The organism is Ruegeria sp. F5 (assembly GCF_056533845.1).
Window position 1 is genome coordinate 55,939 of record NZ_JBQFOU010000002.1, and the last position, 112,035, is coordinate 167,973.

A 112,035-nucleotide genomic window follows, 5' to 3' on the forward strand; every position below is an offset into this window, starting at 1 on the left:
GGTCTGGTTGCCCCGGATCACGTCCATCACCAACCGCTCGTAAGCGTCCGGCGGGTCCTGGCTTTCGGGGCCGAGCGCTTCGGCAAAGCTCATGTCCAAAGGCACGTCGATCAACCGCATCCCACCCTGACCAGGCTCTTTGATCGTCACTTTCAGGGTGATCCCCTCGTTCGGCTGCAACCGGATCGACAGCACATTCGCATGCCGCCCGACGTCTGCCCCAAAAATCGAATGCGGCGCGTCCTTGAACATCACGTTGATGACCGACGACCGCGCCACCAGCCGCTTGCCGGTGCGCAGGTAGAACGGGGTGCCCGCCCACCGCCAGTTGCTGACATGCGCCCGCAGCGCCACGAAGCTTTCGGTGGTCGAACGCGGATTGCCCACGATGTCACGATACCCCCGCTCGTCCGAGCCCGCCGCGAACTGTCCGCGCACGATGTGGTGAGGTTGAACCTGATCAAGCGCCCGGATCACCTTTAGCTTTTCGTCCCGCACCGCGTCGGGGTCGAACTTGGCAGGCGGCTCCATCGCGATCAGGCAGAGTAGTTGCATCAGGTGGTTCTGCATCATGTCCCGCATCGCACCGGCGCGTTCGTAATAGTCCTCGCGCCCGTCGACACCGACGGTTTCCGCCACGGTGATCTGGATGTGATCCACGTATTGGCTGTTCCACAACGGCTCGAACAGCATATTGCCAAAGCGAACCGCCATCAGGTTCTGAACGGTTTCCTTACCCAGATAATGGTCGATGCGGTAAATCTGGCTTTCATCGAAATGCGCCGCCAGCGTGGCGTTCAGCGCCCGCGCGCTTTCCAGATCGTGACCGAAGGGTTTCTCGACCACGATCCGCGCATGGTCCGAGGCCAGATTGTGCAGCCTGATCCGCTCGGCCAGTGGGCCGAACAGGCTGGGACCGACCGAGAAATAGAACGCCCGAACGCGGTTTTCCTGCAGCCTTTGCGACAGATCGGTCCATCCGTCCCCGGACATTGCATCCAGCGGCACATAGTCGATCCGCTGCAGAAACCCGTTCAGCGCGTCGCTGTCCTGTGCCCGCCGGGGCGCATGTCGGCGCAGCGATTCGGCAACCATCCCGCGAAAGGCATCCGGGCTGTGATCCCCGCGCGCCGCACCAATGATCTGCACATCGTCCGGCCACTGTCCGGCGCAATACCGGCGAAACAAGGCAGGCAGAATCTTTCGCTGCGCCAGATCGCCGGTGCCGCCGAAAATGACCAGATCGAATGGATCAACGGGTATGACGCGAGAAACCATGAGTTGTCCTTACCTTGCCCCTATCGCCATGTCCAATGTTAGCGCAATCATATCTGCTTTTTTTCGCAGATCAAAACTCTGTCAGCACCACCCTGACGCCCTTACCAATTCCACCGCAAACGACTAAGTCAGTTGAATGACGCCAAAGAACCGGATGCGGGAATGAAAGACAACGCCCCTCAGCTTGCCAATATCGGCAAGTTTCAGAACAAAATGGTGACAGCGGATGGCCAGACCCGAGCCTCGGTTGCACTGACAAACCCCGAGACGCTCTGGTTCAACACCGGCACCCTGTGCAACATCGAATGCGTGAACTGCTATATCGCCAGCAGCCCGACCAACGATGCGCTGGTCTACATCACGGCGGATGAGGTCACGGATTATCTGGACCAGATCGAACAGCGCAACTGGCCCATTCGCGAGATCGGCTTTACGGGGGGCGAACCCTTCATGAACCCCGAATTCATCGACATGACCCGCGCCGCACTTGCGCGCGGGTACGAGGTTCTGGTCCTGACCAACGCGATGCAACCCATGATGCGCCGGAAGATGCGCGAAGGGCTGCTGAACCTGCAGCGCGACTATAACGACAAGCTGATCTTGCGCGTTTCCGTCGATCACTACCGCCCAGACCTGCATGACAAAGAACGCGGCGCTGGCAGTTTCGAAAAGACCCTGGCGGGGATGGAGTGGCTGCGCGACAACGGGTTCAACATGGCCGTCGCCGGGCGCACCGTCTGGGGCGACTCGGACGCCGACAGCCGTAAAGGCTACGCCGCCTTCTTCGCTGAACATGGCTTTGACATCGACGCCAACAATCCGGGCCAGACCGTGCTGTTCCCCGAGATGGACGAATCTGTGGAAGTCCCTGAAATAACAACCGCCTGCTGGGGTATCCTCGGCAAATCCCCAAGTGATGTCATGTGTTCGAACGCGCGCATGGTCGTCAAACGCAAAGGCGCGGACAGCCCTGCGGTTCTGGCCTGCACCCTGCTGCCCTATTCGCCCGAGTTTGAGATGGGCACGACTCTGGCCGAGGCTGAGGCGGACGTGCACCTGAACCACCCCCATTGCGCCAAGTTCTGCGTACTTGGCGGCGCAAGCTGTTCCGGCTGACGGTCAGTTCAGTTCCGGGGATTTCCAGTACTTTGTGCCAGAGGCCCCGGCAGACACGCGCCAGCCCTTTTTGCTGAGCACAAAGAACGAGCGCCCATCGGTGAACCTGATTGTATCGGCACTGCTGTCGTCTCCATACATCGCCCCGGTTTCCGCCGTGGCGTCGTACCCGTGGGTGATGAATTTCTCCAGATCCGCCTGTGTTTCGAACAGGATGACGAATTTGGTTTCAAAACCGCCGATACCAACGGCTGCACCGACCCCGCCTGTACCCATGTTCATGTAGGTATGCTGATCGGTGTCAATCGAAACGGCGACGCCGCGACCATACCCAGCCGAGACGGGAAAAATCGTGACTTTGCGGGAATCGAACACCGCATAGCCCGCACTGACCTGATACAACGCATCGGCTTCGGGGTTTTCTGCCAAGAGCTGCGCAAGCACCTCATTCGCCATCACATCCAGCTTGACGCGGGTTTCCTCGACCGTCGCTTCGTTCGTGACCAGATCGGCCGTGGAATCCACTGTGTCCCCGACGGCCTCTACCCCTTTGCCAACAGTCTGCCCGACTTTCTCAGCGCCTTTCTTAAGGTTGCCAAGAAGGCCGTCGGCCAGCACCGGACCACAAAACGCACATGCGGCGGCGACCGCGAAAAAAAGCCTGATCATCTGGTGTTCCCCCCAAAACTGCTCGTCCCGCGCGATCATAAACTAGCCAGCTTCAAAAGCCACGACCGCGTGCCTTCATCCTTTCAAGGCGCAAATGGTGACTGTAACCGAAATCACTGAACGATTGGCCGATATGTCGCTATGGTCCGCTTAGGTTGACGCACAGAAGGCTGCCGGGATGAGATGGTTTTGGGTTATTTGGTTCACAGTGCTTGCCGCGCCGCTTTGGGCGCAGGAACGGCTGGCGCTGGTCATCGGCAACAACCAGTACGACTCGGTTTCGACCTTGCAAAAGGCTGTGGCCGATGCCGAGGCGGTTTCGCAAAGGCTTCGGGGGCTTGGGTTTGAAACCATCGAAGGTCTGAACCTTGACCGGCGCGGCATGAACCAGCGGATTTCCGAATTCACCTCGCGGCTCGAGGCCGGAGATACGGCTTTTGTGTTCTTCGCCGGTCACGGGGTGGAAATCGACGGCGAGAACTATCTGCTGCCCACCGATATCGAAACTCCATCCCTGGGCGAGACCGATTTCGTCAAATCAGAATCCATCGCGCTGTCGAACCTGCTGGACCGGGTGCGGGCCACCGGGGCGCGGACCTCGATCGCCATCATCGACGCCTGCCGTGACAACCCGTTTGAAACCACCGCCGGGCGCAGCATTGGCGGCACGCGCGGGTTGGGCCGGATCAACGCGCCGCAAGGGATGTTCGTGATTTTCTCTGCCGGTGCGGGCCAGATGGCCTTGGACCGGCTGCACGATGACGAGGCCGAGCCGAACTCGGTCTTCACCCGTGCCTTGCTGCCGCGCCTGAGCGAACCGGGGCTGGAACTGCGCAGCATGGTTGCCGACCTTCGGCGCGAGGTGCGGGATTTGTCCCGAACCGTGCAGCACAATCAGATTCCGGCCTATTATGACGAATTGCTGGGCGAGTTTTACTTTACCCCCGCCGTCGGAACCGCACCCAGCGCCGAGATCGCACCGCAACCGGTCGAAAAGATGCGCGCGGATCTGGAACTGGCCCGGTCCGTTGGCACAGCCTCGGCCCTGGACACGTTTCTTGAGAAATATGCGGACCAGTCCACCGATTATACCTATGAAATCGCCCTGCAACTGCGCGCCGGTCTGGGCGAGCCTGTCGCCGCGCCGAAGCCCGAGCAACCTGTGCCCGCCGCCAAAGTGGTCACCGATTCAAAAGATGTCATGCGCGCCACCCAGACCGCCCTGAACGCCTTGGGATGCAGCGCGGGTGGGGCCGATGGCGTTGCGGGCCCCCGCACCAGACGTGCGTTTTCGAACTACCTTAAGGCCAGTAAATCCAATCTCGGCGCCGACGATCTGGGCACCAAACATGCTCTGGAAGAACTGGAAAGCAAAAGCGGCACCATTTGTACCGCACCGGCACCGACTACAACGGCGACCCGGACCACTGGGACATCCGCCTTGTCACTGACCGGAAGCTGGAGTTTCAAGGCAACCTGCGCCCTCGTGGTCAAGGTAACGGGATCGGTACACTACACCCGCGCGGGTGACAACAAATACACCGGCAATCTGACAGACTCTCTGGGTCAAAAGGCAAACACGGTGGTCTACCTGAACGAACAGGAATTGAACGGAACGGATTACTTCCCCGCGATCACCGTCAATTGGCGCGGCAGGCTGGCCGAGGACGGCAACAGCTTTACCGGACAAGGCTCAACCGGGTGTTCGGTTTACGCCTGGCGCGTTGGCTAAAGGCCTAGCTCACCCGAAACTCACCCACCATGTTGCGCCATTCCCCGGGCGCGATCATCTTGCGGTGGGTGAAGCGGACCGAATGCAACGGTCCTTCGATCTCTCTTTGCCAGAAATCGATGAAATCGAACAGCTTTGGATGGTCCGGCGCCAGATCGTAATCCTGCCAGATGAACGTGTTCAATACGTGAATGTAATCGGGCATGTGATAAAAGAATTCCGCCGTCGTCAGCCCGTACCCTTTGAGCATTAATTCTGTTTCGCTTTGCTCCATTCAGACCTCCAAATTCATTCAAGGTCTCTTCAGCCTAGCACGAAACCGGTCTAACTCTTATTAAAACAATGTGTTAACGTTACGTGAACAATGATAGTCGCCTCCGGTTTGGTTGCTTGCTTGCACCTTATGTGCCGGGTCTGATAAGGTGCATCCACAAGATATAGACCCAAGCCAAAGATCGGGCAGTTTACGTGAGCGATACGCCAGAAACCCCAGAAAACATGGATGAAACCCCGCCCGAGCGCCCTGTCTATGACGGCCCGACGGTGTCTATCGAATCCGAGATGCGCACGTCCTATCTGGACTATGCGATGTCGGTCATCGTTTCCCGCGCGATCCCCGACTTGCGCGATGGGCTGAAACCGGTGCATCGGCGGATTTTGTACGCCATGCACGAGACGGGAAACACGCATGACAAGGCGTACCGCAAATCGGCCCGTCCTGTCGGCGACGTGATGGGTAAATACCACCCGCATGGCGACAGCGCGATCTATGACGCGCTGGTGCGGATGGCGCAGGATTTCTCGATGTCGCTGCCGCTGCTGGATGGTCAGGGCAACTTTGGCTCAATGGATGGCGATAACCCGGCGGCCATGCGTTACACCGAAGTGCGGATGGACAAGCCCGCCGCGTCGCTGCTGGCCGACATCGAAAAAGAGACGGTTGATTTTCAGGACAACTATGACGGCAAGGACAAGGAACCGACCGTCCTGCCCGCCCGGTTCCCGAACATGCTGGTCAATGGCGCCGGTGGTATCGCCGTGGGTATGGCCACGAATATCCCGCCGCACAACTTAGGCGAAGTGGTCGACGCAACTCTGGCGCTGATCGACGACCCGGACCTGACCTCGGAACAACTGATCGAATACGTCCCCGGCCCTGACTTCCCGACCGGCGGCGTCATGCTGGGCCGGTCTGGTGCCCGCAAGGCCTATCTGGAAGGCCGCGGCAGCGTCATCATCCGCGCAAAGACCCGCGTAGAAGAGCTGCGCAAGGACCGCTATGCGATCATCGTGGATGAGATCCCGTATCAGGTGAACAAAGCCTCGATGATCGAAAAGATCGCCGAAGCGGTGCGTGAGAAACGCATCGAGGGCGTGGCGCACGTGCAAGACGAATCCGACCGTAACGGCGTCCGGGTCGTGGTCGAACTAAAACGCGACGCGACGCCCGAGGTGGTGCTGAACCAACTCTATCGCTTCTCGCCGATGCAGACATCCTTTGGCTGCAACATGCTGGCCCTGAACGGTGGCCGGCCTGAACAGCTGACCCTGCGCCGATTCCTGACGTCCTTCATCGACTTCCGCGAGGATGTCGTGGCCCGCCGCACCGCCTATGATCTGCGTAAAGCGCGCGAGCGCAGCCATATCCTGTGCGGTCTGGCCGTGGCTGTGTCGAACGTGGACGAAGTGGTCGCCACAATCCGCTCATCGGCAGACGCCGCCGAAGCGCGCGAAAAGCTGATGACCCGCCGCTGGCCCGCGTCTGAGATCGAAGGCTATCTGCGCCTGATCGACGATCCTCTGTCCAAGATGAACGACGACGGCACCTACAACCTGACCGAGGTTCAGGCCCGCGCCATCCTCGACCTGCGCCTGCAGCGCCTGACCCAACTGGGCGTCAAAGAGGTGACGGACGAACTGGAAGAACTGGCCGCCAAGATCAAGGAATACCTCGATATTCTGTCCTCGCGCGAACGCATCATGTCGATTATCGGTGATGAGTTGCGCGGCGTCCGCGAACAGTTCGCCGTGCCGCGCCGCACCGAGATTGTCGACTGGTCCGGCGACATGGAAGACGAAGACCTGATCGAGCGCGAAGATATGGTCGTGACCGTCACCTCGGGCGGCTACATCAAGCGCACCCCGCTGGCCGATTTCCGCGCGCAGAAACGCGGTGGCAAGGGGTTGTCGGGAATGCAGACCAAGGAAGAGGATGTGGTCACTACCCTCTTCGTGGCCAACACCCATACGCAACTGCTGTTCTTCACCACGGAAGGGATGGTCTACAAGCTCAAGACCTGGCGCCTGCCGCAATCTGGGCGCACCGGCAAGGGCAAGGCGATCGTCAATATCCTGCCGATCCCGCCCGGGGTTTCCATCGCCGCGATCATGCCGGTCGATGTGCCTGATGAAGAATGGGAAAACCTGCAGATCGTCTTTGCCACCAGCGCGGGTGACGTACGCCGCAATGCGCTGAGTGACTTCACCAACGTCAAGCGCAACGGCAAGATCGCCATGGACCTGCCCGAAGGCGTGGAACTGGTCAACGCGCGCATCTGTTCCGAAGATGACGACGTTATGCTGATCACCAACTCGGGCCGTGCAATCCGCTTCCAGACCACCGCTGTGCGCGTATTCAAGGGCCGCAAATCGACCGGTGTGCGCGGCATCAAGCTGACCAATGGCGACCGCGTCGTCTCGATGTCCGTAATCCGCCATTTCGAGGCCGGGCCGGACGAACGCGCCGCCTACCTCAAAATGCGCCGCGCCGTGGCCGGGATCGCTGATGATGGCGAAACCGATGAGGACGAGGCAGCACCCGGCACCATCACGCAGGAACGCTATGCCGAGATGTCGGCAGCCGAGAACTTGATCCTGACCATCACCGCAGGCGGCGCAGGCAAGCTGAGCTCCAGCCACGACTACCCCGTCCGCGGACGCGGCGGCATGGGCGTGGCCGCGATGGACAAGGCGATGCGTGGCGGCGAACTGGTCGCCTCGTTCCCGGTTGAGATTGACGATCAGATCATGCTGGCCACCTCCAAAGGCCAGTCGATCCGGGTGCCGGTGGACGGGATTTCCTTCCGCTCGCGCTCGGCTGGCGGGGTCAAGGTCTTCAACACCGGCAAAGGTGAAGAGGTCGTCAGCGTCGCCTGGATCGCCGATCAGGGCGACGAAGAGGCCGAGGAATAAGTTTCCGTGTGGCTTGGTGGGACAAACCCATGAAGCCGCACGGGTTTTCAGCCCTGCCTGACCCGACTATGGTTCTTGCATGTACGTGTTCATCGCAATTCTGCTGCTTGTCGCGGGGATTTTTGGCTACCGCTACTGTTCCAGACAACAGGCGCGGGCCGAGCTGCTTTCTTCGCCTTTGACCGACCATCAGCGGGCGGTCATTGACGCCGAAGTACCGATGATCAAACGCCTTCCGCCACGCTTTCGGACCGCTTTGGAAGGCAAAGTGAACCTGTTTCTGGATCAGGTCCGCTTTTACGGTTGCGATGGGCTGGACGTGACCGAAGAGATGGAACTTTCCATAGCGGCGCAGGCCTGTCTGCTCGTCGTGAACAGCGATCTGTGGTACGACAACCTGACCACGATCCTGATCTACCCCAATGCCTTCAAATCCCGCCAGCAACGCCACAGTGGGTATGTCGTGACCGAGAAAGAGATCGTGCGCACCGGCGAAAGCTGGGATCGCGGGCCGGTGATCCTGTCCTGGGCACACAGCAAAATGGGCGCGATGAATGACCGCGACGGGCAGAACGTCGTGCTGCACGAGTTCGCGCATCAGATCGACGATCTGTCCGGCGGCACAAATGGTGTTCCGATCCTTGGCGAGGGGCAGAGTTTCGCTGAATGGGAGCGTGTATTCCTGACCGCCTACGACGCCCATGTGCGCGCCGTCGAAGCCGGTCATGCCACGGTCATCGACCCCTATGGCGCGGTAGGCCATGAAGAGTTCTTTGCCGTCTCGGTCGAGGTTTTCTTCGAACGGCCCCGCGCCCTGAAAGCCGAGGCGCCGGAGGTTTACGACCAATTGTCCAGACTGTTCCGCCTGGACCCTGTGTCGTGGCACTGACAGGCGGCGCTTAAAGGCCGTAAAGCGCCCCAAACTTTGCTTCCAGGTAATCAAGCAGAGGCTCGGGCCCCGGCTCTATCCCGCTCGCACGTTCTATCACCTCGCGTGGGGCGAACAGGCCACCGAATTGCTGCACGTTTTCGCGCAGCCATCCGGTCGCGCCCGAGGTATCGCCCTGCGCCAGTTGCGCGTCCAGATCGGGCACGGCCTTGCGCAGCGCCTGATGCAGGCACCCGGCATAGACATTGCCCAGCGAATAGGTCGGGAAATAGCCGAACAGCCCGACCGACCAGTGCACATCCTGCAAGCACCCGTTCGAAGGCATGTCGACCGCATAGCCGAAATCGGAGGCAAAGCGGTCGTTCCAGGCAGCCTCCAGATCGCCGACCTGCAGATCCCCCGCCATAAGGGCCCGTTCCAGATCGAAGCGCAGCATGATGTGCAGGTTGTACTGCACCTCATCCGCCTCGGTCCGGATGTACCCGTTGTGAACCCGGTTGACCGTGGCGTAGAACGTATCGGCATCACAAATACCGAAGTCGCCGAACACCTCACGCATCTGGCCGAACAGCCAGCCGGTAAAGGCGCGGGACCGGCCCAGTTGGTTCTCGTAAATCCGACTTTGGCTTTCATGCACGCCCATCGACACCCCGCTACCCAGCGGCGTCAGGGCATAGGCTGGGTTGATCCCTTGTTCATAGGCGGCGTGCCCGACCTCGTGAATGGTCGAGTAGAAACAGTTGAACGGATCGGTCTCGCTGGTTCGCGTCGTGATCCGAACATCCGAGCCGCTGCCCGAGCTGAACGGGTGCACAGCCTTGTCCACACGCCCCCGGTTCAGGTCGTAGCCAAAGGTTGTCGCCAGTTTCTGGGACAGGCGCATCTGGTCCATCTCATTGAACGCACCGTCAAGCGCGGGCGGTGCGGGCCTGTCCAGCAGCGCGCCTCTGAGCGCGACAAGGCGCGGGCGCATCTGATCAAAGATCGCCGCGATCTGGGTGCCGGTGGTGTAAGGCTCATAATCCTCGACCAGAGCGTCATAAATGTCGCCGCCCTGCGCCAGCGCGGCCCCTTCTTCGCGCCTGAGCGCAACCACCTCTTCCAGCACCGGCAGGAAGGCGGCAACGTCCTCTGCCGCGCGGGCCTGCGCCCATGTTCCCTGTGCCGCAGATGTGACACGGGCGATGGCTTTGGCCAGATCGGCCGGGACTTTGACGGTACGCTCGTAAGACCGGCGGATTTCGCGCAGTTGCGCCCGCCCGGCTTCATCCTCGGGTTCCGCCTGCTCCAGCCATTCCGCCACGCGCGGGTCGGAGCGGCGGGCGTGCAGAACCGCCTCGATCGCCGCCATTTCCTCGGCCCGCTGCGGGGCCGCGCCGCGCGGCATGACCGTTTCCTGATCCCAGCCCAATCGCCCGGCGATCTGCCCAAGGGCCGAGGTTTCGCGCTGAAACGCCATCAGGTCGTCAAAAGCTGTCATCGGGTCAGGCTCCACGAAGCGAGGTTGCAATTGGGTATGCGGTCAAGAACCGCGCGCGCAGGATCAGGGTCCAGACGACCACCGCCAGGAACTGGTGCAGAATGGCGATCTGCCACGGCGCACCGTAGAGGACCGTGACGATCCCCACCACAACCTGCAGCAACAGCGCAGCAAAAGCCGCGTTGAAGGCAAAGCGGGTCTGCGGATGCGCGCTGGTGCCGCCGCGCCGCCAGACGACGACGCCAAAGACCAGCAGCAGATACCCGGCGCAGCGGTGGATGAATTGCACCAGACCCGGGCTTTCGAAGAAATTCCGCCACATCGGTTCCAGCATCGTCGCGTCGGGCGGCAGGATTTGCCCGCCAATCCAAGGCCAGTCGGTGTAAGACCTGCCGGCGTCGATCCCGGCAACGAGCGCGCCAATGAGTATTTGCAAAAAGGTGAAATGCAGAAGGCCGGTTGAAAGCGAGAACAGTTTCGCCTCTTTCGCGCGGCGGGCCTGCATCAGGTCGCGCTCCTCGCGGCCCAGCTCAAAGATGTACCACGCAAGGAACCCGAGGATCACGAAGGCCAGCCCAAGGTGGACCGCCAGCCGATAGCTGGCAACGGCGATCATGCCCTCGCCCTGTGTCACGCCCGAAGCGACCATCCACCAGCCAACCGCGCCCTGCACGCCGCCTAGCAGGCCCGGGATCAGCAGTTTGCCTGTCCATCCGGTCGGGATTTTCCGCGCCACAAGGAAGCCGAAGAACCCGATCGCCCAGACCAGACCGATCACCCGGCCCAATTGGCGATGGCCCCATTCCCACCAGTAGATGAATTTGAAATCGTTCAGTTCCATCCACTGGTTCTGGATGCGCCACTGGTCGATCTCTTTGTACTTGTCGAACTCGGCCTGCCAGTCGGCCTCGGTCATCGGCGGGATGGCCCCTGTGATCGGGCGCCACTCGGTGATCGAGAGACCGCTGTCGGTCAGGCGGGTCAGGCCACCCACCGCAATCATCACCACGACCAGCGCGAACAGGATCATCAGCCAGGCGCGGATGGCACCACGCGCCCCGCCCCGGCCGCGGTCGATCATACCCGGCTGCACCGCCTGTTGTTTTTCGGTATCCGAGACCTCTTCGAAGATGCTGCGCTTACCGCTCATGCTGTCCTCATGTCCTTGATTTGTCCGCAAGCTAGGGCCATGGCGGGGTAAGGTCCAGCCTCAGCCCCCGTCAATCCCGCTCCTTCCAGCGGACCATCTGACGCATGATCCCGTGCAGCATCTGCACATCCGCCCGCGTCATCCGCATGCGCGACCACAGGTTGCGCAGGTTGGTCTTCATCCCCTCGGCCTTTTCGGGCGGGTAGAAGAACCCCGCTTCATCCAGCCGGTCCTCGTAATGTTCGACCAGCTTCTCGAGCTCAATCCCCGTGGCCCAATCGCCCTTGCCCAGATCGGTGGCCTCATGCACCACATCGCCGGTCTGACGCATCCACTCATAGGCGGTCAGCAACACGCATTGCCCAAGGTTCAGCGAGGCGTATTCGGGGTTCACCGGGACCGAGATGATGGCGTTCGCCTTGGCGATATCCTCATTCTCAAGCCCCGCCCGTTCTGGCCCGAACAGCACGGCCACCTTCTCGCCCGCCGCGACCTTTTCCGCAGCGATCTGCATGGCGCGTTCGGGGCTGAAAACCGGCTTGGTCAGGCCCCGCTGCCGCGCCGTAGTGGCGAAGACATAGGTGCGATCCGCCAAAGCGCCTGCCAGATCGTCGAACAACTGCGCCTCATCCAGCAGCCGTCCGGCCCCGCTGGACATCGCCACCGCCTTGGGGTTCGGCCAGCCATCACGCGGAGCCACGATCCGCATCCAGTCCAGCCCGAAATTCCACATCGCCCGCGCGGCGGCGCCGATATTCTCGCCCATCTGCGGGCGCACAAGCACGAAAGAAGGCTGGGATGTATCGCTGGGCATGGCTTACTCCGAAAACACCCGCCCGCTCTAATCCGCCTGCATGGTCAGAGCAAGCCGATCCATTGTCTTCTGTTCCCAATTACCCGCTCGGCAGGCTTAAAAGTTTGCTTCCCCCGCGCAATCCGCTAAACCGCGCCAAAGACTGAAAGCCGAAGGACGCGCAAATGGACACCCCCGAGCAGCCGCAGATTTACCTGATCACGCCTCCGACGATCCAGCTGAGCAGCTTCCCCGATCAACTGGCCCGCGTTCTGGACGGGGCCGAGATCGCGTGTATCCGTCTGGCGCTGGCGGGCAGCGACGAAGACACCATTGCCCGCGCCGCCGATGCCTGCCGCGAGGTGGCGCATGCGCGCGATGTGGCGTTGGTGATCTCGAACCATGTCCTGCTGGCGCAGCGGCTGGGGCTGGATGGCGTGCATCTGGACGACGCGGCGCGCTCGGTCCGGGCCGCGCGGAAAGAGCTGGGCGCGGATGCCATCGTCGGCAGTTTCTGCGGAGCTTCCAGTCATGACGGTATGACGGCTGGCGAGATTGGCGTGGATTATGTCGCCTTCGGTCCGGTCGCGGCCTCGTCGCTGGGCGATGGAACGCTGGCCGAAAAAGACCTGTTTCAATGGTGGTCCGAGATGATCGAGGTGCCCGTCGTGGCCGAAGGCGGACTGACGCCTGACCTGATCCGCGATCTTGCCCCCTGCACCGATTTCTTCGGCATCGGGGATGAAATCTGGTCCGGCGACGATCCTCTGTCCGCGTTGAAATCGCTGATTTCCGCGATGTCCTAGGCAAACAGAAACGGCTTGACGATCCAGTAGACGCCGACGCCAGCGATAAGCATCGAGGCCAGAACCGAGATACGGCCGCGCAACCGGTGTGAGTTACCGGAGATCAGGTACGCAACGGCAAACACACCCAAGGCTATCGCAATACTCGCCCCCACGACCCCGGCCCAATATCCCAGAATGGCCGGGGGCAGATGATCCGGTGGCACCCCGACCGCGGCAAGAGACTGTGCCAATCCAAAACCGACAGCCAGCCCGACGACCAAAACCGCCAGCACCCGCCAGATCTGCAAACGTCGCCAAACAAGGTTCCAGAGTGCCAGAGCCACAATGGCTGCGGTAAGAGTTTGCGCGTCGATGACGGGTGGAATCGTCGTGACCTCGTAGACTATCACCACGAGGCCACCCAAAACCCCCAAAGACAGAGCCACCAACTGGGTTAACACCGCCCGGACGTTCAGCGACAGGAATACCAGCGTCAGGGCAAGCAGGATCAACCGAGGCCCATCCGGAAAGACGCGCTTGACCCCTTCTGCAAAGAACACCTGCAGCGTCTGTTCCACGCTCAGCGAAGCCCCGCCACGCAGCGGTATCAGGGGGCTGGTCTCTCCGGCGGCAAGATAGGCGGTGTAAGGGGCCGAGACATTCTGTTGCCGCAAAACGGCGGGCCCAAACCCCTCGGGCCAGTGCAGCCGCAGGTTTGCCGCCCCATCAGGCAGCGCGCCGGTCAGGAGCAGTTTTGAAATCCGTGCAGTCTGCGGATCGCCAACAACCGGAATACGCACCCCTTCATAGGCAAGCGCAACCGGCCCTGCTGCAGTGACCTGCAAAGTTTGCATCCACGGCAGGACAAACTCTCTGATCTGCGGTTCCAGTTCCGAGGACACCAGCTTGCGCAGATTTCGATATTGCGCGGTATCTGCAGGCGCGGTCGGGTCAATCCCGGCCAAAAGCGCCTCGGCGTTCAGGCTGAGTTCCAGAAACAGCGTGTCGGATTTGGTCCAGAAATCAATGACCGTCGGCCCCGAACTTTGCGCATCGCCTTGTTCCGGAAGCGCTGCAAAGGCCGCGAAAAAACCAAACAGAAAAACCGAGATGCGCTTGAGGATGGTCGAAATGACACCACCCGTCATCAAAATCTCTCCACCAAATAAATCAAAATTCCAATCATTTGCAACGATAGTTCAACCGTTTCCAAAGGATGGCAAGTCAAAATGGCCATGGCCGGGATTCTGCAAAGCCGCGCCGGTTGGCCCTTGCACGGGCACCGGGGCTGCGGCATGACTGCGCCATGACGAAGAACAGCGAAATCCTGTGTATCGGGTCTGTCCTGTGGGACGTGATCGGGCGTTCGGCCAGCGCCATGCGGCAGGGGTCCGACGTGCCCGGGCGCATTACCCGCCTGCCCGGTGGTGTGGCCATGAACATCGCCATGACTCTGGTTCGGTTCGGCATGACCCCGACGCTGCTGACCGCCATTGGCCGCGACCCCGAAGGCGATGAGCTTGTGCACGCCTGCGCCCGGCTGGGCATGGTGACCGACCACATCTACCGCTCGCAAGACCTGCCCACCGACCGCTATATGGCGGTCGAAGGGGCCAACGGCCTGATCGCCGCAATCGCCGACGCCCATTCGCTTGAGGCTGCGGGGGCGAAAATCCTGCGCCCTCTGATGCATGGGCCACTTGGTTACGAAAACACCCCGTTCGAAGGCCCGATAGCGCTGGACGGCAACTTGACCCAGACCCTGCTGGAAGAGATTGCGCAAAGCCCGGCCTTCGCCCGCGCCGATCTGCGGGTCGCCCCGGCCTCTCCCGGCAAGGCCGAGCGGTTGTTGCCGTTTTTGAAACACGCCCGCGCGACGCTGTATGTGAACCTGGAAGAGGCCGGGTTGTTGTGCCAGCGCGAGTTCGCGGATTCCGAAGGCGCCGCCAAGGGTCTGCTGGATCGCGGCGCGTTGCGCGTGCTGGTGACGGATGGCGGCAACTCGGCCACTGTCGGCGCTGCCTCCGGCGTGCTGACCCAGACACCCCCCTCGGTGCTTGTCACCCGCGTGACAGGTGCGGGGGATACATTCATGGCGGCCCATATCGCCTCTGAAGCCAGCGGCGCGGATGACGAAACCGCCCTGACACGCGCCCTGCGCGCCGCCGCAACCTATGTTTCCGGAGAGACCCCACTGTGATCAACATCCACTACTCGGCCGAGGTGCGCGCGGCCAAAGATGCAGGCCAGCCCATCGTTGCTTTGGAAAGCACCATCATCACTCACGGCATGCCCTATCCGCAGAACATCGAAGTCGCGGCACGGGTCGAGCAAGACATCCGCGATGCAGGGGCCGTTCCGGCCACGATGGCAGTGATTGACGGCGTGCTGAATGTCGGCCTTGAGGCGGATCAGTTGAAAGCGCTTGGGAAGGCGCAGGGCGTCGCCAAAATCTCGCGCGCGGACATGGCCGCCTGCATTTCGACCGGCGGCACCGGGGCGACAACCGTGGCAGCCACCATGATCGCCGCGGATTACGCGGGGATCGAAGTATTTGCCACCGGCGGCATCGGCGGTGTGCATCAGGGGGCTGAAACTTCATTCGATATCTCGGCTGACCTGCACGAACTGGGCCAAACCCCTGTGACGGTGGTCGCGGCGGGTGCCAAGGCGATCCTGGACCTCGCCAAAACGCTTGAGGTGCTGGAAACACTGGGCGTCCCGGTCATTGCTTACGGTCAGGACGAGTTCCCGGCCTTCTGGTCGGCCAAATCGCCTTACAGCGCCCCGCTGCGCATGGACAGCGCCGAGGCGATTGCCAAAGCCCACGCAACCCGCCGCGCGCTGGGACTGCCCGGCGGTCAACTTGTCGCCAATCCGATCCCCGCAGAAGATCAGATCGCAGCCGAGGAACTGGCCCCGATCATCGCCTCGGCCCAGGCCGATGCCGACAAGCACCGGATCACCGGCAAGGCCGTCACGCCCTATCTGCTGCAACGAATTTTCGAACTGACTCAGGGCCGTTCCCTGACCGCCAATATCGCGCTGGTGCGCAACAACGCGCGTCTGGCGGCCGGGATTGCCAAATCACTGGTGAATGGTGTGTAAACCTGCCCTATTGTACCAACGCCCCGGATTGCTTACCTAATTCCGCAAACCACTCGGAAGCGCAATGAACACACCCTTCGACGAAGAGCCTCACCGCCGCCCCGGCCTGTTTTCAAGGCTGCGCGCATCCTTTCTGACGGGCATCGTCGTCATTGCGCCGGTCTGGCTGACGATATGGCTGATCTGGTCGGTCGTCGGCTGGATCGACAGCGCGGTTCTGCCTTTGGTGCCGCAAAGGTTCCAGCCTCACGAATACGTGGGCATAAATCTGCGCGGCGTTGGCGTTGTCATCTTCCTGATCTTCACGATCCTGGTGGGCTGGATTGCCAAGGGCATTCTGGGCCGGTCCTTCATTTCCTTCACCGAAAGCCTGGTGGACCGGATGCCCGTCGTCCGCTCGGTCTATTCCGGGATCAAGCAGATATCCGAGACGGTCTTTGCCCAGACGGAACGGTCTTTTGAAAAAGCCTGCCTGATCCAGTACCCGCGCCGGGGAATCTGGGCGATCGGCTTCGTCTCGACCACGGCACGGGGCGAAGTCAGCGAGCGGGCCGAAACAGCCGGAGAGCTGCTGAGCGTCTTCGTGCCAACCACGCCCAACCCAACATCGGGCTTTCTGCTGTTCTTCCCCGCCGAAGATGTCATCCTTCTGGACATGACCATTGAAGAGGCCGCCAAGCTGGTGATCTCAGCCGGTCTGGTTTACCCCAACGACAAAGACCCGACGCAACCGCCCGAGTGATCAGCCGAACATCGCCGGCAAATCGACGGTGCTGTTCTGCCCCAGATCATCCTTGTGTCGGATCAAAAACCCATCCGCCGCGTCCCGCCCGGCCTTCTTGAGCTTGTGCAGGATCACCGGGTTTGGAACGGTTTTGGTGGCGACCGACAGGTTGTTCATCAACTCGTTATCCGCAATCATATGAACCAGAACCCGGCTCATCTCACCGGCTTTCAGCTTACCTTCTTCCAACAGGCGCTGAACGAAGTTGATCGCGCGCAGTTCGCGGAACAGCGATGAGTTGAAGCTGATCTCGTTGATCCGGTTCTGTATCTGCTGTGGCGTGACCGGAAGCTCGTCCCGCTCCAACGGATTGATGTTCACGATCACCACATCGTCTGGCAGAGCGTCGTTAAACAAAGGGTACAGTGCCGGGTTGCCGGTATAGCCGCCATCCCAATACGCCTCGGTCCTCTGAGTTTCCGGATCGTAGATTTCGACCGCCTTGAACAGGGTCGGCAAACAGGCCGAGGCCAAAATTGCCTGGGTCGAAATCTCGTCACCGGTAAACACCCGGATCTTGCCGCTGCGCACGCAGGTGGCGCAGACAAACAGCTGCGGGCCCTGATCGGCACAAACCTCGTCAAAGTTGAACCGGTCCACGACAGATTCCAGCGGGTTCGAATAAAACGGCCCGTAAGCATAGGGCGACACCATCCGCGACCATGCGTCGCCTATGGAAAACGGCAGCGAATACTCCATAGCCTGCGCGATATGGGCGGGCTCGATGCCGCGGAACCAGTTGGCAATGCGCATGTCGCCAATCGCGCCCATCCGCTTCCAGACCTCGTTCAACCGCGCCCGCGCGCCGTCACGCCCGTTGTGGACCATCCCGGACTTGAAAGCCGCGCCATTCAGCGCTCCGGCCGAGGTTCCGGTGATCGCGGCAACCTCAATGTCTTCTTCATCCAACAGCCTATCCAAAACACCCCAAGTGAAGGCCCCATGCGCCCCGCCGCCCTGCAAGGCCAGATTGATCCGTTTCATTGAACCGCCCCTTCATCTTTTCCGAAATACTCCGGGGGTGTGGGGGCAGCGCCCCCACGGAACATCACAACGCCGTCCAGCCGCCATCTACGGAAATCGTCGTCCCGGTAATCTGCGCCGCCGCGTCCGAGCACAGGAACACAGTTGTCCCGCCCAGTTGTTCGACGGTTGCGAACTCTTTCGACGGTTGCCGTTCCAGCAGGATGTTTTTGACCACATCCTCGCGGCTCATGTTGTATTCCTGCATCGTGTTGGGAATCTGCGCCTCGACCAGAGGTGTCAGCACATAACCCGGACAGATCGCGTTGCAGGTGATCGGTTCCTGCGCGGTTTCCAGCGCCACGGATTTCGTCATACCGACAACCCCGTGCTTGGCCGCGATATAAGCCGCCTTGAAGGGCGACGCCGTCAGACCATGTGCCGAAGCGATGTTGACGATCCGGCCCCAGCCCTTGTCCCGCATCATCGGCAGCGCCGCCGCCGTGGTGTGAAAGGCCGAGTTCATGTTGATCGCGATGATCGCGTCCCACTTGTCGACCGGAAACTGGTCGATCGGCGAAACGTGCTGGATACCCGCGTTGTTGACCAGAATATCGCAGGCCCCGGCCTGTTCGATCAGTGCGCGGCACTCGTCACCCTTTGACATGTCCGCCTTGATGTAGCGCGCGTTCGTTCCGGTCTCCTGCGCGATCTCGGCGGCCAGCGCATGATCTTCCTCGCGATCCGTGAACGAGTTCAAAACCACATCGGCCCCGGCTTTCGCCAGCTCCCGCGCAACCCCAAGTCCAATCCCCGAATTTGACCCCGTGATGATTGCCGTTCTTCCAGACAGGCTCATGACCGCTCTCCCTCTGCATTCTGTCTGCGCTACAGTGCCATGCTGCACCTGCAAAGAAAACGGGGAACTACGTCGCGCCCTGCTGCAATTCGGGCGAAAAAAAACGCCCGCACGAAGCGGGCGTTAAGTTATTGAGGCAGGTTTCATACAGGCAAGAAACCTATCGAGCAGTGAGACCTTTATAAGCAATTCCGCGCCTTCGTCCAAGCTAAAAGTTTGAAAACAAGAAAAATCATCGGTACGGTGAATCCCAACAAAATAAGGCCAGAGCAGGATTGTTTCCAAAATGAGCCCGGATTTTCTTCGCCCCGTTCGTCATTTGATCGGGGGAATCGCTACTGTTTTTGCAACTTCGATGGCCCACGCAGAATCGGCTCATGGCATAGCTATGTATGGCGACCCAGCCCTACCACCGGATTTTGTGTCGCTGCCATATGCCGACCCCGACGCGCCCAAAGGCGGCAAGGTCGTTTTCGGAAATACCGGCGGCTATAACAGTCTGAACCCGTTTGTGCAAAAAGGCACCTCTCCATGGCAGTTGCGATTTTGGACCCATGAAGGCCTGATGGGCCGGTCCTGGGACGAACCTTTCACTCTTTACGGGTTGTTAGCCGAATCAGTTGAGACGGCAGATGACCGCTCGTGGGTAGAATTCACCCTGCGGGAGGAGGCTCGATTCTCGGATGGCAGCCCGGTCACGGTCGATGACGTGATCTGGTCATACGAGACGCTCGGCACCGAAGGGCACCTGCGCTATCGCGGGCTTTGGGGAAAGATCGACAGCATCGAACAGACCGGCCCGCAGTCCGTCCGGATCTCGTTCAACGAACCCGACCGCGAACTGGCCCTGATCGCGGGATTGCGCCCGATCCTGCAAAAGGCGCAGTGGGAGGGGAAATCGTTTGCCGACGCCCCGTTGCATGACATTCCCATTGGCAGCGGCCCCTATGTGATCGACGATTATGAGGCCGGGCGTTATGTGAACCTGCGCCGGAACCCTGACTATTGGGGCAGTGATGTCCCCTTCCGGCGCGGCACGATGAACATTGATGAGATTCGGATCGAGTTTTACGGCGATGCCACGGTTCTGTTCGAGGCGTTCAAAGCCGGCGAACTGTCCGCCGTGCGCGAATTCAACGCCGACAAATGGGATACCCAATACGGCTTCCCCGCCGTCCAGCGCGGCGACGTGATAAAAACCGAGATACCGCATGGCAAGCCTTCGGGCATGACGGGGTTTGTGATGAACACCCGCAAGGCCCCATTCGATGACTGGCGCGTGCGCGAGGCGCTGGCGCTGGCCTTCAATTTCGAATTCATCAACGACACGATCACCGGTGGCGCGCAGCCAAGGATCACCTCGTATTTCTCGGGCTCGGATCTGGCCATGCAACCCGGCCCGGCCACAGGGCGCGTTGCCGAGTTGTTGCAGCCCTACGCCGATGACCTTCCGCCGGGCACGCTTGAGGGATACACCCAGCCGCAAGGCGACGGGTCAGCACGCAACCGCAAGAACCTGCGACAGGCCGCAGCTTTGCTGGCCGAGGCGGGCTGGACCATTCAGGACGGTGTTTTGCGCAACGCAGACGGTGATGCGTTCCAGATGACGGTACTGCTGCAGCAAGGCGACAGCGACATGCAGACCGCCGTCGAAATCTACAAGCGCGCGTTGGAGCGTCTGGGCATTCAGGTCACAACCGAACAGGTCGACAATGCCCAATACACCGGTCGTACTGCCGAGTTGGATTTCGACATGACCCCGTTCCGCCGCGCGCTGTCCCTGTCCCCCGGCAACGAACAGCGGCTGTATTGGGGAAGTGAGGGCGCAGAAACGCAGGGCACGCGGAACCTTATGGGGGTTGCATCGCCCGCGGTGGACGGAATGATCGACGCCATGCTGGCCTCGGAATCCCGCGACGACTTTGTTGCGGCCACCCGCGCCTTGGACAGGGTTCTGACCGCCGGGCGCTATGTGATCCCGATCTGGAACTTTGACGTTGGCCGCATCGCCCATTCCAGCGCGTTGAAGTTTCCGGAAATGCTGCCGATCTACGGTGATGGGCCGCAATACATGCCCGAAGTCTGGTGGTACGAGGAATAGCCGCAACCGCTACAGGGCGATTCCATATGCCGGCCTTTGGGAACCGAGTGAGGTCTGCGACGCGAACCGCAAGGGCGATGATCGGCGGAAATCGGCACATAGGCTCTGCGTCACAAGTTGTTGCGGTCTGATAGCGCAAACCCCTCAATTTTTGGGGTGCTTGTAGATGTTTGGGCATCCCCGGCAAAGATTGCACAACCTGTCCGCGAACCTACGCCGTTCAATGCGGCCATGTGCAATTGGCGCTAAACATACAGTTGGAAATCTTCTTTTTGCTCAATACCCTGAGCCCGCCCTTTGGCTTCATCCGTTGCCCGGTCGAGCTATACGCCGCCGGGAATTATCCTGTGGTTGCTCAAGGCTGTCCCTTCCTGCCCAATTCCGTGATTTCACGCCGTTTCGGGACGCTCCCGGTGATGCGACATTTTGTCATACCTTCCTCCGCGTCAACCTATACGTACCCTGTTGTGGGGAGAGCAGACCTGAAAACAATAACTGGAAAGCTCGCACATGTTGAAATGGACCGATCTGACGCAAGACTGGGATGCGTCTTACGCACGCGCCAAGCGCCGCTTTCCGAACTTGCGTGACAAGGATATGGCGCGGGTTCGGAGCGACCGAAAACGCTTTGAGGCCTATCTGGCCGAGCGCCATCACCTGACCGTCAACGAGGCCCGTGAAGAGGTTGAGGATTTTCTGTTCACGGAAGGCCTGAACCGGGAATTGCACCAACCGGCGTTAGGCGAGTGAAGTCACCCACAGGATTGTCGCGTCTTCGGGACTGACCGAGATGACGTTGTGCCCCATGCTGCCATCGTAATAGGCACTGTCGCCCCGGCGCATTTCGACAGGCTCGTAAAACTCGGTATAAAGCTTCACAACGCCCGTCAGGACATACAGAAACTCTTCCCCGTCGTGGCGCACCCATCCCTGAAACTCGTCCATGGACCGGGCGCGAACGCGGGCGCGATAGGGCAGCATCTGCTTTTTCGTCAGCGTTTCCGCCAGCAGTTCATGCTCATAAGTCGTCGTTGCATGAGCCGTCCCTTCGCCGGTGCGCGTCACGGCCATGCGACCTATTACCTGATCCCGCTGCGGCGGTGTGAAAAGCTGGGGCACCGAAATCTCCAACCCGGTCGCCAGCTTTTTCAGGGCGTCGTAGGTGGGCGACATCTGCCCGTTCTCGATCTTGCTGAGCGTTGATCGCGCCAATCCGGCCTGCGTGGCGGCCTGTTCCAGCGTCCAGTTGCGCGCCTTGCGCAATTCCCGCACCCGCGCGCCAAGGTCCAGCGGCTCAAGCTCTGTGTGGCCGCCCGAGTCTCGGGCGATGCGGATAAGGGATTTCGGGTCCTGCGTGCTCATGATCCTGTCTATAGGGCCAGCCCGTCCCGCTTGCAACGCGCCATGCGCCAAGATAGCCAGACACCATGCTTTCGATCTTCGATCAGGGGCCACCGCCACCCTGCCCCGCACCGTTCAATCTGGCCGCCCATGTGTTGCGTCAAGCCGAGCACTGCCGGGACAAAACCGCGCTGTCGGTTCTGCGCGCGGATGGGGCCGATGACTGGACGTATGGCGCGTTGCAGGCGGCCATTCTGGGCACGGGGGCCGGGCTGTTGCAGGCAGGGCTGAAACCCGGCGATATCGCCTTGATGCGGCTAGGGAACACGGTGGATTTTCCCATCGCCTATCTGGGCGCGATTGCGGTGGGCATTGTGCCGGTCCCAACCTCATCACAACTGACCGAGCCGGAAACAGCCCGGATGATCGGGGATCTGTCGCCTGCCGCCATCTTGCGGGACCCTGCGGTCGCCTGCGCACCGCATTCGCGTCAGATCACGTTGCCCGAGCTGACCGCCATGCGAGACCTGCCGCCTGCCAGTTTCCGGATGGGCGACCCCGAGCGGCTGGCCTATGTCGTCTACACCTCGGGCACATCCGGCAAGCCGCGCGCGGTTGCCCATGCCCACAGGGCGATCTGGGCGCGGCAGATGATGGTCGATGGCTGGTACAGCCTGCGCCACAGCGACCGCCTGTGCCATGCGGGCGCGTTCAACTGGACCTACACTCTGGGCACCGGCCTGATGGACCCCTGGACCATTGGCGCAACGGCGCTGATCCCGGAACCCGGCACCGATATCTCGGCCCTGCCCGACCTGCTGCGCCAGCACCGTGCGACCATCTTTGCCGCCGCCCCCGGTGTCTTTCGCAAGATGCTGCAGGGCCCGGACCGGATCGACCTGCCCGATCTGCGCCACGGCCTGTGTGCCGGCGAGAAGCTGTCGCGCCACCTGCACGAGCATTGGCACCAGGCCACCGGAACCGAACTGTATGAGGCCTATGGGATGTCCGAATGCTCGACCTTCATCTCCTCCAGCCCGGATCATCCGGCGCGCGGCGATGCGCTGGGGCAACCGCAGCCGGGCCGCAGCGTGGCGATCGTCGGACCCGATGGCCCGGTACCGCAAGGGCAAGAGGGTACGATTGCCATCCATCGGTCCGACCCCGGGCTGATGCTGACTTATCTGAACGCCCCGGACGAGGCCCTATCGCGCATGCAGGGCGACTGGTTCCTGACCGGGGATCAGGGCGCGATGGCCATTGACGGGCAGATCACCTATCTGGGCCGCGACGACGACATGATGAACGCGGGCGGCTACCGCGTTTCCCCGGTCGAGGTCGAATCCGCCCTGTCCCGCTATCCCGGCATCACGCAGGTCGGCGCGGCGGCGGTCGAGGTCAAAGAGGATACCTTTGTCATCGCCGCCTTCTACACCGGCCCGGAAAAACTGGACGAAACGGCTTTGCGCGCCTATGTCGAGGCTAATCTGGCCCGCTACAAACAACCGCGCGCCTTCGTCCATCTTCCTGCCCTGCCGACCGGCGGCAACGGCAAACTCCAGCGCCGCGCCCTGCCGGCCTATTTCAAGGCGTCAACCGAATGACCCAGACCGTAAAGCTCGATATCCTGTCCGATCCGATCTGCCCGTGGTGCTATATCGGCAAGACACATCTGGACAAGGCGCTGGCGGCCATACCTGATCATCCGTTCGTCATCGAATGGCACCCGTTCCAGCTAAACCCAGACATGCCCGATGAAGGCATGGACCGGCGGGAATATCTGGAACGCAAGTTCGGGGGCAAAGACGGAGCAATCCGCGCCTATGCGCCGGTTGTTGAACATGCCGAGACTGCGGGCCTCAAGATCGATTTCGAAGGGATGAAGCGCACCCCAAACACTCTGGACGCCCACCGCCTGATCCACTGGGCGGGGATTGAGGGCAAACAGGGTACCGTTGTCGATGCGCTGTTCGATGCCTATTTCGTTCAGGCCCGCGATATCGGCGACCCCGAGGTTCTGGCCGACATCGCCGACAGCGTAGGGATGGACGCCGCTGTGGTGCTGAAACTACTCAAATCCGACGCCGATCGCGAGGATATCCGCCAGCGCGACACCCATTCCCGCGAGATGGGCGTGAGCTCGGTCCCGACTTTCATCGTTGCCAATCAGCACGCCGTTCCGGGCGCACAACCCCCTGAAATGTGGGAAAAAGTGATTGCTGAAATCATGTCTCAACTTGAGGCTTCCCCTGCAGAATAGCACATAGGCCTGTGCAAAATTCAGGTCTGGCGCAACCCGATCCGCCATGATAGCGCGAACGGGTAAGGAGACCTTTATGGCTAACCGCATGTCCCGGGCGGAGTTCATCGCGCTGGTCGCGATGATGTTCGCTACCATTGCCTTTTCGATCGATTCCATGCTGCCCGCCCTGCCCGAGATCGGCACCGAGCTCAGCCCGACCGATCTCAACAAGGCGCAGCTGATCCTGACGTCCTTTGTGCTGGGCATGGGGATCGGCACGTTTTTCACCGGGCCGATCTCGGACGCGGTCGGGCGCAAACCCGTGATTTACGGCGGCGTCGCCCTGTACATTATCGCCTGCGCCGTTGCGTGGGCCAGCACCTCTCTGGAACTGGTTCTGGCCGCGCGTGTCGTTCAGGGGCTGGGCGCTGCGGGGCCGCGTGTCGTTGCCATGGCGATTATCCGAGACCTGTTCTCGGGCCGCGAAATGGCGCGCATCATCTCAATCGCGATGATGATCTTCACGCTGGTTCCGGCAATTGCACCGCTGATGGGCGCGGGCGTCATCGCGCTGGTCGGCTGGCGCGGTATCTTCGTGTCCTTCATCCTGTTCGCATCGGTCATTGTCATCTGGATGGCCATGCGCCTGCCCGAATCCCTTGCCGTCGAAAACCGCCGCCCCTTCCGCCTGCCGCTGATGATCGCAGCGGTGCAAGAGATGTTTGCCCATCCCACCGTGCGCCTCTCGATCTTCGTACAAACGCTGTGCATGGGGCTGCTGTTCACCATGCTGACCATGGTGCAGCCGGTCTTTGACGTCGTGCATGATCGGGCCGAAAGCTTTCCCTTCTGGTTTGCTTTCGTGGCGCTGATTTCCGGCTCGGCCAGTCTGCTGAACGCCGCGCTGGTCGTGCGTCTTGGCATGCGGCGGATCGTGACCTGGGCCCTTGGCGCGCAGATCGTGATCACAAGCGGCGTCATCATCCTGAACATGGCTCCGCTGTCGCCCGACGCCTCGTTTGCCCTGTTCGTCGTCTGGCAGACCACGATCTTCTTCATGGCAGGTGTCACCATGGGCAACCTGAACGCCATCGCGATGGAGCCGATGGGCCATATCGCGGGCATGGCGGCCTCGGTCATCGGCTCAATCGCCACCGTGCTGGCGGCGGCAATTGCGGCCCCGGTCGGGCTGCTGTTCGATGGCTCGATCACACCGCTGACAACCGGCGTGCTGACCATGTGCGTAGTGGGCTTCGGCCTGATGCTGCATATGGGGCGGATTGAGAACCGGCTGCTGGTTTGAGCCTGTGCAACCTGCCTGAATCGCGCTAGCCTGTCCCCATTTTCTGGGGAGAGGCTTTGATGAGCGATTATTATGATCTGGGCACCTATTCCTGTGCTGTCACCACCGCGTCGCCCGAGGCGCAGCTTTGGTTCGACCGCGGGCTGATCTGGACCTACGGCTATAACCATGACGAGGCTGTGGTCTGTTTCCAGCGCGCCGCCGAGTTCGACCCGAACTGCGCCATGGCGCATTGGGGCGTCGCCTATGCCGCAGGTCCGAACTACAACCTGCCATGGGAGTTGCGCGACGAAAACGGGCAGCAGAAATCGCTGGCCACTGCCTATGACGCGACCCAAAAGGCGCTGGCCTTGCTTGATACCTGCACCCCGGTCGAACAAGCGCTGATCCGCGCCCTGCCCGCGCGTTACCCACAACGCGACCCGACCGAGGATATGCACCGGTGGGACTATGACTTCGCCGACGCAATGCGCGCTGCCTTTGCCGAGCAGCCCGATCAACTGGACCTGCGCACGATCTATGTCGAGGCGCTGATGAACCTCACGCCCTGGCAGATGTGGGATCTGCAAACCGGCCAACCAGCCGAAGGTGCCGCGACTCTCGAAGCGCAAGAGGCACTGGAATGGGCGATGGAGCATGATCCGGCAGCCATGTCTCATCCCGGCCTGTTGCATCTCTATGTCCACCTGATGGAAATGTCGCCGACGCCGGAAAAGGCGCTGAAGGCCGGGGATATCCTGCGGACTCTGGTACCCGATGCCGGGCATCTGGTGCATATGCCGACCCATATCGACGTTCAGTGCGGCCATTATCAGAATGTCGTTCACTGGAACGAAAAGGCATCTGAAGCCGATCTGAAATATTACGAACGCGAGGGCGCGTTCAACATCTACACCGGCTATCGCCAGCACAATTATCATTTCGCCATCTACGGCGCTCTGTTCCTAGGCCAGATGGAACCGGCGCTGCGGGCCAATCAGGGCATCTGGGACACCACGCCCGAGGACATGCTGCGCATTGAAAGCCCGCCCATGGCGGATTATTTCGAAAGCTACATGTCGATGGGTCCGCATATCCTGATCCGTTTTGGCCGCTGGGAAGATGCCAAGGCGCTGGAGTTGCCCTCGGACCCCGATCTGTACCGCACTCTGACCGCGACGACCCATTACGCCCGCGCAGTTGCCCATGCGGCGACCGGACAGGTCGCCGAGGCGGAAGCCGAAGAGCAACTGTTCCTCGCCGCAAAAACCTGCGTGCCGGAAACCCGGCTGTTGCACAACAACCGGGTCATCGATCTGCTGGACATCGCAGCGGAGATGCTGCGCGGTGAGATCGAGTATCGCAAAGAAAACTACGAGGTCGCCTTTGCCCACCTGCGCCGCTCGGTCGAGCTGGACGACACGCTGCCCTATGATGAGCCATGGGGCTGGATGCAGCCCACCCGTCACGCGCTTGGTGCGCTGCTGTTTGAGCAAGGGCATGTAACCGAGGCCGAGGCTGTCTATCGCGAAGACCTTGGCATGGGCGGCACCCTCAGCCGCGCCTCGATCCATCCCGACAATGTCTGGAGCCTTAAAGGACTGCACGATTGCCTGAAAGCGCGCGGTGATAGCGTGGAAATCAAGCTGATCAAACAAAGGCTCGATCTGGCGCTGGCCCGCGCGGACCGGGCCGTTGGCGCATCGTGCTTCTGCGCTCATGCGGCGATGAAGGCGGCGGAATGAGAGCGGCTGCACTGCTGGCCGTCATCCTCTGCGGGCCGGTCTGGGCGGATCGGCAGTCTTTCCCGCCCGAGGATCAGGCCAGCCGCGATCCCACCCTGGTTGAATTTCGCGATGACCTGCGGGCCAAAGTCGCAGCGCGGGATCTTGAGGCCGTCGTCGCGATGGCCTGCCCGGATATCTATTTCAGCCATGTTGCCGAAAGCGGCCCCGACGCATTCCGTACCAACCTGACCGTCCCGCCCGAAACCCTGCCCGAGGATGAGCGCGACCAAGCGGACGCCATCCGCGACGCCCGTTGGGCGGCGCTGGAAAACACGCTGTCACAGCCCGGCTATTTCGACGATCAGGGCGAATTCTGGATGCCACACCAATGGCAGATCACCCTGCCCGCATCGCTGGATCCGGGGATTGCCTATTTCGTGACCGGCGAGAATGTCTCACTCCGGCAGACCCCGTCGCGCGACGGGGTGCGGCTGGGCGCAATCAGCCACGAGGTTGTTCTGATCCCCGACTATCAGGATGCGTCGGACTACCAACAGGTACGCCTGACCGATGGCGGGTCGGGGTACATTCACAGAGACTTTCTGTGGTCCATGACCGGATACCGCGCGGCGCTGGTGAAATCAGATGCGGGCATATGGCAACTTTGTACGTTTGTCAGCGGTGACTAGGCTTTGGCCTTCTTCTTCACCGCAACAACCTTTTCAGCCAGATCGCGGGCGATGGCAAAGGCCCCCTTGATCTTGTCGCTGTCCTTCTTCCAGTCGCGGCGCACGACGATCTTGTTGTCCTTGACCTTGGCCAGCCCGCGCTGGTTCTGAATGAACTCGACCAGCCCCTGAGGTGACGCGAACTTGTCGTTGTGAAACTGAATCGTCGCGCCCTTCGGTCCACCATCCAGCTTGGCAATGCCCGCGCGTTTGCACATTGCCTTGATGCGCACGACCAGCATCAGGGTGTTGACCTCTTTCGGCAGGCTGCCGAACCGGTCGATCAGTTCGGCTGCGAACCCTTCCAGTTCCACCTTGGTCGACAGCGATGACAGGCGGCGATAGAGACCCAGACGCACATCCAGATCGGGCACATACTCCTCGGGGATCAGGACCGGCACGCCCAGATTGATCTGCGGCGCCCATTGGTCGTCGGCATCGCTGAGCCCCTCCATCTCACCGGCTTTGATCTTGGCAATCGCCTCTTCCAGCATCGACTGATAGAGCTCATAGCCCACGTCGCGCATCTGGCCCGACTGTTCCTCGCCCAGCAGGTTGCCCGCACCGCGAATGTCGAGGTCTTGGCTAGCCAGTGTGAAACCCGCCCCCAGCGTGTCCAGCGAACCCAGAACCCGCAGGCGTTTTTCGGCCGTGGCGGTCAGTTTCTGGCGCGGTTTCGTGGTCAGATAGGCATAGGCGCGCGTCTTTGACCGCCCCACCCGGCCGCGAATTTGATACAGCTGCGCCAGACCGAACATGTCGGCCCGGTGCACGACCATTGTATTCGCCGTCGGAATATCCAGCCCGCTTTCGACAATCGTGGTCGCCAGCAGCACATCATACTTGCCGTCATAAAACGCATTCATCCGGTCATCGAGTTCCCCCGCTGCCATCTGCCCGTGGGCCACCACGTAGGTCAGTTCCGGCAGTTGATCCTTCAGGAACTGTTCGATGTCCGGCAGGTCCGAGATGCGCGGGACCACGTAGAAACTCTGCCCGCCGCGATAATGTTCGCGCAGCAACGCCTCGCGGATCGTCACGGCATCGAACTCGCTGACATAAGTGCGGATCGCCAGACGGTCGATGGGCGGCGTACCGATGATCGACAGGTCGCGCACACCGGTCAGGGACAGTTGCAGCGTGCGCGGAATGGGTGTCGCAGTCAGGGTCAGAACATGCACGTCACTGCGCAACTGTTTCAGACGTTCCTTGTGCGAAACGCCGAAATGCTGTTCCTCGTCGATGATCAGCAGGCCCAGTTTCTGGAACCGTATCCCCTTGGTCAGCAGCGCATGTGTGCCGATCACGATATCCACCGTGCCGCGCGCCAAGCCGTCCCGCGTCTGCTGCGCCTCTTTCGCAGACACGAAGCGCGACAATTGCCGAACCTCCAGCGGGAAGCCCCGGAACCGGTCCTTGAACGAGGCCGCGTGCTGGCGCGCCAATAGCGTCGTTGGCGCGATCACTGCGACCTGCACGCCCGACATGGCCGCCACAAAGGCCGCGCGCATGGCGACCTCGGTCTTGCCAAAACCCACGTCGCCGCAGATCAGACGATCCATCGGTGCGCCGGAGTGCATGTCCTCCATCACCTCGGTAATCGCGCGCAGCTGGTCGTCGGTTTCCTGATAGGGGAAGCGGGCGCTGAACTCCTCCCACGCATGCGGCGGTGGGTCCATGACCGGCGCCTTGCGCAAGGCACGCTCGGCTGCAATGCGGATCAGTTTGTCCGCCATCTCGCGGATGCGCTCTTTCAGCTTGGCCTTCTTGGCCTGCCATGCGCCGCCGCCCAGCCGGTCCAGCAGCCCTTCGTCATGGCCGTATTTCGACAGCAGTTCGATGTTTTCGACCGGCAGGTACAGCTTGGATTGCTCGGCATATTCCAGCAGCAGGCATTCATGGGCGGCCCCGGCGGCGTTGACGACCTCCATCCCCTGATAGCGGCCGATCCCGTGATCCACATGCACCACCAGATCACCGGGGGACAGCGATTGAGTCTCGGTCAGGAAGTTCTCGGCCTTGCGGCGTTTCTTGGGCTGGCGGATCAGGCGGTCGCCCAGCACGTCCTGCTCGGCGATCACTGTCAGGTCGGGGGTTTCGAACCCGTGCTCCAGCGCCCAGACGGCCAGATGCAGCCCACGTTTGCCGACGCGGGTGCCGTTGGCGACGGGGATCGCCTCGGCCAGCCCTTCGTCTTCGATCAGCCCGGTAAGGCGTTCGCGCGCGCCTTCAGAATAAGACGCGATCAGCACCGGGCCTTTCGCCATCTTGTCGGTGATATGCGCAGCCAGCGCGCCGAACAGGCTGATGCTCTCCTGCTGGCGTTCAGGGGCAAAGTTACGTCCGATCCGACCGCCCGCGTCGATCACGCCCGGGCCGCTGGCCTGTGGCAGAGGGCTGAATTGCAGCACCCGACGGTCGCCTACGGCCTGTTCCCACGCCGCATCGTCCAGATACAGCAATCCCGGCGGCGTCGGCTTATAGACCGTATCCATGCGCGAGCGGTTTTCCAGCGCCAGACGCCGGGTTTCGTACTGATCGGCAATCGTATCCCACCGCGCCAGCCGGGCGGGCGTGACCTGATCATCGACCGAGATCGTTGCATCCGGCAGATAGTCAAATAGCGTTTCCAACTTTTCGTGAAAAAACGGCAGCCAGTGTTCGATACCCTGATGCTTGCGTCCCGCGCTGACGGCCTCATACAAAGGATCATCGGTGCCCGCCGCGCCAAACTCGATGCGGTAGTTCTGCCGGAACCGTGTGATCGCCGCGTCGTCCAGAATAACCTCGGACACCGGCGCAAGCTCTACCACCTGCAGCTTTTCGGTGGTGCGCTGCGAGACCGGATCAAAGCGGCGCGCGCCGTCCAGAACGTCGCCGAACAGGTCCAGCCGGACGGGGCCGGAATCACCCGGTGGGAAGATGTCGATGATCCCGCCGCGAACGGCGTAATCGCCGGGTTCCATCACCGTCGGGCTTTGGGTAAAGCCCATGCGCACAAGGAAATTCCGCAGCGCATCTTCGTCAATCCGATGATCAACGCGCGCGGTGAACGCCGCCTCGCGCAGTACCTCGCGCGCAGGAACGCGCTGGGTCGCCGCGTTGAGCGTTGTCAGCAGCACAAACCGCTCCGGCATCTGATGCACCAGTGCAGCCAGCGTCGCCACCCGCGCCGCTGCGATATCCGCGTTGGGCGACACCCGGTCGTACGGCAGGCAATCCCAGCCCGGAAACACAAAGACCGGCATATCGGGCGCAAAAAAGGCCAGCGCCGCGCGCATCGCCTCCATCCGCTTGTCGTCGCGGGCCACGTGGCAAACCGGCCCGCCGGAACGCGAAATCTCGTTCAGGACAAGCTGCGCATCAAACCCTTCGGGGGCGCCGCCGACTGTCACGTGGTTCGGAGCCTTCATCGCCTTGCCTTTCAGATTTCGCTATCCCAGAACGCCGATCGAAATGTTCTGATACATGCCCCACAGCGCAGTGACCAGTACCGAGATCATGCCGATGATCTGGGTATAAAGCCGGCAGCGTAAAAGCGTCTTGGCCACGCGTTCCAGCGTCAGTTCATGCTGCCGCAATCGCCGGGCGTGAAAGACATTGACCAGCGTCACGATCACCATCGGAAACAGCAGCAGAAACACGGCCTGCGCGAACTCCATCCCGTAATAAAAACCCAGCATCGCAAGGCCTGTAAAAGAAAAACACAGCAGGGCCAGCAGGATCGTTCCCGACATCTGAACAATATATAGAATCCGATTGGTATTGATCCGCACCAGATCCAGCAAATCCCTTTCACTCTGCCCCCGGATCCGGCGCGCGCGGATCACCAGATCGTAGGGAACACCCATCGACCAGTGGCTGGCCGAGGACCACATCACCGCCAGAACGATCCAGAACCACAGATTCGAAAAGCTGCGCATATCAATGAGTTCGAAGATCGAAGTGTACCAGTCCAAACCCAGTCCTTTATCAAATTCTCACTGGGTTCTGTTGCGCCGGCGCGGCCATTGGTACCCTTGAGCCCTCGGCAAATTCATGCCACCCAATGCGGCAATGTTCAAGGAGAACGCGCCATGAAGCCGACCATCGCCCCCTATCCCCTGACCCGCTTTCGCCGCGCCCGTCAGTCCGAGGCTATTCGGGGGCTGGTCCGGCAAAACACGCTGACCACCGATGATCTGATCTGGCCGGTCTTTGTGCGCGACGGCGAAGGGGTTGAAGAGCCCGTCCCCTCGATGCCCGGCGTTGTGCGCCGCTCGGTTGATCTGATCGCCAAAGCAGCGGTCGAGGCGCAAGCGCTTGGAATTCCCGCGATTTGCATCTTTCCCTACACCGATTCCAGCCTGAAGACGGAAGACTGTGCCGAGGCCTGGAATCCCGACAACCTGTCCAACCGGGCGATCCGGGCAATCAAGACGGCAGCGCCCGATATCGCCGTGATGACCGACGTGGCGCTGGACCCCTACAACATCAACGGCCATGACGGCTATGTCGTGGATGGTGAGATCGTGAACGACCGGACGGTTGAGGCGCTGGTCAAAATGACCCTCGCGCAGGCCGAGGCCGGGGCCGATATCATCGGACCCTCGGACATGATGGACGGCCGCATCGGCGAAATGCGCCGCGCGCTGGAGAGCGCGGGCCATCACAACGTGATGATCCTCAGCTATGCCGCAAAATACGCCAGCGCGTTTTACGGCCCGTTCCGCGATGCGGTGGGGGCCTCGGGCGCGCTGACCGGGGACAAGAAGACCTATCAGATGGACCCGGCGAACTCGGACGAGGCGCTGCGCCTGATTGAACGCGACCTGACCGAGGGCGCGGATATGGTGATGATCAAGCCGGGCATGCCTTATCTGGATATCTGCCGCCGCGTGAAGGACACGTTCGGCGCGCCGACCTATGCCTATCAGGTCTCCGGCGAATACGCGATGATACAGGCGGCGGCCCAGAATGGCTGGATCGATGGCGACAAGGTTATGATGGAAAGCCTGCTGGCTTTCAAACGCGCTGGCTGCGACGGCATCCTGACCTATTTCGCGCCTCGGGTTGCGCGCGCGTTGCAGGGCTAAAACCCCAGATTGTCGCGATTTATCGCCGATTGAACAGCCTGCCCCCGCAGCTTTCCCGTGACACGACGCGGCAATCGGCGTATTCTTGCACATAAGATCGGGATCACCCGGCTAATCAGGCATATATATCAAGAGACAGGAAACATGAGCAGTTCCCAATCCCCCCGACTGAGCCGTCGCGGCTTTGCCTTTGGCATGGCCGGGCTGACCCTGACCGCTGCGTGCGGCAACGGCGTCGGCAACTCGAACGCGGCGACCATCGACGCCCGTGTCGATGCGACGCTGAGCGAGATGTATTCGCGCTATCCAAACACCGTTGAAATCGCCAACAAGGCCAATGGCATGCTGGTCATGCCCCTGATCACCGAGGCCGGATTCGTGTTCGGTGGCGGCTATGGTCGCGGCGCCCTGCGCATCAACGGGGCGACGGTCGACTATTACTCGGCCGTGAAAGGCACCGCAGGTTTGCAGATCGGGGCGCAGCAATATGCCCACGTTCTGTTCTTCATGACCGAGGACGCGCTGAACGATTTCCGCCGCTCCAGCGGTTGGACCGCCGGGGCCGATATCGGCTACGTGGTCAGCGATCAGGGCGACCAGCTGTCGACCGACACCACGACGCTGCGCACTCCGGTTCTGGCTGCCGTGTTCGGGCAGGCCGGTCTGCAGATCGGCGCAACCGTCGATGGCACCAAATACACCCGCATTATTCCGTAGCACCAAAATACCACCCCCCAACCGACCCCGTCGCAGTTGAACCAAGTGCGGCGGGGTTGTTCTTTGAACCTCACGGCAAAGGTTCCTGCGGCGTTCCTCTTTCGGTCTGCGGTTGCATCCTTTACTCTCGGCGCAAACGATAAATGACCAAGAATGTGGGGCGTCGATGGGTCTTGTGTTTCGCTGGCTGGTGCGGATTGCATCGGGGTTGATCCTGCTGGTTCTGGCGGCGGTTGGCCTTGTGTATTTTCTGGCCAACCAATCCCTGCCCGACTACGATCAAACCCTTGACGTCAAAGGGTTAACCGCCCCGGTCGAGATCATCCGGGATACCGCCAACGTGCCGCATATTCTGGCCGAAAACGACCCGGACGTGTTCTTTGGCCTCGGCTATGCCCACGCGCAGGACCGCCTGTGGCAGATGACGGTTCTGCGCCGCACCGCGCAGGGCCGCCTGTCCGAGGTGTTCGGCCCGCGCACCGTGCATATCGACAAACTGCTGCGCCGGTTCGATCTGTACGGGCTGGCCCACCGCTCGGTCGAGGTGCAGGACGATTACACCAAGGCCGCGTTGGACGCGTACGCCGCAGGGGTGAACGCCCGCCTGACCGAGATCAACGAAGAGGCTCTGGGCCGCGGCGCGCCCGAGATGTTCCTGTTCAATGCGCCCGTATCTCCCTGGCAGCCCGGCGACAGCATCGCCGTGATCAAGCTGATGGGGCTGCAACTGTCCGGCCATCTGCAGGATGAGGTTCTGCGCGCCCGCACCTCGCTGATGCTGAACGATCCGGCGCGGCTGGCGGATATCCTGCCCGATGTCCCCGGACCCGGCATCGCCGCCCTGCCGGAATATGCTGCGCTGTTTCCCAACCTGCCCCGCTATGCCGCCGGAACGGATATGCCAGACACGCCCCTGTCGCCCTTTCCCAAACGCGGACTGGCTGGCGCATCGAATGCCTGGACCGCCGCGCCCTCGCGCTCGGCCAGTGGCGGAACGCTTTTGGCCAATGACCCGCATCTGGGCTTCACCGCGCCGGGTGTGTGGTATCTGGCCCATCTGGGGCTGGCCAAAGGCGGCGTGATCGGCGCGACAATTCCGGGCATCCCGGCTGTGATGTCCGGGCGTAGCGACAGGTTGGGATGGGGGCTGACCTCGTCCTATTTGGACGATCAGGACGTGCATATCGAACAGCTGAACCCCGACAACCCCGAGGAATACCTGACCCCGGATGGATACAAGGAGTTCCAGACCAAGCCCTCGATCATCGAAATCAAGGATGAGGCCCCGATCACCCTGACCCTGCGGTGGACGGAAAACGGCCCTGTCCTGCCCGGCACCCATTACGATCTGGAGACGATTACGCCGCCGGGTCATGTCGCCTCGCTGTCGTGGACGGCGCTCAGCGCTCAGGACACGTCGATGACCGCGTCGATGGCGCTGATGAACGCCGACACGGTGCAAGAGGCGATTGAGGTTGGCGAGAAGTTCATTGCGCCCTCGCAAAACCTGTCGCTGGTCGACAAGACCACCATCGGGATGAAGCTGATCGGCGCGATGCCCCGGCGGGATCTGCAGAACCAAAGCCGGGGGCGCATCCCGACGCCCGGTTGGCTGACCGAAAACCGCTGGAGCGGCCGCCTGCCCTATGCCGACAACCCGGAATTCGTGGCCCCTGTCGGCGGTGTCCTCGGCAACACCAACAACAAGATCATCGACCGCCCGTTCCCTGAACATGTGTCCTATGAATGGGGCGACACCCAGCGCGTCCATCGGTGGGAACGCCTGATGCAATCGCGAGAGGTGCATACACGCGACAGCTTTATCGAAGCGCAGCTGGACACGGTCAGCTTCACCGCCCGATCCTTGCTGCCGCTGATCGGGGCCGACCTGTGGTTTACCGGGGCCTCGGCCCCCGAAGGCACGCTTGATAGCCAGCGCCAGATCGCTCTGTCGCTTCTGGCCGAATGGAACGGCGAGATGAATGAGCACTTGCCGGAACCGCTGATCTACGCCGCATGGCTGCGCGCGCTGCAGATCCGTCTGATCTCTGACGAGCTGGGCCCTTTGGCCAGCGAATACAAACATGTTCAGCCCCTATTCATCGAGCGTGTTTACCGCGACATCGACGGAGCCTCGGTCTGGTGCGATGTACGCCAAAGCGCACCGGTCGAGACCTGCACCGACATGGCAAAACTGGCGCTGGACGACGCGCTGATCTGGATCGGCGAGCAATACGGCACCGCGCTGGAATCCCTGCGCTGGGGCGATGCGCATCAGGCAACCCATGACCATCCGGTTCTGGGCAATGTCCCGGTGCTGCGGTTCTTTGTGAACATTCGCCAGTCCACCAGCGGCGGTGACAATACGCTGCTGCGCGGGCGCACCTCGGGCGAAGGCCCCGATCCGTTCCAGAACGTGCATGGCGCGGGCTATCGTGGAGTGTATGATTTTGCCGATCCCGACAGTTCGGTGTTCATCACGGCCACCGGCCAGTCCGGCCACTTCCTGTCGCGCTATTATGACGATCAGGCCCAGCTTTGGCGGCGGGGGGAGTACATTCCGATGTCGCTGGACATCGATCTGGCCCGCGCGGCGGCCGTTGGCGTCACACACCTGACCCCGCAATAATCCGCCCACTCGGCGACTCCCCGCCCTGCCCAGCGGCGCGTCGTGGACGTGCGGGCCAGTTTTCGCCTACCATTGGCAGGCCGATTATGTGGGACCAAGGGGGCGGAAATGGCCAGTATTCGGGATACTTTAAACAATCTCGCGCGGGATTATGCTATCGCATGGAGTTCCGGCGATCCGGACGCGGTTGCCAGTTTCTATGCGCCCGACGGGCAGATTACAATTAATCGAGGCGAACCCATTCAGGGGCGTGCGGCAGTTGCTGAAATGGCGCGCGGGTTTTATGCCGACTTCCCCGATCTGGAGGTCCGTTGTGACATGATGCGTTGGGCCGGGCCTCACGCTATCTTCGTCTGGACGTTAGAGGGGCACCATTCCGAGACCGGCAACCTTGTCGTCGCACGCGGCTGGGAGGAATGGGAACTGACGCCAGACAACAAGGTCCAATCCTCGCTGGGCTGGTTCGATGCTGACGACTACCAGCGTCAGATTGACGGAAAGTAGATTACAAACCGGCAAACTGCGCCGCTTGTTTATCCGTCCACAGCACGGTGATCTCAAACCCGTCCTCGGTCTGGTTCTCGGACCGCACGACGTCCTGACGGAACAGCCAAGCCCGTTTGTCGCCTTCGGCAAAGCTCAGGTTCAGCGTGGCCTCGTGCCGGACGCCCTGCAGTTTTGTTGCGATTTCGGCCAGCAACGGATCAAGCCCTTCGCCCGTCACGGCGGAGACGGCATAGATTTCCGGGTCGCGTTCCGCCCGCGCCAATGTGGCGTCGCGGTCCTCTGCGCTCAGCAGATCGATCTTGTTCCAGACCTCCAGCCCGGGGCGTTCATCGTCCACACCAAGCGAGGTCAGGATGGCGTGCACATCCTCGGCCTGCGCCTCGGTCTCTTCGTGGCTGATGTCGCGGACATGCACGATCAGGTCAGCGCCCAATACCTCTTCCAGCGTGGCGCGGAAGGCTGCGACCAGTTCGGTCGGCAGGTTCGAGATGAAGCCCACCGTGTCCGACAGGATCACCTCGGGGCCGTTGGGCAGTTCCACCCGCCGCATGGTCGGGTCGAGCGTGGCGAACAGCATGTCCTTGGCCATCACCTCGGCCCCGGTCAGGCGGTTGAACAGCGTGGACTTGCCCGCGTTGGTATAGCCCACAAGCGCGACAATCGGATAAGGCACCTTGGCCCGAGCCGCACGGTGCAGGGTGCGGGTCTTGACCACCTTCTGCAACTGACGCCGCAACCGCACGAGTTGCTCGTCAATCGCCCGGCGGTCAGCCTCGATCTGGGTTTCACCGGGACCGCCGACAAACCCCAATCCGCCCCGCTGCCGTTCAAGGTGCGTCCATGCCCGGACCAGCCGCGTTCGCTGATAGCTGAGCGCCGCCATCTCGACCTGCAGCACACCTTCACGGGTGCGGGCGCGGTCGCTGAATATTTCCAAAATCAGCCCGGTCCGGTCGAGGATTTTGACCTTCCACGCTTTTTCAAGATTGCGCTGCTGGACGGGCGTTACCGGTCCGTCGATCAGAACCAGTTCAATCTCGTGGTCATGCAGCCGTTCCCCCAACTCGTCAATCTTGCCACTGCCGAACAGCAGCCCCGGCTGGGCGCGTTGCAGGCGCACGATTTCGGACCCGATCACATCCAGATCGGGCAAGGCGGCCGCAAGTGCAACCGCCTCGGCCAGCGCCGGTTCGGGGACACGGCGCTGTTCATCTGACTTGATTTCCGGATGCAGCACCCAGGCCCGGGTGCGCGTCCTGTCATGTTCCATCAAGAGGCGTCTTCGCCCTCATACAAGCTGATCGGCTGCGATGGCATGATGGTTGAAATCGCATGTTTGTAGACCAGTTGCGACTGTCCGTCGCGACGCAACAAAACGCAAAAATTGTCGAACCAAGTGATCACACCCTGCAATTTAACGCCATTGATCAGGAAAATTGTGACCGGGACCTTTGCTTTTCGTACATTGTTCAGGAAGGCGTCCTGAAGATTCTGTCTGTCCGAAGCCATATTTTTATAGTCTCGCCGTTGTTCTTGCTACGCGCTGCGGACCAACGCGCTCCCTCCGGGTGAGTATGGAGTGCCGCGCAGAGATATTCCAGATGAAAAATCAGGTATTAACACCTTAATCTAAGCCCGCCAGAGGTTTGGCGTGATCAGGGCAATGATCGCCAGCGTTTCCAGCCGCCCGATCACCATCGCCGCGCACATGGTCAGCTTGGCCCCGCCGGACAGGTCGATCAGACGGATCGGCGTGTCCGTTGCCAGTTCGATCAGCGGCCCTGTTGTGCTAAGCGCGGCCACGCTCAGCACCATCGCCTGCTCGAACCCCGCGCCCATCATCGCCAGTAGCAGGTTGAACAGGGCCAAAGTCAGCGCGAACATCATCAGGAAGATCCAGGCGATGAATGCGCCGTCGCTTTGGATGCGCCGGTTGCCGCCGCCCACACCGCTGACGGAAGACGGATAGATCAACCGGTCAATCTCGCGCGCGCCGTTCAGGTAGAGCGCGAAGACCCGCAACAGCTTGACCCCCCCGGCCGTGGTGGCGACACCGCCGCCGATCAGCGCCAGCCCCATCAGAACCAACCCCGGCGTTCCCAGCCCCGACAATTGCTGCGCATCGTTCCAGTTCGCGCTTTCGAACCCGGCGGTGGTCAGAAAGGCCAGAACCGTGAACAGCATCCCCCAGATCACCTGCAAGGCCTGTAACGGCTGCACCTGCCCTCCGATCTCGGCCACACCAGCCAGGACCCGGAAAAACAGCAGCAGCGCAACGCCCAGAACGATCATCAGGCCAATGCGAAACTCGGGGTCTTTGTCCAGACGGGCATAGCCGGTTGTGGCCGTATCCGCCGAGAAGGTCAGGCGCGACAGCGCGAAGAACAGGAACAGGAACAGGATTGCCTCACCCGTGATCCCGGACTGTGCGCCCTCCAGCCCGCCAACCGGCGAAATGCCCGAGGTCGCCATGACGGACATCGCATGGCACACTGCGGTCAACCCTTGCTCTCCGGCGATCATCAGCAGAATGCAGACCACGCCTGTCAGGCCTGTATAGACTGGTGCTAGCGTACGCGTCACGCGCAACAACCGGCCCCGCGGATCGACCCGCTCGCTTTGGGCCACGCCCGACACTGGGCGGCCGGGCTGGCCACGGGCGGTGACTTCGAACCCGCCGAGCGACAAGGGGGCCAGAATCGCGGCGGCTGAAATCCACATCAGCAGACCGCCCATCCAGCCGACCAGAGCCCGCCAGAAATGAAGCGGCGCGCTCAGGCGGTCAGGGTCGGGAAACAGGTCGGCGCCCGTGGTTGTCAACGCGCTGACCATATCGAAATAGGCGTTTAGAAAGGTCGTGGTGCCAAGCGCATCATGAAACGGGATCGCCAGAAAGATCGGCAGAACGGTGAAGCAGCCCAGCAGAACCGCCAACTGCCCCAATGTCCCGCGCCGGGGCACCCGGTTGGACGCCGCAAGCGCGATGATCGAAACCAGAAACACGCCCAGCAGGCCCGAATAGAAGAAGGACCGCGACGTATCGTGATCATCCAGCGCCAGCGCATAGACCGCCGGTATCCACATAGAGATCGAGACGATCCCCCAGATCAGCAGAAACAGCGGCAATCGCCGCAATAGACCGACCTGCTGTGGCTTCGCATAGGCCATCAGAAGAAATCGATCGAGACCTGCATCAGGCGCTCGACCTCGGGCACGTCCTTGGCCATGGCGAAGATCGCAACCACGTCTTTCTCATCGATGCGCAGACTGCCGGTGGGGCGCAAAACATCGTCGCCCTTGCGCACGGCACCGACCAGCACCCCCTCGGGGAAGTCGATGTCGCGCAGTTTCTGCCCGGCCATGGGTGAGGTCGACAGAACCTCGGCCTCGATCACTTCGGCCTCGGCATCGCCGATGGAATAGACCTGACGCACGCGGCCATGGCGGATGTGGCGCAGGATCGAGCTGACGGTCGTCGCGCGCGGGTTGATATAGGCGTCGATGCCCAGCGGGCCCATCAACGCTACCATGCTGGGATCGTTGATCAGGGCAATCGCCAGCGCGCAGCCTTCGGCCTTGGCGCGCACGGCGGCCAGCATGTTGGTTCGGTCATCGTCGGTTACGGCCAGCATCGCATCGGCGCGGTCGATCCCGGCCTCGCTCAGCAGCCCCGCGTCCAGCCCGTCGCCGTTCAGGACAATCGTGCGCTCCAAAGCCTCGGCGGCCAGTTCGGCGCAGTGGCGGTCGCGCTCGACAATCTTGGCGCGCACCCGGCTTTCACGCTCTTCCAGCGTGCGCGCGACTTCCAGCCCGACATTGCCGCCACCGACAATCACCACCCGGTCCTGCCGTTTTTGGGTTTTGCCAAACACCTCGATCGTGCGGTCCACGTCTTTGACGTTGGTAAAAACGTAGCATTCATCGCCGACGAACAGCTGGTCCTCGGATTCCGGCGCAAACAAGGTCCCTTCACGCCGCACGCCCACCACGATGGAACTGAGGGTCGAGAACAGATCGGTCAACTGCCGCAGGGGCGTGTTCACAATCGGGCAGTCTTCTTCGACCCGGATCCCCAGCAGTTGCGCCTTGCCCTCCATGAAAACCTCGGTGTCAAAGGCAGAGGGGGCCGACAGGCGTTGCATCGCGGCGGCGGCGACCTCGCGCTCGGGGCTGATCACAACGTCGATGGGCAGGTGATCGCGGCGGTAGAGGTCGGAATGGATCGCCTCAAGATAAGATTTCGAGCGCAGGCGCGCGATCTTGCGCTGGATCGAGAACACCGAATGCGCCATCTGGCACGTGACCATGTTCACCTCGTCCGAATGGGTCGCGGCGATGATCATGTCGGCGTCACGGGCACCGGCCCGTTCCAGCACATCAGGATAGCTGGCAAAGCCCGCGATCCCTTGCACATCCAGCGTTTCGGTCGCGCGGCGCACCAGATCGGGGTTGTTGTCCACGACGGTCACATCGTTCAGCTCGCCTGAAAGATGCCGGGCGATCTGCCAGCCAACCTGGCCCGCGCCGCAAATAATGACCTTCATATCCCTGGCCCTTCTGCCTGAAATGTTTGAATGACAGATGCCCCCAAGACGGTCAATTGATTTGTCATGCCCGTTTGGCTGAGGCAAGATAAGCACATGAAAACACTGCTTCGTCTGCTTGTTCCTGTGATGATCCTGTCCTCGTGCGGGCCGCTGTCGCTGTATTACCGCGAAGGCGAAAGCGTTTCGCGGATGCAGGCCGAGACCACGAAATGTCAGGTTGAGGCTTTAAAGGACGCCCCTGTCGCCAATCAGGTGCGGCAAGGCCCGCCCACCTATTGGCCCGGCCGGACCTATTGCGACAGCCGCGGCAGGTGCCACCGCACCGGCGGCTGGTGGCAGCCCGGCCAGATCTACACAGTCGATGTGAACCAGGGTCTGCGCAACACGGTCGAGGCGCAATGCATGGCCCAAAAAGGCTATCGCCCGGTCAGTCTGCCGCCCTGCAAAAGCCGGGTAAAATCCCAGGTGCCCCCGCGCCCGACGACCACGCTGCCGCCGCTTGGCTCGCAATCCTGTTTCGTCAAGTTCGAGGACGGGTCGTTTCAGATCATCTCGCCCGGTGTTTCGGGTGGTCAGCTTGCTGGATCAGGCGCCGCTGCGCCAACCATAGATGGGCAATGATCGCGGCAACGTAGAATGTGATAACGGCCCCAAGCATCCCACCCTCGCCGCCCCGCCAAAGGATGGCCAGCAGAACCGGCGTGCCCAGCAGGTTCCCCGCATTCCCCATCTGCGCCATGGCCCCGTAGCTGAGGGCCTGCGCCTGCGCGGTTGAATTCAGTTCCGGCACGGCGGCAAAACTGCCACCCTGCACGAGGCCCAGAACCGCAAACAGGGCGATGCAGACAATCGGCAGCGGCAGGCCGAGAAATACGCCGATGATCGCCCCGATGCTCAAACCGAAGCCCAGAACTGTGACCGCGACGCAGGACATGAAGGTCGAAAGCAAAGGCACAGCCAGCCATGACACAACGATGCCCGCCAAAGGCATCAGCCCGGCGACCGGACCGCTGACCCCATCAGGCAGGCGACCGGGAAGTATGGCCAGCAGCGACACGAAGGTCAGCGTGTAAAAGAACCAGCCAATCGCGGGGGCGGAAATGAAGGCCGAGCGATAGGTCTGCACATGGGCCGAGATGAACGCCGCCAGTCCCCAATCGAGGCCGTCCGGATGGCTCAGATCGACGTGAATGCGGCTGGCCGCAATCAAACCGGCAATCAGCAGCATCAGAATACCATGCACCACAAAGAAGACAGGCAAGCCGAACTTGGCGACCAGCGGCAATCCGATCCACGCATTCAGGGCAAAGGCGACGCCGAAAAAGCTGCTCCACAGCACCATGGCGGCGTTTCTTGCCCGACCTTCAGTGATCTGCGCGATCAGGGTCGGTGCCGCCACGACGATGGCCAAATGCGACAGCCCCTCGATAACGCGGCTGGTCAGCATCAGGGCAAAACCCGGCACGCTGGCCTGAAACAGCGAAAGGCCGCCGCCCAGAACAAGCCCTGAGATCAGCAATCGGGACGGCCCAACCCGGCCCGCAATGGCACCGGACATCGCACCCAGAACGGCGCCGATCAGGCTGATGATCGACAATAGCCAGCCAATCGATTCTGCCTGTGCGGGATACAGCAAGGCGACCTCGGGAAACGGAACCGCGATTTTGGCGAACTGAGTGGCCGCGCCAAGACCCGCGAACCAAAGCAGGATGACCTTCAAAAAGCTAATCATGCCATGGTTCTATCGGGGCTGCCGCAGTTCAGGAACGCATAAATTATGCGCGCGATCCGCTGACCAGCCGCACCGGCGTTCCGTCCGCCAGATAGAGCCGTTCCCAGATAATCTCACCGGCGCTGATCCGGATGCGGTCATGCACCGCCTCGGACGTCAGAAACGCCTTGGGGCTGGGTGTGTGCAGGTCCCACCAGCCTTCGTCTTTCAACTCGCCTTCCGCCTGCCGGATTTCATCGGTCGCGAACTGCCACAGGGACACACCCAGCAGCGCCCGCTGGCTGGTCTTCCAGTCCCGCGCCCGGCTGGGGGAATACGCCAGACATCTATGGCTGGCCTCTTCCACCAGATGCACGCAGTCGGTTGATCCCATGACCAGCCGCCGCAACGCGCTGTCATCCGCCCGCGCCGGACCGAGCACGGAAAAGACCGCCTGTTGCTGGTCGGGCGACGGCGTCTGGCGACCGCTTTCCCATCTTGAGATCGTGGTCTGGTCCACCTCCAACAGATCGGCCAGGGCCGACTGTTTCAGACCAACCGACCGGCGCAGACGTCTGAGACGCCTGCCAAAGGCCGGATAGCTGCGATCCGCAGTCAGGTTGGCATTCGCCATCACGCTGCCCGGCAGATCACTCTGCCGGTTCCGGTTCGTCCAGTTGCGCCACCCGCGCGCCGGATTTGTTCGAGGTGACAACACCCAGCGATTTCAGCTTGCGGTGCAGCGCGCTGCGCTCCATCCCGACAAAGCTGGCGGTACGGCTGATATTGCCGCCGAAGCGGTTGATCTGGGTCAGCAGGTATTCCCGCTCGAACGCCTCGCGCGCCTCGCGCAGCGGCAGGGTCGCCAGCGCGCCCGACAGAACCACACGGCCGGATTCGACGGACTTATCCTCTTCACTGGGCAATTCCCGGGCTTCGATAGGGCCGCTTCCGTCGCCAAGGATCAGCACCCGTTCGATCAGATTCTTCAACTGCCGTACGTTCCCGGGCCACGTCATCGTCTGCAGCAGGGCGACGGCCTCTTCGGACAGATCACGGATCGGCAGGCCCTGGGATTCGTTGCACATCTCGATGAAATGCTGCGCCAGCACCGGAATATCTTCGCGCCGGTCCTCAAGCGAGGGCACGTCGATCGGAACGACATTCAGGCGGTGGTAAAGCTCCTCGCGGAAGCGGTCGGCGGCGATTTCGGCCTCAAGCTCCCGGTTGGTCGAAGAAATCACGCGCAGATCGACGCGAACCTTGTCGGTGCCGCCAACCCGCTGGAACTGCTGATCGACCAACACCCGCAGGATTTTCGACTGGGTGCCCAGCGGCATATCCGCGACCTCATCGAAATAGATCACGCCGCCATGGGCTTCTTCCAGCAGGCCGGATTCAACGCCACGCTCTGCCGATTCCCGCCCGAACAGAACCTCTTCCATCCGCTCGGGCTCAACCCCGGCGCAATTCACCGTCACGAAGGGAGCGTTTGCCCGGTTGGAATGCGCGTGAATGTAACGCGCGGCGATTTCCTTGCCCGACCCTGCAGGGCCGCTCAGCATCACACGGCCGTTCGACTTGGTCACCTTGTCCAACTGACCCTGCATCGCGCGGAACGAGGCCGACTTGCCGATCATATCTGAGTTGCTGACCTCTTTGCGCTTGAGCGAGGCATTTTCACGCCGCAGGCGCGAGGTTTCCATCGCGCGGCGGATCACAACCATCAACTGGTCGATGTTAAAGGGCTTTTCGATAAAGTCGTAAGCCCCCTGTTTGATCGCCGCCACGGCGATTTCGATGTTGCCGTGACCTGAAATGATCACCACCGGCACATCCGGATTGTCGCGTTTCACCGCCTTCAGGATGTCGATGCCGTCCATGCGGCTGTCTTTCAGCCAGATATCCAGAATCAACAGCCCCGGTGGCTCAGAGTTGATGGCGGCCATACACTCATCCGAGTTTCCGGCCCGCCGGGTTGAATAGCCTTCGTCCTCCAGAATGTCGGACACCAGTTCGCGAATATCGCGTTCGTCATCTACGATCAGAATGTCGCTCATCTTTGGCCTGCTTTCAGTTTGTTGGTTTTAATTGTCTGCTTCTGTGGCGCGACGGATGGGGAAAATTCTGCCCCTGGCAAACGGATCACGGCCATCGCGCCGAAATGGTCCTGTCCGTCGAATACGGGCGCGTCCTCCAAGGACAGCGCACCGCCATGTTCTTCGATGATCTTCTTGACGATGGGCAGGCCCAGACCTGTCCCTTCGTCGCGGGTGGTTACGTAAGGCTCAAACAGCCGCGCCCGGTCTTCGGGAAGGCCGATGCCGTTGTCGGCAATGGTAATCACGGTGCCCGCGTCGTCACTGGACACCGCGACCTTGATCTGTGGTGACAGGTTTTCAGGCGCGCCTTTTTGCTTCAAGGTTTCAATGGCTTCGCCTGCGTTCTTGATAAGGTTTGTCAGCGCCTGATTCAGCATCGTCGCGTCAATATCCAACGAGATCGGCTGGTCGGGCAGATCCGCGTCGATCTGCACATCCGGCTGGCCTGCCTGCTGCAACAGAACCGCCTCGCGCACGAGGCCGACAATATCCTCTTCCCGCCGGTCAGGTTCGGGCATGCGTGCGAATTTCGAAAACTCATCAACAATGCGCCGCAAGTCATTGGTTTGCCGCACAATTACGTCGGTCATGGATTCCAGGCTATCGCAGTCTTCCTCATCCAGTTTGCGCGAGAATTTGCGCTTGATCCGCTCGGCGCTCAGTTGGATCGGGGTCAGAGGGTTCTTGATCTCATGCGCGATGCGCCGGGCCACGTCGCCCCAGGCGGCCATACGCTGGGCACTGACCAGATCGGTCACGTCGTCAAAGGCCACCACATAGCCTTCCAGACCGCCATCCTCGCCCCGGCGGGTAGCCATGCGGACCAGCAGGTTTTCCAGCCGTCCCTTACGCACGACCTTGATCTCGCCCTGAACCGCCTCTTGCCCGCCTTCCTTGAGGCTTTCGAACAGTTGCAGGAACTCGGGCACCGCGATGCCGATAGCCAGTTGTTCCTCGCCCCGCGACCAGTCAAGCAGACGTTCGGCTGAGCGGTTCACGAAGGTCACGCCCCCATCCGGGTCAACGCCGACCACACCCGAGGTCACCGAACTGAGCACCGAATCGAACAGGCGGCGGCGAATCTCGATCTGGCGGGTGTTTTCCAGCAACGTGTCGCGCTGACCTTTCAACTGCCGGGTCATCTGGTTGAAATACCGGCCCAGCATGGCGATTTCGTCGTCGCTGGCCTCTTCAATCACCTGCACGCTTAGATCGCCCGCCCCGACCCGCTGCGCCGCCGTGGTCAAACGGCCCACAGGTCGCGACAGCCGTTCGGCGAACCACATACCCAAGGACATGGCAGCAAGGATCAGGATCAGCGCAAAGCCCAAGTATAGAAGGCCGAATTCGAACAGCACCCTGCCCCGTTCGCTTTCAAGCTGCTGATAGAATTGCGCCGTTTCCTTGGTGTCATCCAGCAGCGTCAGCAACTGGCCATCCACTTCGCGGCTGACATAAAGGTATCGATCCAGATAGGCCTGCAACGGCACCAACGCGCGGAATTCGTTGTTTGCCCAGTCGGCAATGATAAGCAGGCCCTCGTCCTCGGACTGGGCGATCTGCTCGGACGTGGGCGGCTCGTAGTTGAACAGATAGGACCGGTCCCCACGCGACCGAATCTCGCCACTGCCGTCGATCACGTAAGCCTCACGCAACCCGCGCTGAATCTGGGACTGGCCTTGGGCCAGAACCTCTCGCAGTTCGGCGTCCGAGATGTAGAAATCCAGATTGCGGGCATTGTCCAGAAACCGCGCCAGAACGGCGGAATCCTGTGTCAGACCCTGACGATGCTCGGTCTCATAGGCTTCCGCAGCGGTCAGGGACGAGCCCACAACCTGCCGCACACGATCAGAAAACCAACCCTCAAGGCCGATATTCACCGTCAGACCGGCAAAAATCGCGACCGTGACGGTCGGGACCAGCGCAAGCAGCGTGAACGCCCCGATCAGCCGCAGGTGCAGCCGCGATCCGGCCGATTTGGCGCGGCGGGCCGCGATCAGAGAGCCGAGTTGGCCCAGCACAAGGGCCGCAACCACCAGCACATAGACCAGATCGGCGAGAAGAATCAGACGCAGGGTCGGCGCGGTCGCCCCAAGGTCGAAGGGACCGATAACCAAATACGTCGCCAACGCCAGCGCAGGGCCTAGAAGAACCAGCCCCAAAGTGCCGAAATTGCGCAGTTTTCGGGATTTCCGCCACCGATTAATCGCTGGAATCGGCCCGCTCTGTGCCCGGGTTGCCACCGTCTGCCCTCATCCTGATGTGCCGCTTGCGCGGCCTACCGCCATATGTCGTGGTCGTTGCCGGGTGCGAACCCAGATGCCACGCTTTGTGTGGCGATATTACATCAGTTTGCGTCGGCGTGTCACCTGAATATCGAGATCGGTGATTTTTTTTCGCAGCGTATTTCTGTTGATCCCCAGCAGATCGGCACATTTCGCCTGATTTCCGCCGGTTGCGTCCAGCGCGATCTCGATCAGGGGGGCCTCGACCTCGCGCAGAATCCGCTGATACAGGCCCGGCGGGGGCAGAATATTGCCATGCAGATCGAAGTAACGCCGCAAATGACGCCCCACCGAGGTCGAGAGCTTTTCGCGTTCGCCACCCCCAAGAACCGGTTCAGCCTCGGGCTGGCTGCCCAGCACCATCTCGACCTCGGCCTTCGATATCTCATCGGCGCGGCTGGTCAGGCTCAGGCGGCGGACGGCGTTTTCCAACTGTCGCACGTTGCCCGGCCAGGAATAGCGCCGGACCAGTTCGTCCGCGTCAGGGCTGAGCCAGCGTTTCGTGCCGCTTTCACGTTCTTCCCGGACCAGAAAATGCTCGGCCAGCAGGGTGATGTCATCGACCCGCTCGCGCAGCGCCGGAACGTGAACCGTGGCACCGCAGAGGCGATAGTACAGGTCCTGCCGGATACGGCCGCTTTCCATCCCCTCGGTCAGATCGGACTGGCTGGTCGCCATGAAACGCGGAACGTGGTCGCCGGGCGTGTCCATCATGCGCACGATGCGGGCTTGAATTTCATCGTCGATATCGGCGATCTCATCGATCAGCAACGTGCCGCCGCGAACCCGGGCCATGATGCGGGCTGGCCCTTCGAGATCGCGCAGATCGGCCGCTGTGGCGGTGACAAAGGGCAATGTGCGCCGGTCCGAAAAATCGTGAATAGCCCGCGCAATCAATGACTTACCGGTACCGCTTTCACCGGAAATCATCACCGACAGATCGGTGTTCATCACCCGCGCCACCAGCCGGTACAGCGCCTGCATCACCGGGGTCCGCCCGACCAACGGCAATTCGTCCGGGCGTTCACCGCTTTGATCCATGGGCTCGGGCTGCGACCGCTGTTTTTGTTCCAGCGCGCGGGCGGTGCGCTTCATCAGGTCCGGCAGGTCGAACGGTTTGGGCAGATAGTCATAGGCATCGGCCTCGGCCGCCTGAATCGCCGTCATGATCGTGTTCTGAGCCGAGATTACGATCACCGGCAAACCGGGCCGGTCCTGTGCGATTTTCGGAAGCATTTCCAAGCCATTACCGTCCGGCATTACTACGTCCGAGATCACCACGTCGCCCTTGCCTTCGCCCACCCAGCGCATCAGCGTCGTCAGCGAGGACGTGGCATGCACCTTGCACCCGGCGCGCGTCAGGGCCTGTGTCAGAACGGTACGGATTGTGCGGTCGTCATCCGCGACCAGAACTGTGCCATCCATCAGGTGCTCTCCTTCTCATCTTTGGTGTCTTCGCGCGGGGCGCGGCGCAGAGACAGCTTGAACACGGTACGTCCGGGCACCGATTCCGCCGAAATCCAGCCGTCATGGTCCGAGACGATCTTGCTGACCAGCGCCAGACCAAGCCCGGTTCCGTTATCCCTGCCCGAGACAAAGGGATCGAAAATGTCGCTGCGGATATTGTCCGGCAGCCCCGGCCCGTCGTCGATGATTTCGATCTGCAACGGCAGGGAATGCCCCGAGCCGTCGCTGCGGCGCAGGCGGAACGAATGTTCGAAATAGGTGCGCAGGCGGATCGTGCCGCCCTCGGCCCCTGCGGCCTCGGACGCGTTTCTGAGCAGGTTCAGCACCACCTGCAGGAACTGGTCCGGGTCCCCATAGGCCAGCGGCAGCGAGGGGTCATAATCCTCGATAATGGTCATATCCGCTCCGAATCCCAAAAGCGCCGACCGGCGGGCGCGGTCCAGAACGTCGTGGATGTTGACCGGCTTGAAATCGGGCTGCTGCAGGTTCCCGAATTGCTCGACCTGCTCCAGCAGTTTCACAATCCGGCGACTCTCGGCGACAATAAGGTCTGTTAATTCAAGGTCTTGCTTGGGGATATTCATGCTAAGCAGCTGCGCCGCGCCCGTGATGCCGGCCAGCGGGTTCTTGATTTCATGCGCCAGCATCTCGGCCATGCCGATGGCCGATTGCGCAGCGGATTTAACCGTATTGCCGCGCGTCATCCGCCCGGCCAGTTCGCGCGGCGAGATGATCATGATCATCGATCCGGGGTGTCCGACCAGCGGCGCAATCTGCAGCGCGCATTGCAGCGGCGCGCGATTGCCCGATCCGGCGTCCACGTCGTTCACGAACAACGGCGTCCCGTGTTGGCGCGCGCGCAGAAAGGCCTCTTCCAGCGGGGCATCCACTGCGATCTGATCCCAGACCGGGTGACCGATGACGGACTTGCGGGACGCGTTCAAAAACCCCTCGCCCGAGGAATTGACGTCGGCGATCCGGTCATCCTCGTCGATGATGAAGGCAGGAACCGGAAGCGAGTTCCAGATGCTTTGATCCGAAGTCATGCTGCCACCTTTGCCGTGCCGCTCAGCGCATCGCCCAGCAGGCGCAGCACCTCATCCGTATCGCGCGAGGTCAGAACGGCGCGGCGCAGGGGTGCGGGCGTGCCTGCCTCGTCCATGTACCAACCCAGATGCTTTCGGGCGACGCGCAGGCCCAGAGCGGTGCCGTAAAATTCCAGCATCGCCTGATAATGCGCGCGCACCATGTCAACCAGTGCCGCGCCCGAGGGGATTTGCGGTGCATCCAAACCATAAAGTCCATGACATATCTGCGCCAAAAGCCAGGGCTTTCCCTGCGCGCCCCGGCCCACCATCACCCCGTCGGCCCCGGATTGCGCCAATGCCGTGCGTGCCGCGTTGGTGTCAACAATATCGCCATTTGCGATCACCGGGATCGAGACCGCATCCTTCACCGCCCGGATCGCCGCCCAATCGGCGCGGCCCTTGTAGAACTGGCACCGCGTGCGTCCGTGGATCGTAACCATGCGAATGCCGGCATCCTGCGCCCGCCGCGCCACGTCAGGCGCGTTCAGCAGGGTGTCATCCCATCCCAGCCGGGTTTTCAGCGTCACCGGCACGTCGACCGCTGCAACGACGGCCTCGATCAGCGTCAGCGCGTGATCCGGCGTTTTCAGCAGCGCCGAGCCGGAATAGCCGTTTGTGACCTTCTTGGCTGGGCAGCCCATGTTGATATCGATCACCCGTGCGCCCCGGTCCGCGACCTGTCGCGCGGCCTCGGCCATCCAATGCGCCTCGCGCCCTGCAAGTTGCACGGCGGTGTTTTCCACATCCGCCGACAGTTCCGCGCGTTCGCGCACGCCGGGCTTGGCCTGCACCATCTCCTGGCTGGCGACCATCTCGCTCACCACCATGCCCGCGCCAAAGCGCATCACCAGATCACGGAATGGGCGATCCGTGATTCCGGCCATCGGGGCCAGCAGCACCGGCGGGTTCAGGGCCTTGTCGGCAAGATGCAGGGTCAATGTGCTTAATCCTTGGGCATTTGAGCGTTTGATATCGAATTCCCGGCATATGAACAAGAAAATGGCGGCCCACAAGCCCGCAAAATCATCATGTGCATAATTATTAAGCAGATTGACGCGGGTGATTGCCTCTGCATTCACCTCACCCTAAACAATGCGTGCAAACAGGAGCGTCCGACCCATGACAACCGCCGCCATCATTGTCGCCGCAGGACGCGGATTGCGCGCTGGCGGGGGGACGCCGAAACAATGGCGGGCGCTGGGTGGACGCCGGGTGGCGGACTGGACCATCGACAGGTTCCGGGATCGGGTGAATCACATCGCTTTGGTGCTGTCCCCGGACGACGCGGAAGCCTGGGCCGAGTTTCAGGACACAGACCTGATCCTTGCCCCCGGCGGCAGTGACCGGGCCGGGTCGGTGCGGCAGGGGTTAGAGGCGCTGAAGAGCCATGGCGTGACAAAGGTTCTGATCCACGACGTCGCCCGCCCCTGCATCACCCCCCGCATCATTCAGGATGTTCTGACCGCGCTTGATACGCACCCCGCCGCCGCACCGGGACTGTCCGCAACCGATGCGCTCTGGACCGGGGATGAGCAGCGTGTCACCGGCACGCAGGACCGAACCGGCCTGTTCGCGGCGCAGACACCGCAGGGATTTCACTATGACGCCATCGTCGCGGCCCATGCCAGCCATGCCGGAGGGGCCGCCGACGACGTCGAAGTCGCGCGTGCCGCCGGAATGGATGTGGCTATCGTGCCGGGCGACGCCGACAATATCAAAATCACCCGCCCCGAGGATTTTGCCCGGGCGGAACGCATAATGGGAACGGATATGGATGTAAGGCTGGGCAATGGGTATGACGTGCACCGTTTCGGCGATGGGGATCACGTGATCCTGTGCGGCGTGAAAGTGCCTCATGCCCGAGGGTTGCAGGGGCATTCGGACGCCGATGTGGGCATGCACGCCGTGACGGATGCGATCTACGGGGCGCTGGCGCAGGGCGATATCGGCCAGCATTTCCCGCCCTCGGACCCGCAATGGAAGGGCGCGGCCAGCGAGATTTTCCTGCGCCACGCGGTCGAACTGGCCGGGCAGATGGGATACCGGATTTCGAACGCCGACTGCACTCTGGTCTGCGAATACCCCAAGATCGGGCCGCATGCGCAGGCCATGCGGGCCGAGATGGCACGGATCATGGGGCTGCGCGCCGATCAGGTCTCAGTCAAGGCGACCACGTCCGAACGTCTGGGCTTTACCGGGCGCAGCGAAGGGATCGCCGCGCTGGCCACCGCCTGTCTGGTGAAGGCATGAGCGCGGCGCGCCTGATCAGCACCGTTTGCGGCGTGGGCTATCTGCGCCCGGCGCCGGGAACATGGGGCTCGCTGGCGGCGCTGCCGCTGGCGTGGGTTCTGCATATGCTGGGCGGCTTCCCTCTGCTGGCCGTGGCAACCGTTGCCGTGTTCTGCGGCGGGCTCTGGGCCACCCGCGTGATGACCGAGGGGCAGGACAACCACGACCCGTCAGAAATCGTCATCGACGAGGTCGCCGGTCAGTTCGTTGCGATCTGGGCGGTCTCGTACCCGTCCTGGGCGCATGGGATCGAGATCACGGCGCTTTGGCCCGGCTGGCTGGCCGGGTTCATCCTGTTCCGCCTGTTCGACATCACCAAACCCGGCCCCGTTGGCTGGGCCGACCGGCGCAACGACGCGATGGGCGTGATGCTGGACGACGTGATCGCAGGTGTCTTCGCCGCAATCGGTGTCCTGATCCTTGCAGGCATCGCGCATGGAGTGATGGGCCTATGAACGTCCCCGCCCTGCTGGACCGCGCCAAGGCGCAGGGCGTGATGATCGCCACCGCCGAAAGCTGCACGGGCGGCATGGTCGCGGCTGCCTTGACGGATATCCCCGGCAGTTCCGCCGTGGTCGAACGTGGGTTTGTCACCTACACCAACACCGCCAAGCAAGAGATGTTGGGCGTGCGCGCCAGCACTCTGGACGCGCATGGCGCGGTGTCTGAAGAAGTTGCCAGCGAGATGGCCGAGGGCGCGCTGCGGCACTCCCAGGCGCAACTGGCGGTCTCGGTCACCGGGATCGCGGGACCGGGCGGGTCAAAGTTCAAGCCCGAAGGCCGGGTCTGTTTCGGGCTGGCTGCAAACGGCCAGACCACCCGGACCGAGACTGTGGAGTTCGGCGCATTGGGCCGCGACTCTGTCCGCCGTGCAGCGCGGGATCATGCGCTGGCATTGCTGAACGACGCCCTTTTGCGCTCAGCCTAATTTTTAGTCAAACATCCCCTCAGGGCGCAAATTTAAGCGTCACTTGCAAAAAAGCCGCCAAAACAGGCGGCGTATTCGGGGCTTGCCTCTTTTTTCCGCACCCGCCTCCGCTTCTAACCCGGGGCCATACGCTCACCGCGCCGGATCGGGACCTGTGCCCATCCGGCGCAATCGTAAGAAGAGAGGAGACCGGCCCATGAACGGAGCCGATACAGCCTGGATCATCGTTGCCACCGCACTGGTCCTGTTCATGACATTGCCGGGGCTTGCCCTGTTCTATGGCGGCCTTGTGCGTGCGCGAAATGTGCTCAGCGTGTTCATGCATTGCTTTTCGATTGCCTGTTTGATGAGCATTCTGTGGCTGGTCGCGGGCTATTCCATCGCGTTCGGCGATGGCGGGTCAGGCCTGTGGGGCGGTCTGGGCAAGGCCTTTCTGAACGGCGTGGATGCCGACAGCCTGTCGGGTACCCTTCCCGAGGTGCTGTTCTTTGCCTTCCAGATGACCTTCGCGATCATCACCCCGGCCCTGATCGTCGGAGCCTATGTCGAACGGGTCGGCTTTGGCTTTGTCCTGACCTTCTCGGCCCTGTGGATGCTGCTCTGCTATGCCCCGGTGGTGCATTGGATTTGGGGCGGAGGCATTCTGACCGATGGCGGCATTCTGGGTGAGATCGGCGTGCGCGATTTTGCCGGTGGCATCGTTGTGCATGAAACCGCCGGTCTGGCGGCGCTGATCATCGCCGTGATCCTGGGCCCGCGCCGCAACCGCACGACGCCGCCGCACAATCCCGGTTTTGTCATGGTCGGCGCGGCGATGCTGTGGGTCGGCTGGTTCGGCTTCAACGGCGGCTCGCAACTGGCCGCTGACGGGGGGGCCGCGATGGCGATGACGGTCACGCATATCTCTGCCGCGACGGCCTCGCTGACATGGGCGCTGTGGGAACGCATCCGGTTCGGCAAAGCATCGATGGTGGGTCTGGTGACGGGCACGATCGCTGGTCTGGCCTCGATCACCCCGGCTTCGGGCTTTGTCGGCCCGGTGCAGGCGCTGATCATCGGCGCCGTGGCCGGTGTGCTGTGTCAGGAGGCCGTGAACGTCATCCGCAACAAGCTGAACATCGACGATACGCTGGATGTCTTCGCCGTGCATGGCGTCGGCGGCATCTTCGGCACGCTGATGATTGCGCTGTTCGGCCTTGGCACATGGACCGCGCAGCTTGGCGGACTGGTGATCGTGGGTGTCTTTACGTCAGTTATGACAATTGTACTGGTCAAGGTGGTTGCGCTGATCACCCCGCTTCGCGTAGACGCTGAGACCGAGACAAACGGGCTCGACCTGTCGGTACACGGGGAACGCGCCTACGATATGAGCAGCTGAGCCCACCTTGGCTGTTGTGCCCGCAAGGGCAAAGCGGACCTCGTACGAGGTCCGCTTTTCTTTTGCCCGCACTCTCGACTCTGGCCCAAGGGTCGGGCTATCAGCCCGCGACACCCTTTCAGCCCAGAGGTTTGCACCATGATCCCCAGTTCCTTTCCCGACAGCACCGAAATCGCCCGCCTGACCGCACGGATGCTGCTGGAGATCAAGGCGGTACACTTCAATTCCCGCGAGCCCTTCACGCTGGCCAGCGGCCTGCCCAGCCCGACCTATATCGACTGCCGCAAGCTGATCTCGTACCCGCGCATCCGCTCGGCCCTGATGGATTTCCTGACGGTCACCGTGATGCGCGACGCGGGGTTCGAGGCGTTCGACAACATCGCCGGTGGTGAGACAGCAGGCATCCCCTTTGCCGCCATGGTCGCTGAACGGATGGCGCTGCCGATGACCTATGTGCGCAAGAAACCCAAAGGCTATGGCCGCAACGCCCGCATCGAAGGCGCGATGGGCGAAGGCGAACGTGTGTTGCTGGTCGAGGATCTGACCACCGATGGCGGCAGCAAACTGTCTTTCGTGGATGCGATCCGCGAAACCGGCGCGACCTGCGGGCATACGGCGGTGATCTTTTACTATGGCATTTTCCCCGAGACCGAAAAGACCCTGGGCGATCATGGCGTGAAGCTGCATTCGCTCTGCACCTGGTGGGATGTGCTGGCCGAGGCCAAGGCACAGAAAGCCTTTGATCAGGAGACACTTGACGGGGTTGAGGCCTTCCTGAACGACCCGCGCGGCTGGCAGGAAGCGCATAAATCGTGATTTCCGGCCTGTGGGCAGGTTGTGGATTGTTGATATTCGAATCGGCTAATTGCCCGCGCATTTAGTCGAAAACGGCAGCGATCACACCAAATGTTGCGGTAACGCCGCACTCGTGCAAAACTGGGCAGATGTTATCCCCATTCGGGTGGGCAGTTATCCCAAAGCGGCGGGCGGTTATCCCAAGTTACCCCCACTCATTTGCAGATAGCTTGCGCCGGGGTTTCGCGTGTAGAACCGCCAGACGGGCAGCGGGGACAAAATGAACGAGATAAGCAGTATCGAGCAGGCAGCGGCACAGATTCAGAATGCCGAAACAATGCCGCATTCCATTGAGGCCGAGCAGCAGCTTCTGGGCGCGATCTTAACCAACAACGACCTGTATGATCGGGTCGCCTCGATCATCGGGGCCGAGCATTTCTATGACCCGGTTCACGCCCGCATCTACGAGGTCGCGGCCGCACGCATTGCCAAGAATGCGCTGGCCTCGCCGGTGACGCTGAAATCCTTCATGGCCGAGGACGACGGCCTGAAGGAACTGGGTGGCCCGGCCTATCTGGTCAAACTGGCCGGCGCATCGATCAGCGCCTTTGCGGTGCATGACTACGCCCAGATGATCTATGACCTCGCCATCCGGCGTGAGTTGATCCGTCTGGGGCGCGATATCTCGGACAAGGCGGCGCGCGTCGAGGTTTCCAGCGAACCCAAGGAGCAGATCGTCGAGGCCGAGCAACAGCTTTACCAGTTATCCGAGCAGGGCCAGACCGAACAGGGGTTTCAATCCTTCCTCAAGGCGGTCACAGAAGCCGTCAACGTCACCAACGAAGCGTACCAGCGCGGTGGTGGCATGGCGGGGATTTCCACCGGTCTGGCCGATTTGGACAAGCAGTTGGGGGGCCTGCACCCGTCTGACCTGATCATTCTGGCGGGGCGTCCGTCGATGGGTAAAACCTCGCTCGCGACCAACGTGGCGTTCAACGTGGCCAAGGCCTATAAGCGCGGCACCAAACCCGACGGGACCGAAGGCGCAATTGATGGCGGCGTGGTCGGCTTTTTCTCGCTTGAGATGAGCGCCGAGCAATTGGCAGGCCGGGTTCTGGCCGAAGCCTCTGAGATTTCGTCTCACAAAATCCGTCAGGGCGACATGACCGAGTCCGAGTTCCGCCGCTTTGTGGATGCGGCCAAGGAACTCGAAGCTTGCCCGCTGTTCATCGACGACACCCCCGCCCTGCCGATTTCTCAGTTGGCCGCCCGCGCGCGGCGGTTGAAGCGGACGCACGGGCTGGACCTGCTGGTGATCGACTATCTGCAGCTGTGCCGTGGCATGGCCGACAACCGCGTCAACGAAATCGCCGAGATTTCGATGGGCATGAAAGCCATCGCCAAGGAATTGAACATTCCCGTCATCGCCCTGTCTCAGCTCAGCCGTCAGGTCGAAAGCCGCGACGACAAGCGGCCACAGCTTTCTGACCTGCGGGAATCCGGCTCGATCGAACAGGACGCCGACGTGGTGATGTTCGTCTTCCGCGAGGAATACTACAAAGAACGCGAAAAGCCCGGCGATCACGAGTTGGAAAAGATGGAAGAGTGGAAGCAGGCCATGGAACGCCTGCATGGCAAGGCCGAGGTCATTGTCGGCAAGCAGCGCCACGGCCCCATCGGCACAGTTGAACTCAGCTTCGAGGCCCAGTTCACCCGCTTCGGCAATCTGGTCAAGCCGTGGCAGCAGGACGGGCAGATCGAAGGGTATTGATCGCCCGTTTACGTCCAATTTACCGGAATCCAACGTAATTTTGGTGTGCAGCCTATAGTGTGGTAGACTGCGTCAAAACCTGAGGTTGAACCCGGTCGGGGCTCTGAGCATTTGATGGCTATCATCTCGGAAATACGCTACCGAAACGGCCCTAACTTTCCGCCGAGCGGGGATTTCATCGAAATCCGCGTGCCGACAGGTACAGATGTGTCTAACCTGACTGTCGGGGTTTACAACCAGAACGGCACGCTGCGCAGTTCGACTGCGGTCGATACCGCGCCGATGACCACCGTTGGCGGCTTCGATTACTACGTGGTCTCGGCCCGGATCAATCGGTTCGGTGCTGTGTCGCTGGATGACAACGGATCTGTCTTGAGCTTTGTCTCATTCGATACGCAGGTCACGGCCACCCAAGGCCCGGCCAATGGCCTGACGTCAACGCAGGTCGGGTCAAACGGAACGGACGACACTGCTTCTCTGACCTCGAAAGACGGGGTCAATTTTGTCGAAAATCCCAACCCAAACCCCGGCGCGCCGTGCTTCACCTCGGGCACGCGCATCACCACGGCCAAGGGTGAGGTTGCGGTAGAACATCTGAGACCGGGCGACAGGGTCCTGACGCTGGATGGCGGGTATCAGCCCCTCCGGATGATCCTGTCCCGCCCTTTGCGGCTGTCCGAGTTGATCAAGACGCCGGAACTGTATCCGGTGCGGGTCGTTTCGGGTGCCTTGGGTCAGGGACTGCCGCAGCGAGACCTGCTGGTGTCCCGGCAGCACCGGATGCTTGTCCGCTCTGCCATCGCGCAGCGGATGTTCGGCACGCGGTCCGTTCTGATCTCGGCGATCCGCCTGACCGGGTTGCCGGGGATTTATGTCGACCAGGACATTGCCACGATCACCTATCACCACCTTGTTTTTGACCGCCATGTCGTCCTGTTTGCCGAAGGGGCGCCCAGCGAAAGCCTGTTTGCCGGTCCGCAGGCGCTGCAAGCGATGACGGTCGAGGCCCGGGCGGAGCTGATGCTGCTATTCCCCGAACTGGCAGATGCCGATCAATTGGAATCCGCCTGTTTCATCCCAAGCGGCCGCCGGCAGAAACAGCTTGTGGCGCGCCACAGCCGGAACAACAAACCCCTGCTGGATCAGCGCGCGGCAGATTAGAGCGTTGCGCTGCGTGCAGAACTGAAAGGTGAACGATACGTCGGTCGCTTGCCGTTTGATACTCAGCACCGGACAATCCACGCGCAGTTGCCCTTGCGTCAGGTTTTAAGCGCCTGCTTCCCCGACTGTACTAAACTCTGCGCACATCCAGCCGGAAGCTGCCTATGTCGCACAAAACTCATGCAGAATTGGCCGAAACCCTCTTGACCTGCCGCAATCCGATGTCATGAACAGGCCCATGAGTACCGCACATTTAACGATCAATCTTCAGGCCGTCGCCAGCAACTGGCGGGCGCTGGATGCAAAGACGGAAGTCGAAACCGGTGCCGTGGTCAAGGCCGATGGCTATGGGCTGGGCGCGGGACCGGTGGCAAGCGCGCTGGCCGAGGAAGGCGTGCGCAAGTTCTTTGTCGCCGTCGCCGAAGAAGGGGCCGCCGTGCGCGAGGCTGTTGGCCCCGGCCCGATGGTCTGCATCTTTTCCGGGCATATGGAAGGCGACACCGATCTGTTGCGCGCGCATGACCTGACGCCGCTGATCAACGCACCCGAACAGTTTCAGCGCCACGTCGACGCCCTGCCCGACCACGCCTTTGGCATCCAGCTTGACAGCGGCATGAACCGTCTGGGGCTGGAACCCCATGACTGGGCCGAACTCCGGCCACGGGCCGAGGCGCTGAACCCGGTCGTCGTGATGTCGCATCTGGCCTGCGCGGATGATCCCGATCATCCGATGAACCGCCAGCAACTGAACACCTTCCGGCAGATGACCGACGGCGTCGCTGCGCCACGGTCTCTGGCAGCGACCGGCGGCATCCTTCTGGGCCCCGAGTTCCACTTTGATTTCTGTCGCCCCGGCGTGGGGCTGTTTGGCGGTATGCCGTTCGAGGGGGCCAAACCTGTGGTCACTGTTGACCTGCCCGTCATTCAGGTTCGCGCGGTAGAGGTTGGTGAGACCGTTGGCTATGGCAACACCTGGACCGCACGCCGCCCCTCGCGCATCGCGACGGTGGCTGCGGGTTACGCGGACGGGCTGCATCGCGCGATTGGCGGCGGCATCGACGCCTTCGCCGGAAGCCAGCCCTGCCCGGTGGTGGGCCGCATCTCGATGGACCTGATCACGGTTGACGTGACCGACCTGCCGCAAGACCCCGAACGCCTGCGCATTCTGAACGGCCATCAGACCGTCGATGATCTGGCCGAGGCCGCGGGCACCATCGGATACGAAATCCTGACCTCTCTGGGCAGCCGGTTTTCCAGGGGATACGTGGAATGAACCCCTTGGCCGTGCTGGGCGGGCTGGGTCGCGCTGTTCTGAACATCATGGCCGCTTTCGGCCGCGTGGCCCTGTTCTCGCTGGACGCGGTGTCCCATATCTTCCGCCCGCCATTCTACCCGCGTGAATTCGGCATCGCCCTTTTGAATATCGGCTGGCTGTCCCTGCCCGTAGTCGGCCTGACCGCCATCTTCACCGGCGGCGCGCTGGCGCTGCAAATCTACGCCGGCGGCGCGCGCTTCAATGCCGAGGCCGTGGTGCCTCAGATCGTCGCCATCGGCATGGTGCGCGAGCTTGGCCCGGTGCTCGTCGGCCTGATGATCGCCGCCCGGGTGACCTCATCCATCGCGGCCGAGATCGCCACGATGAAAGTGACCGAACAGATCGACGCACTGGTCACGCTGTCCACGCATCCGATGAAATACCTGACCGCCCCACGCGTGCTGGCCGCTTTGATCACCGTGCCCGCGCTGGTCGCGGTCGGAGACGTCATCGGCATCGCAGGCGGCTATACCGTCGCCACCCAAAATCTGGGCTTCAACCCGGCGGCTTATCTGAAAAACACCGTCGATTTCCTTGAAACGCGCGACATCGTCTCGTCGCTGGTCAAAGGGGCTGCCTTTGGCGTGATCGCCGCCATCATGGGCTGCTATTACGGCATGTCCTCAGGCCGAGGCGCGCAGGGCGTGGGCCGGGCCACCAAAGGCTCGGTCGAGGCTGCTGCCGTGCTGATCCTCGCCGCCAATTTTGTCCTTACAGGGGTGTTCTTCTCGCTATGATCCGGATGGAGAACGTACATAAGGCCTTTGACGAAAACCACGTCCTGCAGGGCCTGAACCTTGAGATCCCCAAGGGCACCTCGATGGTTATCATCGGCGGCTCGGGTACGGGCAAATCGGTGGCGCTGAAGTGCATTCTCGGCCTGATCAAGCCCGACAGCGGCATGATCTATGTGGACGGCAAAGACGCATCCAAAGGCGACCGCGACGCCTTTCTGGCCCGGTTCGGGATGCTGTTTCAGGGCGCGGCGCTGTTTGATTCACTGCCCGTCTGGCAAAACGTGGCCTTCCGCCTGCTGCGCGGCCCGCTGAAACGCCCGCCGGAATACGCCCGCGAAATCGCCATTGAAAAGCTGCGCCGCGTTGGCCTGAAATCTAACGTCGCCGACCGCTTCCCTTCGGAGCTGTCCGGCGGGATGCAAAAACGCGTGGGCCTTGCCCGCGCCATCGCCGCCGAGCCCGAGATTATCTTTTTCGACGAACCCACCACGGGTCTGGACCCGATCATGTCCGGCGTCATCAACGACCTGATCCGCGAAATCGTGACCGAGATGGGCGCCACCGCGATGACCATCACCCACGACATGAGCTCGGTCCGCGCGATTGCCGACAACGTGGCGATGCTGCATGACGGGGTGATCCAGTGGACCGGACCTGTGGGGCAGATGGATACCTCGGGCGATCCGTATCTGGAGCAGTTTATCAGCGGAAGCGCGGAAGGGCCGATTGAGGCGGTTCGGTGAGTGGTGGGTTGGCACTCCTGAATCTTTCAATCCACGTAATGGATATCGGCCTCAGCTATGCCCCGGCAGTGGTCATCGCCACATCCGGCATCCTTCCCGGATTTGGGAAGTCTTTGATTTCAAAAACCAAGTATGCACAAGCGCAAGCACTCATTCGCCGACAACAATTCGGCTGTGGTGCCGGTGAAGTGCCCAATGACGAAGCAAAGCCCATACATTTTATATTGGTGGTTCCGCTCACAATTCTGCTTATTGTGGCTGCCTACTATGCACTAAATTGGGTGGGAAATGCTCAAATACCAGCGCTCAACATTGCTATCGGATTGCTACTTTTCTCTTTGGGACTTTTCATTCGCAAACAATTTTTGAGCGATTGGGAGGGTTCACCGAGAAAATTGGATTTTGCTTGTCTGTTAATTGGTATGTTCTTTTATTTTTAACCGAATATGAAGCCATGACCCTCCGCCTCGCCACCCTCTCGCTGCTAATCCTCTACCCCATCGCATGGTTCGCGCCGCTGATGCGCGCAGGCCTCCTGCCGATCTTCGGCCTCAGCGAAATCAGCGTTATCACTGGCCTGCAGTCCTTGTGGAAGTCCGACATCTTCCTCGCGCTGGTCGTAACCGTCTTCGCCCTCGTTGCGCCCTTTGTCAAAACCATCGGCACCGCCCTGATCCAGTGGAACCTGCTGGACCAGCGCGTCCAGCCCGCGCTGAACATCCTCGGCAAGCTGGCGATGGCCGATATTTTCCTGATCGCGCTCTACATCACGCTGGCCAAGGGAATTTCCTACGCGACCATTGAAACCGCCTGGGGGCTATACCTGTTTACCGGCTGCATTCTGGCCTCGCTTGCCGTGGGCCATATTACAGAGATGACATTCGGATCACGAAAACCTCAGACCTGATTGATTGAAAACAAAATTCTGAGTATCATTTAGATATTTCGAGCAGCAACGTGTTTGTAGTTCACGGGTCCTAAGCGGATCGCATCGTGCTTTTTGATCGTCCGCTTTGACCCGGTTTTGTATCGGTTAAGGAAGGAGATCGACAATCATGGCCGCCCTTCACTCTGTCACATTGCAATTCCAGAATGTCTTTTTGAAACTTACTTTTTTCCTGATCTGCACGGTTGCTTTATTCGCGGTCGCATCCACTCTGCTCTCTGCCTTCGGCATCCTTCCCTGGCTGTCCATGCACGCCGGATTGGGCGGGGGTGAGGTCATTGATGCGGGCCTCTACATCCAGATCGGCCTGACCGCGCTGATCATGATGCTGGCCTTCTACCTGCCCGCAAACGCCCGCATGATGGCGCTGGAACGGACGCACCGCAATTTCTCGCTCAACATGCAGGACGTGGCCGGGGCCTATCAGCTTGCTCATGCCGCCGACCGCAGCGGCGCGTTCGCGCTGTCTTCCGAGTTTGACGCGGTCAAGGAACGCATGGCCTTTCTGCGCGATCATCCCGATCTGCAGGGGCTCGAGCCGCAGGTGCTGGAACTGGCCGCGCAGATGAGCCAGATCAGCCAGGAACTGGCCGATACCTATGGCGACGCCAAGGTCGACCGCGCCCGCACCTTCCTGAAACAGCGGCAGGAAGAGATTGAGCAATTCCAGCACCGGATCGAAGAAGCTCAGGTCATCCAGCACGAGTTGCGCCAATGGACCCGCGATATCGAGATCGAGGAATCCATCGCCAAATCTCAACTGGCGTGCCTGCGGGATGAGCTGTTCGACCTGCTGCCCGAACTGTCGGCGCAACTGCAATCCGCGCCCGATGGCAAAGATCCCACCGCCTCGAGCGTGGTTGCCATGACCCCGCCGCGCGCGGCCGAATAACCACCCACCCCGGCGCGCAAGCGCCTGCCGCGGAGGATGGCCCGCAGGGCCTGAGACCGCGGCACGCCGCCGGCGGAGATGAATGCCCGCAAGGGCTTGAAGAACCGTCCATCCTCGGGCACGAATTGCGCCATGGCAAAGACGACTTCTTTCTCCTGCTCGGCCTGTGGCGCAACGCATACCCTGTGGTCCGGGCGCTGCGACGCCTGCGGCGAGTGGAACACCATTGTTCAGGACGTGCCGCTTTCGGCTGGCCCGGCCAAAAAATCCCTCGGCGGCAAGCGGGGCCAGCCCATCGCACTCACGGACCTGTCGACCGAGGAAACACCCCCGCCCCGCACCCTCTGCGGGGTCGAGGAATTGGATCGCGTGCTGGGCGGCGGCCTTGTCCCCGCCTCGGCCCTGTTGGTGGGCGGAGACCCCGGCATCGGCAAATCCACCCTTCTGCTGCAGGCCGCCGCCCGGTTCGCGCGCGCCGGTGTGAAAACGGTTTACGTGTCGGGCGAAGAAGCCAGCGCGCAGGTCCGCATGCGTGCCCGCCGTCTGGGGCTGGAGGACGCACCGGTGCATCTTGCGGCCGAGACCAACCTGCGGGACATCCTGACCACGCTCGAGGCTGAAAAGCCCGGCCTTGCCATTATCGACTCGATCCAGACCATGTGGGCCGACAACGTGGACAGCGCGCCGGGCTCGGTGTCACAAGTCCGGGCCGCAGCGCATGAATTGACCACGTTTGCGAAACGACACGGCGTCTCGATCATCATGGTCGGCCATGTCACCAAGGAAGGCCAGATCGCGGGCCCCCGTGTGGTCGAACATATGGTCGATACCGTGCTCTATTTCGAAGGCGAACGCGGGCATCAGTTCCGCATCCTGCGCGCCGTCAAGAACCGCTTTGGCCCGGCGGATGAGATCGGGGTGTTCGAAATGACGGGCAAGGGGCTGGCACAGGTCACCAACCCCTCGGCCCTATTCCTGTCGGAACGCGGCACGCCCAGCCCCGGTTCAGCCGTGTTTGCAGGTATCGAAGGAACCCGCCCCGTGCTGGTTGAATTGCAGGCACTGGTGGCCCCCTCGCCCCATTCGCAACCGCGCCGAACGGTTGTCGGCTGGGACAGCGGGCGGCTTGCGATGATCCTCGCGGTGCTCGAAGCGCGGTGTGGAATCCCCTTTGCGGGCCTCGATGTCTATCTGAACGTCGCCGGTGGGCTGAAAGTCAGCGAACCCGCCGCCGACCTCGCCGTGGCCGCCGCATTGCTCAGCGCGCGAGAGGATACCGCCCTGCCCGCCGACACCGTCGTTTTCGGAGAAATCTCGCTATCCGGGGCACTTAGACCGGCCCCGCAGACCGAAAACAGGTTGAAAGAAGCACAAAAACTTGGTTTCACAGCGGCAATTGCTCCGGCAGGTGGCAAAACCGGCACTGTGGCAGGTCTGACACTCACCCGACCCTCTGATTTGGTTGGGTTTGTTGGCGAAACCTTCGGAGCAGGTTAAAGTCGCGACCCGAGGGGCAGCAAAAAGAACAGGCGAGGGCCATGGAAGGTTTTACAATTATTGACGGGGTTGTGGCCCTGATCATCGTGCTGTCAGGCATTTTGGCCTATTCGCGCGGTTTCATGCGCGAGGTTCTGGCCATCGCAGGCTGGGTTGCCGCTGCCATTCTGGCCTTTATCTTCGCGCCGCAAGCGGTGCCGCTGGTCAAAGAGATACCGGTTGTCGGGGATTTCCTGCGCGACAGTTGCGAATTGTCGGTCATCACCGGGTTTGCCGCTGTCTTCGCGATTGCGCTGATCGTCGTCAGCATTTTCACGCCGCTGTTTTCATCGCTGGTGCAGCGTTCGGCACTGGGTGGGCTGGATCAGGCGCTGGGCTTTTTCTTCGGCATCGCCCGCGGCATCCTGCTTGTCGCGATTGCCTTCTTCGTCTACGACACGGTCATGACCGGCCAGTCCTACACGATTGTGGACGAAAGTCGCTCGGCCAAAGTGTTCGAACAGTTCAGCGACAAGATCGAAGAGCAGAACCCCGAAGAGGCTCTGGGCTGGGTCACCGCGCAATATGAGGAACTGGTGGCAAGCTGCACAGCGGGCGCAAACCAGTAACCGCCCCCAGCATCCACGCGAACAAAAGCCCGGATCGATCCGGGCTTTTTCATTTCGGGTCAGACAAACCCCTCACCACCGCAAACGGTACAGCGGATGCTTTTGAGCCCGAAGCACCCGTCGCACCGGCTGAACACCGGCTTGCCGTAGATGTCCCGGCTTTTGATGACCTCACCCGCGCCGTTGCAGATCTGACAGGGCGCGCGCCCCTGCCCCCGGCAGCGATGGCACCGTCGCTTGACCGGCTCTTGCTTCTTTGATGGCGGCTTATTCTGCCACATGCGCATCCGTTTCCTGCACCCGCGGCCGGTCGATATGACCGAACCAGCGACATGACAGCACATAAGACGGCGCTTGTCATCCATCCCGACCGGTAACAGGGTTGGCAGAAATACCACCTGCGGCAAAACGTGAGTATGATCCTTTGATGACAGCCGCGCGAATAGGCATTATGTGAGGGCCAAACCGCCACGGAATCGGAGCTGCCGATCTTGTTCTTTCTGTTCTCATGCGCGCTCGCCGCAATGATGACCGCCCTTTTGGCGTCAGGAACAGCAGCCAATCGCACGGCGCGGACCGCGCGGGAATTCCGAATGCCTGTCAAACTCAGCGTCAGAACGCCATAGAAATTGGAGCCCGTACATGTGTGGGATTTTGGGGATCGCAAACCGGACACATGATGTCTTTGCGGAAATCTATGACGGGCTGCTGATGTTGCAGCACCGGGGTCAGGACGCCTCGGGGATTGTTACCTACAACGGCGAGTTTCTCCGTGAAAAAAAGGCCAATGGTCTGGTCAAGGATGTCTTCAATGCCGGAGACGCGGAAACCCTGCTGGGCCGGGTCGGCATGGGCCATGTGCGTTATCCGACCGCAGGATCGCTCAGCGCGGCCGAAGCGCAGCCGTTTTTCGTAAACGCGCCCTATGGCATCTATCTGGTTCACAACGGCAACATCACCAATACCGAAGAGCAGCGCGAGAAAGTCACGGCCAAATACAGCCGGCATCTGCGGACAACCTCGGATTCCGAGGTTCTGCTGAACGTCCTGGCCGACAAGGTTGCCGACGCGATCAAGGTCAACGGCAACGCTGATCCGATCCGCAACATCTTTGCCGGTGTGAAGATGACGATGGAACGGATTCAAGGGGCCTATTCAGTGATCTGTCTGGTTGCGGGTGTCGGCATGCTGGCTTTCCGCGACCCCTATGGCATTCGCCCGCTTTCGGTGGCCAAACGCGAGGCACCGGGTGACGGCGACGATTATGCCTTTGCCTCCGAGGACATAGCCTTTGGCATCAACGGTTTCGACAAGCTGCGCGACCTGCACCCGGGCGAGGCGATCCTGATCGATCTGGACGGCAATATGCACGAGTTCCAGGCCGTCGAGGGCAAGCTGACCCCCTGTATCTTTGAATATGTCTATCTGGCGCGCCCGGATTCGCTGCTGGATGGCGTGTCGGTCTACAAGACCCAGATGCGGATGGGTCAGACGCTGGCCAAGCAGATACAGGACTCGGGGCTGGAGATCGACCGGATCATTCCGGTTCCCGACAGCGCCCGCCCGGTCGCGCTCGAGGCTGCCAAGATCACCGGCATCCCCTATCGCGAAGGTCTGGTCAAGAACCGCTATGTCGGGCGGACCTTCATCATGCCCGGTCAGGAAGAGCGGCAAAAATCCGTGCGGCGCAAACTGAACGCGGTTCCGCTGGAGTTCAAAGGCCACAATGTCCTGCTGATCGACGACTCGATCGTGCGCGGCAACACGATCAAAAAGATCGTACAGATGTGTCGCGAGGCCGGCGCAAAGAAGGTCTATATAGCAAGCGCCTCACCGCCGGTGAAATATCCCAACGTCTATGGCATCGACATGCCCACCAAGCATGAGCTGATCGCCAACGGCAAGGAAATCGAGGAAATCCGGCAGGAACTGGGGGCCGACGCGTTGTTCTATCAGCATCTCGACGATCTGATCTGGGCCGCCAAGGAAGGCAATCCGGATATCGAGGCCTTCGATTGTTCCTGTTTCGACGGGAACTACATCACCGGCAGCGTCAGCGAGGATTATCTGGACAGTCTGGAAAACAGCAGCCGGGTCAGCAAAAAGAAAAGAGATATGCAGGTCGTCGGTGGGTCCTGGAACGCGGCCAAGCTGGCCTCGGGCTGACACTGTTTGATCCCTGAGTGTAAGCGCGAATCGTTGTCTGTTCGGCGGGTTTGATCGATTGCTTTTGTGGGGGCCATTGTGCCCTCTGCCACAAGCCAATGGGTGGATTCCCGCCACAACCCAGTGATGAACCCGCCGCAATTGCAACGGCTTCGTCAGACCCGCGTTGCGCGCCAGAATGATGCGCGCCTTGCCGCCTTCCGCTCGGCATAAGGCTTTGCTATCCGGCGCGCCACTGCCACTCACTCGATTAGGGGGTCCGGGCCAGACCCGATCCACGGAACATGTCAAACGCCACCGTCAAAAGCGCGGCCACGCAGAAGGGCGCGCTGAAGAAGAACTCTGTCTCGGTTCTGGGGATCTTCGGTCCCAAAGCGGACCTGCACGCGCTGATGCGCATGTCCTCGGGGCGCGTGAAAAAGGTCAAAACCGGCAGCCGCGTCGCCTCGGGCCAGATCGTGGCCATCGATGAGGAAGGCGTCATGCTGCGACAAAGCGGCCAGACCGTGCGGATCGCCATTCCCGGCAGCTAATCGCGTCTTGACGCCTTGCGCGTAGGGGTTCAAACCGCCCCCATGACCGATCAGACCAAAACCGCCCTCATCACTGGGGCCTCTCGCGGGTTGGGCGCGGCGCTGGCCGAAGCGCTGGCACCCGAATACCACATCGTCGCCGTCGCCCGCACCACTGGCGGGCTTGAGGAACTGGACGACCGCATTCAGGCCAAAGGCGGGGCGGCCACGCTGGCCCCGATGGATATCGCGGACCCGAACGCCATGGCGACGCTGTGCCGTGGCATTCACGACCGCTGGGGCAAGGTCGATCTGTGGCTGCACACGGCGGTCCATACCTCGGCCCTGACACCTGCGCATTTTGTCGATCCCAAGGAATGGACCAAGGCGGTCAATATCAACGCTAATGCCACATCCGTTCTGATCCCATACATCGCGCCTTTGTTGGGCGAAGCAGGTCACGCGGTGTTCTTCGACGACCCCAAGGCGGGCGAGAAATTCTATGGCATCTACGGAGCGACCAAGGCCGCGCAGATGGCACTGGCGCGTAGCTGGCAGGCGGAAACCGAGCGCACCGGGCCGCGCGTTTCCATTCTAGAACCAGCACCTATGCCAACCGCCGTACGCGCGCGGTTCCATCCGGGCGAGGATCGTGAGGCCCTGACAAACACGGCGGATGAGGCGGCGCGGATAGTGGCGCTGTTGTAGGAATGGCCCTTTGGGCCATGCCTCCGGCGGGGATATTTTTTGGCCAGATGAAGTTCGGATCAGGCGATATGAGTGCCGTTGCGCCCGGCGAGGTCGACGAAGAATTGCCAGGCGACACGGCCTGAGCGCGCACCTCGGGTGGCCTGCCATTCGATGGCTTCGGCACGCAAGGTGTCAGGGTCGACGCTGACACCGTATGCCGCGCAATAGCGGTCGATCATGGCAAGGTATTCGTCCTGATCGCAGGGGTGGAAGCCCAGCCACAGGCCGAACCGGTCGGACAGCGAGACTTTCTCCTCGACCGCCTCGGACGGGTTGATGGCACTGGAACGTTCGTTTTCGATCATGTCCCGCGGCATCAGGTGGCGGCGGTTCGAGGTCGCATAAAACACCACGTTTTCCGGGCGGCCTTCGATGCCGCCATCCAGCACCGCCTTGAGCGATTTGTAGTGCTGGTCGTCATGGCTGAACGACAGGTCATCGCAGAACAGGATGAACCGGTGCGGCGCGGCGCGCAGGTGGTTCAGCAGGCGCGCGACCGAGCCCATATCCTCGCGCTGCAACTCGACCAGCTTCAGTTCGGGATGGTCCGACTGCAGCGTGCCATGCACCGCCTTGACGAGGCTGGACTTGCCCATCCCCCGCGCGCCCCACAGCAGCGCGTTATTGGCCTTGAACCCGGCGGCAAAGCGGCGGGTGTTGTCCAGCAGCGTATCCCGCGACCGGTTGATGCCCACAAGCAGGTCCAGATCGACGCGATTGACTTGCGCGACCGGCTCCAGACGATCCGGCTCCACATGCCAGACAAAGGCTGAGGCCGCATTGAAATCGGGCGCTGCCAGAGGGGCCGGTGCCATCCGCTCCAACGCGTCGGCGATGCGGTTCAGGGCTTGGTCGTCCATTGGGGCCTCCGGCTCGTGTTTTGGCGTTCAAACCACGTTCCAACCGGCGCAACAAGGTCTGGCAACGAAAAAGGCGCGCCAGCTTGGGGCGCGCCTGATCCGATTTTCATGCCGTGTTATTTTTCGTCCTCGGCCTCTGCCATCAGGTCTTCATCCGCTTCGGCCTCGTCATCATAGTAGCCGTCGGCACGCAGCTGTTCCTCGCGCTTTTTCTCGACGCGAGCGACGAGGAAGATCGACACCTCGTAAAGCCCATAAACCACCACGAACAGGATGATCTGCGTGATCACATCCGGTGGCGTCACCAAAGCGGCCAGAACCAGAATGGCGACAACGGCGTATTTACGGACCGAGCCCAGCCCCTCGGCACTGACCAGCCCGGCCTTGCCCATCAACGTCAGAAGAACCGGCAGTTGGAAACACAGGCCAAAGGCCACGATGAACTTGATCGTCAGGTTCAGATATTCCTGCGCCGAGCCTTGGAACACCACGCTCAGCGGTGCGGATGCGGCCTCGTCCACCACCGCCTCGCCCTCGGCACCGAACTGCTGGAAGCCAAGAAAGAAGTCATAGGCCAGCGGCGTCACGACGTAGAAGGCAAAGCTGGCCCCCAACAGGAACATGAAGGGTGAGGCCAGCATGAAGGGCAGAAACGCGTTCTTCTCGGACTTGTAAAGTCCAGGCGCAACGAACCGCCACATCTGCATTCCGATATAGGGGAATGCCAGCATGAACCCGCCCAGCAGCGAGACCTTGATGGCGACAAAGAACCCTTCCTGCGGCGAGATGAAGATCAGCCCGCAATCCTGCCCACGTTCGCTGAGCACCGCGCACAGAGGCTGCGTCAGGAAGTTGAAGATCGGCGTGGCCACCGTGAAACAGATGATCATGCCGACCAGAAACGCCACGACGCTGTGGATCAACCGCGTGCGCAGCTCGGTCAGATGCTCGATCAATGGGGCCGAGGTATCCTCGATCTCGTCGGTTTTGCTCATGTCTTGTTCTCAGAGTTCAGCGCGGCTTCGGCCTCTTCGGCCTTGGCCAGCGCGTCAGCGGCTTCCTTGGCCTTGCGCTCGGCCGCGGCGCGGGCGGTCGTGGCCTGGATCTTCTTGGCCTGCTCGGCCCGTTCGGCGGCCAGCTTGCCGGTTTCGCTGTCGGGGTCGAACTTGGTCGGGTCAATGCTTTTGGCCATGTCCTGCGCCGCCTGTTTCACGCCATCCATGGCGCTGCCGACAGGGTTCGTCGCGGCATTCAGACCTTTCTTGATCTCGTTTACCCCGGCTTCGTCCGCCGCCTCGTTCATCGCAGTGGTGAACTCGCGCGCCATGCCGCGGGCCTTGCCGACAAAGCGTCCTACATTGCGAAACAGCACCGGCAGGTCCTTTGGCCCCACGACGATCAGAGCAACGATGCCGATGACCAGAAGCTCGGTCCAGCCCAGATCAAACATGGCCGATCAGACCTTGTCTTTCTCGGTTTCAGGCGTGACGTCCTTAGCCAGTTCCGATGCGTCCTGTTCAATCTCTTCCGAGCCGTCCTTGACGCCTTTCTTGAACGCCGTGATCCCCTTGCCGACTTCACCCATCAACGAGCTAATCTTGCCGCGGCCAAACAGCACCAGCACCACAACTGCGATCAGCAGAAGACCGGGAAGGCCAATATTGTTAAGCATGTCTCTTCTCCTCTTGAGTCGGCGCATCATGCGCCGGATGTCCGATTTGGTCCGTGTTTACGCCTCGAAACGCATCACCAAAAGGGCGACAGATCAAATCGGCCATCAAATTTGAACCGTTTGCGCTTTTTCCAGGGGGTCGCTTTTTCCAACTGACAGGTTTATGTCAGTTGTAACGGGCTAGGACAATTCTATCGAAACCTGGTCAACGGAGACACAAATGACCCATGTTGCAGAAATCGTCACCTTCACACTGGCAGACGGCACCACACCGGAAGAGTTCGTGAAGCTCAGCCAGTCAACGGAAACGTTCGTCCGTTCTGCGCCCGGATTTGCCCACCGCCAACTGAGCCAGGGCGAGGATGGCCGCTGGACGGATTATGTCATCTGGACGGATATGAAGGCCGCGCAGGATGCCGCCGCGCAATTCCCGCAGCAGGAGTTTGCCGCCGCGCTTATGACCGCGATTGACCCGGCCAGCATCCAGATGCGCCACGAGAATGTGCTATGGAAATTGACCGCCTGATCGCGGCTCGGACGGCGTGACATGCGCCGCACGGATCGCCTGTTCGACATCATCCAGATCCTGCGCGACGGTAAACTGCACCGCGCGCAGGACATCGCGGACCGGCTGGAAGTGTCGGTCCGCACGATCTATCGCGACATGGATACACTGGTTGCCTCGGGTGTCCCGGTCGAGGGCGAACGCGGCGTCGGCTACATGGTGCGCGAGCAGATCACCCTGCCCCCGCTGAACCTGACGCCCGAAGAGCTCGAAGCGCTGAACCTCGGGATGGCCATCGTGGCCGAGGCTGCCGACCCCGACCTGAAAGCCGCCGCCGAGAGCCTGGCCGACAAGATCGACGCCGTGCTGCCGACGCTGGTCGTGGCCGAGGCGGATACATGGAAATTCGCCGTCTACCCCTTTGCAGATGTCGCCCGCGGACTGGCGCATATGGCCCCGATCCGCGCCGCCATCAAATCCCGCCAGAAACTGCGCCTGTCTTACCGCCGCATCGACGGCGTGCTCACCGAGCGGATCATCCGTCCCCTGCACATGGAATACTGGGGCCGCGTCTGGACTCTGACCGCATGGTGCGAACTACGTCAGGGCTTCCGCGTCTTCCGCATCGACCTGATCGAAGAGGTCACGCCCCTGCCCAAACTGTTTCAGGACGAACCCGGCAAACGCCTGAGCGACTACGACCCAAACACGTGATCCGCCCTTCATCTTTTCAAAAATACTCCCGCCGGAGGCATGGCCCGGAACGGGCCATTCAGGTCATTTCAAGTAAGGCTCCGGATCGACCGATTCAAACCCCTCGCGCACCTCGAAATGGACATAGGCATTGTCCCCACCCCGCAGTTGCGCCAGCTTTTGACCGCGCCGGACCCGGTCGCCTTTTTTGACCGTGATCTCTTCGACATTGGCATAGACGGTCAGCAGGTCGTTGTTGTGCTTGACCACGATGATCGGCACCTGATCCGCATCAGCGGTGATCGCTGCAACTGTCCCGGCCTCAGCCGCCTGAACGGCGGTTCCGGGCGAGGCTGCGATGTCGATCCCTTCGTTCTTGCCCTTGTCATAGGTCCGAATGATCCGCCCCGTCACCGGCAGCGACAGCGCCGAGGATCTGGAATTGCTCGGCGCTTCGGCCGTCACATCCGGGGGGTCGGCCAGCGGCTCGACCTTTTCATCCGGCAACGGCTGGGTTGCACTGGGCGGCGTGGGCGTCGGAGAGCCCTGGCCCGGTTGCGTCACATTCGTCGCCGGCTCAGCCGGAGCGGCAGCTGCCGTCTGGCGCGGTGCGGACTGGTTCTTGACTGGGATCAGCAGGAACTGACCTTCACGGATGGCAAAATCCGGTCCCAAGCCGTTCCATTCAGCCAGAGATTCCACCGGCACCTGATACAGCCGCGAGATCGTATAGGCCGTTTCACCGCGCTTGACCTTGTGCCGGACCGGCTCGGGCCCGACCGGCGCAGGGGCCGGTGCTGGTGCGGTTCTGGCGGGTTCCAGCGTGGTGGTCTGCACCCCTCCGGACGCCGGGGCCTGATCGATGGCGGCACCGGCGACGGCAGCAATATCGACACCGCTGCCCGCCCCGACCGAACGCGGCAGGGCAATGACTTCGCCCTCGCGCAGCTTGTCACTCGGCTGCAACCCGTTGAACCTTGCTAGTTCCGCCTCGGGCAAGCCGACGCGGGCGGCCACATCGCTTACCTTGTCGCCCCGCCGGGCCACGGCGACCTGATAGCTGGGATAGCTGATCACCCCGCGTCCGTCCGGCACCGGACGGCTCGTGGTTGCGGATTGCGCGGCGTCGGTGGTCGAAAACCCGCCGACCTGACCGCGCAGGTCATAGTCCAACGGCCCCTCGCACCCGGCCAGAATAGCCAAAGCTGCAACCCCGGTCGCACAGCGGCGTATCGCTGATTTGGAAACTGCTCTCATAACGTCTGCCCTCAACACCTGCCCCTGTTTTCCGGGGTTCCGGTGACTAAATCGTAAAGCCTGTTACGTCTCATCCTTCCCGAGCCCCTCGATCAGAGGCACGAAACGAACTGCCGTCAATTCGTCGTAATCCAGACCATCCTCGGTGCGCGTCACTTTGATCAACTGCTGCACCGCATCCGACTGTCCCACGGGTAACACCATAATACCCCCGATTTTAAGCTGCGCCAAGAGCGGTCCCGGCGGATCTTCGGCGGCGGCGGTCACAATGATCCGATCAAACGGCGCTTGCTCGGGCAATCCGAAAGAACCATCGGACAGCATTGCCGTGACATTGGTCAGCCCCAACTCGCGAAACAGCTTGCCGGTTTCGTTGACCAGCCGCCTGTGGCGTTCCACGGTGTAAACCCGGCGCGCCAGTTTGGACAGGATGGCCGCCTGATAGCCCGAGCCGGTACCGACTTCCAGCACCGTGTCCCGTGGGCGCACGTCCAGCGCCTGTGTCATCAACCCGACCACCGAGGGCTGGCTGATCGTCTGCCCACAGGCAATCGGCAGCGGCATATCCTCGTAGGCGCGGTCCGCGAACAGGCCGGTGACAAAGCGGCCCCTATCAACCTGTTCCATCGCCTCAAGTACGCGCGCATCCCGGACGCCGCGCTTGCGCAGGGCGAACAGGAACTGCATGACGATTTCTGGATCAAGCCCGCTCATTCGATTGACTTCAACGCTCCCAGCACATCATGCGCCGTCAGATCGGCCCGCATCGGCGTGACCGAGATGTAGCCTTCCAGATTGGCCGCCGCATCCGTTCCGGCCCCCGAGGGGTTTTGCTGATCGCCGCCCTGAATCCACAAAAACCGCCGCCCCGAGGGTGCATTATGCGGCTCGGCCCCGAACCGCGTCCCCCGGCGATAGCCCTGCCGAACAACGCGCGTGCCCAGCACTTCATCTTCCGGGACGGGCGGGAAATTGACGTTGTAGAACAGGCGGTAATCCCTCTGTTCTTCGGGGCTGGCCGCCAGAATACGGCGCACCAGATCGGCCCCGTGGCGTTGCGCCGCCTCGAACGGGTCGGCAAGGCTGCGGTTGCGCGGGCCGAAATACTGCGACAGCGCGATGGCCGGAATATCCTGAAGCGCTGCTTCCATTGCGCCGCCTATCGTACCGGAATACAACGCATTTTCCGCCGCGTTGTTGCCCCGGTTCACGCCCGACAGCACCAGATCGGGCGGACAGTCGCGCATCACGTCATGCACCCCCGCAAGCACGCAATCGGCGGGCGACCCTTCGGCGGCATAACGGCGCTCGGCCAGTTTTTCCAGCGAGAACGGGCGGGTATGGTTGATGCAATGCCCCACGCCCGATTGCTCGAAAGCCGGGGCGACGACCCAGACCTCGCCCCCGGGTCCGGCCAGATCGGCGGCGATGGCCTCAAGCACGGTCAGCCCCGGTGCACTGATGCCGTCATCATTGGTCAGAAGAATACGCATTGCCCCATCCATCCTTGCGTTTTGACCTTGATAGACGCGCCCCCGTGCTGCGGCAAGCGACGCAGCGGCGCAATCTGCGGCATTCCCGCACCACTCGGGCGGAAATTACCGCTCAGACAGGGAAGACAAAGCACCGGTCGCGGCGAATGGTCAACCACATGACCCGCCCCGGACCCGGCACAAAGACATTCGGCACGGTCGCTTTCAGGATCGATCCGTCATGATCCATGCGGAATTCGACCAGGCTTTCATTGCCCAGAAACCGCGCCCGCTCGACAACACCGCGCGCCGCCACGCCGTCGGTTGGCGTCGGCAAAGGCCCCTTGCCGTTACGGTCAAAGTCCAGCTTGACGTGTTGCGGGCGGAAGACGATCTCCACATCCGTCCCGTCCGGATAGCCCGGCGCCAGAAACTGGCCAAAGGGTGTTTCGGCCAAAGCCCCATTCACTTGCGCCGGCAACACGTTGACATCGCTGAAAAACGCAACCGCAGCCTTGTCCGCCGGGCGGGTATAAACGTTATACGGCGCGCCCTGCTGCACGATCTTGCCGCGCCGCATCAGGGCGATTTCATCGGCCATGCGCATTGCCTCTTCCGGTTCGTGCGTGACCAGAAGAACGGCGGCGTCTTCTTCCTTGAGGATCGCCAGCGTCTCGTCCCGAATGCCATCGCGCAGGCGGTTGTCGAGGCCCGAGAACGGCTCGTCCATCAGCATGATCCGGGGACGCGGGGCCAGCGCGCGGGCCAGCGCGACCCGTTGCTGCTCGCCCCCCGACAGTTGATGCGGAAAGCCGTCGATGAACCGCATCAGGTCGACTTTTCGCAGCAATTCCTCGACCCGCGCGCGTTTCTCGTCCTTGCTGCCCCGCAACCCGAAGGCCACATTGTTGGCGACGCTCAGATGCGGGAACAGGGCAAAGTCCTGAAACATCAGGCCAATCTCACGCCGTTCGGGCGGCACGCGGAACACCGTGTCGCAGATCAGCTTGCCGTCGACGTAAATCTCGCCCGAGTCCTGCATCTCGACCCCGGCGATCATGCGCAGGGTCGTGGACTTGCCGCAACCGGACGGCCCCAACAGGCACGTGACCTGCCCCGCCTGAACCGTCAGCGAGACGTCATCCACCACAAGCCGCCCCTCGAACCGGCGGATAATATTGCGAATTTCAAGACGAGGAGGAGTTACGTCTACTGTCACCGATGGGCCCCGTTGCCTTTCCCGATCAATTTCATCGGGCTTGGGCGGGGATAGCAACCCCGCCCGTCAGGCGCAAGTGATCAGCAGCACCCGCCGGATGCAGACGCGCCCGAGGCTTCAAACGGGCTTTCCCCGCCGCAGCCTTCGAAAATGCCGTAATGGGTCGAGAAATCACCGATGAAGTCGAAATGCCGGGCAAAGCGGGTGTTGTTCAGCATCATCCAGGTGTTGCCGCAGACCGGGAAGACCTTGCCGGTTTCGATCAGGTGGTGATCGTCCAGAACAAATTCATGCGGCGCGTTGGGAACGGTGCCTTTGTAGATCACCGCCTGACCGTAATCTTCGCAGGCCGGTTCCAGTTCGGGCAGTTTGAACAAGCGATAGGTGGCCGAAAGGAAGTTCAGCGGTGCGACTCGTTCTTCCAACACAGGGTTTTCGATGGTCAGCGGGCGATGCGTCACCCGGCGCGGGTCGCCGAAACCGGCTGCCCGCGATATGGACAGGAAATCGTTCCAATAGAGCGCGCCGGACAGGCATTCGCCGTACAGCACCTCATCTTCGGCCATCGCTTTCGGCACCCGGCGGTCGGCGTAGACGTCCGAGAAATACATCTCGCCCCCGTCCTTCAACAGCCGGTGCGCCCCGCGCAGAACGGCGGCTTTGTCGGTGGCGAGGTTGACGACGCAGTTCGACACGATGATATCAAAGCTGCCCGGCTCAAGGTCCAGCTCGTCCAGCTTTTCGATATAGCCGTGGTGGAATTCGACATTGCTGGTGGAATGTCCAAAGGCCTGCGCGTGATAGTCCTGATGCGCCCGGGCGACGTCGAGTTGCTCGGACGTCATATCCACCCCGACAACGCGCCCCGTTTCCCCGACCATCGCAGACAGAGCGTAAACATCCCGGCCCGCGCCGCAGCCCAGATCGAGGATATGCATCCCCTCAAGGTCCAGCGGCGCGATCAGGCCGCAGCCGTAGTAGCGCGTCAGCACGTCATCATGGATTTTCGAAAGGATTTTCTTGACATGATCGGGCATGTCATCGGGCGTGCAGCATGCATTGGTCTGCAGGTCCGCGCTGCTTTGCAGGACTTCGCCATAGTAATTCTGCACCGATTCATGCTTCATCGCAGCAATCCTTCCCTGTTTGCTGACATGCAGCTAATGCAGAGCGCCGGTCTTCGCAATGTGGCGATTGGAACTTTGACGAAAGCGTGAGAGGTCCGGCGCTTACTCCAACAACTCAAAGTCCGTGCTGGCCCGCACCTTGCCGTTCACCTGAATCTCCAGCTTATGCGCGCCCGGTACCAGTTTGAACGTGGTCGCATTAGCCTTCAGTTTGTGCTTCTTGTCCAACTGCAAAACGCCGTCTTTCAGCGCAGCCTGTTTCAGCTTATGCACTTTGGCTGAGGTTTTCCCGCCAGGTCGCTGAAAGTGAATGATATAATCCACCAGAACCGGCTGCGCGCCCGCCCCTTGCAGCGAAACGGAAAACTCCAGCGCGTCGCCGATGCGGGCGTCGTTTTTCAGGTCGATGCTCACCGCCAGTTTCGCGTCCGGGTCATAGCCCAGCATCTTCATTGCATCCGGATGCCCCGCCTTGACGAGACCGCGCAGGGTGTGGGTGGTCATCCAGTCCAACTCGTCCGCCTTTTGTCGCCCCTCGCCGTGCCATGTCCGCAGGCGGTTCAAAACAAGATCAGGGTTTTTCTTAGTGATATCGTTCAGATGGTTCGCCACCGAGCGTGTCACGTACCGGGTGCGGTCGCCGTGCAGACGATCCAGCAAGGGCAGCGGGTCCGACATGTCCAGCGCGACCGCCTGCCCCCATGGCAGGCGCGACCGGGTGCCTTCGCTGACCAACCGACGCACGTGATAGCTGTCATGGTTGCACCAGACCTGCATGCGGGCCAGCACCAGATCGGGCCAGCGGTTCAGAAACGGGCGGATCGCCCATTCCATCGAAAAGCGCTGGGTCAGGTCTGCAAGTACGTCCAGCGCCAGTTCGGGATGCTCGATGCCAACCGTCGCCACCCATTCCCCCAACGGCGCGAAGATGAAATCGCCGAAATCATCATCCGTCTTGTCGGGGTCCAAGGGCGGCGGCAAAGCTCTCAGGATCACCGGGGCAACCTGCGGCAGTTCACCCGGAAAAGCCTCCTGCAGACATGTCGCGATCCAGGCGATCCGCTCTTTCAACTCAAGGTTCAGCAGGCGGGACATGACACGCGCGTGGAAGTCCTCGGCACCGAAAGACGGATCGGCCTGTGCGAACAGATCGGCCAGATAGCGCGTCTTTTCGGCGTTAAACAGCTGATCTTTCAACGAGAAATTCTGCGCCATGGTTCACATCGTCAGGTTGGTTGATCCACCGTCCAGCAGAATATTCTGCCCCACGATGAACCCCGCGTGCTGAGAACAAAGGAACGCGCAGGCGGCACCGAATTCCTGCCGCGTGCCATAGCGCCGCACCGGGATCGTCGCGGCGCGTTCAGCCTGCGCCTCGTCCCTCGAGATTCCTTTTTGCGCCGCCACCCCACCATCGAGCGAAATCGCCCGATCCGTGGCGTGGATACCCGGCAGCAGGTTGTTGATCGTCACCCCATGCGGAGCAACCTGTCGGGACGTACCGGCCACATATCCGGTCAGCCCTGTCCGCGCCGCATTAGACAACCCCAAAGCCGGGATCGGCGCACGCACGGATTGCGAGGTGATATTGACCACCCGGCCCCAGCCCTTGTCCATCATGCCCGGCAGCAGTGCTTTCATGAACGTAATCGGCGTCAGCATATTGGCGTCCAGCGCCTTTATGAAATCCTCCCGATCCCAATCCGACCACAGACCCGGCGGCGGGCCACCGGCATTTGTTACCAGAATATCAATGCCCTGCGCGGCTTCGATCACCTGCGCCTGCCCCTCGGGTGAGGTGACATCGCAGGCGATTGTCTGCACGGCGATGCCGTAGTCCGTCTGCAAACGCGCACCCTCGGCCTCAAGCACTTCGGCCCCGCGCGCGTTCATAATCAGATCGACGCCCTCGGCCGCCAAAGCCTCGGCACACCCAAGTCCCAGCCCTTTGCTGCTGGCGCAGACGAGCGCGCGTTTTCCTCGAATTCCCAGGTCCATTCAAATTTCCCCACTAGGTTTTCAGTACGCCGCCAGAACCTGACGCCATCTTCATGATGTATTGAATACCGGCAACGGTCAGTCGACCGAAACGGCGCTTATTGCTTCCCATCACTGATCTGTTCAGAGATCCTTTTGACTTGGTGCCTCGGCAGCATCAAGAGAACCGAGGATCTTGGTCAACCCGTCAGTGCTTGTGCCTTCACCTGACCAATTGCCCTGATCGTACACCGTCTGAATGACTTCGGAACACTGATCGGCGGAACATCCGCGCGCGCCCTTCAGACTGGCCTCCTGTTCGGACATCAAGCTGGTAAAGCCGTTCAGTTTGGCCAATTCCGCATTCAACTGGTTCTGCAACTCGACCGAAAGATCGCCAGAGTAGAGATCAAGAAAGGCACCCAGTTCGCGCGCCAGTCTCTCATTCGTTCGACGTGCCGACCGGAGCGAGCGCAGGATTTGACGGCGGAACGATGCGCTGAGTTTTCCCGTTTGTCGGACCACCTCGTGCGCCTGAGAAATGCGACCGCTTAATGTGGCAACCTTGCGCTGCGTTGTCTCCGTTCTCTGCATAAGGTTCTTGGCATCCGCTGCCATTCGCGCTGGCTTGGTATTCAGCTCCTCGCCGCTATTGCCATCCGCTTCAGACCGGCTTTCTTGGCTGGTCTGAGCCACGCCAGGGTCGTCATTGCACCCACCGCAATCGACCCGGGCATCCGGTTGTTCCGGAAGGCTGTGACCCGGATGGGCCGAAGCAACTTGAACCTGCTGTGAAAAAAGAAGCGCAGCGGCCATGCAAACCAGTGACAATTTCGTTGTAATATTGCTCATTTCGACCTTTAGTACCGTAACTTCTTATCTGCTCAGGCAGGGGCTGCCCCAAAATTTGCAGCGCCCCACCCGACCAGATCAAAGTCGCGGCGCCGCGTCAGTAGAAAAACTCCTCGCGCACGATTTTTCCATCCGCAACGTGATAAATTCCTACCTCTTTCATATCGAAGCTCTCGCCGGTTTCCTTCACCTTGCCCTGCACTTCGAAAATCACCGCAAAACGGTCGTCGCCATGCGGGAACGGGTCGCTGACCGACGCGCCCGAGACCTCATGCGCGCTGTCCCACCATTCATGCTTGCCGCGGATCGCATCCCGGCCATGGGTTTCACGCCCCATGCCTTCCATTTCATGCGCCTCGACCGAGACGGCATCGGGTGCATAGAGTTTTTCAAGGTTTTCCTTGGTGCGGTTTTCACGGCACCCTGCGACCAGTTCGTCGGCAATCTCTTTCAAATTCATCGGTCAACTCCATCATTTGTTCACTATATGTTCTTATTGCCATAAGGACATGATTCGAACCACCCCCTTTGTCTTGCCTCGGCAGGATTCCACGCCTATACGCGCGCTTATGCTTGATACCTCGAACCAGCCCGCCCTGCCGCCCGAGATTGCCCGGCGCCGGACCTTCGCCATCATCTCGCACCCGGATGCGGGCAAGACGACGCTGACGGAAAAGTTCCTGTTGTACGGGGGTGCGATTCAGATGGCCGGTCAGGTGCGCGCCAAGGGTGAGGCGCGGCGCACGCGCTCGGACTTCATGCAGATGGAGAAGGATCGGGGCATCTCGGTCTCGGCCTCGGCGATGTCGTTCGATTATGGCAACTTCCGGTTCAATCTGGTGGACACACCCGGCCACTCGGATTTTTCCGAGGATACCTATCGCACACTGACCGCCGTGGATGCTGCCGTGATGGTGATCGACGGCGCGAAAGGTGTGGAAAGCCAGACCCAGAAACTGTTCGAGGTCTGCCGTTTGCGCGACCTGCCCATCCTGACCTTCTGTAACAAGATGGACCGCGAAAGCCGCGATACGTTCGAGATTATCGACGAAATTCAGGAAATGCTGGCCATCGACGTCACCCCTGCCGCGTGGCCGATTGGCGTGGGGCGCGATTTCATCGGCTGCTACGACATGCTGCGCGACCGGCTGGAACTGATGGACCGCGCCGACCGCAACAAGGTGGCCGAGAGCATCCAGATCAACGGGCTGGACGATCCCAAGCTGGCGGAACATGTACCCGAACATCTGCTCGAGACGCTGCTGGAAGAGGTCGAGATGGCGCGCGAATTGCTGCCTGCGCTGGACCCGCAGGCGGTGCTGGAAGGCCACATGACCCCGATCTGGTTCGGCTCGGCGATCAATTCCTTCGGTGTCAAGGAATTGATGGAAGGCATCGGCGCCTATGGCCCGCAGCCGCAGGTGCAGTCGGCTGAACCTCGTCAGATCGCACCTGATGAAAAGAAGGTCGCCGGTTTTGTCTTCAAGGTGCAGGCCAATATGGACCCCAAGCACCGCGACCGGGTTGCCTTTGTCCGCATGGCTTCGGGTCATTTCAAGCGCGGTATGAAGCTGACCCATGTGCGGTCGAAAAAGCCGATGGCGATCTCGAACCCCGTGCTGTTCCTCGCCTCGGACCGGGAACTGGCGGATGAGGCCTGGGCCGGGGACATCATCGGCATCCCCAACCACGGGCAGCTGCGCATCGGCGACACGCTGACCGAAGGCGAAGCGCTGCGCGTGACCGGCATTCCGTCCTTTGCGCCGGAACTGCTGCAAGGTGTCCGCGCGGGCGACCCGATGAAAGCCAAGCATCTGGAAAAAGCCCTGATGCAGTTTGCCGAGGAAGGCGCGGCCAAGGTGTTCAAACCCTCGATCGGGTCGGGCTTTATCGTTGGCGTCGTCGGCGCGCTGCAATTCGAAGTGCTCGCCAGCCGGATCGAGATGGAATATGGCCTGCCCGTGCGGTTCGAGGCGTCTCAGTTTACCTCGGCCCGCTGGGTCAGCGGTGAAAAGGCCGAGGTGGAGACATTCGTCAATGCCAACAAGCAGCACATCGCCCATGACCATGACGGCGACATCGTTTATCTGACCCGCCTGCAATGGGACATTGACCGGGTAGTTCGCGACTATCCAGCGCTGAACCTGACCGCCACGAAAGAGATGATGACATGAGGCAACTGGTCAATTGCGCAGCCGAACTCGGCTGTGCAACTCTGCGCGCATGAGCGAGGATGATCTGACCTTTCCCGGCGGCCTGCCCGACATGCTGGACAGTTTTGAGAACCGGCGCAGCCCGTTTGAATTCGGCACTCACACACTGCCCCCGCTCGATGTGGACCTTGAACCCCTGACCCAGCGGCTTGTGCCGGACAGCGCGACCCAATTGCCCGAGGTTGAAGACAGAACCTCGTGGGACCGGAAACGCGCGCAGATCGCGGTGGAATTTCTCGGCAAGTCGGAACTGGCCTTTCTGAACGCTCAACTGATCTCGAACCTGCGTAAACGGTCCTATCCGCGCCACGCGCCGGAGTTGTTCTGCCGCCTTTGGGCCGAGCAATCCGAACATTTGTTATCGGCGCTGGACCTGCGCTGGCTTGTCTCCTCGGTCCAGACTTTCGCGGATCATGGCCAAACCCCAACACAACGCGAGACCGGGCACGCCCTGCGAGTGTTCTTCGGAATGATGAAGCTTTACGAATTTGAGCGCCTGTTCTCTGGCACCCCGCCGGAAACGCCGTTCAGATTCCGCAACAAGGCAGGAGTCGACCTGCCCTATGAAATGCGGTCCTTTTCCCTAGAACGCGGCGGTCTGGCCGTCACCCTGATCGCCCCGATCTGGACCAAAGCGCTGACCGACCCGACGATTGCGCCGCTGGTCGATCACCTGATGACCGAGTTGAACAAGGACCCCGGCAGCGTGTTTCGCCGCCTGAAACGGATGCGCGGCATACGGCTCGCCCGGCAAGCCCGCGCATGACCACCTGGGGCATCGTTTCCATGGTCCGGGGCGAAACCCGGGATATTCTGGGCTTCGCGGCGCATCACCTCGATCTCGGGGTGGATTTTATGTACATCTACATGGACGAACCCAACCGCCCTGCGTTCCGGGCGCTCAGGCAGCATGCGAACGTCCGGGTTCGGGTGTGTGACGAAGCGTTCTGGCTAAAACGCAAACGCAACCGGCCCGACAAACATCAGATCCGCCAGACCGTCCACGCCACCTTTGCCTATCGCAATACCGGTCTGGACTGGCTGGCCCATATTGACGTCGACGAGTTCCTTTGGCCGTCCGAACCCATCGCGGACCTGCTGAACTCCGTCCCCGCGAATATCCCGGCGGTGCGTGTCCGCCCGATGGAGGCGATGGCGGGTGGCGAGGACCTGTTCAAGGCCCACATCCCCGCCGGACCCGATCGTGAGGCGCTGGTGCAGGAGATTTACCCCAACTATGGCGGCTTCGTTCTGGGCGGGTTTCTAAGCCACGTGCAGGGCAAGCTGATCGTGCGCAACGGAATGGAAAACCTGAACTTCCGCATCCACAACCTGTTCCAGAACAAAGAGCTTTTGCCCTGCAAGTTCGAACTGCCGCAACTGGAGCTGTGCCACCGCCACGCCCCGGATTGGGAACACTGGCTGGCCCATTACGGGTTCCGGATGGAGCGTGGCTCGTATCAGGCCGGAAACTCGCCCAACGTTGCGCGCGAACTGGGCGGGCTGACCAAGCACGAGCTGCACAGCTGGATCGAGGGCGAGCACGGCACCGAAGGCCTGCGCCGGTTTTTCGATGAAATGAGCGGTGCTGATCCGGATGTCCGCGCCCGGCTCAATGACCATGGCCTGATCCGGCATCGGCCCCTGAACCTGGATGAAAAGATCGCGAAACACTTTCCCGGAAGCTGCTGAATTGTTGCAGAAAATCCCGGCCGGGGATTGATTGCAACAGGTTAAAACCTCTTCATTTGACCCTGCCCCACGTTTTTGTTATGTCCGCGCTCAAGCCGAAATGCGCACGAGGCGCATGGCCATCCGGGCCCGGCAACTCTCAGACGCGCGGGCCAGGTCAAGTGTCCGCATGAACCGGACATACATGACAAAGTTTAACGAACTGAACCTGAACCCGAAGGTCCTCAAAGCCATTGAGGAAGCCGGATACGAAACCCCCACCCCGATCCAGGAAGGCGCGATTCCGCCTGCGCTGGAAGGGCGCGATGTGCTGGGCATTGCCCAGACCGGCACCGGCAAGACCGCAAGCTTCACGCTGCCGATGATCACCATGCTGGCCCGTGGCCGTGCCCGCGCACGGATGCCGCGGTCGCTGGTGTTGTGCCCCACGCGGGAATTGGCTGCACAGGTGGCCGAGAACTTCGACACCTATTCCAAGCACCTGAAACTGACCAAGGCACTGCTGATCGGCGGCGTCAGCTTCAAAGAACAGGACGCGCTGATCGACCGCGGCGTTGACGTGCTGATCGCCACGCCGGGCCGACTGCTGGACCATTTCGAACGCGGCAAGCTGCTGTTGACCGGCGTTCAGATCATGGTGGTGGACGAAGCCGACCGGATGCTGGACATGGGCTTCATCCCCGATATCGAACGCATCTTCTCTCTGACGCCGTTCACGCGCCAGACGCTGTTCTTTTCAGCCACCATGGCTTCCGAGATCGAACGCATCACCGACACGTTCCTGTCCGCCCCTGCCCGGATCGAAGTTGCCCGTCAGGCCACCGCATCCGAGACCATCGAACAGGGCGTGGTCATGTTCAAAGGCGGGCGTCGCGACCGTGAGGCCAGCAACAAACGCAAGGTTCTGCGCGCGCTGATCGATGCCGAGGGCGAGAAATGCACCAACGCGATCATCTTCTGCAACCGCAAGACGGATGTTGATATCTGCGCCAAGTCGCTGAAGAAATACGGCTACAACGCCTCCGCCATCCATGGCGATCTGGACCAGTCACAGCGGATGAAAACGCTGGACGGGTTCCGCGATGGCTCACTGCGCCTGCTGGTTGCTTCAGATGTGGCGGCGCGGGGTCTGGATATCCCTTCGGTCAGCCATGTGTTCAACTTCGACGTTCCCGGTCATGCCGAGGATTACGTCCACCGCATCGGTCGCACAGGTCGCGCCGGGCGCGAGGGCAAGGCGGTCACGATCTGCTCGGGCCGCGATGAAAAGGCGCTGGATGCGATTGAAAAACTGATCCAGAAGGATATCCCACGGCTGGACAATCCGGTGAAGGACGAGCCCAAGGCCGACAAGCCGAAGCCTGAGAAAAAGGTCAAAGAAGCCGAGGGCAAAAAAGACACCAAGAAGGATCGCGAACCCAAGGGGCGCGGTCGGGGCCGCAAAGAGGACAATGGCCGGGCCGTGGTGGGCATGGGCGATCACATGCCCAGCTTCATCGCGCTCAGCTTTGATGAACGGCGCGCTGGCTAGATTGCCAGCACCAGCACCAGAATCGATAATCCCAGCAATGACATCCCGGCGACTTCGCGCCGGGTGATGGTTTCGCGAAAGAACAGGATTGATGCGCCGAGGCTCAGGATCAGCTCGACCTGCCCCAGCGCCTTCACATAAGCCGCGTTCTGCAAGGTGAAGGCCAGAAACCAGCAAAACGACCCGCCGAGGCTGGTGAGCCCGACGAATATGCCGGTCGCCCGTGTCTCCCACACCGCGCGCAGCTCGGCCCGGTCGCGCCACATCAGCCATAGCCACATGCTGACGAACTGGAACGTCACCACCGCCGCCAGCGTGATCAGCGCCCGAAACCAGGCGTTTATGTCCCCCAGTTCCAGCGAAGCGCCCCGATAGCTGACCGCCGAAAAGGCAAACAGCACGCCCGAGCCAAGCCCGAGTTGCGACGCCCGGTTGGTCAGATGCCGCCACCACGCGCCATCGCCGCCCGGCGTTTTCGACAGCAGTAGCACGGCCATCAGGCCCAGCAGGATCGCCCCGAGGGCCCCGGCAGAGACCTCATCCCCAAGGATGAGGAAACCCACGATAGCGGTTTGAATAACCTCAGTTTTCTTGAAGGTGATCCCAACGGCGAAATTGCGTTGCTTGAACAGGGCGACAACGCAGATCGTCGCCAGAATCTGCGCGGTGCCGCCAATTGCCACGAACATCCAGAACCGCGCAGTCAGCGGCGGCAACTCGGCCCCCGTCCCCCACAGCACGATCAGCAGCGCCAATACCGCCAAAGGCATGGAATAGGCAAATCGCGCAAAGGTCGCGCCTGCTGCCGACAGTTTCACGCTGCTCAGCGATTTCTGCAGCATGAACCGCACCGTCTGGAACGAGGCGGCGGCGATGGTGACGGGAATCCATAAACTCATGAATTCCCTTCTGTCCCCAATTTACGGTTTTGGCCAGAGCGGATGCGCGACCGGGTCTTTCGCCCGCCAGAGGTGTTCGCGGAAGATTTGAGCGTAAGAGCGATACACATAAGCCTCGTTACAAGCCAGGTACCTGTCCTTTCCCGCTTTGTAGAGCGCGGGCAGCCGATACCAAGGCGCGGCCGGGTTCATATGATGAACGACGTGCAGGTTGTTGTTTAGAAACAGGAAAGACAAAAGCCCCCGGTCTTCGACAATCACGGTCCGGGCGCGGGATTTCTCATGCGCGCGGTGTTCAAGGAAGGTGCGGATTTTGACCAGACCCAGGCCGATATAGGCGGACAGAACAAAGGCCCAAACTGGCATCGCCGAGTGCGAGACGACCCACAAAGTGACCACAACCCCCGGGACATGCAGCGCCCATGCCAGCAAAATGGCAGCGTCCCCGCGCAACGCGCCGCGCCCCTCATCCCGCAGGAAGGCCACCTGCCCGATGGCCGGGCCCAGAACAATACGCCCCAGAAGCGTGTTGTTTGCGGTGTAAAGCAGCCTCTGCCACCGGTTCAGCCCAACCCAGACTTTAGGGTCGAGATAGTTTGATTCGGGGTCATCGTAGGGATCGGTCAGATTCGCATCCTGATGATGCGCCAGATGCAGGTCCCGGAACCGGTTGAACGGTATGAACAGGGTGAGCGGCAGCGCCATCAGCGCCTCGTTCAGCCACTTTGCCTGAAACGGATGACCATGCAGCGCCTCATGCGTGAGCGAGGAATGCAGCGCCGCAACCAGACCCATGGCTGGAATTGCCAGCCATAGGGACAATGCCGCCAGCCAGAACACCACCGCAAGCCACGCGGAATAGCAGGCCACGATCAGCGCGAAAGTGCCCCATTCGGGCGATCTGGGCGTCGTAGGCTCAGCCATGCCGCCCCCACGAAATCCCCGCCCAGATGCGTTCGTAGATGACATACATCGTCAGACCGATCGCCGTATTGACCAGCGCGACGGCCCCGCCAACGGCGGCAGAGCCTGTAGCGATCAGGCCGACCAGCGTCATGACCGCCAAGCCTATCACATTCCACACGATTGCTTTCACGACCGATCTTCGTCGCGTTTCCATTCCGGACCCCATTCTTATTGTTCTCACAAAAGCGTTACATGCGGGCCCGGCTGCTGCACATTCTGAATATGATTAACAAAACTCACCGTTCATGATATTTATCACCACATGGATGACAAAATCGACAAACGCGACCGCGCTGCTCAGTTTCGTCTACGCCTTGCCCGCGCGATGGAGGAGCGCCACGTCAGCCAAAGCGCCCTTGCCCGCAACATTGGCGTCGACCGTTCGACCGTTTCGCAATTGCTGACGGATGAAGGTGCGCGCCTGCCAAACGCTCATGTGGTGGGCAGTTGCGCATCGTCGCTTGGGGTTTCGGCAGACTGGCTGCTTAGCCTGTCGGACCGTCCCGAAAGTGCCGCCGAACTGTTGGCCGGTTCCCTGACCATGGCCGAGGCCCCTCGCGCATTGGTCGACGAACGCATCTTTGAATGGCACCAGCAGGCAGCGGGGTACAAAATCCGTTACGTGCCGGCGACGCTGCCCGACATGCTGAAAACCCGCGCCGTTCTGGAATGGGAATATGCCCCGCATCTGGGCCGGACCGCAGATCAGGCGATCGGGGCTTCAGCAGACCGGCTGACATGGATGCGTAGCGCCCAATCGGATTATGAAATCGCCATGCCCCTGTTCGAGGTCTACAGCTTCGCGCATGGGGTCGGGTATTATGACGGCCTGCCGCTGCAGGTTCGTCTGGAACAGATCGACCACCTGCTGGACATCTGCGCACAGCTCTACCCCCGGTTGCGCATCTATCTGTTCGATGCCAAGCGGCTCTATTCCGCGCCGGTGACGATCTTTGGGCCGCTGCTCTGCGTGTTTTACGCCGGAAGCCACTATATGGCCTTCCGGGATCGCGACAGGATCGAGGTGTTCACCCGCCATTTCGACACCCTGATCCGCGAGGCCGACATGACCGCCCGCCATTTTCCGGATCACCTGAAACGGTTGCGGGCGGAAATCACGCAAGTCTCATCATGACACTTGGGGTATGAATTGGCCGCACCTGTTGTATAGTCGGGCTGTACAACCATCAGACATTCCGATCTGACACGGAGGATGACTGGAATGGACGCACTACAAACCGCTCAATACGCACGTGCCCTGTATTCCGCCCACGGTGACCGGGCCGAGGCGGAAGCCGCCCAGAAAATGCGCGAATGCGAGGACGCCGGGAATACCGAAGAGGCAAAGAACTGGCAGGCCGTGCGCAGCACGATCCGCCAGATCAGAGGCCCAAATCAGGGTTGAGCCAGCCCTTAAGAGCCGGGATTGACCAGGTGACCGTCGACGGCAATGACCTGCCCCGACACCAGCCGTGCCGCGTCCGATGCCAGGAACACTGCCATATCGGCAATGTCCCGCGCCTCGACAAAGCGGCGCATGGATGTGCCTGACGCATAGCCCTGATAGATTTCGTCAAAACTCACGCCTCGGGCATCGGCTTCGCGCTGAATCACAGCATTGATCCGGGGGCCTTCAACGGCACCGGGGCAGATCGTGTTGCAGCGAATCCCGAAGGGGCCAAGCTCCATCGCCAGGGTCTTGGCCAGCCCGATCACCCCCCATTTCGACGCGGAATAGGGCGCGCGGTTTGGATAGCCGTGCTGGCCCGCGGTCGAAGAAGTCACCACGATCGCACCGCTGCCCTGCCGCTTCATGATCGGCGCGACATGTTTTGCGCACAAAAACGTGCCTTCAAGATTGACCGACAGACAGCGCCGCCAATCCTCCAGCGATACGTCCTCGACCAAGGCGGTCGGCCCGGCAATCCCGGCATTGGCGCAGAGCGTATCCAGCCCACCCCATTGTGCCTTGATCTCGGCAAACAGGGCTGCGACAGCGGCATCGTCAGCGGCATCCACCTGGGATCGCTGCCAATGATCGGGGCACTCCGACAGGGCCGCCGCATCCACATCGGTCACCCAGACCTGCGCACCCGCCGCGTCAAAAGCCTCGGCCATGGCGCGGCCCACGCCGGACGCGCCCGCAGTGATCAGAACGCGCCCGCTCATGACGGTTTGCGGATCGCATCACCCGCTCCTTCCGGATAGGGCAATCCGGACTGCGCGCGCGCAACCCGTGCCATGGCGGATTCGATATCCGGGGACGGCGCACAGGGGCGCCTGGTTTCAAGATCGGTGTGCAGCAAAAAACTCTCTCCTGTCGCAAGAATCGCCTCACCTTGATACATCCAATGGAAAAGATGTAGCTTTTTTCCCTCGCCCAAAAGCAACTGTGTCCGCACTGCAATCCGGTCGCCCGCATGGACCTCATCCAGGTAGCGCACATGGGTCGCCGCGGTGAAATAACTGCCGCCCGAGGCGACATAATCGGAATCGCAACCGATGAGTTCCATGAACCGGTCGGTGGCGGCGGCGAAGGCCTCCTGAAACCGCGATTCGTTCATGTGGCCGTTATAGTCGGTCCAATCCAGCGGCACCGCGCGCGACAGGGTCAGGATCGGCTGGCTCAGATCGGCCTGGTCCAGATCGGGCAGCGCATCGGGTTTGCGCTGCGCGTCATGGCGGTTCAGTACCGCGCCCGCGCCCCAGTCCTGTGCCTTGAGCGCGCGCATCATGCCGACAAGGTTGTTGTCCCGGATACGCTCCAATTCCCGGATCGAGTGCATCCCCGACTGCGCATCCGACTGATCGGCAATCATATCGACCAGTTCGTCTGTAAACTCGGGCACATCCATCAGCTTGGTCCAGGGCCATTTCAGCGCGGGCCCGAACTGCGCCATGAAATGCCGCATCCCGGCCTCGCCCCCGGCCACGCGGTAGGTCTCGAACAGGCCCATCTGCGCCCAGCGAATGCCAAAACCCATGCGGATCGCCTCATCAACCTCTTCGGTTGTGGCAATACCGTCCTTGACCAGCCACAACGCCTCGCGCCAGACGGCTTCAAGGAACCGGTCGGCGATATGGGCGTCGATTTCCTTTTTGATGTGCAAGGGGAAAAAGCCCACAGAACTCAGCAGGTCCTTGGCCCGCTCAATCATCTCGGGCGCGTTCTTCCCGGTCGGTACAAGCTCGACCAGCGGCAACAGGTAAACCGGATTGAACGGATGCGTCACCACGATCTGTTCAGGCCGCAGCGCGCCCTCCTGCAGTTCCGAGGGTTTGAAGCCACTGGTCGAGGATCCGATGATCGCGCCCGGATCGCAAGCCTCCTGCAACGCTTTGTAAACCTTCAGCTTCAGGTCCAGCCGCTCTGGCACACTTTCCTGTATCCAGACCGCGCCCTGAACGGCCTCGGCCATCTCGCGATGAAAACTCACCGACCCTTCGGCTGGCAACGGCATATCGCTCAACCCCGGCAAAGACCGTCGCGCGTTGTCCAAAACCTCACCAATCTTCCGCTCGGCCTCGGGGTCCGGATCGAACACCCGCACATCCCAACCATTGAGCAGGAACCGAGCGGCCCACCCACCACCGATCACGCCACCCCCGATGATCGCCGCTGTCTTCATCGCATCACGCCCCAAACTTCATCTTTTCAAAAATACTCCGGGGGTTTGGGGGCTGGCCCCCAATTCTCCGTACCATCTCACTTCGCCGCCGGATCCCGCTTCACAAGCCCCAGCTTCTCGCGCACCTCCTGCGGGCCGATCACCCGCGCGCCCATATTCTCGATGATCGTCCCGGCGCGTTCGACCAGCTGCCAGTTCTCGGCCAGCACACCCTTGTCCAGCCACAGGTTGTCCTCCAGCCCGACGCGCACATTGCCGCCTGCCAGCACCGCCGCCGCCACATAAGCCATCTGGTGCCGACCAAGGGAAAACGCACTGAACGTCCAGTCCTGCGGCACGTTGTTCACCATCGCCATGAAGGTATTCAGATCATCCGGCGCGCCCCACGGCACCCCCATGCATAGCTGTACCAGCGCATCTGGCTCCAGAATCCCTTCCTTCACCAATTGTTTGGCAAACCACAGATGCCCGGTGTCAAACGCCTCAATCTCGGGCTTTACACCCATATCGGTCATCATCTTGCCCATCGCCCGCAAGGCACCGGGGGTGTTGGTCATGACGTAATCCGCCTCGGCGAAATTCATCGTACCGCAATCCAGGGTGCAAATCTCGGGCAGGCATTCCGCGATATGTGCAACCCGCTCAGACGCCCCGATAAGGTCGGTTGCGGCCTCGTTCACCGGGAACGGGGTCTCGACGCCGCCAAACACGATGTCGCCGCCCATCCCCGCCGTCAGGTTCAAAACCACATCCACGTCGGCGTCCCGTATCCGGTCCGTCACATCACGGTACAGATCCAACCGGCGGCTCGGCGCGCCGGTCTCGGGATCCCGCACATGGCAATGCACCACCGCCGCCCCTGCCTTGGCGGCGGCAATCGCGCTGTCGGCAATCTGCGCGGGCGAGCGCGGCACATGCGGGCTGCGATCCTGTGTCCCGCCCGAGCCGGTGATGGCGCAGGTTATAAAGACTTCGCGGTTCATTTCCAGAGGCATGGCGTTTTCCCCAACTTATACCGGCTTGTGCGTCGGGTTTTCCCCAGACTTCTCCCCGGTTATCGATTTGCGTTCGCGCCCGAGTCTGGCGCAGCCTTGGGGAAACACTTGCCAGAATGCGAATCAGACTTGATGAAATCCGCAAAAAACATACTGCAACCCGAACATCGCGCCCTGAAAACGGCGGTGCTGGTGCTGGATGAATGCAACACGCTCTGCTTCGCCTCGGCCGTTGATCCGATGCGGGCGGCCAACCGTCTGGCAGACCGCCCCGCCTTTGACTGGGACTACGTGACCGCCACGGCAGAGCCCGCGATGCTGACCAGCGCCCTCAGCGTTCCCGGTATCCCGCTGGCCCGCCTGCAGACCTGCGACCTGATGATCGTGGTCGCCGGGTTTCAACTGGCCCGTCACGCCACCCCCAGCCTGCTTGCCGGGCTGCGGCGGATCGCGGGCACCGGGGCCGCGATGGCGGGGATTGACGGCGGCCCCTGGCTGCTGGCCGAGGCGGGCCTGCTGGACGGCCACGCCGCCACCACCCATTGGGAGGATCTGGAAAACTTCGCCGCGCGCTTCCCCAATATCGACGTACGCCCCGACCGGTTCACGATCTCGGGCAACCGTATGACCTCGGGCGGCGCCATCCCGGCGGTCGACATGATGCTGCAGATCATCGCGGCGCGCCACGGCGCGGGCTTCGCCGCCCGCGTCTCGGGCCTGTTTCTCTATGACGGCCCGTCCGAGCCTTCGAAACCGCAAAGCCGCACGGGTGCACCGCATCGCCATACGGCCCTAACCGCCAAGGCAAACGCGCTGATGGAATCCTCACTCGACGAGCCGCTGACACTCGCCGACATCGCCGACACGCTGGGCACCAGCCCCCGCACCCTGCAGCAACAGTTCCGCCTGCGCCTGAACACCACGCCGCAGGACCATTACCTGCAACTCAGACTGGCCGAGGCCCGCCGTCTGGTCACTGACACGGACCTGCCCCTGATGGATGTCGCACTGGCCACCGGCTTTGCCTCACAATCCAGCTTCGCCCGCGCCTTCCGCACCGCCCACGGCCAATCCGCCCGCGACCTCAGGCAAGAGCGCACGCAGCCCACCCATCACTGACCGGATCCCTCTTCATCTGTCCCAAAATATCCCGGGGGCGGCGCGCTTAGCGCGACGGGGGCAGAGCCCCCTTGCCTCAGTATGGCATCGGATTCGCCCGGTGGGCTTGTCCGATCTCAGCCAGCACGTCTGACGACAATTCCAGATCGCGCCCCGCCAAAATATGCTCCAACTGCGCTACCGAGGTTGCGCCGAAGATCGCCGACATCATGAAAGGCCGCGTCCGGCACCATGACAGCGCCATGTGCACAGGGTCCATCCCGTGCCGTGCGGCGATCTCAAGATAGGCTGCAACCGCATCAAAAACCCGCTCGGACTTGCGCCCGCCCATATCAGGGTTCAGCGACATGCGCGAGGCGTCGGGCACCGCCCCGCCCTGATATTTCCCGGTCAGAAACCCCGCCCCAAGCGGCGAAAAGGCCATCAGACCCACATCCTCGTGCATGCTGAGTTCAGCCATATCCGTATCGAAATGCCGGCACAGCATCGAATACTCGTTCTGAACCGAGGCCACCCTCGGCGCGCCCATCTGCTCGGCCAGACGCAGCCATTGCGCGGTGCCCCAGGCGCTTTCGTTCGACAGGCCGAATGCGCGGATATTGCCCTTATCCACCTCCACCTGCAGCGCCGCAAGGCAATCCTGCATGTTGTCCAGCACTTCGTTCGTGTTGTGCCCGGTCGGGGAATAGTTCCAGTTCTGACGGAACATATAGCTGCCGCGATTGGGCCAGTGAAACTGATAGAGGTCGATGTAGCCCGTCTGCAATCGCCGCAACGAGCCTTCAATCGCGCCGGGGATTGTCTGCGCGGTTATCGGCGCACCCTCGCGGACATGGCTCAACCCGGCGCCGGAATGTTTGGTGGCCAGAACATAATCGCCCCGGCGCGACGGGTTGGCCGCGTTCCAGTTTCCCAGTATCTCTTCGGTGCGCCCGATGGTTTCCTTGGCGACCGGGTTCACCGGGTACATCTCGGCAGCGTCGACGAAGTTCACGCCAGCGTCCAGCGCCATATCCATCTGGCGATGCGCGTCATCCTCGGATGTCTGAGACCCGAAGGTCATAGTGCCCAGGCACAGGTCTGTCACGTCGATACCGGTACGGCCCAGCGGCTTCATTTTCATCCTGAAATCTCCTGAATTGATCCGCCCCGGCCGTTCCCTAGGCCTCGGCTTTTTTCTCCCACCGGCCCGATTCCTCGGACCAGTATTGCGCCGAACAGCCCGCGTCGGTCAGCGCTTTCCACTGCCCGCGCGCCTGTCGCACGGCCTCACTGTCATTGCCGTCAAAAAGAATACAGACCCGTTCCAGCGCCGCCACTTCGTCCGGCTCGACCGGCGCGCCGTCGACGGCCATCACACAGGCGGGTGCGTTGGCAGCATCGGCGTCCGTGGTCAAAAGGATCGGCTGCGCCGCATCATGCGGGCCGCCAGCGCGGCCATGCGGCAGGAACCCGTCCTCGGGCCCTAGCCACAGCTTTTCGTCCAGCCAGTCCATCCGCGCCGGATCCGTGCCCCGCACGGCGATCTTCCACCCGGCCTGCCGGGCCTTGTCCAGCAGCACGGGCAAGGTGTGCTCCAGCGGCTGGCGGGTCAGGTGGTAGAAATAGACGGCCCCCATCCGATTACTCGAAATTGTCCTGCACGAACCGGCTCAGCGCGCGCACGCCCCAGCCTGTGGCCCCCTTGGGCGCATAGGAAGTCTCGGCAGACACCGAGGCCACGCCCGCGATATCAAGGTGAATCCACGGCGTTTCCTCTTTCACGAACCGCTGCAGAAACTGCGCCGCCGTGATCGAGCCCGCTGGCCGTCCGCCCACATTCTTCATGTCTGCAATGCGCGACTTGAGTTGCTTGTCATAGGCCTCGCCCAACGGCATCCGCCACGCGCCTTCATCCTCGGCCTTGGCCGATTTCAGGAAGGCATCGCAGAACGTATCGTTGTTCGAGAATACACCGGCATTTTCATGACCCAGACCAATGATGATCGCGCCGGTCAGGGTGGCCAGATCGATCATACCGACCGGCTCGAACCGGTCCTGCGCATACCACATCACGTCGCACAGCACCAAGCGGCCCTCGGCATCGGTGTTGATGATCTCGACCGTGTCGCCCTTCATCGATTTCACCACATCGCCGGGACGGGTGGCGTTGCCCGAGGGCATGTTTTCCACCAGCCCAACCAGACCCACGACATTGGCCTTGGCCTTGCGTTTGGCCAGCGCGCGCATGGTGCCCGCGACAACGCCTGCGCCGCCCATGTCCATCGTCATGTCCTCCATGCCGCCCGCCGGTTTCAACGAGATGCCACCTGTGTCGAACACCACGCCCTTCCCGACCAACGCAAGCGGCGCATCATCCTTGTCACCGCCCTTCCACTGCATGACGACCACTTTCGACGGGCTGTCCGAACCCTGCCCGACGCTCAGCAGCGTCCGCATGCCCAGATCGGCCAGTTTGTCTTCTTCCAGAACCTCAACCTCAAGCCCCAACGATTTCATCTCGTCCAGACGGTCGGCGAATTCGGTGGTGGTCAGCACATTCGCAGGTTCGTTAGTCAGGTCGCGGGTCATGCGCACACCGTCGGCCACGGCGTAAAGCGGGGCAAAGGCGGCTTCGGCCTCGGTATGTTTCGAGTGGCTGATCGTGACCGTTCCGGGTTCTTCACTGTCCTTGGTCTTGTGCTCATCGAAGTCATAGCTGCGCAGAGCGATCCCCATCGCCAGATCCTCGGCCCGGATCTGATTGCCCGCCATCACAAGCATGTCCTTGCCACCCGCCAGCTTGGCCAGCGCGGCCCCGGCCTTGCGCGCCTCGGCCGGTTCCGGGCGGCGCGGCAGGACCAGAATGTCGAGCGTTTCAGCCTCCATCCCCGCAGGCCACGCCAGCGAGATCACGTCGCCGGTCTTGGCCTTGCCGAATTTCTCGCTTTCGACCAGCCGGGCAACGGCCCCCTTGGTCAGACGATTGGCGCGGCGGGCGGCAGGGCCCATCTTGCCCTCGGACGGTATGATGACCGCCACGCGCCCGGCTGCCTGCGCCATCGCGTCAACGTCAAAGGCCTGAAAACGGATCGATATCAGACTGCTCATTGCAAACTCCTCAAATTCTGTTCCCCAAGACCTAGCCCGCACCGCGCGGCTTGACCAGATAGCAGTTTTCCCCGGCCCGCATTTGCATTAAGGTCGCGAAAAAATAACTGGCAGGTCCGGGGGAGAAAGACGTGGCACGAAACGGCAGGCACACGCCGTCGCGCATATTCAGATGCGGGGACGATTCTGGCCTGCACACCCGTTTTCCATGCCCGACGGGGGCGTTCCCGTGATCCTTGACCGCTACTTCGCCCGCCGATTTCTGCAAAGCTTCTTCGTCATCGGCGGCATTTTCCTGACCCTGATGATTCTGATCGACCTGATCGAACAGGTCCGCCGGTTCGATGATGTCGATCTGTCCTTCGGGCAATTGCTGCAACTGAGCCTGCTGAACACCCCCGCCGCAATCAGCGAGATGCTGCCCCTGCTGGTGATCCTGGCCACCATCGCGCTGTTTGTCGGTCTGGCGCGCAGTTCCGAACTTGTGGTCACGCGCGCCATCGGGCGGTCGGGCATCCGCGCGCTGGTCGCGCCGGTTCTGCTGGCCCTGACCATCGGCGCGCTGGCCGTGGCGCTGCTGAACCCTATCGCCGCCGCCACGTCCGAAGAGTTCCAACGCCTGTCGGATTCCTATCGCAACAACGGCAGTTCCGCCCTGTCGATCAGCAGCGAAGGGCTTTGGCTGCGGCAAAGCGCCGAAAACGGTCAGGCGGTGATCCATGCGCGTGGAACCTCGAATGGGGACACGCTGGGGCTGGACGACGTGACCATCATCACCTTCGCCCGTGACGGCAAACCGACGCAGCAGATCATCGCCGACCGGGCCGAGTTGGACGATGGCAAATGGGTGCTGACCAATGCCAAGGTCTGGAACCTGGAGGCTGGTCAGAACCCCGAGTTCAACTCGGCGCAGCACGAGCGCCTTGACCTGCCGACATCGCTGACGCGCGACCGCATTCTGGACACGCTGGGCAAGAAGAACTCGGTTTCGGTTTACGATCTGCCGCAACTGATCAAAGACCTGCGCGAAGCCGGATTTTCCACCAAGCAGTACGAGGTCTGGCTGCAGGTTCAGCTTGCCCGCCCGATCTTTCTGGTTTCGATGGTCCTGATCGGGGCCGCCTTCACCATGCGGCATGTGCGCTTTGGCGGCACCGGCATCGCGGTGCTGACGGCGGTGCTGCTGGGCTTCGCCATCTATTTCGTGCGCAACTTTGCGCAAATCCTTGGGGAAAACGGACAATTGCCCATCTACGTCGCAGCCTGGGCCCCGCCCTTTGCCGCAATTCTGCTCTCACTCGGCCTGCTTCTGCATGCGGAGGATGGCTGATGCAGCACGTCCTTCCCCTGCTGCTGACAAGCGCGATGGCCTTGTCCGTCCCCGCTGGCCTTGCCGCCCAGACGGCCCCGGCCGAGGCTCAGCAGGAACAGGATCAGCCCGCCCTGTTGGTCGCTGACCGCGTTTTCATCACCAACGACCGCAAGCTGGTGGCCGAAGGCAATGTCGAGGCCTTTCAGGGCGACACCAAGCTGTCCGCCCAACGCGTGATCTACGATCAGGAGACCGGAGAGCTTGTTCTCGAAGGCCCCATCCGGATCGATCAGGGCGGGCAATCCACCCTGCTGGCGGATTCGGGCGAGTTGGACAGCGGTATTCAGAACGGGCTGCTGATTGGCGCGCGGATGGTGTTCGACCAGCAGGTTCAGATTGCCTCGGTTCAGGCGAAACGGGCTGCGGGGCGGTATACGCAGTTCAGCAAGGTCTCGGCCACATCCTGCCATGTGTGCGAGAACGGACGGCCGCCAATCTGGCAGATCAGGGCGCGCAAGGTCACGCATGACCAGTTGGAGCGCCAGCTTTACTTTGAAGGAGCGCAGCTTCGGGTTCTGGACCTTCCGGTGTTCTACTTCCCGTATCTGCGCCTGCCGGACCCAACGCTGGACCGGGCGACCGGGTTTCTGGTTCCGTCGATCCGCAGCACCTCGCAGCTGGGAACCGGGGTTCAGGTTCCCTATTTCTTCAAGATCGGCGATCACCGGGACCTGACGCTGACCCCCTACGTGTCGGCGAAAACCAAGACCCTCGGCTACCGCTACCGTCAGGCCTTTGTGAACGGACGGATTCAGATCGAGGGGGCCTTTACCCGCGACGACATCCAACCCGATCAGGATCGCGGGTATCTGTTCGCGAACGGGTCCTTCAACCTGAAGAACGATTACCGCCTGTCCTTCAACCTGCGCACAACCTCGGACGACGCCTATCTTGCAGATTACGGCCTGCCGGATTTCGACCGTCTGCGCAGCGAAATCGCGCTGGAGAGGATCAAACGGGACACCGCGTTCAAAACCAGCTTCATCCACTACGAGACCCTGCGCGACAGCGAGGATCAGGACGAAATCCCGTCCCGCGTCTTCGACCTGAACTACGAAAAACGGTTCTTTCCCAATGCGGTAGGCGGCGAAGTGCGCCTTGCCTTTATCGGCCATGCCCATGAACGCACCAGCGATGCCGATATCATCGGCCGGGACATTGCGCGGGCGACCTTTGACGCAGAGTGGCTGCGCAGCTGGACCTTTGCGTCCGGTCTGCGTGCGGATGCGCAGTTCGGGGCCTCGGTCGATACGTTCGATATTCGCAACGACAGCCAGTTCCCGGATCAGGTCACACGGTCGACCCCGCGCGCGGCGCTGACCCTGCGCTATCCGATGACCCGGCGCGAAAAGTCCGGGGCGACACAGTTTCTGGAGCCCATCGCGCAGGTCGGGTGGACCCATGTCTCGAACACGGATGTTCCCAACGACGAAAGCACCTTTCAGGAGTTTGATCAGGGCAACCTGCTGTCCCTGTCGCGCTTCCCGGCCGAGGATCAGCGCGAAGATGGTGCCACCGCCGTCCTTGGCGTGAACTGGGCCCGGTATGCTGCGGGCGGCTGGCAGGCGCTGGCGACAGTCGGTCAGGTCTTTCGGGCGGATGCGGACCCGGATTTCAACCTGACCTCGGGCTTGCAGGGCACCTCGTCCGACGTGCTGCTGGCGGGGCAGATCAAGACCGCGAATGGCTGGTCGCTGGCGGGCCGCGGTCTGCTGAACGGCGATTTGAGTTTTGCCAAGGCGGAACTGCGCGGCGGCTGGCAGCAGGAAGGCGCGAGACTGGCCGGCAGCTATATCTGGCAGGAGCCCGACCCTGCCGAAAACCTGAACGAAGAGATTTCCGAACTGCTGCTGTTGGGAAGCTATCAGGTGGACCAGAACTGGCGGACCGGAGGGCTGGCGCGCTATGATCTGAGCGAGTCCGAACCCATCCGTCTGGGGCTGGATGTGACCTATCAGAACGAATGCGTTCAGGTTAACATGTCCGTAAGTCGGCGCTTTACTTCAACATCGACTATTGAGCCTTCGACAGAATTCGGCTTTACCCTGTCGCTGACAGGATACGCCCTTGAAGGCGGTGGTAAGACATACAAGAGAACATGCAGTTGATATCAGGTATCTTCAGGTTTCTTCGTTCCCGTCGGCGCAAAATGGTCGCGCCGGTTCTGGCCACTGCGCTGGTCGCAGTCGCCGCGTCTCAGGTGACAGCGCAAAGCCTGTTTTCACCGGCAATCCGGGTCAATCAGGACATCGTTACATGGTACGAACTGGAACAGCGTCAGCAGTTCCTGAATGCCTTGGGCATCCCCGGCGGGACCGAGGCCGAGGTGCGTCAGGCCCTGATCGATGACCGCCTGCGCAAACAGGCCTTGCGCGACGCCGGTATTCAGGCCGCAGCCGAGGATGTGCAGGGCGGCATCGACGAATTTGCCGCACGGGGCCAGCTTTCGACCGAACAGTTCCTGCAACTGCTGGCCGATCAGGGCGTCGATCCGGAAACGGTCCGCGATTTCGTGGCCGACCAACTTTCGTGGCGCGACTATATCAGCGCCCGTTTTCTGTCGCAGGCCCGACCGACGCAGGACGAAATCAACCGCGCACTTGGGCAGACCGGAGGCGGCGGCCTGCAGGTCCTGCTGTCCGAAATCATCATACCGGTAAACCCGCAAACGGTGGCTCAGACCGAGCTTCTGGCCGAGGAAATCTCGCAACTGGAAGGGTTCGACGCTTTTGCCTCAGCGGCCACGCAATATTCAGCCGCCGCAACCCGAAACGATGGTGGCCGGCTGGACTGGCTGAACATCTCGAACCTGCCGCCCGCGTTGCAGCCGGTGATCCTGGGGCTCAAGAACGGCGAGGTTACCGATCCGCTGAGCCTGCCCAATGCCGTGGCGCTGTTCCAGTTGCGCGGCCTGCGCGAAGTATCGACCGGCGCGCCGCGTTTTGCCGAGATTGACTACGCCATCTACTACCTGCCCGGCGGGCGCAGCGCCGACGGGCTCGCCTCGGCCGCGCGGCTGAGGGAAGAGATCGACACCTGCGATGACCTTTACGGTATCGCCAAGGAACAGCCCGCCAACGTGCTGGAACGGATCACCGCCAGCCCATCCGAAATCCCCCGCGATGTGGCGCTTGAACTGGCCAAGCTGGACCGGAATGAGGTTTCGACCGCCCTGACCCGCAACAACGGGCAGACGCTGATGTTCCTGATGCTGTGCAACCGGACCCGCGATCTGGGCGAAGAAACCTCGCGCGAGGATGTGGCCAATGCCCTGACCCAGCAGCGTCTGCAGGCGTTTTCCGAAAGCCTGCTGGAACAATTGCGGGCCGACGCCACCATCATCGAACAATGACAGCCCCCATCGCGCTGAGCTGCGGTGATCCCGCCGGTATCGGCCCCGAGATCGCGGCAAAAGCGTGGGACAGCCTGCGTGGCACCTGCCCGTTTTTCTATATCGGCGACGGGTCTCATCTGCCTGCGAGCACGCCAACGCGACAGATCACTGATCCCACACAGGCCATAGCAGCCTGCGCCGCGGCTCTGCCCGTTCTGCACCGTGACTTTCCCGCACCGAATATCCCGGGCCAACCTGCCACGGAAAACGCACCTTCGGTGATCGAAGCCATCGAAACAGGCGTCGCGCTGGTGCAATCCGGTGCCGCCTCGGCCCTGTGCACGGCCCCGATCCACAAGAAAGCCCTGATCGACGGGGCCGGGTTCTCCTACCCCGGACATACCGAGTTTCTGGCCGCCCTCGCGGGGCGCAAACGGGTAGTGATGATGCTGGCGAGCGCGCAATTGCGCGTTGTCCCGGCCACGATTCACATCCCCCTGTCAGACGTGACAAGCAAACTGACGCCTGACTTGCTGCTGGACACCATCGCGATTACCGCTGCCGGCCTGCGCCGCCAGTTCGGCATCGCGCATCCGCGCATCGCGGTCGCCGGGCTGAACCCACACGCGGGCGAAGGCGGCAAGATGGGGACCGAGGAACTGGACTGGATCGCCCCGCTGCTGGCCGATCTGCAGCCCGACGGCTACACCGTCAGCGGCCCGCACCCTGCAGATACCATGTTCCACGCCGCCGCCCGCGCCCGCTATGATGCGGCCATCGCCATGTATCACGATCAGGCCCTGATCCCGATCAAAACGCTGGATTTCGACCGGGGCGTGAACGTGACACTGGGCCTGCCGTTCATCCGCACCTCGCCCGACCACGGCACCGCGCTCGACATCGCCGGTCAGGGCATCGCCAACCCGACCAGCCTGATCGAGGCCCTGAAACTCGCCCACCGCATGGCAAGCGCCCGCTGATGCTTCACCTGTCTGAAAATATCCCCGCCGGAGGCAAAAAACCTCTGGCGCACCGCCCCAAACACACGCCACGATAACGCATGAGCGCCATCGACACCCTTCCCCCGCTGCGCGAAGTCATCGCCGCCCACCAGTTGTCTGCTCGCAAATCGCTGGGGCAGAACTTTCTGCTGGACCTCAACCTGACCGCCAAAATCGCCCGGCAGGCCGGGGATCTGACCGCGTGTGACGTGCTCGAAATCGGCCCCGGCCCCGGTGGCCTGACCCGGGGGTTGCTGTCCGAAGGCGCACGCAAGGTCGTCGCGGTGGAAAAAGACACCCGCTGCATCGCCGCCCTGAACGATATTGCCGCCGCGTATCCCGGCAGGCTCGAGGTCATCAACGACGATGCGCTGGAAATCGACCCGCTTGCGCATTTGACCCCACCGATCCGCATCGCGGCCAACCTGCCCTACAATGTGGGGACCGAGCTGTTGGTGCGCTGGCTGACACCACCCGAATGGCCGCCCTTCTGGCAAAGCCTGACGCTGATGTTCCAGCGCGAGGTGGCTGAGAGGATCGTGGCCCAGCCCGGCAGCAAGGCCTATGGCCGTCTGGCGATTCTGGCCCAATGGCGCGCCGATGCCCGTATCGCCATGTCCCTGCCCCCCGGCGCGTTCACGCCACCGCCCAAGGTCTCCAGCGCCGTCGTACACCTGACCGCCCTGCCCGAACCCCGTTATCCAGCCGACGCCGCCACCCTGTCGCGCGTCGTCGCTGCCGCCTTCAACCAACGCCGCAAAATGCTGCGCGCCTCGCTGAAAGGCGTGGCCCCGGACATCGAAGACCGCCTGACCGCCGCCGGGATCAAACCCACCGAACGGGCCGAACAGGTCCCGCTTGAGGCGTTTTGCGCGCTGGCACGGGAAATCCGCAAGTCCTGAACGCAAAAAACCCCGGCGCATCGGCCGGGGTTTTTGACAAATCTGTCTGGCGATTTACTCGGCAGCCTCTGACGCGTCACCGTTGTCGCTGGCGGCGTCTTCCTTGGCCGGCGCCGCCTTGGGTTTGCGGGTGCGCGGGCGGCGGGGCTGCTTTTCCTTGCGCTCGGCAGGCTCGGCATCGGCAGCTTTGTTCTGGCTTTCCGGGGTCTCGACCAGACCGCTTTCCGGCGCGGCAGTAGGTTCGGCAAAATCCATCACATCGGGTTGCGGAGCCTCGGCCGGGTCGGCCTGACGCGCGGCTTCGCGTTCCTGACGCTCGGCACGTTCGCGGTCGCGTTCGGCCTGGCGTTCGCGGTTCTGGCGCTCCTGCTCTTCGCGGCGCGCTTCAATCTCGCGCTGCGCTTCGCTCAGCATCCGCAGGTAATGCTCGGCATGCTGCTGGAAGTTCTCGGCCGCCACACGGTCATTCGACAACTGGGCGTCGCGCGCCAGCTGGTTGTATTTATCAATGATTTGCTGCGGCGTGCCACGCACTTTGCCCTCGGGGCCCGAGCTGTCAAAAACCCGGTTTACGACGTTGCCGCCGGAAGGACGATTGCGGTTATTCTTGGCCCGCGAACGGGATTTGGAAGATCTCATCTTACTTTACGTCAGCCTTGTCGTTCATTGTCGATCAACCCGTACCTTGCACTGCTCAGAAGCTTGTCCCGTACCGTGTCATCGACTTTTTTGGGCTTGGCGTCGGGGGCGCGCTGGAACGGCGTCAACCTCTCCGACTAATCCTGAGTAAACATGTCCTGCCCGTACAGACAAGAGGGTAATCGTCAATTTCGCAGGTTTTTTACATTCAGCGGCGATTTTCGGCCTCAATCCTGCGGTTCAGCCCGGCATTGTTGCGCGAACAACCCGATCGCGCCCGTCCAGATCGGGGATCACGCGGATATCCGACAACCCTGCCGCATCAAACAGCGCCGAGACATATTTTGCCTGCGTTGGGCCGATTTCGACCAGAATCCGCCCGCCCTGCACCAGAAAATCCGGTGCATCTGCGGCGATGCGACGATATGCATCAAGCCCGTCACCTTCGTCGGTCAGCGCCAGCCGGGGTTCGTGATCGCGCACCTCGGGGGACAGGTCGTGCATTTCCGCCAGCGAGATATAGGGCGGGTTCGATACGATCAGATCGAACTTGCCGTCCACCGCCGCGAACCAGTCCGATTTGCGGATTTCGACCCGATCCTGAACCTTGTGCAGCACCGCATTTGCGCTGGCCTGCAGGCAGGCGGCTTCGCTCAAGTCCACCCCAAAACCCGATGCGCTCGCCCGTTCCGCCAGCAGGGTGACCAGAATGCAACCCGAGCCGACGCCAAGGTCCAGAACGTGGTCAAACGGCTGGCTTAGGGCGGCTTCGATCAGCGCCTCGGTCTCGGGCCGCGGGTCCAGTACATCGCCGCTGACGCGGAAGCGGCGGCCGTAGAATTCGCGCTCTCCCAACAGGTGCGACACCGGCACCCGGATCGAGCGGAGTGACACAAGCTGATCGTAGCGCTCGGCGATATCCGGCGGCAACTCCTCGGGCGCGATCAGCGTTACGCGGCTGGCCTCGATCCGTGCGGCGTGGGCCAGCAAGACGCGCGCGTCCCGCGCCGGGTCCTCGACACCTGCGGCCCGCAAACGCGCGGTCGCGGCGGCCATGGCCTGAGCCGCTGTCAGCGCCGCGATCATTGCGCCAACTCCGCCAACAATCGCGCCTGGCCATCGGCGGTCAGCGCGTCGATCACCTCATCCAAATCGCCCTGCATGACCTGATCCAGCTTGTAAAGCGTCAGGTTGATGCGGTGATCGGTCATGCGGCCTTGCGGGAAATTGTAGGTCCGGATCCGTTCCGACCGGTCGCCCGAGCCCACCTGACTGGCGCGGTCCGCCGAGCGTTCGCTGTCGATCCGCTGACGTTCCAGATCATAGAGGCGGGTTTTCAGCACCTGCATCGCGATCTCGCGGTTGCGGTGCTGGGACTTTTCGGAACTCGTCACAACGATTCCGCTGGGCAGGTGGGTGATCCGCACCGCCGAGTCGGTGGTGTTCACATGCTGCCCGCCCGCGCCCGAGGACCGCATCGTGTCGATACGCAGGTCATTCGCGTCGATCTGGATGTCCACATCTTCGGCTTCGGGCAGAACCGCCACCGTCGCCGCCGAGGTATGGATCCGCCCGCCGCTTTCGGTTTCGGGCACGCGCTGCACGCGGTGCACACCGGATTCGTATTTCATCCGGGCAAAGACGTTGTCGCCTTTGATATGGGCCACCACCTCTTTGATGCCACCAAGATCGGATGCCTGTTCTTCGATGATCTCGAACGTCCAGCCCCTACCTTCCGCATAGCGCTGATACATCCGCAGCAGATCGCCCGCAAACAGCGCGGCCTCATCCCCGCCGGTGCCGGGGCGGATTTCCAGCATCGCGGGGCGCGCATCCGCCGCGTCCTTGGGCAGCAGCGCCAGTTGCAGCGCATGCTCAGCCTCGGGGATCTGCGCCTGAAGCGCGGGGATTTCCTCTTCGGCCAGTTCCTTCATGTCCGGGTCGGACAGCATCATCTCGGCCTCGGCCAGATCGGCGACCAGTTGCCGCCACGCCATGATCTGATCGACCACCGGTTTGAGGTCGGAATATTCCTTGGCCAGCGTCGCAATATCACCACCCGAGGCGCCATCGGCCATGGCAGCTTCGAGGTATTGGAACCGCTGTGTAATCTGTTCAAGACGTTCTTCGGGGATCATCCCGGCGGTGTCTATCAATCCGGGGCTTTGGTCAAGGGCCGTCGCTGTGCTAAGCTGTGGCGCATGAAACGAATTGCTCTTGTCTTAGCGCTGTGTGCGGCACCTGCGATGGCCGATGTCTACGGCCCGAATGGCAAGGTTCAGGACTGTTATTGCACCGACAAAGCCGGCAGCCGCGTGGAACTGGGCGAGATGATCTGCCTGCAGGTCGATGGCCGCATGTTCATGGCGCAATGCCAGATGTCGCTGAACGTGCCCATGTGGCGCGAGGTGCAGGAGGGGTGTTTGTCGTCAGGATTACAGTCCGAGTGGCCCGAGCCGGGTGTGACCGCCCCTGCCCCTGACGCAACCTAACCTTTCAAAAGTCTTCCCACGTGCTGAGCTTGTGCCTTTTGCGCGCGCGCCGGATCGTTATTTCCTCGGCAAGGGTAAAGAAAACGCCAAAAGCCAGCGAATACAGAACAAACCGCAGGATCAGACAGTTTGGCGGCAAGACAGCAATGTACATAGCCAACCCCCAGATGCCACCGAACAGCAATGGACCCACGGTGAGCCGAGCGGCTTTGCTGCGATAATATTTGGGTCTGGGTTTGAAACCCGCTTTCCGAAGATGACCTAGATATGGGGCGGGATAACCGCGCTCTTGCAAACCAGCATATTCCAACTCGGCCGTGGCGCGTCGGTACTTTTCTTCATAGTCGTTCATATTACCCATGTGGGTATTTCGATCTATGATTTCAACCTATTAGAGATTTTCCAACCACCCATCCACCCGCGCCCTGTTCACTCCGAAATCCTTGCGGCCAAACCGCAACCGGCCATGGATGCGCAGGGTGTCGCCGTCCTGTTGCGCGGTGGTGTAGTCCGGAAACCCAATGACTTTGGTGCGGGAGACATAAGTGATCATCCCATCCTCAACCGATCCGGCCAGCACGGTGGTTCGCGACGCTGCGCGGGCGATGGCATCAAATTCTGCCAGCCCGTTCGGCCCAGTCTCAACCACCCGCACCACGCCGGTTGGCATGTCCCGGTTTGCATCTCCGACCGGCGCGACGTGCCAGCGATCAGGATCAGAGGGGGTCAGACGAATATACGCCCCCAACAGAACAACCACTCCGACAATCAGCAAAAGCAGCACTTTTTTCATCCCTGTCCCGTCCCTTGTGCCCCAACCTATTTGCAAAGCGCACCGAGGCAAGCCGCCCTACCGTGACGTCACTCCGGGCAGGATGCACAGCAACTCGAACAACAGGTTCGCCGCCGTAAGCGCCGTGTTGCCGGATGGGTCGTAAGGCGGAGAGACCTCGACCAGATCACAGCCCACGACGTTCGCCCCACCCAGCGCATGGATCAGTTGCAGCGCCTGCGGTGTGGTCAGACCGGCAATCTCGGGCGTGCCGGTGCCGGGGGCGAAAGACGGGTCCAGACTGTCGATGTCGTAGGTGATGTAGAGGGGATGATCGCCGACCTCTTTCCGGATCATCGTGCCGATGCCGGTCAGGTTCTGCTGCCACAGCTCCCAGGCCGGGAACTGTTTGAAGCCCCAGCCCTTTGCCTCGGTAAAGTCGCTTGCAGCGTATCCCGAGCCCCGGATGCCGATCTGATAGGTCTTTTCGGGAACGATCAGCCCCTCTTCGTAGGCGCGGCGCAGGATGGTGCCGTGGGTCTCGCGCTCGCCGAACATCTCGTCGTTCACGTCCGAATGGGCATCGACATGAACCAGCGCGACGGGGCCATGTTTGGCCGCCACCGCCCGCAGGATCGGCAGGGTGATCGAGTGATCGCCCCCCATCGCCACAGGGGTCACGTCCTGCGCCAGAATACCGTCATAGCTTTCGCGGATGATCTTCAGGCTCTCGGACAGCGAAAACGTATTGATCGCCAGATCACCGATATCGGCAATCTGCAGACTGTCAAACGGCGCGGCGGAATTGGCCATGTTATAGGGCCGGATCATCGCGCTTTCGGCGCGGATCTGCTTGGGGCCGAACCGCGTGCCCGACCGCCACGAGGTGCCGATATCCATCGGTATCCCCAGCACTGCCACGTTCAGCCCCGCCAACGACGCCGCCTGAGGCAGCCGCATGAACGTATTCGGCCCGGAAAACCGCGCCAGATCATTGCCGCTGATGGGTTGGTTAAACTCGGTCATGCCCCTATGCCTCCTGTCCGGTCTTTTGGTTAACCTGATAGCGGAAGGATGGCTAACCAAAGGTTAAGGCCTCAGCTTGTTCCACCCCAGCAGACAAATAATCTGCGTCGCAACATGCGCCCCGGCAATCGCCGTCGCGCCCGAGGTGTCAAAGGGCGGAGAGACCTCGACCACGTCGCCGCCCTTGATATTGATCCCGGCAATGTCGCGCAGAATGATCTGTGTCTGGATCGAGGTCAGCCCGCCCCAGACCGGCGTGCCTGTCCCCGGCGCAAAGGCCGGGTCCAGCCCGTCGATGTCAAAGCTCAGATAGACCGGGCTGTCACCCAGAATGCCCCTGATCTTCTGCGCCACGGCGGCGGGGCCGGCTTCGTAGACCTCGCGCGCGTCGATGATATTGACGCCCAGCGTATCCTCGTTCGTGGTGCGGATGCCCACCTGAACCGAGCGCTTCGGGTCCACGATCCCCGATTTCACCGCCTTGTAGAACATCGTCCCGTGATCGACGCGGGACATGTCGTCATCGGCCCAAGTGTCGGTATGGGCATCGAATTGCAGCAGCGATATCGGCCCGTATTTCTCGGCATAGGCCTTCAGGATCGGAAAGCTGATATAGTGATCCCCGCCCAAAGCGACCGAGGCGACATCGGCGGCCAGAATGGTTCGGATATGATCGGTCAGCGTGTCGGGGAAGGCCGGGATGTTGGCATAGTCATAGGCCATGTCGCCGTAATCGACGATTGCCAGTTCGCTCAGCGCATCAAACGGCCAGCCGTAGGGCGCATCGGGTGATTGCAAAGAGCTGGCCTCGCGGATGGCACGTGGTCCCAGACGGGTGCCGGGGCGGTTGGTGACGGCCTGATCGAACGGCACCCCGGTGACCGCTATGTCGACGCCTGCAAGGTCCTTGGTGTAAAGCCGCCGCAGGAACGAGGTCGCCCCGCCGAACGTATTCTCATAGGACAAGCCTTTGAGGTCCGGGTTGGTGAACGCCTCATCCACCTGATTTTTCGCATCTTCCAATGCCATCTTGTCTTTGGTCCTCTTCCTGCTCAGCCCACCGGCTGCGCCTTTTCCACGATCCGGGCAAAGAACGAGGCCCCGATCGGTGAGATTTCATCGTTGAAATTGTATTTGGGGTGATGCGGGCTTGGCCCTTCGCCCTGCCCCAGAAACAGGTAAGCTCCGGGCCGGGCCTGCAGCATGTACGAGAAATCCTCGGCCCCCATCTCGCGCCCGGTATGGTCGACCACCCTGTCTGCCCCGGCCACATCGCGCGCCACCTCGGCAGCAAATCCGGCCTTGTCGGCATCGTTGATGGTGGCCGGGTAATTCCGTTCGTATTCCAGCCGCGCTTCGACCCCGTACGAGGTCGCCTGCCCCTGCACGATCTGCTCCATCCGCTCCATCACCATCTTCTGCACGGCCGGATCAAAAGTCCGCACCGTGCCGTTGATGTAAGCGGTGTCGGGGATCACGTTGTTCACCGTCCCGGTGTGAATCTGCGTCACCGACACAACCAGATCGTCCAGCGCATAGTGATTGCGGCTGACAATCGTCTGGATCGCCTGCGCGATACCGCAGGCCGCCATCACCGGATCGCGGGTTTCATGCGGCATGGCCCCGTGGCCGCCGCGGCCCTGAATATGCACTTCGAACGTATCGACAGCGGCCATGATCGGCCCCGGCGTTGTGTGGAACGATCCCAGATCGAAACCCGGCGCGTTGTGCAGCGCATAGACCTGAGAAATGTTGAACCGGTCCATGATCCCTTCATCGACCATCACGCCGGCCCCGCCGCCCTCTTCCTCGGCGGGCTGAAAGATCAGCGCGACGCGGCCCGCGAAATTGCGCGTCTCGGCCAGATAGCGCGCGGCGCCCAGCAGCATCGTGGTATGCCCGTCATGGCCGCAGGCATGCATCTTGCCGGGGTATTTCGAGGCATAGGGCACGCCGGTTTCTTCGGGGATCGGCAGCGCATCCATATCGGCGCGCAGGCCAATTGTCGGCCCCTCACCCTGTCCGTTGATGATCGCGACGATCCCGGTCTTGGCGATCCCCTCGTGCAGCTCATCCACGCCGAACTCGCGCAGCCGGTCCGCCACAAAGGCCGCGGTTTCATGGCATTCGAACTCCAGTTCCGGGATCGTATGCAGGTGCTGGCGCCACGTGGCCATATCGGCGGCGAAATCGGCAATTCGGTTCACGACGGGCATATGGGGTGGACTCCTGATCCAAGCTGCGGGATGGATGCATCAGACACCGGAACAAGGGGCTTCGCAATGGCTGAAAATCCGCTGATCCACGACTCGGATGCTGGGATCGAGCGTCTGCTGGAAATCATGCGCCGGTTGCGCGATCCCAAGACGGGCTGCCCCTGGGATATCGAACAGGATTTCGGCACCATCGCCCCCTACACGATCGAAGAAGCCTATGAGGTCGCAGACGCCATCGAACGGCAGGCTTATGACGAGCTGAAGGGCGAATTGGGCGACCTGCTGTTCCAATCCGTGTTCCACGCCCAGATGGCCGACGAGGCCGGGCATTTCACCTTTCAGGATGTGGTGCGCACCATGTCCGACAAGATGGTCGCGCGGCACCCGCATGTGTTCGGCGACGAATCCCGCGAGAAATCGGCGGAACAGCAGACGGTTGACTGGGAAACCATCAAAGCGGCAGAGCGTGCGGGCAAGGAACAGAAAGGCGCTTTGGACGGTGTCGCCGCCAACCTGCCCGCCCTGCTACGTGCCCATAAATTGCAGAAACGTGCCGCCCGTGTGGGGTTCGACTGGCCCGATGCCAGCCATGTGCTGGCCAAGATCACCGAGGAAGCCGCCGAACTGGAAGAGGCCCGCAACAGCAAGGATGCAGACGCGCTCGAGGACGAGTTTGGCGACCTGCTGTTCGTCATGGTCAATCTTGGCCGCCATCTGGGCATCGAACCCGAGGCCGCCCTGCGCCGCACCAACGCCAAGTTCACCCGCCGCTTTGAACAGGTCGAGGCGCGGCTGGCTGCGCGGGGCAAACTGCCGACGGACAGCACGCTGGAGGAAATGGATGCCCTCTGGGACGAGGTCAAAATCGAAGAACACCGCGCCAACGGCAAACTCCCGCCCGCCCGGGTCAACAGCGCGCGGGGCGGTGCTTAAAACGGCTGGACAAGTGCTGCGACACTTGCGAGTGTCCGCGCTTCAAGACCCCGGAGGCAGAGCATGGCACCCCGCAAGATCATCATCGACACCGACCCCGGACAGGACGACGCCGTCGCGATCCTGCTGGCGCTGGCCAGCCCCGAAGAGATCGAGGTGCTGGGCATCACCGCCGTCGCCGGAAACGTGCCGCTGGAGCTGACCGCCAAGAACGCGCGCATTGTCTGTGAACTGGCCGATCATGCGCATATCCCTGTCTATGCCGGATGCGACCGTCCGCTGAACCGCCCTTTGGTGACCGCGGAACATGTGCATGGCAAAACCGGGCTGGACGGCCCCGTCCTGCCCGACCCTCAGATGCCGCTGGCCGAAGGGCACGCGGTGGACTTCATCATCGACACGCTGCGAGCGCAGGAACCGGGGACCGTGACGCTGTGCCCGCTGGGGCCGCTGACCAATATCGCGACCGCCTTTCAGAAAGCGCCCGATATCGTTGACCGGGTTCAGGAAATCGTCCTGATGGGCGGGGCGTATTTCGAGGTCGGGAACATCACCCCGGCGGCGGAATTCAACATCTACGTCGATCCGGAAGCCGCTGATATCGTGTTTAAATCCGGCGCTCATATCGTGGTCATGCCACTGGATGTCACCCATGATGCGCTGGTCACGCCACATCGCAACGACGCATTCCGCGCTCTGGGGTCCAAGGTCGGCCATGCCGTTGCCGAGATGACCGATTTCT

General features: G+C 61.6%; 109 protein-coding genes (2 of these 109 cut by a window edge). 55 read left to right on the forward strand and 54 right to left on the reverse strand.

The features are described 5' to 3' along the window. Positions 1 to 1,278, reverse strand: partial view of a glucose-6-phosphate dehydrogenase gene (gene zwf, locus ACR0K1_RS02635; RefSeq protein WP_480848643.1) — the 5' portion only. Its footprint begins 177 nt before the window's first position; 1,278 of the gene's 1,455 nt are visible here — the first part of the coding sequence; it begins with the start codon at positions 1,276 to 1,278; its stop codon lies beyond the left edge, outside the window. Between the two features lie 162 nt (positions 1,279 to 1,440). On the opposite strand from zwf, the gene ACR0K1_RS02640 reads away from it, so the two are divergent. Next, positions 1,441 to 2,394: a radical SAM protein gene (locus ACR0K1_RS02640; protein ID WP_480848645.1), complete on the forward strand. Its 954-nt coding sequence runs from the start codon at positions 1,441 to 1,443 to the stop codon at positions 2,392 to 2,394. Positions 2,395 to 2,397: 3 nt separating this feature from the next. Here ACR0K1_RS02640 and ACR0K1_RS02645 read toward each other — a convergent pair whose 3' ends face one another. Then, entirely contained in the window at positions 2,398 to 3,063 is a 666-nt protein-coding gene (locus ACR0K1_RS02645) for a lipid-binding SYLF domain-containing protein (RefSeq protein ID WP_480614816.1), read from the reverse strand. 178 nt (positions 3,064 to 3,241) lie between these two features. On the opposite strand from ACR0K1_RS02645, the gene ACR0K1_RS02650 reads away from it, so the two are divergent. After that, a complete protein-coding gene (locus ACR0K1_RS02650) occupies positions 3,242 to 4,795 on the forward strand; it encodes a caspase family protein (protein ID WP_480614813.1) in 1,554 nt (517 codons plus the stop codon). Between the two features lie 4 nt (positions 4,796 to 4,799). Here ACR0K1_RS02650 and ACR0K1_RS02655 read toward each other — a convergent pair whose 3' ends face one another. Continuing rightward, complete coding sequence (locus tag ACR0K1_RS02655; protein WP_480614810.1) at positions 4,800 to 5,069, reverse strand: usg protein; 270 nt, start codon at positions 5,067 to 5,069, stop codon at positions 4,800 to 4,802. Between the two features lie 224 nt (positions 5,070 to 5,293). Between ACR0K1_RS02655 and gyrA the strand changes: the two genes are divergently transcribed. Further along, entirely contained in the window at positions 5,294 to 7,987 is a 2,694-nt protein-coding gene (gyrA, locus tag ACR0K1_RS02660; RefSeq protein ID WP_480848648.1) for a DNA gyrase subunit A, read from the forward strand. Between the two features lie 79 nt (positions 7,988 to 8,066). Beyond that, positions 8,067 to 8,876 (forward strand): M90 family metallopeptidase, encoded by an 810-nt coding sequence (locus ACR0K1_RS02665; protein WP_480614805.1) that lies wholly within the window; start codon positions 8,067 to 8,069, stop codon positions 8,874 to 8,876. 10 nt (positions 8,877 to 8,886) lie between these two features. Here the strand turns inward: ACR0K1_RS02665 and ACR0K1_RS02670 are convergent, their stop codons facing one another. The 3 genes from ACR0K1_RS02670 to ACR0K1_RS02680 all read right to left on the reverse strand — a co-directional run bounded on the left by ACR0K1_RS02670 (position 8,887) and on the right by ACR0K1_RS02680 (position 12,320). Then, complete coding sequence (locus ACR0K1_RS02670; protein WP_480848650.1) at positions 8,887 to 10,356, reverse strand: carboxypeptidase M32; 1,470 nt, start codon at positions 10,354 to 10,356, stop codon at positions 8,887 to 8,889. A 4-nt stretch (positions 10,357 to 10,360) separates the two neighbouring features. Then, positions 10,361 to 11,506 (reverse strand): heme A synthase, encoded by a 1,146-nt coding sequence (ctaA, locus tag ACR0K1_RS02675; RefSeq protein ID WP_480614799.1) that lies wholly within the window; start codon positions 11,504 to 11,506, stop codon positions 10,361 to 10,363. A 70-nt stretch (positions 11,507 to 11,576) separates the two neighbouring features. Next, a complete protein-coding gene (locus tag ACR0K1_RS02680; RefSeq protein WP_480614796.1) occupies positions 11,577 to 12,320 on the reverse strand; it encodes an RNA methyltransferase in 744 nt (247 codons plus the stop codon). Positions 12,321 to 12,484: 164 nt separating this feature from the next. Between ACR0K1_RS02680 and ACR0K1_RS02685 the strand changes: the two genes are divergently transcribed. Beyond that, on the forward strand, positions 12,485 to 13,105 hold the full coding sequence (locus ACR0K1_RS02685) for a thiamine phosphate synthase (RefSeq protein WP_480614794.1): 621 nt from the start codon (positions 12,485 to 12,487) through the stop codon (positions 13,103 to 13,105). On the opposite strand, the gene ACR0K1_RS02690 is transcribed toward ACR0K1_RS02685, so the two are convergent. After that, a complete protein-coding gene (locus ACR0K1_RS02690) occupies positions 13,102 to 14,235 on the reverse strand; it encodes a HupE/UreJ family protein (protein WP_480614791.1) in 1,134 nt (377 codons plus the stop codon). The genes ACR0K1_RS02685 and ACR0K1_RS02690 overlap by 4 nt on opposite strands. A 158-nt stretch (positions 14,236 to 14,393) precedes the next feature. Between ACR0K1_RS02690 and ACR0K1_RS02695 the strand changes: the two genes are divergently transcribed. From ACR0K1_RS02695 to ACR0K1_RS02705, 3 genes are all read left to right on the forward strand, one after another. Next, the gene (locus ACR0K1_RS02695; RefSeq protein ID WP_480614788.1) at positions 14,394 to 15,287 is read left to right on the forward strand and encodes a PfkB family carbohydrate kinase; all 894 of its coding nucleotides are present in this window, start codon (positions 14,394 to 14,396) and stop codon (positions 15,285 to 15,287) included. Beyond that, positions 15,284 to 16,195, forward strand: coding sequence for a pseudouridine-5'-phosphate glycosidase (locus ACR0K1_RS02700; protein WP_480614785.1), 912 nt, complete (start codon positions 15,284 to 15,286; stop codon positions 16,193 to 16,195). The genes ACR0K1_RS02695 and ACR0K1_RS02700 overlap by 4 nt, the downstream gene beginning before the upstream one ends. 64 nt (positions 16,196 to 16,259) lie before the next feature. Continuing rightward, positions 16,260 to 16,937, forward strand: coding sequence for a DUF502 domain-containing protein (locus ACR0K1_RS02705; RefSeq protein ID WP_480614782.1), 678 nt, complete (start codon positions 16,260 to 16,262; stop codon positions 16,935 to 16,937). Here the strand turns inward: ACR0K1_RS02705 and ACR0K1_RS02710 are convergent, their stop codons facing one another. After that, complete coding sequence (locus tag ACR0K1_RS02710) at positions 16,938 to 17,963, reverse strand: patatin-like phospholipase family protein (RefSeq protein WP_480614779.1); 1,026 nt, start codon at positions 17,961 to 17,963, stop codon at positions 16,938 to 16,940. A 64-nt stretch (positions 17,964 to 18,027) separates the two neighbouring features. Beyond that, on the reverse strand, positions 18,028 to 18,801 hold the full coding sequence (locus ACR0K1_RS02715) for a 3-hydroxybutyrate dehydrogenase (RefSeq protein WP_480848654.1): 774 nt from the start codon (positions 18,799 to 18,801) through the stop codon (positions 18,028 to 18,030). 286 nt (positions 18,802 to 19,087) lie between these two features. Here ACR0K1_RS02715 and ACR0K1_RS02720 point away from each other — a divergent pair, with 286 nt between their 5' ends. Continuing rightward, entirely contained in the window at positions 19,088 to 20,902 is a 1,815-nt protein-coding gene (locus tag ACR0K1_RS02720) for an extracellular solute-binding protein (protein ID WP_480614773.1), read from the forward strand. Positions 20,903 to 21,412: 510 nt separating this feature from the next. Next, entirely contained in the window at positions 21,413 to 21,652 is a 240-nt protein-coding gene (locus tag ACR0K1_RS02725) for a hypothetical protein (RefSeq protein WP_480614770.1), read from the forward strand. Here the strand turns inward: ACR0K1_RS02725 and ACR0K1_RS02730 are convergent. Then, the gene (locus ACR0K1_RS02730) at positions 21,641 to 22,264 is read right to left on the reverse strand and encodes a helix-turn-helix domain-containing protein (RefSeq protein ID WP_480614768.1); all 624 of its coding nucleotides are present in this window, start codon (positions 22,262 to 22,264) and stop codon (positions 21,641 to 21,643) included. The genes ACR0K1_RS02725 and ACR0K1_RS02730 overlap by 12 nt on opposite strands. Positions 22,265 to 22,329: 65 nt before the next feature. Here ACR0K1_RS02730 and ACR0K1_RS02735 point away from each other — a divergent pair, with 65 nt between their 5' ends. The 5 genes from ACR0K1_RS02735 (at position 22,330) to ACR0K1_RS02755 (ending at position 28,183) form a co-directional block, all read left to right on the forward strand. Beyond that, a complete protein-coding gene (locus tag ACR0K1_RS02735) occupies positions 22,330 to 23,847 on the forward strand; it encodes a class I adenylate-forming enzyme family protein (RefSeq protein ID WP_480614765.1) in 1,518 nt (505 codons plus the stop codon). After that, positions 23,844 to 24,503 carry a DsbA family oxidoreductase gene (locus ACR0K1_RS02740; protein ID WP_480614762.1) on the forward strand — a complete coding sequence of 220 codons (660 nt, stop codon included), beginning with the start codon at positions 23,844 to 23,846 and terminating at the stop codon, positions 24,501 to 24,503. The genes ACR0K1_RS02735 and ACR0K1_RS02740 overlap by 4 nt, the downstream gene beginning before the upstream one ends. 76 nt (positions 24,504 to 24,579) lie before the next feature. Next, positions 24,580 to 25,788 (forward strand): multidrug effflux MFS transporter, encoded by a 1,209-nt coding sequence (locus ACR0K1_RS02745; protein ID WP_480614759.1) that lies wholly within the window; start codon positions 24,580 to 24,582, stop codon positions 25,786 to 25,788. A gap of 59 nt (positions 25,789 to 25,847) precedes the next feature. Next, complete coding sequence (locus tag ACR0K1_RS02750; RefSeq protein ID WP_480848658.1) at positions 25,848 to 27,512, forward strand: tetratricopeptide repeat protein; 1,665 nt, start codon at positions 25,848 to 25,850, stop codon at positions 27,510 to 27,512. After that, positions 27,509 to 28,183, forward strand: coding sequence for an SH3 domain-containing protein (locus tag ACR0K1_RS02755; RefSeq protein ID WP_480614754.1), 675 nt, complete (start codon positions 27,509 to 27,511; stop codon positions 28,181 to 28,183). Before ACR0K1_RS02750 ends, ACR0K1_RS02755 begins: the two co-directional genes overlap by 4 nt. Here the strand turns inward: ACR0K1_RS02755 and mfd are convergent. Together mfd and ACR0K1_RS02765 are read right to left on the reverse strand one after the other, a co-directional pair. Next, entirely contained in the window at positions 28,180 to 31,635 is a 3,456-nt protein-coding gene (gene mfd / locus ACR0K1_RS02760) for a transcription-repair coupling factor (protein WP_480848660.1), read from the reverse strand. The two genes, ACR0K1_RS02755 and mfd, sit on opposite strands and share 4 nt — an antisense overlap. Positions 31,636 to 31,656: 21 nt before the next feature. Then, positions 31,657 to 32,181 carry a component of SufBCD complex gene (locus ACR0K1_RS02765; protein WP_480614748.1) on the reverse strand — a complete coding sequence of 175 codons (525 nt, stop codon included), beginning with the start codon at positions 32,179 to 32,181 and terminating at the stop codon, positions 31,657 to 31,659. Between the two features lie 117 nt (positions 32,182 to 32,298). On the opposite strand from ACR0K1_RS02765, the gene hemB reads away from it, so the two are divergent. The 4 genes from hemB to ACR0K1_RS02785 all read left to right on the forward strand — a co-directional run bounded on the left by hemB (position 32,299) and on the right by ACR0K1_RS02785 (position 37,147). After that, the gene (hemB, locus tag ACR0K1_RS02770) at positions 32,299 to 33,297 is read left to right on the forward strand and encodes a porphobilinogen synthase (protein WP_480614745.1); all 999 of its coding nucleotides are present in this window, start codon (positions 32,299 to 32,301) and stop codon (positions 33,295 to 33,297) included. A gap of 144 nt (positions 33,298 to 33,441) precedes the next feature. Beyond that, positions 33,442 to 34,014, forward strand: a complete 573-nt coding sequence (locus tag ACR0K1_RS02775) for a lipid-binding SYLF domain-containing protein (protein ID WP_480614742.1) — start codon at positions 33,442 to 33,444, stop codon at positions 34,012 to 34,014. Between the two features lie 166 nt (positions 34,015 to 34,180). Then, on the forward strand, positions 34,181 to 36,643 hold the full coding sequence (locus tag ACR0K1_RS02780; RefSeq protein ID WP_480848663.1) for a penicillin acylase family protein: 2,463 nt from the start codon (positions 34,181 to 34,183) through the stop codon (positions 36,641 to 36,643). A gap of 108 nt (positions 36,644 to 36,751) precedes the next feature. Then, positions 36,752 to 37,147 (forward strand): SgcJ/EcaC family oxidoreductase, encoded by a 396-nt coding sequence (locus ACR0K1_RS02785; protein WP_480848665.1) that lies wholly within the window; start codon positions 36,752 to 36,754, stop codon positions 37,145 to 37,147. Between the two features lies 1 nt (position 37,148). Here the strand turns inward: ACR0K1_RS02785 and hflX are convergent, their stop codons facing one another. The 4 genes from hflX to trkA all read right to left on the reverse strand — a co-directional run bounded on the left by hflX (position 37,149) and on the right by trkA (position 41,694). Next, entirely contained in the window at positions 37,149 to 38,420 is a 1,272-nt protein-coding gene (hflX, locus tag ACR0K1_RS02790; RefSeq protein ID WP_480848668.1) for a GTPase HflX, read from the reverse strand. Next, positions 38,420 to 38,659, reverse strand: a complete 240-nt coding sequence (gene hfq, locus ACR0K1_RS02795) for an RNA chaperone Hfq (protein ID WP_010440340.1) — start codon at positions 38,657 to 38,659, stop codon at positions 38,420 to 38,422. Before hfq ends, hflX begins: the two co-directional genes overlap by 1 nt. A 120-nt stretch (positions 38,660 to 38,779) precedes the next feature. Continuing rightward, positions 38,780 to 40,318, reverse strand: a complete 1,539-nt coding sequence (locus ACR0K1_RS02800; protein ID WP_480614729.1) for a TrkH family potassium uptake protein — start codon at positions 40,316 to 40,318, stop codon at positions 38,780 to 38,782. Then, positions 40,318 to 41,694 (reverse strand): Trk system potassium transporter TrkA, encoded by a 1,377-nt coding sequence (gene trkA / locus ACR0K1_RS02805; protein ID WP_480614726.1) that lies wholly within the window; start codon positions 41,692 to 41,694, stop codon positions 40,318 to 40,320. Before trkA ends, ACR0K1_RS02800 begins: the two co-directional genes overlap by 1 nt. A gap of 96 nt (positions 41,695 to 41,790) precedes the next feature. Here trkA and ACR0K1_RS02810 point away from each other — a divergent pair, with 96 nt between their 5' ends. Further along, entirely contained in the window at positions 41,791 to 42,318 is a 528-nt protein-coding gene (locus ACR0K1_RS02810; RefSeq protein WP_480848670.1) for a hypothetical protein, read from the forward strand. On the opposite strand, the gene ACR0K1_RS02815 is transcribed toward ACR0K1_RS02810, so the two are convergent. The 7 genes from ACR0K1_RS02815 to dusB form a co-directional block, all read right to left on the reverse strand. Beyond that, positions 42,245 to 43,429, reverse strand: a complete 1,185-nt coding sequence (locus ACR0K1_RS02815; protein ID WP_480614720.1) for an MFS transporter — start codon at positions 43,427 to 43,429, stop codon at positions 42,245 to 42,247. The genes ACR0K1_RS02810 and ACR0K1_RS02815 overlap by 74 nt on opposite strands. A gap of 43 nt (positions 43,430 to 43,472) precedes the next feature. Continuing rightward, entirely contained in the window at positions 43,473 to 44,042 is a 570-nt protein-coding gene (locus ACR0K1_RS02820; protein ID WP_480614717.1) for a helix-turn-helix transcriptional regulator, read from the reverse strand. A gap of 16 nt (positions 44,043 to 44,058) precedes the next feature. Then, positions 44,059 to 45,468 (reverse strand): nitrogen assimilation response regulator NtrX, encoded by a 1,410-nt coding sequence (gene ntrX, locus ACR0K1_RS02825; protein ID WP_480614714.1) that lies wholly within the window; start codon positions 45,466 to 45,468, stop codon positions 44,059 to 44,061. After that, complete coding sequence (locus ACR0K1_RS02830) at positions 45,465 to 47,753, reverse strand: sensor histidine kinase NtrY-like (protein ID WP_480614711.1); 2,289 nt, start codon at positions 47,751 to 47,753, stop codon at positions 45,465 to 45,467. The genes ntrX and ACR0K1_RS02830 overlap by 4 nt, the downstream gene beginning before the upstream one ends. Positions 47,754 to 47,852: 99 nt before the next feature. Then, positions 47,853 to 49,220 (reverse strand): response regulator, encoded by a 1,368-nt coding sequence (locus ACR0K1_RS02835; protein WP_480614708.1) that lies wholly within the window; start codon positions 49,218 to 49,220, stop codon positions 47,853 to 47,855. Next, positions 49,220 to 50,308, reverse strand: a complete 1,089-nt coding sequence (locus tag ACR0K1_RS02840; protein ID WP_480614705.1) for a two-component system sensor histidine kinase NtrB — start codon at positions 50,306 to 50,308, stop codon at positions 49,220 to 49,222. Before ACR0K1_RS02840 ends, ACR0K1_RS02835 begins: the two co-directional genes overlap by 1 nt. Further along, positions 50,305 to 51,288, reverse strand: coding sequence for a tRNA dihydrouridine synthase DusB (gene dusB / locus ACR0K1_RS02845; RefSeq protein ID WP_480848674.1), 984 nt, complete (start codon positions 51,286 to 51,288; stop codon positions 50,305 to 50,307). The genes ACR0K1_RS02840 and dusB overlap by 4 nt, the downstream gene beginning before the upstream one ends. 181 nt (positions 51,289 to 51,469) lie before the next feature. Here dusB and ACR0K1_RS02850 point away from each other — a divergent pair, with 181 nt between their 5' ends. The 15 genes from ACR0K1_RS02850 (at position 51,470) to ACR0K1_RS02920 (ending at position 65,410) form a co-directional block, all read left to right on the forward strand. Next, entirely contained in the window at positions 51,470 to 52,600 is a 1,131-nt protein-coding gene (locus ACR0K1_RS02850) for a bifunctional 2-C-methyl-D-erythritol 4-phosphate cytidylyltransferase/2-C-methyl-D-erythritol 2,4-cyclodiphosphate synthase (RefSeq protein ID WP_480848676.1), read from the forward strand. Further along, entirely contained in the window at positions 52,597 to 53,094 is a 498-nt protein-coding gene (locus ACR0K1_RS02855; RefSeq protein ID WP_480614697.1) for a phosphatidylglycerophosphatase A family protein, read from the forward strand. Before ACR0K1_RS02850 ends, ACR0K1_RS02855 begins: the two co-directional genes overlap by 4 nt. After that, positions 53,091 to 53,567: a CinA family protein gene (locus tag ACR0K1_RS02860; RefSeq protein ID WP_480614694.1), complete on the forward strand. Its 477-nt coding sequence runs from the start codon at positions 53,091 to 53,093 to the stop codon at positions 53,565 to 53,567. The genes ACR0K1_RS02855 and ACR0K1_RS02860 overlap by 4 nt, the downstream gene beginning before the upstream one ends. Positions 53,568 to 53,763: 196 nt before the next feature. Further along, a complete protein-coding gene (locus tag ACR0K1_RS02865) occupies positions 53,764 to 54,945 on the forward strand; it encodes an ammonium transporter (RefSeq protein ID WP_480848679.1) in 1,182 nt (393 codons plus the stop codon). A gap of 138 nt (positions 54,946 to 55,083) precedes the next feature. After that, positions 55,084 to 55,761 carry an orotate phosphoribosyltransferase gene (locus ACR0K1_RS02870; protein WP_480614688.1) on the forward strand — a complete coding sequence of 226 codons (678 nt, stop codon included), beginning with the start codon at positions 55,084 to 55,086 and terminating at the stop codon, positions 55,759 to 55,761. Between the two features lie 259 nt (positions 55,762 to 56,020). Then, a complete protein-coding gene (locus ACR0K1_RS02875) occupies positions 56,021 to 57,511 on the forward strand; it encodes a replicative DNA helicase (RefSeq protein ID WP_480614685.1) in 1,491 nt (496 codons plus the stop codon). Positions 57,512 to 57,625: 114 nt separating this feature from the next. Further along, entirely contained in the window at positions 57,626 to 58,672 is a 1,047-nt protein-coding gene (locus ACR0K1_RS02880; RefSeq protein WP_480848681.1) for a Hint domain-containing protein, read from the forward strand. Positions 58,673 to 58,910: 238 nt separating this feature from the next. After that, complete coding sequence (alr, locus tag ACR0K1_RS02885) at positions 58,911 to 59,945, forward strand: alanine racemase (protein ID WP_480614680.1); 1,035 nt, start codon at positions 58,911 to 58,913, stop codon at positions 59,943 to 59,945. Beyond that, the gene (locus tag ACR0K1_RS02890; RefSeq protein ID WP_480614677.1) at positions 59,942 to 60,724 is read left to right on the forward strand and encodes an MlaE family ABC transporter permease; all 783 of its coding nucleotides are present in this window, start codon (positions 59,942 to 59,944) and stop codon (positions 60,722 to 60,724) included. The genes alr and ACR0K1_RS02890 overlap by 4 nt, the downstream gene beginning before the upstream one ends. Further along, positions 60,721 to 61,467: an ABC transporter ATP-binding protein gene (locus ACR0K1_RS02895; RefSeq protein ID WP_480614674.1), complete on the forward strand. Its 747-nt coding sequence runs from the start codon at positions 60,721 to 60,723 to the stop codon at positions 61,465 to 61,467. The genes ACR0K1_RS02890 and ACR0K1_RS02895 overlap by 4 nt, the downstream gene beginning before the upstream one ends. A gap of 38 nt (positions 61,468 to 61,505) precedes the next feature. Continuing rightward, positions 61,506 to 61,907 (forward strand): hypothetical protein, encoded by a 402-nt coding sequence (locus tag ACR0K1_RS02900; protein ID WP_480614671.1) that lies wholly within the window; start codon positions 61,506 to 61,508, stop codon positions 61,905 to 61,907. A 14-nt stretch (positions 61,908 to 61,921) separates the two neighbouring features. Beyond that, positions 61,922 to 62,374 carry a paraquat-inducible protein A gene (locus tag ACR0K1_RS02905; RefSeq protein ID WP_480848685.1) on the forward strand — a complete coding sequence of 151 codons (453 nt, stop codon included), beginning with the start codon at positions 61,922 to 61,924 and terminating at the stop codon, positions 62,372 to 62,374. Positions 62,375 to 62,522: 148 nt separating this feature from the next. After that, positions 62,523 to 63,305: a DNA repair protein gene (locus ACR0K1_RS02910; RefSeq protein WP_480848687.1), complete on the forward strand. Its 783-nt coding sequence runs from the start codon at positions 62,523 to 62,525 to the stop codon at positions 63,303 to 63,305. A gap of 132 nt (positions 63,306 to 63,437) precedes the next feature. Further along, a complete protein-coding gene (gene radA / locus ACR0K1_RS02915) occupies positions 63,438 to 64,802 on the forward strand; it encodes a DNA repair protein RadA (RefSeq protein WP_480614663.1) in 1,365 nt (454 codons plus the stop codon). A 41-nt stretch (positions 64,803 to 64,843) separates the two neighbouring features. Next, a complete protein-coding gene (locus tag ACR0K1_RS02920; RefSeq protein ID WP_480614660.1) occupies positions 64,844 to 65,410 on the forward strand; it encodes a CvpA family protein in 567 nt (188 codons plus the stop codon). Positions 65,411 to 65,469: 59 nt separating this feature from the next. Here ACR0K1_RS02920 and ACR0K1_RS02925 read toward each other — a convergent pair whose 3' ends face one another. Further along, positions 65,470 to 65,691: a hypothetical protein gene (locus tag ACR0K1_RS02925; protein ID WP_480614658.1), complete on the reverse strand. Its 222-nt coding sequence runs from the start codon at positions 65,689 to 65,691 to the stop codon at positions 65,470 to 65,472. A 361-nt stretch (positions 65,692 to 66,052) separates the two neighbouring features. On the opposite strand from ACR0K1_RS02925, the gene purF reads away from it, so the two are divergent. The 3 genes from purF to ACR0K1_RS02940 all read left to right on the forward strand — a co-directional run bounded on the left by purF (position 66,053) and on the right by ACR0K1_RS02940 (position 68,796). Beyond that, complete coding sequence (gene purF, locus ACR0K1_RS02930; RefSeq protein WP_480614655.1) at positions 66,053 to 67,576, forward strand: amidophosphoribosyltransferase; 1,524 nt, start codon at positions 66,053 to 66,055, stop codon at positions 67,574 to 67,576. 284 nt (positions 67,577 to 67,860) lie between these two features. Continuing rightward, a complete protein-coding gene (locus ACR0K1_RS02935; RefSeq protein ID WP_480614654.1) occupies positions 67,861 to 68,109 on the forward strand; it encodes a hypothetical protein in 249 nt (82 codons plus the stop codon). A gap of 42 nt (positions 68,110 to 68,151) precedes the next feature. After that, positions 68,152 to 68,796, forward strand: coding sequence for an SDR family NAD(P)-dependent oxidoreductase (locus tag ACR0K1_RS02940; RefSeq protein WP_480848691.1), 645 nt, complete (start codon positions 68,152 to 68,154; stop codon positions 68,794 to 68,796). 59 nt (positions 68,797 to 68,855) lie between these two features. Here ACR0K1_RS02940 and ACR0K1_RS02945 read toward each other — a convergent pair whose 3' ends face one another. From ACR0K1_RS02945 to ACR0K1_RS02960, 4 genes are all read right to left on the reverse strand, one after another. Beyond that, entirely contained in the window at positions 68,856 to 69,698 is an 843-nt protein-coding gene (locus ACR0K1_RS02945) for an ATP-binding protein (RefSeq protein WP_480614648.1), read from the reverse strand. 116 nt (positions 69,699 to 69,814) lie between these two features. Beyond that, positions 69,815 to 70,693, reverse strand: coding sequence for a twin-arginine translocase subunit TatC (gene tatC / locus ACR0K1_RS02950; protein WP_480614645.1), 879 nt, complete (start codon positions 70,691 to 70,693; stop codon positions 69,815 to 69,817). Beyond that, entirely contained in the window at positions 70,690 to 71,148 is a 459-nt protein-coding gene (gene tatB / locus ACR0K1_RS02955) for a Sec-independent protein translocase protein TatB (RefSeq protein ID WP_480614643.1), read from the reverse strand. Before tatB ends, tatC begins: the two co-directional genes overlap by 4 nt. Before the next feature lie 6 nt (positions 71,149 to 71,154). Then, positions 71,155 to 71,370 carry a twin-arginine translocase TatA/TatE family subunit gene (locus tag ACR0K1_RS02960; protein WP_170450201.1) on the reverse strand — a complete coding sequence of 72 codons (216 nt, stop codon included), beginning with the start codon at positions 71,368 to 71,370 and terminating at the stop codon, positions 71,155 to 71,157. Positions 71,371 to 71,590: 220 nt separating this feature from the next. On the opposite strand from ACR0K1_RS02960, the gene ACR0K1_RS02965 reads away from it, so the two are divergent. Beyond that, positions 71,591 to 71,896: a hypothetical protein gene (locus tag ACR0K1_RS02965; protein WP_480614640.1), complete on the forward strand. Its 306-nt coding sequence runs from the start codon at positions 71,591 to 71,593 to the stop codon at positions 71,894 to 71,896. A gap of 21 nt (positions 71,897 to 71,917) precedes the next feature. Beyond that, the gene (locus ACR0K1_RS02970) at positions 71,918 to 72,589 is read left to right on the forward strand and encodes a helix-turn-helix transcriptional regulator (RefSeq protein WP_480848695.1); all 672 of its coding nucleotides are present in this window, start codon (positions 71,918 to 71,920) and stop codon (positions 72,587 to 72,589) included. 63 nt (positions 72,590 to 72,652) lie between these two features. Here ACR0K1_RS02970 and ACR0K1_RS02975 read toward each other — a convergent pair whose 3' ends face one another. The 9 genes from ACR0K1_RS02975 to ACR0K1_RS03015 all read right to left on the reverse strand — a co-directional run bounded on the left by ACR0K1_RS02975 (position 72,653) and on the right by ACR0K1_RS03015 (position 80,932). Next, the gene (locus ACR0K1_RS02975; protein WP_480614634.1) at positions 72,653 to 73,825 is read right to left on the reverse strand and encodes a peptidoglycan DD-metalloendopeptidase family protein; all 1,173 of its coding nucleotides are present in this window, start codon (positions 73,823 to 73,825) and stop codon (positions 72,653 to 72,655) included. Positions 73,826 to 73,888: 63 nt separating this feature from the next. After that, positions 73,889 to 74,539 (reverse strand): protein-L-isoaspartate(D-aspartate) O-methyltransferase, encoded by a 651-nt coding sequence (locus ACR0K1_RS02980; RefSeq protein ID WP_480614631.1) that lies wholly within the window; start codon positions 74,537 to 74,539, stop codon positions 73,889 to 73,891. After that, positions 74,536 to 75,318, reverse strand: coding sequence for a 5'/3'-nucleotidase SurE (gene surE / locus ACR0K1_RS02985; protein WP_480614629.1), 783 nt, complete (start codon positions 75,316 to 75,318; stop codon positions 74,536 to 74,538). The genes ACR0K1_RS02980 and surE overlap by 4 nt, the downstream gene beginning before the upstream one ends. A gap of 112 nt (positions 75,319 to 75,430) precedes the next feature. After that, on the reverse strand, positions 75,431 to 76,516 hold the full coding sequence (locus ACR0K1_RS02990; protein ID WP_480614626.1) for an ABC transporter ATP-binding protein: 1,086 nt from the start codon (positions 76,514 to 76,516) through the stop codon (positions 75,431 to 75,433). An 80-nt stretch (positions 76,517 to 76,596) separates the two neighbouring features. After that, a complete protein-coding gene (locus ACR0K1_RS02995; RefSeq protein WP_480614623.1) occupies positions 76,597 to 77,643 on the reverse strand; it encodes a methyltransferase domain-containing protein in 1,047 nt (348 codons plus the stop codon). Positions 77,644 to 77,745: 102 nt separating this feature from the next. After that, on the reverse strand, positions 77,746 to 78,858 hold the full coding sequence (locus ACR0K1_RS03000) for a hypothetical protein (protein WP_480848698.1): 1,113 nt from the start codon (positions 78,856 to 78,858) through the stop codon (positions 77,746 to 77,748). Positions 78,859 to 78,861: 3 nt separating this feature from the next. After that, entirely contained in the window at positions 78,862 to 79,641 is a 780-nt protein-coding gene (locus tag ACR0K1_RS03005) for an SDR family oxidoreductase (RefSeq protein WP_480614618.1), read from the reverse strand. A 123-nt stretch (positions 79,642 to 79,764) separates the two neighbouring features. Next, a complete protein-coding gene (locus tag ACR0K1_RS03010) occupies positions 79,765 to 80,472 on the reverse strand; it encodes a hypothetical protein (RefSeq protein WP_480848701.1) in 708 nt (235 codons plus the stop codon). A 97-nt stretch (positions 80,473 to 80,569) separates the two neighbouring features. Next, complete coding sequence (locus ACR0K1_RS03015) at positions 80,570 to 80,932, reverse strand: nuclear transport factor 2 family protein (RefSeq protein WP_480614612.1); 363 nt, start codon at positions 80,930 to 80,932, stop codon at positions 80,570 to 80,572. Positions 80,933 to 81,041: 109 nt separating this feature from the next. On the opposite strand from ACR0K1_RS03015, the gene ACR0K1_RS03020 reads away from it, so the two are divergent. The 4 genes from ACR0K1_RS03020 to ACR0K1_RS03035 all read left to right on the forward strand — a co-directional run bounded on the left by ACR0K1_RS03020 (position 81,042) and on the right by ACR0K1_RS03035 (position 85,908). Then, positions 81,042 to 82,646, forward strand: coding sequence for a peptide chain release factor 3 (locus ACR0K1_RS03020; RefSeq protein ID WP_480848703.1), 1,605 nt, complete (start codon positions 81,042 to 81,044; stop codon positions 82,644 to 82,646). Positions 82,647 to 82,695: 49 nt separating this feature from the next. After that, positions 82,696 to 83,451 carry a hypothetical protein gene (locus ACR0K1_RS03025; RefSeq protein WP_480848705.1) on the forward strand — a complete coding sequence of 252 codons (756 nt, stop codon included), beginning with the start codon at positions 82,696 to 82,698 and terminating at the stop codon, positions 83,449 to 83,451. Then, positions 83,448 to 84,377: a glycosyltransferase family 2 protein gene (locus ACR0K1_RS03030; protein WP_480848708.1), complete on the forward strand. Its 930-nt coding sequence runs from the start codon at positions 83,448 to 83,450 to the stop codon at positions 84,375 to 84,377. Before ACR0K1_RS03025 ends, ACR0K1_RS03030 begins: the two co-directional genes overlap by 4 nt. Before the next feature lie 184 nt (positions 84,378 to 84,561). Continuing rightward, on the forward strand, positions 84,562 to 85,908 hold the full coding sequence (locus ACR0K1_RS03035; RefSeq protein WP_480614601.1) for a DEAD/DEAH box helicase: 1,347 nt from the start codon (positions 84,562 to 84,564) through the stop codon (positions 85,906 to 85,908). Here the strand turns inward: ACR0K1_RS03035 and ACR0K1_RS03040 are convergent. The 3 genes from ACR0K1_RS03040 to ACR0K1_RS03050 are packed head-to-tail and all read right to left on the reverse strand — an operon-like array spanning position 85,905 to position 87,927. After that, positions 85,905 to 86,807, reverse strand: a complete 903-nt coding sequence (locus ACR0K1_RS03040; protein ID WP_480614599.1) for an EamA family transporter — start codon at positions 86,805 to 86,807, stop codon at positions 85,905 to 85,907. The two genes, ACR0K1_RS03035 and ACR0K1_RS03040, sit on opposite strands and share 4 nt — an antisense overlap. A gap of 21 nt (positions 86,808 to 86,828) precedes the next feature. Beyond that, positions 86,829 to 87,731, reverse strand: a complete 903-nt coding sequence (locus ACR0K1_RS03045) for a fatty acid desaturase (RefSeq protein ID WP_480614596.1) — start codon at positions 87,729 to 87,731, stop codon at positions 86,829 to 86,831. Further along, a complete protein-coding gene (locus ACR0K1_RS03050; RefSeq protein WP_480848712.1) occupies positions 87,724 to 87,927 on the reverse strand; it encodes a DUF2061 domain-containing protein in 204 nt (67 codons plus the stop codon). Before ACR0K1_RS03050 ends, ACR0K1_RS03045 begins: the two co-directional genes overlap by 8 nt. A gap of 108 nt (positions 87,928 to 88,035) precedes the next feature. Here ACR0K1_RS03050 and ACR0K1_RS03055 point away from each other — a divergent pair, with 108 nt between their 5' ends. Both ACR0K1_RS03055 and ACR0K1_RS03060 read left to right on the forward strand, forming a co-directional pair. Continuing rightward, positions 88,036 to 88,908: a helix-turn-helix domain-containing protein gene (locus ACR0K1_RS03055; protein WP_480614590.1), complete on the forward strand. Its 873-nt coding sequence runs from the start codon at positions 88,036 to 88,038 to the stop codon at positions 88,906 to 88,908. Positions 88,909 to 88,995: 87 nt separating this feature from the next. Beyond that, positions 88,996 to 89,178 carry a hypothetical protein gene (locus ACR0K1_RS03060; RefSeq protein ID WP_480614587.1) on the forward strand — a complete coding sequence of 61 codons (183 nt, stop codon included), beginning with the start codon at positions 88,996 to 88,998 and terminating at the stop codon, positions 89,176 to 89,178. Positions 89,179 to 89,186: 8 nt separating this feature from the next. Here ACR0K1_RS03060 and ACR0K1_RS03065 read toward each other — a convergent pair whose 3' ends face one another. The 3 genes from ACR0K1_RS03065 to bcoG all read right to left on the reverse strand — a co-directional run bounded on the left by ACR0K1_RS03065 (position 89,187) and on the right by bcoG (position 92,397). After that, on the reverse strand, positions 89,187 to 89,942 hold the full coding sequence (locus ACR0K1_RS03065; protein ID WP_480848714.1) for an SDR family oxidoreductase: 756 nt from the start codon (positions 89,940 to 89,942) through the stop codon (positions 89,187 to 89,189). Further along, on the reverse strand, positions 89,939 to 91,402 hold the full coding sequence (locus tag ACR0K1_RS03070) for a carnitine 3-dehydrogenase (RefSeq protein WP_480614581.1): 1,464 nt from the start codon (positions 91,400 to 91,402) through the stop codon (positions 89,939 to 89,941). The genes ACR0K1_RS03065 and ACR0K1_RS03070 overlap by 4 nt, the downstream gene beginning before the upstream one ends. A 77-nt stretch (positions 91,403 to 91,479) precedes the next feature. Then, on the reverse strand, positions 91,480 to 92,397 hold the full coding sequence (gene bcoG / locus ACR0K1_RS03075; RefSeq protein WP_480614579.1) for a 3-dehydrocarnitine:acetyl-CoA trimethylamine transferase BcoG: 918 nt from the start codon (positions 92,395 to 92,397) through the stop codon (positions 91,480 to 91,482). 132 nt (positions 92,398 to 92,529) lie between these two features. Here bcoG and ACR0K1_RS03080 point away from each other — a divergent pair, with 132 nt between their 5' ends. After that, on the forward strand, positions 92,530 to 93,516 hold the full coding sequence (locus ACR0K1_RS03080; RefSeq protein ID WP_480848717.1) for a GlxA family transcriptional regulator: 987 nt from the start codon (positions 92,530 to 92,532) through the stop codon (positions 93,514 to 93,516). 76 nt (positions 93,517 to 93,592) lie between these two features. Here the strand turns inward: ACR0K1_RS03080 and ACR0K1_RS03085 are convergent, their stop codons facing one another. From ACR0K1_RS03085 to ACR0K1_RS03095, 3 genes are read right to left on the reverse strand one after another with little or no spacing between them, the layout of a single operon-like run. Further along, positions 93,593 to 94,639 carry an aldo/keto reductase gene (locus ACR0K1_RS03085; protein WP_480848719.1) on the reverse strand — a complete coding sequence of 349 codons (1,047 nt, stop codon included), beginning with the start codon at positions 94,637 to 94,639 and terminating at the stop codon, positions 93,593 to 93,595. Between the two features lie 37 nt (positions 94,640 to 94,676). Then, on the reverse strand, positions 94,677 to 95,135 hold the full coding sequence (locus ACR0K1_RS03090) for a DNA polymerase III subunit chi (RefSeq protein WP_480614571.1): 459 nt from the start codon (positions 95,133 to 95,135) through the stop codon (positions 94,677 to 94,679). Between the two features lie 4 nt (positions 95,136 to 95,139). Then, positions 95,140 to 96,606 (reverse strand): leucyl aminopeptidase, encoded by a 1,467-nt coding sequence (locus ACR0K1_RS03095; RefSeq protein WP_480848722.1) that lies wholly within the window; start codon positions 96,604 to 96,606, stop codon positions 95,140 to 95,142. Positions 96,607 to 96,835: 229 nt separating this feature from the next. Here ACR0K1_RS03095 and lptG point away from each other — a divergent pair, with 229 nt between their 5' ends. The 5 genes from lptG (at position 96,836) to rsmA (ending at position 103,215) form a co-directional block, all read left to right on the forward strand. Continuing rightward, a complete protein-coding gene (gene lptG, locus ACR0K1_RS03100) occupies positions 96,836 to 97,936 on the forward strand; it encodes an LPS export ABC transporter permease LptG (protein WP_480614958.1) in 1,101 nt (366 codons plus the stop codon). Continuing rightward, positions 97,936 to 100,086: an LPS-assembly protein LptD gene (locus ACR0K1_RS03105; protein WP_480614564.1), complete on the forward strand. Its 2,151-nt coding sequence runs from the start codon at positions 97,936 to 97,938 to the stop codon at positions 100,084 to 100,086. The genes lptG and ACR0K1_RS03105 overlap by 1 nt, the downstream gene beginning before the upstream one ends. Continuing rightward, complete coding sequence (locus ACR0K1_RS03110) at positions 100,077 to 101,330, forward strand: peptidylprolyl isomerase (RefSeq protein WP_480848724.1); 1,254 nt, start codon at positions 100,077 to 100,079, stop codon at positions 101,328 to 101,330. The genes ACR0K1_RS03105 and ACR0K1_RS03110 overlap by 10 nt, the downstream gene beginning before the upstream one ends. After that, entirely contained in the window at positions 101,327 to 102,292 is a 966-nt protein-coding gene (gene pdxA / locus ACR0K1_RS03115; protein ID WP_480614558.1) for a 4-hydroxythreonine-4-phosphate dehydrogenase PdxA, read from the forward strand. The genes ACR0K1_RS03110 and pdxA overlap by 4 nt, the downstream gene beginning before the upstream one ends. Positions 102,293 to 102,372: 80 nt before the next feature. Further along, positions 102,373 to 103,215, forward strand: coding sequence for a 16S rRNA (adenine(1518)-N(6)/adenine(1519)-N(6))-dimethyltransferase RsmA (gene rsmA, locus ACR0K1_RS03120; RefSeq protein ID WP_480614555.1), 843 nt, complete (start codon positions 102,373 to 102,375; stop codon positions 103,213 to 103,215). A gap of 54 nt (positions 103,216 to 103,269) precedes the next feature. Here rsmA and ACR0K1_RS03125 read toward each other — a convergent pair whose 3' ends face one another. The 3 genes from ACR0K1_RS03125 to prfA form a co-directional block, all read right to left on the reverse strand. After that, positions 103,270 to 103,854: a DUF4167 domain-containing protein gene (locus tag ACR0K1_RS03125; protein WP_480614554.1), complete on the reverse strand. Its 585-nt coding sequence runs from the start codon at positions 103,852 to 103,854 to the stop codon at positions 103,270 to 103,272. A 240-nt stretch (positions 103,855 to 104,094) separates the two neighbouring features. Then, a complete protein-coding gene (prmC, locus tag ACR0K1_RS03130; RefSeq protein ID WP_480848725.1) occupies positions 104,095 to 104,940 on the reverse strand; it encodes a peptide chain release factor N(5)-glutamine methyltransferase in 846 nt (281 codons plus the stop codon). Continuing rightward, positions 104,937 to 105,992 (reverse strand): peptide chain release factor 1, encoded by a 1,056-nt coding sequence (gene prfA / locus ACR0K1_RS03135; protein WP_480614956.1) that lies wholly within the window; start codon positions 105,990 to 105,992, stop codon positions 104,937 to 104,939. The genes prmC and prfA overlap by 4 nt, the downstream gene beginning before the upstream one ends. A gap of 63 nt (positions 105,993 to 106,055) precedes the next feature. On the opposite strand from prfA, the gene ACR0K1_RS03140 reads away from it, so the two are divergent. Continuing rightward, positions 106,056 to 106,346 carry a hypothetical protein gene (locus ACR0K1_RS03140; RefSeq protein WP_480614549.1) on the forward strand — a complete coding sequence of 97 codons (291 nt, stop codon included), beginning with the start codon at positions 106,056 to 106,058 and terminating at the stop codon, positions 106,344 to 106,346. A 4-nt stretch (positions 106,347 to 106,350) separates the two neighbouring features. Here ACR0K1_RS03140 and ACR0K1_RS03145 read toward each other — a convergent pair whose 3' ends face one another. From ACR0K1_RS03145 to ACR0K1_RS03165, 5 genes are all read right to left on the reverse strand, one after another. Continuing rightward, positions 106,351 to 106,698: a DUF6404 family protein gene (locus ACR0K1_RS03145; RefSeq protein WP_480614547.1), complete on the reverse strand. Its 348-nt coding sequence runs from the start codon at positions 106,696 to 106,698 to the stop codon at positions 106,351 to 106,353. A 39-nt stretch (positions 106,699 to 106,737) separates the two neighbouring features. Then, positions 106,738 to 107,139, reverse strand: coding sequence for a DUF1499 domain-containing protein (locus tag ACR0K1_RS03150; protein ID WP_480614544.1), 402 nt, complete (start codon positions 107,137 to 107,139; stop codon positions 106,738 to 106,740). Positions 107,140 to 107,196: 57 nt separating this feature from the next. Beyond that, positions 107,197 to 108,144: an agmatinase gene (gene speB, locus ACR0K1_RS03155; RefSeq protein ID WP_480848729.1), complete on the reverse strand. Its 948-nt coding sequence runs from the start codon at positions 108,142 to 108,144 to the stop codon at positions 107,197 to 107,199. 63 nt (positions 108,145 to 108,207) lie between these two features. Then, complete coding sequence (gene speB, locus ACR0K1_RS03160; protein WP_480614539.1) at positions 108,208 to 109,173, reverse strand: agmatinase; 966 nt, start codon at positions 109,171 to 109,173, stop codon at positions 108,208 to 108,210. Positions 109,174 to 109,196: 23 nt separating this feature from the next. After that, complete coding sequence (locus tag ACR0K1_RS03165) at positions 109,197 to 110,360, reverse strand: M20 aminoacylase family protein (RefSeq protein ID WP_480848732.1); 1,164 nt, start codon at positions 110,358 to 110,360, stop codon at positions 109,197 to 109,199. A 66-nt stretch (positions 110,361 to 110,426) separates the two neighbouring features. On the opposite strand from ACR0K1_RS03165, the gene mazG reads away from it, so the two are divergent. Further along, the gene (gene mazG / locus ACR0K1_RS03170; RefSeq protein ID WP_480614534.1) at positions 110,427 to 111,293 is read left to right on the forward strand and encodes a nucleoside triphosphate pyrophosphohydrolase; all 867 of its coding nucleotides are present in this window, start codon (positions 110,427 to 110,429) and stop codon (positions 111,291 to 111,293) included. A gap of 63 nt (positions 111,294 to 111,356) precedes the next feature. Next, positions 111,357 to 112,035, forward strand: the 5' portion of a protein-coding gene (locus ACR0K1_RS03175) for a nucleoside hydrolase (protein WP_480614531.1). Its footprint extends 263 nt past the window's final position; 679 of the gene's 942 nt are visible here — the first part of the coding sequence; its start codon is at positions 111,357 to 111,359; the stop codon falls past the right edge of the window.

Excerpts from the sequence above, each read along its gene's own strand:
- ACR0K1_RS03105 (WP_480614564.1), top strand. The coding sequence starts at position 97,936 with ATGCAGCACGTCCTTCCCCTGCTGCTGACAAGCGCGATGGCCTTGTCC.
- hflX (WP_480848668.1), bottom strand. The coding sequence starts at position 38,420 with ATGGAACATGACAGGACGCGCACCCGGGCCTGGGTGCTGCATCCGGAA.
- ACR0K1_RS03030 (WP_480848708.1), top strand. The coding sequence starts at position 83,448 with ATGACCACCTGGGGCATCGTTTCCATGGTCCGGGGCGAAACCCGGGAT.
- ACR0K1_RS02810 (WP_480848670.1), top strand. The coding sequence starts at position 41,791 with ATGAAAACACTGCTTCGTCTGCTTGTTCCTGTGATGATCCTGTCCTCG.
- ACR0K1_RS02690 (WP_480614791.1), bottom strand. The coding sequence starts at position 14,235 with ATGACGGGTGGTGTCATTTCGACCATCCTCAAGCGCATCTCGGTTTTT.
- ACR0K1_RS03125 (WP_480614554.1), bottom strand. The coding sequence starts at position 103,854 with ATGAGATCTTCCAAATCCCGTTCGCGGGCCAAGAATAACCGCAATCGT.
- ACR0K1_RS02900 (WP_480614671.1), top strand. The coding sequence starts at position 61,506 with ATGGATATCGGCCTCAGCTATGCCCCGGCAGTGGTCATCGCCACATCC.
- hemB (WP_480614745.1), top strand. The coding sequence starts at position 32,299 with ATGAAGCCGACCATCGCCCCCTATCCCCTGACCCGCTTTCGCCGCGCC.
- ACR0K1_RS02780 (WP_480848663.1), top strand. The coding sequence starts at position 34,181 with ATGGGTCTTGTGTTTCGCTGGCTGGTGCGGATTGCATCGGGGTTGATC.
- ACR0K1_RS02895 (WP_480614674.1), top strand. The coding sequence starts at position 60,721 with ATGATCCGGATGGAGAACGTACATAAGGCCTTTGACGAAAACCACGTC.
- radA (WP_480614663.1), top strand. The coding sequence starts at position 63,438 with ATGGCAAAGACGACTTCTTTCTCCTGCTCGGCCTGTGGCGCAACGCAT.
- ACR0K1_RS03020 (WP_480848703.1), top strand. The coding sequence starts at position 81,042 with ATGCTTGATACCTCGAACCAGCCCGCCCTGCCGCCCGAGATTGCCCGG.
- ACR0K1_RS02890 (WP_480614677.1), top strand. The coding sequence starts at position 59,942 with ATGAACCCCTTGGCCGTGCTGGGCGGGCTGGGTCGCGCTGTTCTGAAC.
- ACR0K1_RS02940 (WP_480848691.1), top strand. The coding sequence starts at position 68,152 with ATGACCGATCAGACCAAAACCGCCCTCATCACTGGGGCCTCTCGCGGG.
- surE (WP_480614629.1), bottom strand. The coding sequence starts at position 75,318 with ATGCGTATTCTTCTGACCAATGATGACGGCATCAGTGCACCGGGGCTG.
- ACR0K1_RS03095 (WP_480848722.1), bottom strand. The coding sequence starts at position 96,606 with ATGAGCAGTCTGATATCGATCCGTTTTCAGGCCTTTGACGTTGACGCG.
- tatC (WP_480614645.1), bottom strand. The coding sequence starts at position 70,693 with ATGAGCAAAACCGACGAGATCGAGGATACCTCGGCCCCATTGATCGAG.
- ACR0K1_RS02860 (WP_480614694.1), top strand. The coding sequence starts at position 53,091 with ATGAACGTCCCCGCCCTGCTGGACCGCGCCAAGGCGCAGGGCGTGATG.
- ACR0K1_RS02800 (WP_480614729.1), bottom strand. The coding sequence starts at position 40,318 with ATGGCCTATGCGAAGCCACAGCAGGTCGGTCTATTGCGGCGATTGCCG.
- ACR0K1_RS02725 (WP_480614770.1), top strand. The coding sequence starts at position 21,413 with ATGTTGAAATGGACCGATCTGACGCAAGACTGGGATGCGTCTTACGCA.
- ACR0K1_RS03080 (WP_480848717.1), top strand. The coding sequence starts at position 92,530 with ATGAAATCCGCAAAAAACATACTGCAACCCGAACATCGCGCCCTGAAA.
- ACR0K1_RS03150 (WP_480614544.1), bottom strand. The coding sequence starts at position 107,139 with ATGAAAAAAGTGCTGCTTTTGCTGATTGTCGGAGTGGTTGTTCTGTTG.
- ACR0K1_RS02875 (WP_480614685.1), top strand. The coding sequence starts at position 56,021 with ATGAACGAGATAAGCAGTATCGAGCAGGCAGCGGCACAGATTCAGAAT.
- ACR0K1_RS02905 (WP_480848685.1), top strand. The coding sequence starts at position 61,922 with ATGACCCTCCGCCTCGCCACCCTCTCGCTGCTAATCCTCTACCCCATC.
- ACR0K1_RS03045 (WP_480614596.1), bottom strand. The coding sequence starts at position 87,731 with ATGGCTGAGCCTACGACGCCCAGATCGCCCGAATGGGGCACTTTCGCG.
- ACR0K1_RS03110 (WP_480848724.1), top strand. The coding sequence starts at position 100,077 with ATGCAGTTGATATCAGGTATCTTCAGGTTTCTTCGTTCCCGTCGGCGC.
- ACR0K1_RS02645 (WP_480614816.1), bottom strand. The coding sequence starts at position 3,063 with ATGATCAGGCTTTTTTTCGCGGTCGCCGCCGCATGTGCGTTTTGTGGT.
- ACR0K1_RS02670 (WP_480848650.1), bottom strand. The coding sequence starts at position 10,356 with ATGACAGCTTTTGACGACCTGATGGCGTTTCAGCGCGAAACCTCGGCC.
- ACR0K1_RS02730 (WP_480614768.1), bottom strand. The coding sequence starts at position 22,264 with ATGAGCACGCAGGACCCGAAATCCCTTATCCGCATCGCCCGAGACTCG.
- purF (WP_480614655.1), top strand. The coding sequence starts at position 66,053 with ATGTGTGGGATTTTGGGGATCGCAAACCGGACACATGATGTCTTTGCG.
- ACR0K1_RS02980 (WP_480614631.1), bottom strand. The coding sequence starts at position 74,539 with ATGAGCGGGCTTGATCCAGAAATCGTCATGCAGTTCCTGTTCGCCCTG.
- ACR0K1_RS03040 (WP_480614599.1), bottom strand. The coding sequence starts at position 86,807 with ATGAGTTTATGGATTCCCGTCACCATCGCCGCCGCCTCGTTCCAGACG.
- ACR0K1_RS02715 (WP_480848654.1), bottom strand. The coding sequence starts at position 18,801 with ATGAGCCTGTCTGGAAGAACGGCAATCATCACGGGGTCAAATTCGGGG.
- ACR0K1_RS02695 (WP_480614788.1), top strand. The coding sequence starts at position 14,394 with ATGACGAAGAACAGCGAAATCCTGTGTATCGGGTCTGTCCTGTGGGAC.
- ACR0K1_RS02665 (WP_480614805.1), top strand. The coding sequence starts at position 8,067 with ATGTACGTGTTCATCGCAATTCTGCTGCTTGTCGCGGGGATTTTTGGC.
- ACR0K1_RS03070 (WP_480614581.1), bottom strand. The coding sequence starts at position 91,402 with ATGAAGACAGCGGCGATCATCGGGGGTGGCGTGATCGGTGGTGGGTGG.
- ACR0K1_RS02855 (WP_480614697.1), top strand. The coding sequence starts at position 52,597 with ATGAGCGCGGCGCGCCTGATCAGCACCGTTTGCGGCGTGGGCTATCTG.
- speB (WP_480848729.1), bottom strand. The coding sequence starts at position 108,144 with ATGACCGAGTTTAACCAACCCATCAGCGGCAATGATCTGGCGCGGTTT.
- ACR0K1_RS03090 (WP_480614571.1), bottom strand. The coding sequence starts at position 95,135 with ATGGGGGCCGTCTATTTCTACCACCTGACCCGCCAGCCGCTGGAGCAC.
- ACR0K1_RS02815 (WP_480614720.1), bottom strand. The coding sequence starts at position 43,429 with ATGATTAGCTTTTTGAAGGTCATCCTGCTTTGGTTCGCGGGTCTTGGC.
- ACR0K1_RS02755 (WP_480614754.1), top strand. The coding sequence starts at position 27,509 with ATGAGAGCGGCTGCACTGCTGGCCGTCATCCTCTGCGGGCCGGTCTGG.
- ACR0K1_RS02835 (WP_480614708.1), bottom strand. The coding sequence starts at position 49,220 with ATGGATGGCACAGTTCTGGTCGCGGATGACGACCGCACAATCCGTACC.
- ACR0K1_RS02820 (WP_480614717.1), bottom strand. The coding sequence starts at position 44,042 with ATGGCGAATGCCAACCTGACTGCGGATCGCAGCTATCCGGCCTTTGGC.
- ACR0K1_RS02685 (WP_480614794.1), top strand. The coding sequence starts at position 12,485 with ATGGACACCCCCGAGCAGCCGCAGATTTACCTGATCACGCCTCCGACG.
- ACR0K1_RS02745 (WP_480614759.1), top strand. The coding sequence starts at position 24,580 with ATGGCTAACCGCATGTCCCGGGCGGAGTTCATCGCGCTGGTCGCGATG.
- pdxA (WP_480614558.1), top strand. The coding sequence starts at position 101,327 with ATGACAGCCCCCATCGCGCTGAGCTGCGGTGATCCCGCCGGTATCGGC.
- ACR0K1_RS03035 (WP_480614601.1), top strand. The coding sequence starts at position 84,562 with ATGACAAAGTTTAACGAACTGAACCTGAACCCGAAGGTCCTCAAAGCC.
- ACR0K1_RS02680 (WP_480614796.1), bottom strand. The coding sequence starts at position 12,320 with ATGCCCAGCGATACATCCCAGCCTTCTTTCGTGCTTGTGCGCCCGCAG.
- ACR0K1_RS02840 (WP_480614705.1), bottom strand. The coding sequence starts at position 50,308 with ATGACTTCGGATCAAAGCATCTGGAACTCGCTTCCGGTTCCTGCCTTC.
- bcoG (WP_480614579.1), bottom strand. The coding sequence starts at position 92,397 with ATGCCTCTGGAAATGAACCGCGAAGTCTTTATAACCTGCGCCATCACC.
- ACR0K1_RS02920 (WP_480614660.1), top strand. The coding sequence starts at position 64,844 with ATGGAAGGTTTTACAATTATTGACGGGGTTGTGGCCCTGATCATCGTG.
- ACR0K1_RS03000 (WP_480848698.1), bottom strand. The coding sequence starts at position 78,858 with ATGGCGCAGAATTTCTCGTTGAAAGATCAGCTGTTTAACGCCGAAAAG.
- ACR0K1_RS02735 (WP_480614765.1), top strand. The coding sequence starts at position 22,330 with ATGCTTTCGATCTTCGATCAGGGGCCACCGCCACCCTGCCCCGCACCG.
- ACR0K1_RS03005 (WP_480614618.1), bottom strand. The coding sequence starts at position 79,641 with ATGGACCTGGGAATTCGAGGAAAACGCGCGCTCGTCTGCGCCAGCAGC.
- trkA (WP_480614726.1), bottom strand. The coding sequence starts at position 41,694 with ATGAAGGTCATTATTTGCGGCGCGGGCCAGGTTGGCTGGCAGATCGCC.
- ACR0K1_RS03010 (WP_480848701.1), bottom strand. The coding sequence starts at position 80,472 with ATGAGCAATATTACAACGAAATTGTCACTGGTTTGCATGGCCGCTGCG.
- ACR0K1_RS03015 (WP_480614612.1), bottom strand. The coding sequence starts at position 80,932 with ATGAATTTGAAAGAGATTGCCGACGAACTGGTCGCAGGGTGCCGTGAA.
- ACR0K1_RS02865 (WP_480848679.1), top strand. The coding sequence starts at position 53,764 with ATGAACGGAGCCGATACAGCCTGGATCATCGTTGCCACCGCACTGGTC.
- ACR0K1_RS02995 (WP_480614623.1), bottom strand. The coding sequence starts at position 77,643 with ATGAAGCATGAATCGGTGCAGAATTACTATGGCGAAGTCCTGCAAAGC.
- ACR0K1_RS02910 (WP_480848687.1), top strand. The coding sequence starts at position 62,523 with ATGGCCGCCCTTCACTCTGTCACATTGCAATTCCAGAATGTCTTTTTG.
- ACR0K1_RS02960 (WP_170450201.1), bottom strand. The coding sequence starts at position 71,370 with ATGCTTAACAATATTGGCCTTCCCGGTCTTCTGCTGATCGCAGTTGTG.
- ACR0K1_RS02655 (WP_480614810.1), bottom strand. The coding sequence starts at position 5,069 with ATGGAGCAAAGCGAAACAGAATTAATGCTCAAAGGGTACGGGCTGACG.
- ACR0K1_RS02640 (WP_480848645.1), top strand. The coding sequence starts at position 1,441 with ATGAAAGACAACGCCCCTCAGCTTGCCAATATCGGCAAGTTTCAGAAC.
- ACR0K1_RS02965 (WP_480614640.1), top strand. The coding sequence starts at position 71,591 with ATGACCCATGTTGCAGAAATCGTCACCTTCACACTGGCAGACGGCACC.
- ACR0K1_RS02710 (WP_480614779.1), bottom strand. The coding sequence starts at position 17,963 with ATGAAACGGATCAATCTGGCCTTGCAGGGCGGCGGGGCGCATGGGGCC.
- ACR0K1_RS02720 (WP_480614773.1), top strand. The coding sequence starts at position 19,088 with ATGAGCCCGGATTTTCTTCGCCCCGTTCGTCATTTGATCGGGGGAATC.
- ntrX (WP_480614714.1), bottom strand. The coding sequence starts at position 45,468 with ATGAGCGACATTCTGATCGTAGATGACGAACGCGATATTCGCGAACTG.
- ACR0K1_RS02705 (WP_480614782.1), top strand. The coding sequence starts at position 16,260 with ATGAACACACCCTTCGACGAAGAGCCTCACCGCCGCCCCGGCCTGTTT.
- ACR0K1_RS03085 (WP_480848719.1), bottom strand. The coding sequence starts at position 94,639 with ATGAAAATGAAGCCGCTGGGCCGTACCGGTATCGACGTGACAGACCTG.
- ACR0K1_RS03060 (WP_480614587.1), top strand. The coding sequence starts at position 88,996 with ATGGACGCACTACAAACCGCTCAATACGCACGTGCCCTGTATTCCGCC.
- ACR0K1_RS02650 (WP_480614813.1), top strand. The coding sequence starts at position 3,242 with ATGAGATGGTTTTGGGTTATTTGGTTCACAGTGCTTGCCGCGCCGCTT.
- prfA (WP_480614956.1), bottom strand. The coding sequence starts at position 105,992 with ATGATCCCCGAAGAACGTCTTGAACAGATTACACAGCGGTTCCAATAC.
- ACR0K1_RS02740 (WP_480614762.1), top strand. The coding sequence starts at position 23,844 with ATGACCCAGACCGTAAAGCTCGATATCCTGTCCGATCCGATCTGCCCG.
- alr (WP_480614680.1), top strand. The coding sequence starts at position 58,911 with ATGAGTACCGCACATTTAACGATCAATCTTCAGGCCGTCGCCAGCAAC.
- prmC (WP_480848725.1), bottom strand. The coding sequence starts at position 104,940 with ATGATCGCGGCGCTGACAGCGGCTCAGGCCATGGCCGCCGCGACCGCG.
- ACR0K1_RS02970 (WP_480848695.1), top strand. The coding sequence starts at position 71,918 with ATGCGCCGCACGGATCGCCTGTTCGACATCATCCAGATCCTGCGCGAC.
- ACR0K1_RS02935 (WP_480614654.1), top strand. The coding sequence starts at position 67,861 with ATGTCAAACGCCACCGTCAAAAGCGCGGCCACGCAGAAGGGCGCGCTG.
- ACR0K1_RS02880 (WP_480848681.1), top strand. The coding sequence starts at position 57,626 with ATGGCTATCATCTCGGAAATACGCTACCGAAACGGCCCTAACTTTCCG.
- mfd (WP_480848660.1), bottom strand. The coding sequence starts at position 31,635 with ATGAAGGCTCCGAACCACGTGACAGTCGGCGGCGCCCCCGAAGGGTTT.
- ACR0K1_RS02785 (WP_480848665.1), top strand. The coding sequence starts at position 36,752 with ATGGCCAGTATTCGGGATACTTTAAACAATCTCGCGCGGGATTATGCT.
- ACR0K1_RS02925 (WP_480614658.1), bottom strand. The coding sequence starts at position 65,691 with ATGTGGCAGAATAAGCCGCCATCAAAGAAGCAAGAGCCGGTCAAGCGA.
- ACR0K1_RS03065 (WP_480848714.1), bottom strand. The coding sequence starts at position 89,942 with ATGAGCGGGCGCGTTCTGATCACTGCGGGCGCGTCCGGCGTGGGCCGC.
- ACR0K1_RS02775 (WP_480614742.1), top strand. The coding sequence starts at position 33,442 with ATGAGCAGTTCCCAATCCCCCCGACTGAGCCGTCGCGGCTTTGCCTTT.
- tatB (WP_480614643.1), bottom strand. The coding sequence starts at position 71,148 with ATGTTTGATCTGGGCTGGACCGAGCTTCTGGTCATCGGCATCGTTGCT.
- ACR0K1_RS03140 (WP_480614549.1), top strand. The coding sequence starts at position 106,056 with ATGAAACGAATTGCTCTTGTCTTAGCGCTGTGTGCGGCACCTGCGATG.
- mazG (WP_480614534.1), top strand. The coding sequence starts at position 110,427 with ATGGCTGAAAATCCGCTGATCCACGACTCGGATGCTGGGATCGAGCGT.
- ACR0K1_RS03145 (WP_480614547.1), bottom strand. The coding sequence starts at position 106,698 with ATGAACGACTATGAAGAAAAGTACCGACGCGCCACGGCCGAGTTGGAA.
- speB (WP_480614539.1), bottom strand. The coding sequence starts at position 109,173 with ATGGCATTGGAAGATGCGAAAAATCAGGTGGATGAGGCGTTCACCAAC.
- hfq (WP_010440340.1), bottom strand. The coding sequence starts at position 38,659 with ATGGCTTCGGACAGACAGAATCTTCAGGACGCCTTCCTGAACAATGTA.
- ACR0K1_RS02945 (WP_480614648.1), bottom strand. The coding sequence starts at position 69,698 with ATGGACGACCAAGCCCTGAACCGCATCGCCGACGCGTTGGAGCGGATG.
- rsmA (WP_480614555.1), top strand. The coding sequence starts at position 102,373 with ATGAGCGCCATCGACACCCTTCCCCCGCTGCGCGAAGTCATCGCCGCC.
- ACR0K1_RS02975 (WP_480614634.1), bottom strand. The coding sequence starts at position 73,825 with ATGAGAGCAGTTTCCAAATCAGCGATACGCCGCTGTGCGACCGGGGTT.
- ACR0K1_RS02750 (WP_480848658.1), top strand. The coding sequence starts at position 25,848 with ATGAGCGATTATTATGATCTGGGCACCTATTCCTGTGCTGTCACCACC.
- ctaA (WP_480614799.1), bottom strand. The coding sequence starts at position 11,506 with ATGAGCGGTAAGCGCAGCATCTTCGAAGAGGTCTCGGATACCGAAAAA.
- gyrA (WP_480848648.1), top strand. The coding sequence starts at position 5,294 with ATGGATGAAACCCCGCCCGAGCGCCCTGTCTATGACGGCCCGACGGTG.
- ACR0K1_RS03055 (WP_480614590.1), top strand. The coding sequence starts at position 88,036 with ATGGATGACAAAATCGACAAACGCGACCGCGCTGCTCAGTTTCGTCTA.
- ACR0K1_RS03050 (WP_480848712.1), bottom strand. The coding sequence starts at position 87,927 with ATGGAAACGCGACGAAGATCGGTCGTGAAAGCAATCGTGTGGAATGTG.
- ACR0K1_RS02870 (WP_480614688.1), top strand. The coding sequence starts at position 55,084 with ATGATCCCCAGTTCCTTTCCCGACAGCACCGAAATCGCCCGCCTGACC.
- ACR0K1_RS03165 (WP_480848732.1), bottom strand. The coding sequence starts at position 110,360 with ATGCCCGTCGTGAACCGAATTGCCGATTTCGCCGCCGATATGGCCACG.
- ACR0K1_RS02850 (WP_480848676.1), top strand. The coding sequence starts at position 51,470 with ATGACAACCGCCGCCATCATTGTCGCCGCAGGACGCGGATTGCGCGCT.
- ACR0K1_RS03025 (WP_480848705.1), top strand. The coding sequence starts at position 82,696 with ATGAGCGAGGATGATCTGACCTTTCCCGGCGGCCTGCCCGACATGCTG.